At 66.4% G+C, this 114358-nt stretch carries 100 protein-coding genes, 1 tRNA gene, 1 other RNA gene and 2 pseudogenes (2 of these 104 cut by a window edge); 45 read left to right on the forward strand and 59 right to left on the reverse strand.

Annotated elements, in window-relative coordinates; translation table 11 throughout:
• Positions 1–25: the final stretch of a glycerate kinase gene (locus AB4Y35_RS13760; protein ID WP_368704785.1), read on the forward strand. 1133 nt of this gene lie to the left of the window's left edge; the window shows 25 of its 1158 coding nt (coding positions 1134–1158); its start codon lies off the left edge, out of view; the stop codon is at positions 23–25.
• 247 nt (positions 26–272) lie between these two features.
• Entirely contained in the window at positions 273–719 is a 447-nt protein-coding gene (locus tag AB4Y35_RS13765; RefSeq protein ID WP_254314023.1) for a MarR family winged helix-turn-helix transcriptional regulator, read from the forward strand.
• Positions 720–862: 143 nt separating this feature from the next.
• Here AB4Y35_RS13765 and AB4Y35_RS13770 read toward each other — a convergent pair.
• Positions 863–949 (reverse strand) — tRNA-Leu (locus tag AB4Y35_RS13770).
• Between the two features lie 435 nt (positions 950–1384).
• Between AB4Y35_RS13770 and AB4Y35_RS13775 the strand changes: the two genes are divergently transcribed.
• The gene (locus tag AB4Y35_RS13775; RefSeq protein WP_368705401.1) at positions 1385–2227 is read left to right on the forward strand and encodes a squalene/phytoene synthase family protein; all 843 of its coding nucleotides are present in this window, start codon (positions 1385–1387) and stop codon (positions 2225–2227) included.
• A gap of 15 nt (positions 2228–2242) precedes the next feature.
• Here AB4Y35_RS13775 and AB4Y35_RS13780 read toward each other — a convergent pair whose 3' ends face one another.
• From AB4Y35_RS13780 to AB4Y35_RS13790, 3 genes are all read right to left on the reverse strand, one after another.
• Entirely contained in the window at positions 2243–3475 is a 1233-nt protein-coding gene (locus AB4Y35_RS13780; protein WP_368704786.1) for a DUF1501 domain-containing protein, read from the reverse strand.
• 68 nt (positions 3476–3543) lie between these two features.
• Entirely contained in the window at positions 3544–5040 is a 1497-nt protein-coding gene (locus AB4Y35_RS13785; protein ID WP_368705402.1) for a DUF1800 family protein, read from the reverse strand.
• 260 nt (positions 5041–5300) lie between these two features.
• Positions 5301–5615: a hypothetical protein gene (locus AB4Y35_RS13790; protein ID WP_324151198.1), complete on the reverse strand. Its 315-nt coding sequence runs from the start codon at positions 5613–5615 to the stop codon at positions 5301–5303.
• 260 nt (positions 5616–5875) lie between these two features.
• On the opposite strand from AB4Y35_RS13790, the gene ompR reads away from it, so the two are divergent.
• The 3 genes from ompR (at position 5876) to AB4Y35_RS13805 (ending at position 8726) form a co-directional block, all read left to right on the forward strand.
• The gene (gene ompR, locus AB4Y35_RS13795; protein WP_035514479.1) at positions 5876–6601 is read left to right on the forward strand and encodes a two-component system response regulator OmpR; all 726 of its coding nucleotides are present in this window, start codon (positions 5876–5878) and stop codon (positions 6599–6601) included.
• A 53-nt stretch (positions 6602–6654) separates the two neighbouring features.
• The gene (locus tag AB4Y35_RS13800; RefSeq protein ID WP_342923901.1) at positions 6655–8004 is read left to right on the forward strand and encodes an ATP-binding protein; all 1350 of its coding nucleotides are present in this window, start codon (positions 6655–6657) and stop codon (positions 8002–8004) included.
• A gap of 173 nt (positions 8005–8177) precedes the next feature.
• A complete protein-coding gene (locus AB4Y35_RS13805) occupies positions 8178–8726 on the forward strand; it encodes a peroxiredoxin (RefSeq protein WP_069268103.1) in 549 nt (182 codons plus the stop codon).
• Between the two features lie 18 nt (positions 8727–8744).
• On the opposite strand, the gene AB4Y35_RS13810 is transcribed toward AB4Y35_RS13805, so the two are convergent.
• The 3 genes from AB4Y35_RS13810 to ispD form a co-directional block, all read right to left on the reverse strand.
• Positions 8745–9869 (reverse strand): acyltransferase family protein, encoded by a 1125-nt coding sequence (locus AB4Y35_RS13810; protein ID WP_368704787.1) that lies wholly within the window; start codon positions 9867–9869, stop codon positions 8745–8747.
• 193 nt (positions 9870–10062) lie between these two features.
• The gene (ispF, locus tag AB4Y35_RS13815) at positions 10063–10542 is read right to left on the reverse strand and encodes a 2-C-methyl-D-erythritol 2,4-cyclodiphosphate synthase (protein ID WP_028206967.1); all 480 of its coding nucleotides are present in this window, start codon (positions 10540–10542) and stop codon (positions 10063–10065) included.
• Positions 10543–10576: 34 nt separating this feature from the next.
• Positions 10577–11296, reverse strand: coding sequence for a 2-C-methyl-D-erythritol 4-phosphate cytidylyltransferase (gene ispD, locus AB4Y35_RS13820; RefSeq protein ID WP_266233163.1), 720 nt, complete (start codon positions 11294–11296; stop codon positions 10577–10579).
• A gap of 238 nt (positions 11297–11534) precedes the next feature.
• Here ispD and mfd point away from each other — a divergent pair, with 238 nt between their 5' ends.
• From mfd to mscL, 4 genes are all read left to right on the forward strand, one after another.
• Entirely contained in the window at positions 11535–15014 is a 3480-nt protein-coding gene (gene mfd, locus AB4Y35_RS13825; protein WP_368704788.1) for a transcription-repair coupling factor, read from the forward strand.
• 164 nt (positions 15015–15178) lie between these two features.
• Positions 15179–16402, forward strand: coding sequence for an acetylornithine deacetylase (gene argE, locus AB4Y35_RS13830; RefSeq protein WP_324148407.1), 1224 nt, complete (start codon positions 15179–15181; stop codon positions 16400–16402).
• A gap of 21 nt (positions 16403–16423) precedes the next feature.
• Positions 16424–17434, forward strand: coding sequence for a threonine/serine dehydratase (locus AB4Y35_RS13835; protein WP_368704789.1), 1011 nt, complete (start codon positions 16424–16426; stop codon positions 17432–17434).
• A 177-nt stretch (positions 17435–17611) separates the two neighbouring features.
• Positions 17612–18058, forward strand: a complete 447-nt coding sequence (mscL, locus tag AB4Y35_RS13840; RefSeq protein ID WP_069268109.1) for a large conductance mechanosensitive channel protein MscL — start codon at positions 17612–17614, stop codon at positions 18056–18058.
• A gap of 78 nt (positions 18059–18136) precedes the next feature.
• Here mscL and AB4Y35_RS13845 read toward each other — a convergent pair whose 3' ends face one another.
• The 3 genes from AB4Y35_RS13845 to AB4Y35_RS13855 all read right to left on the reverse strand — a co-directional run bounded on the left by AB4Y35_RS13845 (position 18137) and on the right by AB4Y35_RS13855 (position 22473).
• Entirely contained in the window at positions 18137–20134 is a 1998-nt protein-coding gene (locus AB4Y35_RS13845) for a response regulator (RefSeq protein ID WP_368704790.1), read from the reverse strand.
• A 110-nt stretch (positions 20135–20244) separates the two neighbouring features.
• Positions 20245–20745, reverse strand: coding sequence for a response regulator (locus AB4Y35_RS13850; RefSeq protein ID WP_368704791.1), 501 nt, complete (start codon positions 20743–20745; stop codon positions 20245–20247).
• A 75-nt stretch (positions 20746–20820) separates the two neighbouring features.
• The gene (locus AB4Y35_RS13855; RefSeq protein WP_368704792.1) at positions 20821–22473 is read right to left on the reverse strand and encodes an ATP-binding protein; all 1653 of its coding nucleotides are present in this window, start codon (positions 22471–22473) and stop codon (positions 20821–20823) included.
• Between AB4Y35_RS13855 and AB4Y35_RS13860 the strand changes: the two genes are divergently transcribed.
• The gene (locus tag AB4Y35_RS13860) at positions 22472–22894 is read left to right on the forward strand and encodes a hypothetical protein (RefSeq protein WP_368704793.1); all 423 of its coding nucleotides are present in this window, start codon (positions 22472–22474) and stop codon (positions 22892–22894) included. The genes AB4Y35_RS13855 and AB4Y35_RS13860 overlap by 2 nt on opposite strands.
• A gap of 92 nt (positions 22895–22986) precedes the next feature.
• Positions 22987–23487 (forward strand): hypothetical protein, encoded by a 501-nt coding sequence (locus AB4Y35_RS13865; RefSeq protein WP_028206958.1) that lies wholly within the window; start codon positions 22987–22989, stop codon positions 23485–23487.
• A gap of 81 nt (positions 23488–23568) precedes the next feature.
• Here AB4Y35_RS13865 and AB4Y35_RS13870 read toward each other — a convergent pair whose 3' ends face one another.
• Positions 23569–26121 (reverse strand): AsmA family protein, encoded by a 2553-nt coding sequence (locus AB4Y35_RS13870; RefSeq protein ID WP_368704794.1) that lies wholly within the window; start codon positions 26119–26121, stop codon positions 23569–23571.
• A 130-nt stretch (positions 26122–26251) separates the two neighbouring features.
• Between AB4Y35_RS13870 and AB4Y35_RS13875 the strand changes: the two genes are divergently transcribed.
• On the forward strand, positions 26252–26998 hold the full coding sequence (locus tag AB4Y35_RS13875) for an ATP-binding cassette domain-containing protein (RefSeq protein WP_368705403.1): 747 nt from the start codon (positions 26252–26254) through the stop codon (positions 26996–26998).
• On the forward strand, positions 26995–27807 hold the full coding sequence (fetB, locus tag AB4Y35_RS13880) for an iron export ABC transporter permease subunit FetB (RefSeq protein WP_368685968.1): 813 nt from the start codon (positions 26995–26997) through the stop codon (positions 27805–27807). The genes AB4Y35_RS13875 and fetB overlap by 4 nt, the downstream gene beginning before the upstream one ends.
• Positions 27808–27876: 69 nt before the next feature.
• Here the strand turns inward: fetB and AB4Y35_RS13885 are convergent, their stop codons facing one another.
• Complete coding sequence (locus AB4Y35_RS13885; RefSeq protein ID WP_368704795.1) at positions 27877–28446, reverse strand: DUF6013 family protein; 570 nt, start codon at positions 28444–28446, stop codon at positions 27877–27879.
• A 303-nt stretch (positions 28447–28749) separates the two neighbouring features.
• Positions 28750–29655, reverse strand: a pseudogene (ligD, locus tag AB4Y35_RS13890) (non-homologous end-joining DNA ligase); the annotation flags it as partial.
• A gap of 512 nt (positions 29656–30167) precedes the next feature.
• Here ligD and serB point away from each other — a divergent pair.
• The gene (serB, locus tag AB4Y35_RS13895; protein ID WP_368704796.1) at positions 30168–31007 is read left to right on the forward strand and encodes a phosphoserine phosphatase SerB; all 840 of its coding nucleotides are present in this window, start codon (positions 30168–30170) and stop codon (positions 31005–31007) included.
• Between the two features lie 81 nt (positions 31008–31088).
• Here serB and AB4Y35_RS13900 read toward each other — a convergent pair whose 3' ends face one another.
• From AB4Y35_RS13900 to rimO, 5 genes are all read right to left on the reverse strand, one after another.
• A complete protein-coding gene (locus tag AB4Y35_RS13900; protein ID WP_368704797.1) occupies positions 31089–32294 on the reverse strand; it encodes a cystathionine beta-lyase in 1206 nt (401 codons plus the stop codon).
• A 102-nt stretch (positions 32295–32396) separates the two neighbouring features.
• Positions 32397–33002, reverse strand: coding sequence for a hypothetical protein (locus AB4Y35_RS13905; protein WP_368704798.1), 606 nt, complete (start codon positions 33000–33002; stop codon positions 32397–32399).
• A gap of 59 nt (positions 33003–33061) precedes the next feature.
• Positions 33062–34246, reverse strand: a complete 1185-nt coding sequence (gene bktB, locus AB4Y35_RS13910) for a beta-ketothiolase BktB (RefSeq protein WP_368704799.1) — start codon at positions 34244–34246, stop codon at positions 33062–33064.
• 37 nt (positions 34247–34283) lie between these two features.
• Positions 34284–35234: a sugar kinase gene (locus AB4Y35_RS13915; RefSeq protein ID WP_368704800.1), complete on the reverse strand. Its 951-nt coding sequence runs from the start codon at positions 35232–35234 to the stop codon at positions 34284–34286.
• A gap of 5 nt (positions 35235–35239) precedes the next feature.
• Positions 35240–36577, reverse strand: coding sequence for a 30S ribosomal protein S12 methylthiotransferase RimO (gene rimO, locus AB4Y35_RS13920; RefSeq protein ID WP_368685960.1), 1338 nt, complete (start codon positions 36575–36577; stop codon positions 35240–35242).
• Between the two features lie 319 nt (positions 36578–36896).
• On the opposite strand from rimO, the gene AB4Y35_RS13925 reads away from it, so the two are divergent.
• Positions 36897–37196 carry a helix-turn-helix domain-containing protein gene (locus AB4Y35_RS13925; protein WP_342923884.1) on the forward strand — a complete coding sequence of 100 codons (300 nt, stop codon included), beginning with the start codon at positions 36897–36899 and terminating at the stop codon, positions 37194–37196.
• A gap of 143 nt (positions 37197–37339) precedes the next feature.
• On the opposite strand, the gene phaR is transcribed toward AB4Y35_RS13925, so the two are convergent.
• The 6 genes from phaR to AB4Y35_RS13955 all read right to left on the reverse strand — a co-directional run bounded on the left by phaR (position 37340) and on the right by AB4Y35_RS13955 (position 44839).
• Positions 37340–37945, reverse strand: a complete 606-nt coding sequence (gene phaR / locus AB4Y35_RS13930) for a polyhydroxyalkanoate synthesis repressor PhaR (protein WP_342923883.1) — start codon at positions 37943–37945, stop codon at positions 37340–37342.
• A 149-nt stretch (positions 37946–38094) separates the two neighbouring features.
• Entirely contained in the window at positions 38095–38835 is a 741-nt protein-coding gene (locus AB4Y35_RS13935) for a 3-ketoacyl-ACP reductase (protein ID WP_028206947.1), read from the reverse strand.
• 155 nt (positions 38836–38990) lie between these two features.
• Positions 38991–40172: an acetyl-CoA C-acetyltransferase gene (locus AB4Y35_RS13940; RefSeq protein ID WP_342925516.1), complete on the reverse strand. Its 1182-nt coding sequence runs from the start codon at positions 40170–40172 to the stop codon at positions 38991–38993.
• A 90-nt stretch (positions 40173–40262) separates the two neighbouring features.
• Positions 40263–42215 carry a class I poly(R)-hydroxyalkanoic acid synthase gene (gene phaC / locus AB4Y35_RS13945; RefSeq protein WP_368704801.1) on the reverse strand — a complete coding sequence of 651 codons (1953 nt, stop codon included), beginning with the start codon at positions 42213–42215 and terminating at the stop codon, positions 40263–40265.
• A 510-nt stretch (positions 42216–42725) separates the two neighbouring features.
• Complete coding sequence (gene pgeF / locus AB4Y35_RS13950) at positions 42726–43595, reverse strand: peptidoglycan editing factor PgeF (RefSeq protein WP_368704802.1); 870 nt, start codon at positions 43593–43595, stop codon at positions 42726–42728.
• On the reverse strand, positions 43592–44839 hold the full coding sequence (locus AB4Y35_RS13955) for an RluA family pseudouridine synthase (RefSeq protein ID WP_368704803.1): 1248 nt from the start codon (positions 44837–44839) through the stop codon (positions 43592–43594). Before AB4Y35_RS13955 ends, pgeF begins: the two co-directional genes overlap by 4 nt.
• Before the next feature lie 41 nt (positions 44840–44880).
• Between AB4Y35_RS13955 and AB4Y35_RS13960 the strand changes: the two genes are divergently transcribed.
• Positions 44881–45777, forward strand: coding sequence for an outer membrane protein assembly factor BamD (locus AB4Y35_RS13960; RefSeq protein ID WP_368704804.1), 897 nt, complete (start codon positions 44881–44883; stop codon positions 45775–45777).
• 115 nt (positions 45778–45892) lie between these two features.
• On the opposite strand, the gene rlmD is transcribed toward AB4Y35_RS13960, so the two are convergent.
• Positions 45893–47311: a 23S rRNA (uracil(1939)-C(5))-methyltransferase RlmD gene (rlmD, locus tag AB4Y35_RS13965; RefSeq protein WP_368705404.1), complete on the reverse strand. Its 1419-nt coding sequence runs from the start codon at positions 47309–47311 to the stop codon at positions 45893–45895.
• A 278-nt stretch (positions 47312–47589) separates the two neighbouring features.
• On the opposite strand from rlmD, the gene AB4Y35_RS13970 reads away from it, so the two are divergent.
• Positions 47590–48471: an endonuclease/exonuclease/phosphatase family protein gene (locus tag AB4Y35_RS13970; protein WP_368704805.1), complete on the forward strand. Its 882-nt coding sequence runs from the start codon at positions 47590–47592 to the stop codon at positions 48469–48471.
• Between the two features lie 15 nt (positions 48472–48486).
• On the opposite strand, the gene AB4Y35_RS13975 is transcribed toward AB4Y35_RS13970, so the two are convergent.
• The 5 genes from AB4Y35_RS13975 to surE are packed head-to-tail and all read right to left on the reverse strand — an operon-like array spanning position 48487 to position 53166.
• Positions 48487–49266 carry a 3'-5' exonuclease gene (locus tag AB4Y35_RS13975; protein ID WP_368704806.1) on the reverse strand — a complete coding sequence of 260 codons (780 nt, stop codon included), beginning with the start codon at positions 49264–49266 and terminating at the stop codon, positions 48487–48489.
• 19 nt (positions 49267–49285) lie between these two features.
• Positions 49286–50392 carry an RNA polymerase sigma factor RpoS gene (gene rpoS / locus AB4Y35_RS13980; protein WP_368704807.1) on the reverse strand — a complete coding sequence of 369 codons (1107 nt, stop codon included), beginning with the start codon at positions 50390–50392 and terminating at the stop codon, positions 49286–49288.
• 13 nt (positions 50393–50405) lie between these two features.
• Complete coding sequence (locus AB4Y35_RS13985) at positions 50406–51329, reverse strand: peptidoglycan DD-metalloendopeptidase family protein (RefSeq protein ID WP_368705405.1); 924 nt, start codon at positions 51327–51329, stop codon at positions 50406–50408.
• Between the two features lie 5 nt (positions 51330–51334).
• Positions 51335–52408 carry a protein-L-isoaspartate(D-aspartate) O-methyltransferase gene (locus tag AB4Y35_RS13990; RefSeq protein ID WP_368704808.1) on the reverse strand — a complete coding sequence of 358 codons (1074 nt, stop codon included), beginning with the start codon at positions 52406–52408 and terminating at the stop codon, positions 51335–51337.
• Positions 52405–53166: a 5'/3'-nucleotidase SurE gene (gene surE / locus AB4Y35_RS13995; protein WP_028204942.1), complete on the reverse strand. Its 762-nt coding sequence runs from the start codon at positions 53164–53166 to the stop codon at positions 52405–52407. The genes AB4Y35_RS13990 and surE overlap by 4 nt, the downstream gene beginning before the upstream one ends.
• Before the next feature lie 269 nt (positions 53167–53435).
• Here surE and AB4Y35_RS14000 point away from each other — a divergent pair, with 269 nt between their 5' ends.
• A complete protein-coding gene (locus AB4Y35_RS14000) occupies positions 53436–54407 on the forward strand; it encodes an NADPH:quinone oxidoreductase family protein (protein WP_368704809.1) in 972 nt (323 codons plus the stop codon).
• A gap of 84 nt (positions 54408–54491) precedes the next feature.
• On the opposite strand, the gene AB4Y35_RS14005 is transcribed toward AB4Y35_RS14000, so the two are convergent.
• The 5 genes from AB4Y35_RS14005 to ffs form a co-directional block, all read right to left on the reverse strand.
• Entirely contained in the window at positions 54492–55772 is a 1281-nt protein-coding gene (locus AB4Y35_RS14005) for a CaiB/BaiF CoA transferase family protein (RefSeq protein WP_368704810.1), read from the reverse strand.
• Between the two features lie 71 nt (positions 55773–55843).
• Positions 55844–56440, reverse strand: coding sequence for a recombination mediator RecR (gene recR / locus AB4Y35_RS14010; protein WP_133184310.1), 597 nt, complete (start codon positions 56438–56440; stop codon positions 55844–55846).
• Positions 56441–56626: 186 nt separating this feature from the next.
• Positions 56627–56953, reverse strand: coding sequence for a YbaB/EbfC family nucleoid-associated protein (locus tag AB4Y35_RS14015; protein ID WP_028204938.1), 327 nt, complete (start codon positions 56951–56953; stop codon positions 56627–56629).
• Positions 56954–57035: 82 nt separating this feature from the next.
• Positions 57036–59411: a DNA polymerase III subunit gamma/tau gene (gene dnaX / locus AB4Y35_RS14020; RefSeq protein WP_368704811.1), complete on the reverse strand. Its 2376-nt coding sequence runs from the start codon at positions 59409–59411 to the stop codon at positions 57036–57038.
• A gap of 219 nt (positions 59412–59630) precedes the next feature.
• Positions 59631–59729: signal recognition particle sRNA small type (gene ffs / locus AB4Y35_RS14025), an RNA gene on the reverse strand.
• A 456-nt stretch (positions 59730–60185) separates the two neighbouring features.
• Here ffs and trxA point away from each other — a divergent pair.
• The 8 genes from trxA (at position 60186) to AB4Y35_RS14065 (ending at position 69088) form a co-directional block, all read left to right on the forward strand.
• Positions 60186–60512, forward strand: a complete 327-nt coding sequence (trxA, locus tag AB4Y35_RS14030; RefSeq protein WP_027818380.1) for a thioredoxin TrxA — start codon at positions 60186–60188, stop codon at positions 60510–60512.
• Between the two features lie 302 nt (positions 60513–60814).
• Positions 60815–62077, forward strand: a complete 1263-nt coding sequence (gene rho, locus AB4Y35_RS14035; protein WP_027818379.1) for a transcription termination factor Rho — start codon at positions 60815–60817, stop codon at positions 62075–62077.
• A gap of 162 nt (positions 62078–62239) precedes the next feature.
• A complete protein-coding gene (locus tag AB4Y35_RS14040; protein WP_368704812.1) occupies positions 62240–62791 on the forward strand; it encodes a MerR family transcriptional regulator in 552 nt (183 codons plus the stop codon).
• On the forward strand, positions 62788–64344 hold the full coding sequence (locus tag AB4Y35_RS14045) for an MFS transporter (RefSeq protein ID WP_368704813.1): 1557 nt from the start codon (positions 62788–62790) through the stop codon (positions 64342–64344). Before AB4Y35_RS14040 ends, AB4Y35_RS14045 begins: the two co-directional genes overlap by 4 nt.
• 35 nt (positions 64345–64379) lie before the next feature.
• Complete coding sequence (locus AB4Y35_RS14050; RefSeq protein ID WP_368704814.1) at positions 64380–65216, forward strand: M90 family metallopeptidase; 837 nt, start codon at positions 64380–64382, stop codon at positions 65214–65216.
• A 157-nt stretch (positions 65217–65373) separates the two neighbouring features.
• On the forward strand, positions 65374–65637 hold the full coding sequence (locus tag AB4Y35_RS14055; RefSeq protein WP_368686356.1) for a type B 50S ribosomal protein L31: 264 nt from the start codon (positions 65374–65376) through the stop codon (positions 65635–65637).
• A gap of 321 nt (positions 65638–65958) precedes the next feature.
• On the forward strand, positions 65959–67713 hold the full coding sequence (locus AB4Y35_RS14060; protein ID WP_368704815.1) for an ArnT family glycosyltransferase: 1755 nt from the start codon (positions 65959–65961) through the stop codon (positions 67711–67713).
• Positions 67714–67720: 7 nt separating this feature from the next.
• Positions 67721–69088, forward strand: a complete 1368-nt coding sequence (locus AB4Y35_RS14065) for an MATE family efflux transporter (RefSeq protein WP_368704816.1) — start codon at positions 67721–67723, stop codon at positions 69086–69088.
• Positions 69089–69132: 44 nt separating this feature from the next.
• On the opposite strand, the pseudogene AB4Y35_RS14070 reads toward AB4Y35_RS14065, so the two are convergent.
• From AB4Y35_RS14070 to AB4Y35_RS14095, 6 genes and pseudogenes are all read right to left on the reverse strand, one after another.
• Positions 69133–70046 (reverse strand): annotated as a pseudogene (locus AB4Y35_RS14070) (lipoyl synthase).
• 2 nt (positions 70047–70048) lie between these two features.
• Positions 70049–71170 (reverse strand): acetoin dehydrogenase dihydrolipoyllysine-residue acetyltransferase subunit, encoded by a 1122-nt coding sequence (locus tag AB4Y35_RS14075; protein ID WP_368704817.1) that lies wholly within the window; start codon positions 71168–71170, stop codon positions 70049–70051.
• Positions 71171–71174: 4 nt separating this feature from the next.
• Positions 71175–72179, reverse strand: a complete 1005-nt coding sequence (locus AB4Y35_RS14080; RefSeq protein WP_368704818.1) for an alpha-ketoacid dehydrogenase subunit beta — start codon at positions 72177–72179, stop codon at positions 71175–71177.
• Between the two features lie 46 nt (positions 72180–72225).
• Positions 72226–73203: a thiamine pyrophosphate-dependent dehydrogenase E1 component subunit alpha gene (locus AB4Y35_RS14085; protein WP_368704819.1), complete on the reverse strand. Its 978-nt coding sequence runs from the start codon at positions 73201–73203 to the stop codon at positions 72226–72228.
• 69 nt (positions 73204–73272) lie between these two features.
• Positions 73273–74049 carry an SDR family NAD(P)-dependent oxidoreductase gene (locus tag AB4Y35_RS14090; protein ID WP_324161946.1) on the reverse strand — a complete coding sequence of 259 codons (777 nt, stop codon included), beginning with the start codon at positions 74047–74049 and terminating at the stop codon, positions 73273–73275.
• Between the two features lie 47 nt (positions 74050–74096).
• On the reverse strand, positions 74097–75164 hold the full coding sequence (locus AB4Y35_RS14095; RefSeq protein WP_368704820.1) for an ATP-NAD kinase family protein: 1068 nt from the start codon (positions 75162–75164) through the stop codon (positions 74097–74099).
• Positions 75165–75641: 477 nt separating this feature from the next.
• On the opposite strand from AB4Y35_RS14095, the gene AB4Y35_RS14100 reads away from it, so the two are divergent.
• From AB4Y35_RS14100 to AB4Y35_RS14110, 3 genes are all read left to right on the forward strand, one after another.
• Complete coding sequence (locus AB4Y35_RS14100; RefSeq protein WP_368704821.1) at positions 75642–77642, forward strand: sigma-54-dependent Fis family transcriptional regulator; 2001 nt, start codon at positions 75642–75644, stop codon at positions 77640–77642.
• A 219-nt stretch (positions 77643–77861) separates the two neighbouring features.
• The gene (locus tag AB4Y35_RS14105) at positions 77862–78452 is read left to right on the forward strand and encodes a ComEA family DNA-binding protein (protein ID WP_368704822.1); all 591 of its coding nucleotides are present in this window, start codon (positions 77862–77864) and stop codon (positions 78450–78452) included.
• Between the two features lie 120 nt (positions 78453–78572).
• A complete protein-coding gene (locus AB4Y35_RS14110) occupies positions 78573–79013 on the forward strand; it encodes a YidB family protein (RefSeq protein WP_342920471.1) in 441 nt (146 codons plus the stop codon).
• A 121-nt stretch (positions 79014–79134) separates the two neighbouring features.
• Here AB4Y35_RS14110 and clpB read toward each other — a convergent pair whose 3' ends face one another.
• Positions 79135–81732, reverse strand: coding sequence for an ATP-dependent chaperone ClpB (clpB, locus tag AB4Y35_RS14115; protein ID WP_368686366.1), 2598 nt, complete (start codon positions 81730–81732; stop codon positions 79135–79137).
• A gap of 252 nt (positions 81733–81984) precedes the next feature.
• On the reverse strand, positions 81985–82485 hold the full coding sequence (locus AB4Y35_RS14120) for an Rrf2 family transcriptional regulator (protein WP_342920473.1): 501 nt from the start codon (positions 82483–82485) through the stop codon (positions 81985–81987).
• A gap of 219 nt (positions 82486–82704) precedes the next feature.
• On the opposite strand from AB4Y35_RS14120, the gene AB4Y35_RS14125 reads away from it, so the two are divergent.
• A complete protein-coding gene (locus AB4Y35_RS14125) occupies positions 82705–83265 on the forward strand; it encodes a group III truncated hemoglobin (RefSeq protein WP_368704823.1) in 561 nt (186 codons plus the stop codon).
• Positions 83266–83365: 100 nt separating this feature from the next.
• On the opposite strand, the gene AB4Y35_RS14130 is transcribed toward AB4Y35_RS14125, so the two are convergent.
• From AB4Y35_RS14130 to AB4Y35_RS14155, 6 genes are all read right to left on the reverse strand, one after another.
• Positions 83366–83848 (reverse strand): molybdenum cofactor biosynthesis protein MoaE, encoded by a 483-nt coding sequence (locus tag AB4Y35_RS14130; protein ID WP_368704824.1) that lies wholly within the window; start codon positions 83846–83848, stop codon positions 83366–83368.
• Between the two features lie 19 nt (positions 83849–83867).
• On the reverse strand, positions 83868–84125 hold the full coding sequence (gene moaD / locus AB4Y35_RS14135; protein ID WP_254314079.1) for a molybdopterin converting factor subunit 1: 258 nt from the start codon (positions 84123–84125) through the stop codon (positions 83868–83870).
• A gap of 13 nt (positions 84126–84138) precedes the next feature.
• Positions 84139–85422, reverse strand: a complete 1284-nt coding sequence (gene glp / locus AB4Y35_RS14140) for a gephyrin-like molybdotransferase Glp (protein WP_368704825.1) — start codon at positions 85420–85422, stop codon at positions 84139–84141.
• A 240-nt stretch (positions 85423–85662) separates the two neighbouring features.
• Positions 85663–87114: a threonine synthase gene (thrC, locus tag AB4Y35_RS14145; RefSeq protein ID WP_368704826.1), complete on the reverse strand. Its 1452-nt coding sequence runs from the start codon at positions 87112–87114 to the stop codon at positions 85663–85665.
• A gap of 10 nt (positions 87115–87124) precedes the next feature.
• A complete protein-coding gene (locus tag AB4Y35_RS14150; protein ID WP_368704827.1) occupies positions 87125–88456 on the reverse strand; it encodes a homoserine dehydrogenase in 1332 nt (443 codons plus the stop codon).
• Between the two features lie 49 nt (positions 88457–88505).
• Positions 88506–89744 carry a pyridoxal phosphate-dependent aminotransferase gene (locus AB4Y35_RS14155; RefSeq protein ID WP_069267526.1) on the reverse strand — a complete coding sequence of 413 codons (1239 nt, stop codon included), beginning with the start codon at positions 89742–89744 and terminating at the stop codon, positions 88506–88508.
• Between the two features lie 532 nt (positions 89745–90276).
• Here AB4Y35_RS14155 and AB4Y35_RS14160 point away from each other — a divergent pair.
• The 12 genes from AB4Y35_RS14160 to AB4Y35_RS14215 all read left to right on the forward strand — a co-directional run bounded on the left by AB4Y35_RS14160 (position 90277) and on the right by AB4Y35_RS14215 (position 103695).
• Positions 90277–90651, forward strand: coding sequence for an Mth938-like domain-containing protein (locus AB4Y35_RS14160; RefSeq protein WP_342920479.1), 375 nt, complete (start codon positions 90277–90279; stop codon positions 90649–90651).
• 161 nt (positions 90652–90812) lie between these two features.
• Positions 90813–92504, forward strand: a complete 1692-nt coding sequence (locus AB4Y35_RS14165) for a glycosyltransferase family 39 protein (RefSeq protein WP_368704828.1) — start codon at positions 90813–90815, stop codon at positions 92502–92504.
• A gap of 128 nt (positions 92505–92632) precedes the next feature.
• Positions 92633–93004: an SMR family transporter gene (locus AB4Y35_RS14170; protein ID WP_028204911.1), complete on the forward strand. Its 372-nt coding sequence runs from the start codon at positions 92633–92635 to the stop codon at positions 93002–93004.
• Between the two features lie 143 nt (positions 93005–93147).
• Entirely contained in the window at positions 93148–94311 is a 1164-nt protein-coding gene (locus tag AB4Y35_RS14175) for a DegT/DnrJ/EryC1/StrS family aminotransferase (protein ID WP_368704829.1), read from the forward strand.
• Positions 94312–94500: 189 nt separating this feature from the next.
• Complete coding sequence (locus AB4Y35_RS14180; RefSeq protein WP_368704830.1) at positions 94501–95607, forward strand: glycosyltransferase; 1107 nt, start codon at positions 94501–94503, stop codon at positions 95605–95607.
• On the forward strand, positions 95604–96560 hold the full coding sequence (locus tag AB4Y35_RS14185; protein ID WP_368704831.1) for a formyltransferase: 957 nt from the start codon (positions 95604–95606) through the stop codon (positions 96558–96560). Before AB4Y35_RS14180 ends, AB4Y35_RS14185 begins: the two co-directional genes overlap by 4 nt.
• A complete protein-coding gene (locus AB4Y35_RS14190) occupies positions 96557–97606 on the forward strand; it encodes a bifunctional UDP-4-keto-pentose/UDP-xylose synthase (protein WP_368686376.1) in 1050 nt (349 codons plus the stop codon). The genes AB4Y35_RS14185 and AB4Y35_RS14190 overlap by 4 nt, the downstream gene beginning before the upstream one ends.
• Positions 97607–97630: 24 nt before the next feature.
• Positions 97631–98527, forward strand: a complete 897-nt coding sequence (locus AB4Y35_RS14195; RefSeq protein ID WP_028204907.1) for a polysaccharide deacetylase family protein — start codon at positions 97631–97633, stop codon at positions 98525–98527.
• A 145-nt stretch (positions 98528–98672) separates the two neighbouring features.
• Positions 98673–99134: a peroxiredoxin gene (locus AB4Y35_RS14200; RefSeq protein ID WP_368705406.1), complete on the forward strand. Its 462-nt coding sequence runs from the start codon at positions 98673–98675 to the stop codon at positions 99132–99134.
• A 399-nt stretch (positions 99135–99533) separates the two neighbouring features.
• Complete coding sequence (locus AB4Y35_RS14205) at positions 99534–101375, forward strand: PhoH family protein (RefSeq protein ID WP_368700930.1); 1842 nt, start codon at positions 99534–99536, stop codon at positions 101373–101375.
• A gap of 233 nt (positions 101376–101608) precedes the next feature.
• Entirely contained in the window at positions 101609–102748 is a 1140-nt protein-coding gene (locus tag AB4Y35_RS14210; RefSeq protein WP_368704832.1) for a C40 family peptidase, read from the forward strand.
• A 140-nt stretch (positions 102749–102888) separates the two neighbouring features.
• On the forward strand, positions 102889–103695 hold the full coding sequence (locus AB4Y35_RS14215) for an SDR family oxidoreductase (RefSeq protein WP_368704833.1): 807 nt from the start codon (positions 102889–102891) through the stop codon (positions 103693–103695).
• Positions 103696–103764: 69 nt separating this feature from the next.
• Here AB4Y35_RS14215 and AB4Y35_RS14220 read toward each other — a convergent pair whose 3' ends face one another.
• The 10 genes from AB4Y35_RS14220 to AB4Y35_RS14265 all read right to left on the reverse strand — a co-directional run bounded on the left by AB4Y35_RS14220 (position 103765) and on the right by AB4Y35_RS14265 (position 111587).
• Entirely contained in the window at positions 103765–104775 is a 1011-nt protein-coding gene (locus AB4Y35_RS14220; RefSeq protein ID WP_368704834.1) for an anion permease, read from the reverse strand.
• A 10-nt stretch (positions 104776–104785) separates the two neighbouring features.
• Entirely contained in the window at positions 104786–105412 is a 627-nt protein-coding gene (locus tag AB4Y35_RS14225; protein WP_368704835.1) for a DUF47 domain-containing protein, read from the reverse strand.
• Between the two features lie 205 nt (positions 105413–105617).
• Positions 105618–107000, reverse strand: coding sequence for a replicative DNA helicase (locus AB4Y35_RS14230; RefSeq protein ID WP_069267537.1), 1383 nt, complete (start codon positions 106998–107000; stop codon positions 105618–105620).
• A gap of 164 nt (positions 107001–107164) precedes the next feature.
• Positions 107165–107617 carry a 50S ribosomal protein L9 gene (gene rplI / locus AB4Y35_RS14235; RefSeq protein ID WP_254314096.1) on the reverse strand — a complete coding sequence of 151 codons (453 nt, stop codon included), beginning with the start codon at positions 107615–107617 and terminating at the stop codon, positions 107165–107167.
• Between the two features lie 27 nt (positions 107618–107644).
• Positions 107645–107920, reverse strand: a complete 276-nt coding sequence (gene rpsR, locus AB4Y35_RS14240) for a 30S ribosomal protein S18 (RefSeq protein WP_110384466.1) — start codon at positions 107918–107920, stop codon at positions 107645–107647.
• 2 nt (positions 107921–107922) lie between these two features.
• The gene (priB, locus tag AB4Y35_RS14245) at positions 107923–108222 is read right to left on the reverse strand and encodes a primosomal replication protein N (RefSeq protein ID WP_028204898.1); all 300 of its coding nucleotides are present in this window, start codon (positions 108220–108222) and stop codon (positions 107923–107925) included.
• A gap of 45 nt (positions 108223–108267) precedes the next feature.
• On the reverse strand, positions 108268–108639 hold the full coding sequence (gene rpsF / locus AB4Y35_RS14250) for a 30S ribosomal protein S6 (protein WP_028204897.1): 372 nt from the start codon (positions 108637–108639) through the stop codon (positions 108268–108270).
• A gap of 197 nt (positions 108640–108836) precedes the next feature.
• The gene (locus AB4Y35_RS14255; protein ID WP_368704836.1) at positions 108837–109769 is read right to left on the reverse strand and encodes an anti-sigma factor; all 933 of its coding nucleotides are present in this window, start codon (positions 109767–109769) and stop codon (positions 108837–108839) included.
• The gene (locus AB4Y35_RS14260) at positions 109766–110554 is read right to left on the reverse strand and encodes an RNA polymerase sigma factor (protein WP_368704837.1); all 789 of its coding nucleotides are present in this window, start codon (positions 110552–110554) and stop codon (positions 109766–109768) included. The genes AB4Y35_RS14255 and AB4Y35_RS14260 overlap by 4 nt, the downstream gene beginning before the upstream one ends.
• A 124-nt stretch (positions 110555–110678) precedes the next feature.
• Positions 110679–111587: a LysR family transcriptional regulator gene (locus AB4Y35_RS14265; protein WP_368704838.1), complete on the reverse strand. Its 909-nt coding sequence runs from the start codon at positions 111585–111587 to the stop codon at positions 110679–110681.
• A 161-nt stretch (positions 111588–111748) separates the two neighbouring features.
• On the opposite strand from AB4Y35_RS14265, the gene gcl reads away from it, so the two are divergent.
• A complete protein-coding gene (gcl, locus tag AB4Y35_RS14270; RefSeq protein WP_368704839.1) occupies positions 111749–113533 on the forward strand; it encodes a glyoxylate carboligase in 1785 nt (594 codons plus the stop codon).
• Between the two features lie 89 nt (positions 113534–113622).
• Positions 113623–114358, forward strand: the 5' portion of a protein-coding gene (gene hyi / locus AB4Y35_RS14275) for a hydroxypyruvate isomerase (RefSeq protein ID WP_368704840.1). Its footprint extends 62 nt past the window's final position; only the first 736 of its 798 coding nucleotides appear in the window; the start codon lies at positions 113623–113625; its stop codon lies off the right edge, out of view.

A 114358-nucleotide genomic window follows, 5' to 3' on the forward strand; every position in this document is an offset into this window, starting at 1 on the left:
ATACGCTGCGCGTACATCCAACTAAGATCCGGGCAGACGAGGCCAGGGCCCGCCGCCCCGGCCTCGTTGCCGGAATCCGCGCGGCAGGATCGCGGCCAGACGCATGACCTCTGCGCATCACGCATTCCGCAGTAAGCGATTAATAGATTCGTGCACCGCATCGGATGCGCTGGACAAGGGTTAGGATGCGTTGACCCGCGCGCAAGATGGGGCAACAATCATGGAATCGCGACACGATCGCGCCCTTCCCAAGCGACCAGACCAGGACTCCCATGAAGGCAAGCAAAGCCGGACTCGAACAATTCCTCACCTATCGGCTGCATGTCCTGAACAAACTCTCCGAACGTGGCGCGAGCGAACGCTACCAGGCGAAGCTCGGCATCACACTTCCGGAGGCTCGGCTCATTGCAGCTGTGGGGGCGTTCGGCCCGTTTTCCGTGATGGAGCTTGCGCGTCACGCTAATCTCGACAAGAGCCAGGCAAGCCGTGCAGCCGAGGCGCTGATGCGCCGCGGCCTCATGCAGCGCGACACGAGCGAGGAGGACGGACGCCTCGTGCTCGTTTCGCTCACAACCGACGGACGCGCGCTGTATCGCAAGGTCATGCCCATCGCGCGCAAGTGGAATGTCGACCTCTTCGCGAGCCTCGACGACAAGGAACGCGACGCACTCGCACGTGCGCTCGACAAGGTGATCGAAGCCATGCAGAGCGAACTGTAAGGCAGTCCGAACGAGCAGAGGCAATAAGCCAAACAGATGACGGCCAGCGTCAAGCCGCCATCGCGAGTACTTCGCGTAGACCGCGCCCAAGCCGCGCACAAACAAAAAGGCCACGTACCCGAAGGTACATGGCCTTTTTACTTTGGTGCGTGAGGCCGGACTCGAACCGGCACACCCTTGCGGGCGTCAGGACCTAAACCTGGTGCGTCTACCAATTTCGCCACTCACGCGAATTCTTTGCGCTTGTCTTCTTGCGCTCGGCAGGACCGCTGCGAACCACGCGTGCGATACAACCCTGTGCGACATGCCGACTGATCGAGTCCTCGTGAGACGCCGGGCGCGGTGTTGGCCACCTCGCCCGCAATCCAGCCTGCTTTCTGACTGCGCCCGCCGGCAGCGATGCTTCATTATGGGCCGGCTGCGCGCGTCCAGCTAAGCGTCAGAAAGCGCAAGCGCGAGATTCTAACCGATTGACTGGCGCTTGTCTGCATTCCGAAAACAGTGCGCGACGGGGCACGTCAGCGCATCGACGCGTGCATCGATCCATGCACCGGCGCGCCCTGCCGGGCCGGCCGAAAGCCGCGCCGATGCTAGAATCGCGGCTCTACCGTCGCGGTGCGCTCTGGCCGCCGCGCGAGCCGCTTCGCCCCACATCTCCGAACGCCGTGAACTTCGACGACTACTGCCTGCAAAAGGCGGCGCCCCCTGGTTCGAGCACTTACTATGCGCTGCGTCAGGCCCGCGCTGCGCGCCAGCCGCTCCTGACCGCCCTCTTCGCGCTGCGCCGCGAACTCGAGGAAACCGCGAAAGAAACGAGCGATCCCACCGTCGGCCGCACCAAGCTCGCCTGGTGGCAAAAGGAACTGGCCGCGCTCGCCGCGGGCAAACCCGCGCATCCGGTCACCCAGGCGCTCGCCGCGCATCTCGGCGATGCAAGCGCCGTCTATCCCGAACTGCAAGCGCTGCTCGCCGGCTTCGAGATGGACTTCGAGCAGGCGCGCTATCTCGATCTGCCTAACCTGCGCCGCTACATGCAGGGCGTGGGCGGCACGTTCGCCGCGCTCGTCGCGCAACTCAGTGCACGCACCGACGAGGACCGCGAGAACGCCGCACACTGGGCCACGCCGCTCGGCAACGCGCTGATGCTCGCGCAGTTCGTGCCGGAAATCGGCAACGACGCGCGCCATGGCCGCATCTACGTGCCCATCGACGAACTGCAGCGCTACAACGTCACCGCCGCCGATCTCATCAACCGGCGCTACAGCGCGGAGTTTACGGAGCTCATGCAGTTCCAGACCTCGCGCGCACGCGAATCGGTCCAGGCCGCGCTCGACGCGATTCCCGCTTCGGCGCGGCGCGACCAGCGCACCCTGCGTGCGCTCGCGGCGCTCGAACTCGCGCTGCTCGACGAAGTCGAGCGCGAAGGCTACCAGGTGCTGCACCAGCAGATCGTGCTCACGCCGGTGCGCAAGCTGTGGATCGCCTGGCGCGCCGCGCGGCGCGGTTGAGGGCTCGCGGCCGCGCTACGCGCGCAGCAACGGCAGCAGCTCGAAGCGCTGCTGCAGCACGGCCTGCGCGTCGAGGCCCCACCAGGGGCCTAACACGGTCGCATAGATCTGCCTGAAATCGACGCCCGCCGGCAGGTTGCCGTTGCCGTCGAGCCGTGTGAGTTGCGGCGCCTGACCAAAGAGCCCGCCCGCCACGCGCCCGCCCGCGACGAAGTGCGCCGAAGCCGTGCCGTGATCGGTGCCGCGGCTTTGATTCTCGCGCACGCGCCGCCCGAATTCCGCATACGTCACGATGAGCGTGCGGTCCCAACGCCCGAGTTCGACGAGCGCCGAGCGCATCGCCGCCATGCCCGTCGCGAACTGGCGCAGCAGGTCGGTATGACGCTGCGGCTGGTTCTGGTGCGTATCGAAGCCGTTCAGCGTCAGACGAATCACCGCGACGCCGCGCCCCGCCATCGGCGCGCCTTGCGGCGTGTCGCTCGAGGCGAGTGCCTGCATGGCCGTTTTGATCGAGGCGCCGAACGCGCCGGCCGGAAACGCCGTCTTCAGCGCGTAATTGCCCGGACGCGGCCGCAGCGCATCGGCGGCGTGCACGATGTCGTTCTCCACGTCGAGGATATGCGCGAGCGCGGGATTGCGTTCCTTGAGCGAGACCGGCGTGACGAGGCGCGACGCGCGCGCGAACTGCGCCGGATTCACGAGCGCGATGGCACGCGCGCCGTTCGAGAGCGGCCCCATCTCGGCGCTGCCGAGCACGAGCGCATCGGCGGCGAAGCCGGGCGGCACCGGCTCGCGTGCGAACGCGCGCGTGAGCCAGCCCTCGCGCAGATATTCGTTGGAGCGCGAAGCCGTATCCCAGATCTCGATCGATCGAAAGTGCGAAAGATTGGGCTGCGGGTAGCTCACGCCCTGGACGATCGCCAGCTCGTGCGCGCGCCACATCGGCATGAGCGGCGCAAGCGACGGATGCAGCGCCGTGCGCTCGTCCAGCTGGATCGCCTGGGCGCGCGGCACGGCGATCGATTGCCGGTAGCTGTAGTAGAGCGGATCGGCAAACGGCACGACGGTGTTGAGGCCATCGTTGCCGCCCTTCAACTCGACGAGAATCAGCAGGTTCTCGTAGCCGCTCGCCGTGCCCGGATGCATGGCCGCCGTGCCTTGCGCGCGCGCAGCGCGAGGCAGCCATAGCGTCGTACCCGCCACCGCGGCTGCCGTCGCACCGGCTGCAAGAAAGTCGCGTCGCTTCATGGCTTGCCTCGCTCGTCAGTGCGGCGGCGCACATTGCCGCCAGGGATTCGGCTATTCGTATTCATGCTTCACTTCAACTGATACACCGGATCCATCAGCAGTGCCTGGAGATATGAACCCGCACGGCTACCGGCTGCAATCGCATCGACAGGCGCCAGCGGCAGGACTGCATGCTGCATTTGCAGCTGCGCGGACAGGCCGGGCGTGGCATCGGCAGTGAGACCGTAGCGCGAGAGCCAGCCATCCAGATCGAAGCGCATGCCGCCTTGCAACGCGTCACGCCGCATCGCGTTCGGCGCGTTCTGCATGCTTGCCGCGATCTTCGTCGCTGCGGCCGCAGCATGCGGCCGCCCTGCTTCCGTCGCACGAAACAGCTGCTCGACGAACTGCTTGCGCGCGAGCAGCGTCGAGCTGTTGATCCACGACGCTCCGCCGGGCCACCCCTTCACGTTCGGCGGATAGAACAGGTTCTCGCCCAACGCGGCCGCGCGGCGCGCGAACGGCAGCGTATCGCCATAGGCCACATCGAAGCGCCGCATCGTGCCGACGATGAACTCCACCGGCGAACTCACGAGCACGCCCCGATTGCGTTCATCCCAGAACGCGGGAGTGACGAAGAGCGCGCGAAGCGCAGCGCCGATCTCGTATCCATTTGCGTGAAAACGAGCGGCGACGCTTGCGAGCTGCGCATCGTCGGGCGTCGCGGAGATGAACTCGCGCCAAAGCCTCGCCGACACATACCGGGCAGTTTGCGGCTGCGCGAGCAGGATGTCGAGCACCTGGTCACCGTCGAACGGACCGCTGCGACCCAGCACCGTCTTTTCGCCGTCGTCATGCAAGTCGGCGCGCCAGACGAACGCCTGGGTGTCGGGATCGAGACTCCAACCCGTGTAGGCGCGCGCCGCTTCGGCAACGTCGCGCTGCGAGTACTGCCCTTCGCCCAGCGTGAACAGTTCCATCACTTCGCGCGCGAAATTCTCGTTGGGCCGGCCCTTGCGATTACTCGCGCCGTCGAGGTAAAGCAGCATCGCGGGGTCCTTCGCGAGCGCGTGCAGCATGCTCGCGAAACTGCCCAGCGCATCGCGCCGCAACAGCGCGTTTTGCGCGGCCATCAACTGCGGCTCGCCGACTTTGTCCTGCCCCGAAGTGAAGTGGTTGTGCCAGAAGAGCGTCATGCGCTCGGTCAGCGGCGAAGGCGTGACGAGCATCTCGCGCAGCCACCATGCGCGCAATTCGTCATAGCGCGCACCGCGCTGGCGCTGCGCCTGCTGGCGTTCCTCGGGGGTCCATGCGCTGCGCTGTGCCCGGCTCGGCGGCACTTCGGCGCTCCACGCGGGCAGCGGCGTGAGCGCCTCGCTGCGCGTGCCGCCGACGAGCCGCGCGACAGCCTGCTCTCGCGTGAGCCCTACATAAGGCTCGACTTCGCTCTCGCGCGGCGCGAACCCTGTGCGCACGAGGAGATGGCGGGCGTCGTCGGCGTCGAGCAGCGCATCCGCGCCGTCGTCGGGCGCCGCTGCGCCGGCGGCGGACTGCGCGTTTGGCTTCGACCGTCTGGAGTCGCTCATGATGAATGGGCGCACGACGATTCCGCCGGCGCGATCATTAAATGTACCGGCTTAACGGCTGCGACGAAACGGATGTTGACGATGCAATTGCTACGGTATTTTTCAGCGCATTTCAGCGGCGCGAGTGCACGAATGCGCGCTTCGATGCCGATAAAATCATGAAAGGCGCGAGAAAGGCGTGCGCGAGGTGCGCAGAGAAAATCGCGTAAACGTTATCGCGGCACTTTCGCAGCAGAGCCGCATTTACGCGCGCCGCAGTATCAGCGCTTGTACAGTTCGCGTACGGCGTCTTCGATATGCTGGCGCAGGAGGCGCCGCTCATCGGGCGTCATATGGCCGTCGCGGCGACGCTGATCGAGATCGGGGGGAACTGCGGGACGCTGGTTGATGTCCGATGCGGGGCGCGGGATCGTGTCGCTGCGTACGCGCCGCATCGACGGTTTGCCGCCCGGCGAACGAGCGGAGGACTGAGAGTTCTCGTAGCGGTCTGCGGAGGGCTGGGCCCGGGCCGGCACCGACTCCAGTGCAGCCGCCACGCCACCGGCTAGCGCCAGTGCAAGCATGGTGTGGCGCATTGTCGGCCTGACCCCTCCCATCGTTTTGTTCCCTTCTTGACGCGGCAAACGGCTACCTCGAATACATGTGCGAACCCGGCTCGGCGCGGGCATGGATTTTAAAGTCGAATGAAGTATCTACCGAACTGCCGCTTTACGTAAAGAAGTCTATCTGTCGGTGCTTGCGGTCGTGGCACAGCACGGGTAAATTTTGTAACTGACTGTAACCTGATAATTGGTGCAAACTCGCATCAGTATCCAATCGCGCTAAGATGCCAGGCATGGAAACCAAAAACCCGTCCAAAATTCTCGTTGTCGATGACGATCCCCGACTGCGGGACCTGCTGCGCCGCTACCTCGGCGAGCAAGGCTTCAATGTCTATGTGGCCGAAAACGCCCCCGCCATGAACAAGCTGTGGGTGCGCGAGCGTTTCGACCTGCTGGTGCTCGACCTCATGCTGCCAGGCGAAGACGGCCTGTCGATCTGCCGGCGCCTGCGCGGCAGCAACGACCGCACGCCCATCATCATGCTCACCGCCAAGGGCGAGGACGTGGACCGCATCGTCGGCCTCGAAATGGGTGCCGACGACTATCTGCCCAAACCCTTCAACCCGCGCGAACTCGTCGCCCGCATTCACGCGGTGCTGCGCCGCCAGGCGCCGTCCGAACTGCCGGGCGCGCCCTCGGAAACCACCGAAGTGTTCGAGTTCGGTGAATTCGCGTTGAACCTCGCCACGCGCACGCTCACCAAGGCCGGCCAGGAAATTCCGCTCACCACGGGCGAGTTCTCGGTGCTCAAGGTATTCGCGCGTCATCCGCGCCAGCCGCTCTCGCGCGAAAAGCTCATGGAACTGGCGCGCGGCCGTGAATACGAAGTGTTCGACCGCAGCCTCGACGTGCAGATCTCGCGCCTGCGCAAGCTCATCGAACCCGATCCGGGCAGCCCGCGTTTCATTCAAACGGTCTGGGGCCTCGGTTACGTGTTCATTCCCGACGGCGCCGCCTGATCCTGAATGGTGTCTCGTTGTCTGCACTGCCTCTGTTGAAACGGGAAGGGCCCATGCGGATTGACCGGCGTTTGCTCACGCTCGCGTTCGGCGATCTGTTCTGGCGCACCTTCCTGTTGATCGCCCTTCTCATCGCGGTGAGTCTCGCCGCGTGGTTCCAGAGCTTTCGCGTGATCGAGCGGGAGCCGCGCGCGCAGCGCGTGGCGCTCCAGCTCGTCGCGATCGTCAAGCTCACGCGCACAGCGCTCCTCTACTCCGATCCCGATCTGCGCCGCGCGCTGCTGCAGGATCTCGAGAGCAACGAGGGCGTGCGCGTGTACCCGCGCGAAACCACCGACAAATACAAGCTCCAGCCCGACGAGTCGCTCAATCGTCTGATCGAGCACGACATCCGCGGGCGTCTTGGTGACGACACCGTCATCGCGCAGTCCGTGAACGATATTCCGGGCGTGTGGATCAGCTTCAAGATCGACGAAGACGACTACTGGGTCGCGCTCGACCGCGACCAGCTCGACAACGTCACAGGCTTGCAGTGGGTCGGATGGGGTGTCTCTGCGCTTGCGCTATCACTCTTCGGGGCGGCCTTCATCACGAGTCTCGTGAACCGGCCATTCGCGCGCCTCGCCATGTCGGCGCGCATGCTGGGCTCGGGGCAGCCGCCCGCGCCCTTGCCTGAGCGCGGCATGGGCGTCGCGGCCGAAACGAATCGCTCGTTCAACCAGATGGTGCGCGACCTCGAGCAGCTGGAGGCCGACCGCGCGCTGATGCTCGCGGGCATCTCGCACGATTTGCGCACGCCGCTCGCGCGCCTGCGGCTCGAGACGGAGATGAGTCCGTCCGACCAGGCCACCAAGGACGCGATGATCGACGACATCGAGCAGATGGACATGATCATCGGCCGCTTCCTCGATTACGCACGGCCGACCCAGCGCATGCCCGAGCGCGTCGACCTCTCGATCATCGCCGGCGAGATGGCCGCGCGCATGGCGAGCGAAGACGGCGTGCGTCTCATCACGCGGCTCGCGCCTTCGGCCATGATCGAAGCCGACGACACCGACATGCGCCGCGTCGTGGGCAACCTGATCGAAAACGCGCGCAAGTACGGCGCAAGCGAAACCGACGGCATTCCGCACATCATGCTCGAAACACGGGTCTCGCATTCGCGCGTCGAGCTTTCGGTGGTCGACGAAGGCCCGGGCATTCCCGAGGATCAGCTGCCGCTCGTCACGCGGCCGTTTTACCGCGTCGATACGGCCCGCACGCAGGCCAACGGTACGGGCCTCGGCATGGCCATCGTGCAGCGCCTCGTGGGCCGCTATCGCGGCGCGCTGCGCCTGCGCAACCGGCTACCGGGCCCCGGCCTCGAGGTGACGATCGAGTTCCCGCTCGCCAAGGGCGCCTGAGCCTCCTCCCCTACTGATCGAGACCCGGCGGCGGCGCACCGTCGCACCACGCGCCGCCCGCACCTGCGACAATCGTTTTCGTGGGCACGCCGCCGCCTGTGGCCGAGTCTGGCACCGCGCGCGCGGCGGCAAAGCGGGCCGCCCGGCCCGTCTCTCGTCTGAGGACCTCCGCCATGAAAACCGTCGGCGACAAACTCGAAGCCTTTACCGTCACGGCCGCGAAGCCCGGCTTCAACCATCCCGAAGAAAACGGCGAATCGGCGTTCACCGAGATCACCGAGCAGACCTTCGCCAACAAGTGGAAGGTCATCTACTTCTACCCCAAGGATTTCACGCTCGTGTGCCCCACCGAGATCGTCGCGTTCGCACGGCTCATCAAGGAATTCGATGACCGCGAAACGGTCGTGATGGGCGGCAGCTGCGACAACGAATATGTGAAGCTCGCCTGGCGTCGCGAGGACAAGACGCTCGATCGCCTCAATCACTATTCGTTCGGCGACGTGAAAGGCGAACTCATCGATCAGCTCGGCATACGCGACAAGGAAGCGGGCGTGGCGCTGCGCGCGACGTTCATCGTCGATCCCGACAACACGATCCAGCATGTCACGGTGAACAACCTCAACGTCGGGCGCAGCGCCGAAGAAGTGCTGCGCGTGCTCGACGGGTTGCAGACCGGCGAGCTGTGTCCGGACGGCCGCGAAGTCGGCGGCGGGACGCTCTAGGCCTCGCGCCGGCGGGCATCACGTCTGGCTCGCGGCGGCGCGGGTGGGCAGGCGGTTGCGGATCGCCGTTTCGAGCGGCCGCTTCCACTCGAGCACGCGCTTTTCCAGCACCTGCCACGACAGATGCGCGAGCAGCACGGCCAGCGCGAACTGCAGCACGAGCGCGAGGACCGGCTGCGCCAGCCCGGGCACATGGAACCTCGTATAGAGCCCCGGCGCCACGCCGAGGCGCGCCGGCACGAGGTTGTGAAACAGATAGAAGCCGTAGCTGATCGTGCCGAGATACGCCAGCGGCCGCAGTTCCAGCGCCGCGACCAGCACGCTGTCCTGACGGCGCACGAGCCACAGGAACAGCGCGCCGAGCGAGAGCGCGAGCCCGATGTCGAGGCAACCCGGCAGCATCGTCGCATTCGTCACGCCTTCGGCGCAGTCCGCGCAATCGGCGCGCGCCAGCGCGAAGCCGGCGATCGCCGCACACGCGCCGACGAACCACGCCGCGCTCAACGCCCCGGCGCGCAATGGCACGCGCGCGCCGCCAATCGCCAGTGCGCCGCCGAGTGCCAGCATGGCGAAATTCCACGGCGAGAATGCGTAGATGAGCGGCGCGATCGCCCCTTCCTCATAGAGTGCGAGATGCGCGAACGCGGCCGCCGCGATGACCACCGCGCAGAGTGCGAGATGGCGCGACGCTCGCACAAATAGCATGGCAAACGGCGCGAAGAGATAGAACTGCTGCTCGACCGCCAGGCTCCAGAAGTGCGACACGGTGCCGGGCCAGCCGTCGTGCACCACGCCGATCCAGTAATTGGAGAGGAATACGAAATGCCAGGCGAGCCCGAGATCGACATCGCGCTGATAGAAGCTCGCATGCGCGATGGTGAGCGCCACGAGCAGCAGGTAATACACGGGAAAAATGCGCAGCGTGCGCTTCATGAAAAAGACGTACAGCAGCGCGGCCGTGCGCGCGCCGTGCTGCTCGATGCGGACCCGATTGCGATGCAGCTCACCGATGATCAGATAGCCGCTGATCAGAAAGAACAGCCAGACGCCGATCTTGCCCGCGTCGATCGCGTCGACGTGGGCCTTGTGCGAGAGGAACACGAGCGCCACTGCCAGCGCCCGCAGGCCATCGAGGCCTTTCACGCGTCTTTCAACTCCCGCCATCGTCCTCCCCACTTCCGGTTACCCGGTTCAGTATGGGACGAAAAAAACGGAAATTAATCGGCAAGAAAAGCAACGGCGATGATTGCAGCTGCAATCATCGCCGTCAGGTGCGGAGCAGGCACGCGCCCTGCTCGGGCCGTTTAACCCTTCAAAATGAGGGTTGAGTCACCGCTCACGCGCGCAGCAGCAGTACCGCCGCCTGCGCTTCGATCCCTTCGCTGCGGCCGAGATAGCCGAGCTTTTCATTGGTCTTCGCCTTCACGTTGACGCGCTCGACCGGCAGGTTCAGGTCTTCGGCGATCGTCTGGCGCATCGATTCGATGTGCGGCGCGAGCTTGGGCGCCTGCGCGATCACCGTGGTATCGACGTTCATGAGCGTGAAGCCCGCCTCCTGCACGCGGCGCAGACATTCGCGCAGCAGCACGCGGCTGTTCGCGCCGTAGAACTGCTTGTCGGTGTCGGGGAAATGGCGGCCGATGTCGCCGAGCGCGGCGGCGCCGAACAGCGCGTCGGTGATGGCGTGCAGCAGCACGTCGGCGTCCGAGTGGCCGAGCAGGCCGCGATCGTAGGGGATCGTCACGCCGCCGAGCACGAGCGGGCGGCCGGGCACCAGCGCGTGCACGTCGTAGCCTTGTCCGATTCTGATGTCCATGGTTGGGGTTCCGGGTAGAGGGATTGCGGCGCGCTTACTCTGCGGGCCGGCTGAGGATCGCTTCGGCGAGCGCGAAATCTTCGGGGTACGTCACCTTGAAGTTCCGCAGGCTGCCCTGCACGAGCCGCGGCGCGTGACCGAGCCATTCGATCGCGCTCGCTTCGTCGGTGAGATCGTGGCCGTCCTGCTGCGCGCGCTCGATGGCCGTGCGCAGCATGCCGATGCGGAACATCTGCGGGGTCTGGGCCTGCCAGAGGCCGTCGCGCGATTCGGTGCGCGCGATATGCGCGCCGGGCGCCGCGGGGTCCTTCGGCGCGACGCGCTTGAGCGTGTCGGCCACCGGCAGCGCCATGATGCCGCCCACGGGGTCGTCCTTGAGCGACTCGACGAGCGCGCGGATCAGCGCGGGCGTGATGCCCGGGCGCGCGGCGTCGTGCACGAGCACCCAGTCGTCGTCGGTTGCGCCGAATTCGGCGAGCGCGGCGAGGCCGTTGTAGACCGAAGCCTGGCGCGAGGCGCCGCCGCAGCGGCGCACCGCAAAGCGCAAGCCGCCGAAGCGCCGGGCGTCGAAGTGGTTATCGTCGGGAGAAATCACCACGAGCGTCTGCGAGAATTCGTTGCAGGCGTCAAAAGCGGCAAGCGTATAGTGCAGGAGGTCGCGTCCGGCAACGATTCGATATTGTTTCGGCATGGCCGAGCCCGAACGGCTGCCGGTGCCGGCGCACGGAATCAGGGCAAAGAGGCGTGAAGTCACGGTGTCGCGAGCCGCATGAGTCAAAGTGAAGGACGGATTTTATAATAGGTCCCTTACCCGCACGCCGGACGCCCGCAAAACGGCCATGGAATGCCCGCGCAACCTAAGGAAAAACCGCGCCGAATTCGCTTGAAGACCGCAAACCGGCCCCCATATTCCGGCGTTGCACCGTGCCCGAACTGAACCGGCCACCATACCGACACAAGCGCCGACACAATCGTCGGCCACCCTGTTGCCCATGTCCGATATCGCCGCTTCCTCGCAATCTCCGTCCCCCGTTGCCGTCGTCAAGCCGGGGCAGCGCTACGCGTTCGACGGCACGCACGGCTCGTCCGACGCGCTCCTGATCGCCCGCTACCGCGAAGCCGCGCGCGCCAGCGCCGCCCGTGCGCCGCTTCTGGCCGTGATCTGCGCGAGCGCCGTGGACGCGCAGCGCCTCGCCCAGGAGATTCCGTTCTTCGCGCCCGAGGCGCGTGTACGGCTTCTGCCCGACTGGGAAACGCTGCCGTACGACACGTTCTCGCCGCACCAGGACCTCGTTTCCGAGCGCCTCGCGACGCTGCACGATCTCGGCGAAGGCCGCTGCGACATTCTCATCGTGCCGGCCACCACGGCGCTCTATCGCATGCCGCCCGCCTCGTTTCTCGCGGCCTATACGTTCTCGTTCTCGCAGGGCGAGCGCCTCGACGAAGCGAAGCTCAAGTCGCAGCTCACGCTCGCGGGCTACGAGCACGTGAGCCAGGTGGTGCGCCCGGGCGAATACTGCGTGCGCGGCTCGCTCATCGACCTCTTTCCGATGGGCTCGCCGCTGCCCTACCGCATCGACCTGTTCGACGACCAGGTCGACTCGATCCGCGCGTTCGATCCGGACAGCCAGCGCAGCCTCTATCCCGTGAAGGACGTGCGCCTGCTGCCGGGCCGCGAGTTCCCGTTCGACGAAGCCGCGCGCACGGCGTTTCGCAGCCGCTGGCGCGAGGTGTTCGAGGGCGACCCGAGCCGCGCGACGATCTACAAGGACATGGGCAACGGCGTGCCGTCGGCGGGCATCGAATACTACCTGCCGCTCTTCTTCGAAGAGACGGCGACGCTTTTCCACTATCTGCCGGCAAACGCCCAGCTGGTGTTCTCGGGCGACCTCGACACCTCGATCCGCCGCTTCACGAACGACACGAAGCAGCGCCACAACTTCCTCTCGCACGACCGCGAGCGGCCGATCCTGGAACCGCAGCGCCTGTTCCTGACCGACGAGGACTTCTTCACGTTCGCGAAGCCGTTCGCGCGCCTCGTGCTGCCCGCCACGAGCGCGGGCGGCTGGGCCACGGCGCTGCCGAGCCTCGCGATCGACCGCCACGCCGACGACCCGCTCGCATCGCTGCGCGCGTATCTCGAGACGACGAAGAACCGCGTGCTGTTCGCGGTGGAATCGGCGGGCCGGCGCGAAACCATCGCGCAACTGCTCGCCGACAACCATCTGCGCCCTGCGGGCGCGGACAGCTTCGAGGACTGGCTCACCGGCGACGAGCGTTTCGCGATGGGCGTCGCGCCCCTTTCCACGGGCTTCTCGCTGCCGGGCGAGGAGCTCGCGGTCATCACCGAGACCGAGCTTTACGGCCCGCTCGCGCGCCGCGCGGGGCGCCGCCGCCAGGAGCAGGCGAGCAACGTCGATTCGATGGTGCGCGACCTCTCCGAGCTGAAAGTGGGCGATCCGGTGGTCCATGCGCAGCACGGCATCGGCCGCTATCACGGCCTGGTGACGATGGACCTCGGCGAAGGCGATACCGAGTTCCTGCACCTCGAATACGCAAACGGCAGCAAGCTCTACGTGCCGGTGTCGCAGCTGCACGTGATTTCGCGCTACAGCGGCGCCGATCCCGATAGCGCGCCGCTGCACGCGCTCGGCTCGGGCCAGTGGGAAAAGGCGCGCCGCAAGGCCGCGCAGCAGATCCGCGACACGGCCGCCGAACTCCTGAATCTCTACGCGCGCCGCGCCGCACGCGAGGGCCACGCGTTCGCGCTCGAACCGCGCGACTACGTCAAGTTCGCGGAGAGTTTCGGCTTCGAGGAAACGCCCGACCAGGCCGCCGCCATCGCCGCCGTGATCGGCGACATGACGAGCGGCAAGCCGATGGACCGTCTCGTGTGCGGCGACGTCGGCTTCGGCAAGACGGAAGTGGCATTGCGCGCGGCGTTCATCGCCGTGATGGGCGGCAAGCAGGTGGCGATTCTCTCGCCCACCACGCTGCTCGCCGAGCAGCACACGCAGACCTTCACGGACCGCTTTTCCGAGTGGCCCGTGCGCATCGCCGAGCTGTCGCGCTTCAAGTCCGCCAAGGAAGTGAGCGGCGCGATCCAGCAGATCAACGACGGCAGCGTCGATATCGTGATCGGCACGCACAAGCTGCTTTCGTCCGATGTTCAGTTCAAGCGCCTCGGGCTCGTCATCATCGACGAGGAGCACCGCTTCGGCGTGCGCCAGAAAGAGGCGCTCAAGGCATTGCGCGCGGAAGTCGACGTGCTCACGCTCACCGCCACGCCGATTCCGCGTACCCTCGGCATGGCGCTCGAAGGCCTGCGCGACTTCTCCGTGATCGCGACCGCGCCGCAAAAGCGCCTCGCCATCAAGACCTTCGTGCGCCGCGAGGAAGACAGCGTGATTCGCGAGGCCATGCTGCGCGAGCTCAAGCGCGGCGGCCAGGTGTACTTCCTGCACAACGAAGTCGAGACCATCGAGAACCGCCGCGCGATGCTCGAAGCGCTCGTGCCGGAAGCGCGCATCGCCGTGGCGCACGGCCAGATGCACGAGCGCGAACTCGAAGCCGTGATGCGCGATTTCGTGGCGCAACGTGCGAACGTGCTGCTCTGTACGACGATCATCGAGACCGGCATCGACGTGCCGACCGCGAACACGATCCTCATCCACCGTTCCGACAAGTTCGGTCTCGCGCAGCTGCACCAGTTGCGCGGCCGCGTCGGGCGCTCGCACCACCAGGCGTACGCGTATTTGCTCGTGCACGATCCGCAAGGGCTCACGAAGCAGGCGCAACGCCGGCTCGAAGCCATTCAGCAGATGGAGGAACTTGGTTCGGGCTTCTATCTGGCGATGCACGACCTGGAAATTCGCGGCACGGGCGAGGTGCTCGGCGACAAGCAGTCGGGCGAGATCCAGGAGATCGGCTTCCAGTTGTATACGGACATGCTCAACGATGCGGTGAAGGCGCTGAAAGACGGCCGCGAGCCCGATCTGAATGCGCCGCTCGCGGCGACCACCGAGATCAACCTCCACGCGCCCGCCATCCTGCCCGCCGATTATTGCGGCGACGTGCAGGAACGCCTGTCGCTCTACAAGCGGCTCGCGAACTGCGAGCACGACGATTCGATCGACGGCATTCAGGAAGAGCTGATCGACCGCTTCGGCAAGATGCCGGCGCAGGCGCATGCGCTGATCGAAACGCACCGCCTGCGTCTGGCGGCCAAGCCGCTCGGCATCACGAAGATCGATGCGGGCGAAGCGGTCATTGGCCTGCAGTTCGTGCCGAATCCGCCCGTGGACGCCATGCGCATCATCGAGATGGTGCAGAAGCACAAGCACATCAAGCTCGCGGGACAGGACAAGCTGCGCATCGAAACGCGCAGCCCCGATCTCGCGGTGCGCGTGGCGACCGTCAAGGAGACCTTGCGCGCGCTCGGCGCGCCCAATCGCGCTGGCGCATCGCGCTGACCGCTGCCACAGCGGCGTCGCGGCACGGGGCGATGCTGCGGCGCGGCATCGCCGACTAACGACCGGCAAGCGCAATAGAGCGTTGCGCTTGCCGGCTTCAGGCGCTTTGGCTTGGCGCATTCTTTTTGGGTAAGATGAAGAATACAAGCAAGCTGGAGTCCAACATGTCCCTCGCCGCTGAAACAGCGCAGTCGTCCACGCCTTCCGCCGCCCTTCCCGCCTCGCTCCCCTGGGTCACCCGTCTGGTTTCGATGGATACGGTCAGCCGCCATCCGAATCTCGGCCTGATCGAGACGGTGCGCGACGATCTGCGCGCGCGCGGCATCGAGTCGACGCTCACTTACGGCCGCGACGGCAAATGGGCCAACCTGTTCGCCACGATCCCCGCGCACGACGGCGAGACGAACGGCGGCATCGTGCTCTCGGGCCACACCGACGTGGTGCCCGTGGACGGCCAGAAATGGGACAGCGACCCATTCAAGCCCGAGATTCGCGACGGCCTGCTCTATGGCCGCGGCACCTGTGACATGAAGGGTTTCATCGGCGCGGCGCTCACGCTCCTGCCCGAGATCCAGCAGACGAAACTGGCCAAGCCCCTGCATCTCGCGCTCTCGTTCGACGAGGAAGTGGGCTGCGTCGGCGCGCCGCTCATGATCGAAGAACTCGTGAAGCGCGGCGTCAAGCCTGAAGGCTGCATCGTGGGCGAGCCCACCAGCATGCGCCCCATCGTCGCGCACAAGGGCATCAACGCGTACCAGTGCTGCGTGCGCGGCCAGGCCGCCCATTCGTCGCTCACGCCGCGCGGCCTGAACGCGATCGAGTACGCGGCGCGCCTCATCTGCTACATCCGCGACATGGCCGACGAGTTCCGCGCGAACGGTCCGTTCGACGAGCTGTACGACGTGCCGTTCACGACCGCGCAGACGAGCACGATCGAAGGCGGCAACGCCATCAACACAGTGCCGGCCGAATGTCGCTTCGCGTTCGAGTTCCGCAATCTGCCGACGCTCGACCCGGACACGATCTTCGCGCGCATCGAGCAGTACGCGCGCGAAACGCTCGTGCCGAAGATGCAGCGCGAGCACGCGGTGGGCGCCATCGAGTTCACGAAGATCGCCGCCGCACCGGGCCTCGACGCCACCGAGCAGGCCGCGATCACGCAGCTCGTGCGCGCGCTCACCGCCGATCAGGCGCGCCGCAAGGTGGCCTATGGCACCGAGGCGGGCCTGTTCGCCCGCGCGGGCATTCCGAGCGTGGTGTGCGGCCCCGGCGACATCCAGCAGGCGCACAAGCCGAACGAATACGTCTCGCTCGAACAGCTCGCGGCCTGCGAAGGTTTCCTGCGCAAGCTCGTGCACGGCATGTCCGTCGAAGCCCTGGCACGGTAACCACGCCGGACGCGCACCATCATGTCCACCGCCGCACCGCTGCCCACCAGCCACACGATCGACGGTGAGGCGATCCCCACGCTCGACGAGATCGCCTCGCAGCATTTCGCGCTCGCGCCGTGGGTGCTGCGCACGCCGGTGTTCGACCGCCACGATCTGTCCACGCTCGAAGCGACGCTCGTGAACTTCAAGTTCGAGCTGCTGCAGTCGAGCGGCAGCTTCAAGGTGCGCGGCGCGTTCACGCATCTGCTCGCACTCGACGCCGCGCAGCGCAGCGCCGGCGTTACCTGCGTGTCGGGCGGCAATCACGCCATTGCGGTCGCGTATGCGGCGATGCGCCTCGGCATCAGCGCGAAGGTCGTGCTCTTTCGCACCGCGAGCGCGGCACGCGTCGCGCAGTGCAAGCGCTTTGGCGCGGAAATCGTCGTGGCGGGCAACAGCAGCGAGGCGTTCGAGATCGTGCGCCGTATCGAGACCGACGAGGGACGCTATTTCGTGCATCCCTTCAACGGCTATCGCACGGTGCTCGGCACGGCCACGCTCGGCTACGAATGGGCCACCCAGGCGCCCGATCTCGACGCGGTCGTCGTGCCCATCGGCGGCGGCGGGCTCGCAGCGGGCGTCGCCACCGCGCTGCGGCTGGCGAATCCGCGCGTGCGCGTGTATGGCGTCGAGCCCGAGGGCTCGGACGTGATGGCGCGCAGCTTCGCCGCGAACCACACGGTGCGCCTGACCCACATGCACTCGATCGCCGACTCGCTCATGTCGCCGCATGCCGAGCAATACAGCTACACGCTGTGCCGCCGTCATCTCGAGCGCGTCGTCACGGTCTCCGACGACGCCTTGCGCAGCGCGATGCGCGTGCTCTTCGAGCAGCTCAAGCTGGCCGTGGAGCCCGCTTGCGCCACCGCCACAGCGGGCTTGCTCGGGCCGCTGCGCGACACGCTGCAAGGCAAACGCGTCGGCGTGCTGCTGTGTGGCACCAACACCGACCCGGCGACCTTCCACCAGCAGATCTCGCTCGCGCGCTAACGGCACGCACGCGCGGTGGGCACGCCGCATGCGTTCGCCGGGACTTCGTCGCCGGTCCCCGGCAAAAGGTCAGGGAATGTCAAATTGCTACCGCGATACGGAGGCGTTCGCTATGATTGCGCCAATACGCCGTATTGACCCCAGCCCCGTGCTGCGCCATTCAGGGAGAGCCCGCTCATGAGCATCGTCCAGGAGTTCAAGGAATTCGCCGTCAAAGGCAACGTGATGGATCTCGCCGTCGGTGTGATCATCGGCGGCGCGTTTTCGAGCATTGTCAACTCGATCGTGAAAGACCTCATCATGCCGGTCATCGGCGTGATCACGGGCGGCCTCGACTTCTCGAACATGTTCGTGCGGCTCGGCCACATTCCGGCCAGCTACAAAGGCAACCCCGAGTCGTACAAGGATCTGCAGACCGCGGGCGTGGCCGTGTTCGGCTATGGCTCGTTCATCACCGCGGTGATCAACTTCGTCATTCTCGCGTTCATCATCTTTTTGATGGTGAAGTTCATCAACAAGCTGCGCCAGCCGCAAGCGGCCGCGCCCGCCGAGCCGCCGCCCACGCCCGAAGACGTGCTGCTGCTGCGCGAGATCCGCGATTCGCTGCAGAACAATCCGCGCTGAGCCCGCACGAGCGCCCGGACAAAGGCCCGCGCCGCCGCAAGGCCGCGCGGGCTTTTTTGTGCCCGGATCAAGGCAGCGTCAGGAACGAGGCGCGGCGGAATCGGGCTCGGCCGCCGTGCTGCGCGCGGCGGCGGCCTCTTCGATCAGCCGTTCGAGCTGCTCGAAGTTGACGGGCTTCGTGAGATGCGCGGTAAAACCCGCTTCGACGCTGCGGCGCACGTCGTCGTCGGTGCCGAAGCCGGTGAGCGCGATGGCGGGCGCCGTTGATTGCGCACGAAACGCCCGGATGAAGTCGATGCCCGAGCCATCCGGCAGGCCGATGTCGCTCACCACGAGGTCGAAGGCCATGCTGGCCGTGAGCGCGAGCGCGCCGGCCACGCTGCCCGCCACCGCCACCTCGTGGCCGCCCGTGCGCATCAGCTGCGACATGACCTCGGCCGTGTCCTCGTGATCCTCGATCAGCAGGATGTTCAGCGCGCCCACCCGGTGCGGCCCGCGCAGCTCGGCGGTCGCGGCCGCCCCCTCGCCGCGCGCCGCGGTCGGCAGCACGATGGTGAAGGTCGCGCCACAATGCGCGCCGGGGCTCTTCGCGCCCACGTTGCCGCCATGCGCCTCGGTCAGCGCGCGTGTCACGGCGAGGCCTAGACCGAGCCCGCCGAACTGGCGCGTGAGATTGTGGCTGCCCTGCTCGAAGGCATGAAAGAGCTTGCCGATCTGCTCGGGCGCGATGCCGATGCCCGTATCCTCGACCTCGATCTCCACCTGCATGCGCTCGTCGCGCGTGCGCACGTAGATGTGGCCGCCGTCGGGCGTGAACTTCGCGGCGTTGCGCACGAGGTTCCAGAGCATCTGCTGCAGGCGCGCACGGTCGCCGCGCACGTAGTGCTGCTGCGCGCGCAGATCGACGTGGACGTCCTGCTGCTTGATCTGGATTTCGCTGTGGAAGAGCTCGAGCACGGCCTCGATCACCTCGTGCACGTCGACCGTCTCGAGCGCCAGGCTCAGCTTGCCGTTGGCCACGCGCGTGAGATCGAGCAGATCGTCGATCAGACGCGCCTCGAGTTCGATATTGCGGCGGATCATCAGCACGCGCGCGCGTGCCGCCTCGGGCAGGCCCGGGATCTGCTCCAGCAGACGCGTGCCCGCGAGCACCGGCGTGAGCGGCGTGCGCAGCTCGTGCGAAAGCATGGCGAGGAAGCGGTCTTTCGCACGGTTGGCTTCTTCGGCGGTCTGCCGCGCGGCCTGCTCCGAGGCGAGCAGGCGCTCGCGCTCCTGGGTCGCTTCGCGCTGCGCGTCGATGTCGGTGCAACTGCCGAACCATTTGTTCACGCCGCCGCGCGGGTCGCGCATCGGAACGATTCGGACATCGAACCATCGATAAATGCCATCGTGGCGGCGAATCCGCAACTCGTGGCGGTAATCGGCGGCGCCGCTGCTCACGGCCTTCAGCCACGTGTGGCGAATTTCCTCGCGATCGTCGGCATGCACGGCGTCGAGCCACGCGAGACCGTGCGACTGGCCCGCGTCGAGGCCCGTGTAGTCGAGCCACTGCTTCGAGACGAAGTCGCAATTGCCGTCGGCGCCGCAGGTGAGCACGAGGTGCGGCAAGGCTTCGGAGAGCGTGCGGTAGTGCTCTTCGCGGTCGCGCAGGAGCAGCGCTTCGTCGGAGGCGCGCTGCAGCGCGACCTGCGAGAGCACACGCGCGACGGCTTCGGGCAGATAGTCGAGATAGTCGCCCGATTTCGGCACCACGTCCGAGACGCCCGCGCGCAACGCGGCGATCACACGGGATTCATCGGTGAAACCGGTCACGAGAATGGCCGGCACGCGCACGTCGTCGGCACGCAGGCGGCGGAAGAAGTCGAGGCCCGTTTCCGCACCGTCGAGCTGATAGTCGAGCACGAGCACGTCGGGCGTCTGCACGGCGAGCAGCGCGCGCGCCTCCCCGACACCCGTGCAGGTGTCTACGCGCGCCCCGGCGCGCAGCAGCGATTTGCGGGCGAGGCGCAGGATGCCTTCGTCGTCGTCGACGACGAGCACGCGTGCGCCGTCCAGCATCGTGGTTTCCTCAGTCATGCGCGAAGCATCCCTTCGGGCCCAGGTCCGGTTTGCCGCCGTTCTTCCCGCTGTTCTTCCATTCGATTGCCAATGCGTGATGAGTCCATGCGTGATGCATGCATAGTGCGTTACTGGGTGCCGGCCGGCCGCGGCTGGACGAAGCGATGTCCCGGCGGCAGCTTGACGACCTGGAGAAAGAAGCCGAGCCGGCGAACGGCCTCGATGAACGCGTCATATTCGACCGGTTTCGTGATGTACACGTTGCAGCCGAGTTCATAGCAGCGTTCGATCTCGCGCGGGTCGTCGGTGGTCGTGAGCACGATCACCGGCACCGACGCCGTGGCGGGCTCCGCTTTCAGACGCCGCAGCACCTCGAAGCCGTCCACGCGCGGCATGCGCAGGTCGAGCAGCACGACAAAATTGCCGAGCGCGTCGCGTGACGGCCAGTTCGCGTGCGCAGCCGGGTTATCGCCCGGCGTGCCGAAAAAGTAATCGAGCGCCTCCTGGCCGTCGCGAAAGCGCAGAAAGCCGTTCGAGATCCCCGACCGCCGCAGGTTACGCTCGACCAGCGTCGCATGCCCGTCGTCGTCTTCGATCAGCACGATGCTGACCTGTTCCCCGTTCGTCATCTCGACTCTCCTACGTCCTGCATGAACTTTTTAAGGCTTGTTGAAAGCTTGCCGCGCAGCGCGCCAGATTACCCGCTATGTGGTACGCAACGGCTGGTCGGGCAGCGCGACGAAGAACGTCGAACCCGCGCCCTCGGTCGATTCGACCCAGACGCGCCCGCCATGCCGCTCCGCAATGCGCTTGGCGAGCACGAGGCCGGTGCCCTGCCCGGGCGATTCGCCGCCGTGCAGCCGCTGAAACGCGCGGAACAGCTTGGGCAGATACGCCTGCGCGATACCAACGCCATTGTCGCGCACAAAATAAGTCCGCGTACGTTCGCCAGGCTCTCCGGCCGCTGATTTTCCTCGGTCTTTTCCCGCGCCATTACCGGCTTCGCCGGCGGATTCGCCGCCGGCCTCCAGCGCGCCGATCTCGACCCGGCCCGGCCGCGCAGGATCGAGATGGTGCAGCGCGTTCTCGATGAGGTTGCCGAAGATCTGCTCGAGCGCCGCCGGATCGCCCCACGCGGGCGGCAACTCGCCCACTTCGATGCGCGCCGCCTTCGCGCGTTCCTCGGCGAGGCCGCCGAGCACGCGCTCGACGACCCGCGCGACGTTGACGCGCTGCCAGCGGTATTCGAGCCGCCCGGCGCGCGAGATGCGCAGCAGCGCGTCGATGATGGCCGCCGCGCGCGCCACCGCCTGACGCAGGTATTTCAGCGATTCGTCGACATCGCCGTCGAGCACTACGGCCATCGTGCGATATTCGTGTTCGGGCAGCCCCGCCGCGTCGACCTGCGCGCGCAAGTCGTCGCACGATACTTGCAGCTCCTTCGAAAAACCCTGCAGGTTCACGAGCGGCGAGCGCAAATCGTGCGACACGCTGTAGATGAACATCTCGTTGTCCTGACTCTCCTGGCGCAAATGCTCGTTGGCGCTCGCCAGATCCGCGGCGCGCGCCTGCAGCTGTGCCTTCAGTGCGGCCTGCTCGCGATCGGCCACGCGCAGCCGCGCGCTGGTCTGATGGAGCACCGCATCGAGCGCGGCGATTTCATCGTCGCCCGAGAGCGGCGGCGCGAGCGGCGCCCCATCGCCCAGACGCTCGGCGTTCGCGCCGAGCGCGGCGAGGCGCACGCCCACGTTGCGCGCGAACGCCATGGCCGTGAACGCCCAGATCAGCATCGAGCCCACCACGGCGAAAATCAGCGCGTCCTGCTGGCGCTCGCGCGTCTCGCGCAGCATCGCCGCGCGGGCCTCGTCGAGCCGCGTCTCCTCGGCGATGAACTCGCCCAGCACCTCGCGCACCGTTTCGATCTCGGGCGGCATGCCGTTGCCCGCCACGCGCGCGAACGGCGCGCTACGGCCCGTGCGCAACGCATCGGCAATATCACCCGCTTCCTTGCGCCATGCATAGGCAGCGTCGCGCATGCGCTCGACGCGCGCGAGCTGGCGCGGATTGTCGGCGACCATGCGCGCGAGCAGCGTGATGCGGTCGGAGAACTCGGTCCAGACGGCGTGGCGATCGATGAAGGAAGGGTCCTCGAGCACGATGCCGGTGCGCACGCGCGCGGCTTCGCGCAGCAACGGGTCGACGAGACTGTTGGCTTGCCAAAGGATTTGCTGCGTGTTCTCGGCGCGTTTGGCCGCGAGCGCGGCCTTTCCCTGCGTGTCGAACACGACGCCGAGCAGCGCCAGTTCGATGACGCTCGGAATCGCGATCAGCAAGAGCCCCTTGGCGAAGAGTTTCATGTCGGTCTGGTTCGGTGGCGGTCTGGGCGGCGCGCCGTGCTTTTCGCCATGCTTTTTGCAATGCGTTTTGCAAGCTCTCGCGCCGCGTTCGCCCTCGCCATGCCGGTTGGCTGAGGGCGCCGGAGGCAACCGCGGGCACCAGAACCGCAACATTATCTGCGCGATTTTTCAGGATGACAATGTATGTGACACAACACACTTCACGTCGTGGAAAACCCGCTTTTTTGCGGCAATTCGCCACACCGAGCGCACACACAGGTCTATTATTGAGACGGAGACAAGCGAGAGAGCGCCGGGATATCTACATGAGCGCGACGTGCGATCCGGCATGGCGTTTGCGAACGCGATGAGGGTTTTGAAACAGGGGCAGCAAGCCGCGCCGCTCAGGCCGGATCGCTTCAGGCGGTCCGCGCGCCGTTAAAGCGGACCGTCCCCATCTCTATCCTCATGAACACTGCAAATCCGTGTGCTATAAAGGATCGACGTGCGGCGCACCAGTCCGGGAGTGGTCGCATGGGAACGCTGCGTGTACTGCAATCCACCTTTTTCAGGCGAATTTTTATGTCCTTCCCGAAAAAGCGCAAACGCGTCAAGGCAGACGGCGATGAGTCATTTCTCGCCGTGCTGAGCCATTTCAAACCGTTCGGCCAACTGGATACCAAGATCGCGCGTGCGCGCGCGCAGGACGAGCCCGTGCTCTATGCGCATATCCTGCCGGGGCTCGACGTGCTCCTGTGCAGCGTGCGCGGTGCGCAGCCGCCCTATCCGGGCACGAGCGAGTTGCGCAAGCGCTGCATCGAATCGATCGCTCACGCGCTCGAGCAGCCGATCGAAGGCCTCGAGAATGGCGGTTACTGGTACGAGGCGGACGGCTTCGGCTTCCTCGTGTTCGCGAGCCGCGCGCGCGGCCGGGTCCTGCCCGAGTTCGGCGCGGCGCGTCCGACCATGACCACCCGGCGCGTGACGCGCCGCCAGGACGCCGCCGGCGACACGGCGCCGCGTTCGTTGCGCTAGGTCGCGCTTCCAGCCAAGTTCACTGCACACTGCGCCGGGTCGATTGGCCCGGCGCAGTGGTTTTCGCGTCCGCTTCCCGAATCAGCTTCCCTTGTAGAGCGGCTCCTGCCCTTGGGTCGGCTTGCCCGCCGAGGCCGGCGACGGCGCGTTGCGCGTGGCCGGGCCCGCTTTCGCGCCCTTGTCACCTTTATCGCCCTTGCCGGCCTTGTCAGTCGCCGCAGCCGCGCTCGCCCCCGTGCCTGCGCTGCCGAGGTCGGGCTTCGGCAGCGCGTGCATTTTCTGGCCCGGCGGCGGCGCCACGGGATGCTGATGCATCTGCGCGAACAGCGTGTCGCACGGCAGCGGCTTGTTGTTGCTCGGTGCGATGAGCGGAATCAGCGCAGCGAACGGGTTGATCAGCCCGAGCCCGATCATCGCCCCGCCGCGCAGCGCAAGCGCCGTCGCATCCACGCCCACGTGCGGGTTCTTGAAGGTGCCCTTTACGTAGAGCGGCGAGCGCAGCGTGAAAATGCGGAAGCCCTTGGTGTGCGGGTGGACCTTCATGTTCATCGACTCGTCGCGCAGATCGATCGGGCCGTCGATATTGATCACGGCGTCGTCGGTGTCGAGCGCGAACACGCGTGGATCGAGCACGCCGTTGGTCGCGACGAAGTCGGCCGCCGCGCAATTGATATTCACGTCGCGCGAGCCGAACAGCTTTTCGTAGACCACGTTGGCCACGTTCAGGCCCGCCGCCTCCATGAGCAGCATACTGATCGTGCCCTGCGTGACGAGCAGCTTCACCTCGCCGTTCGAGGTCGCCGCGAGCGCCGCCGGCGAGTTCCCGGTTGCAGTGAGCGAAGCGTCGCCGTTGATCTCGCCGAGCGCCGACTGCATCGTCTTGAAGTTCGGGAAGAGTTGCTTGAGCTTCAGGTGGCGCGCCTCCAGCGTGCCGCGCGCCTTGAGCGGCGCGCCGCTGCCGTCCAGGTTCAGCCGCGTGCCGAGCGTGCCGCCCGCCACGCCGAACTGCAGCGGGTCGAGCACGAGCACGCCGTCCGTCATCATGACGTGCGTGTAGAGGTCCTGCACCGGCAGGCTGCCCTGCTTGATGATGCGCCGGCCCGTGAACTTGACGTCGGCGTCGATCGCGTTCCAGCGGTCGGTGCGGAACTGTTCGACCGGGATCACGCGATCTGCCGGTTGGGTCACGGTGTCGCCGCGCTTTTCCTTGCTGGCCCGGCTGTCGGCGCCGATGATCGGCGCGAGGTCCGAGAACTGCAGCAGGTTCGAGACCAGCTCGCCGCTCAGCAGCGGCCGTGGCGTGCGTTGCTGGTAGACCACCGTGCCGTTCAGATCGCTGCCGCCGACGCGACCCGTGAAGTTCTCATAGCGGAACACGCTCGCGCCGCGCCTGAAATTGCCGGAGAAGCGGCCTTCGGTGGCATACGGCGGCGTTTCGGGCAACGTCACGCCGGTGAGGTTGTAAAGGTGCGCCAGGCTTTGCCCCTGCAGCCACAGGCGCAGGTCGACGGCGGCCAGATGCATCGGGTCGGTGACCGTGCCGACCAGCGCGATGTGCATGTCGCCCACGCGCACGTCGGCCTGGATCGGGAACGGACGCTTCGCGTCCTGCAGGGCGAGCACGCCGCCGAGCTTGCCGTCGCCCGAAAGCGCCGTCTTGCCATAGGTGCCCTTGATCGTCCAGCCGATCGCGTAAAACGGCTGTTTCACGGGCGGCTGCACGGGCGCCGCGCCCGAGCCGACGACGGCTCCGCTGGCGCTGCTCGCTGCGCTCGCGGCGAGCGCCTGCGAGCCGGCTGCAGGCGCGCTTGTTGCGCCCGACGTGCCCGTGGTTGCGCCTGCAACACTCGCGGCCGCCGGCACGCCCGAAGCCGCCGCGCCGCTCGCCTCGCTGGCCGCGCTGGCGGCCGCCGCCTCCGAAGCCTGCTCCTTGTTGACCTGCTGCGTCAGCCGGTTCGCCCCCGCGCGCCCGATGACCTGCGCGGAGCCCTGGCGCGACGCCGCTTCCTGCTCCTCCATCACCTTGCCGATCGGGATGCCTTGTCCGAGCAGGCTCACCACGAGCTTCACGTCGGTTTTCGTCTGCTGGTCGCTCACGGCGATATTGCCGCTCGAGAACGTGATGTCGTGCAGATTGAGCCGCCACGTCGACGGTCCGCTCGAGGCGGGCAGCTTGAAGGTCCAGTTGTTGCGCCCGTCGACGAGGCGCTCGACGTCGATCGACGGATTCACGAGATTGATGGCCGGAATCACGATGTCGTGCGCGAGCAGCGGCAGCACGGCCACCTCGAAGTCGATTTCGTCGAGCGTGGCGAAGTGCGGGGATTTCGTCCAGTCGGGATTGGCGATCTGGATCTGCGTGGCGGAAAAACGCGGCCAGGGCACCCACGCGCGCCAGCCCGTTTCGCCGGGCGGCCTTTGCCAGCCCACCTTGAGATCGCCTTCGATCGCGAACGGCCGCCCGATGGCTTCGGTGACCTTCTCGTTCACGTAGGGTTTGGCGTGGTTCCAGTCGAACGTCAGGATGAAGACGACGAGCACGGCAATCAACACGACGACAACCGCGACGAGCCATGCGATGATCCTGGCGAGCGTGCGGCCAAGGCGGAAAGGCTTGGGCTGCGGTGACGTCATGCGTACTCCACGTTATGCGTTGTTGTATGGCCTGCCATGTTGCAATACCGCAAGAGCAGTCAGCGTGCCCGGTTACATCGGCATGACTGCCTCGCACGACCCGTATGCCGGCCCTGTTTGCAATCTTTCGATGCTCGAGCACAACCCAGTTCCCCCACCCCACGCCGATGGCGCTCCGCTCGTCGAGGCGCACCAGATCGCCCGGCGCGACGCGCAACGCGGTCAGTGGCTGCTGCATCCTACCGATTTCGCCCTGCAAGCGGGCGAGCGCGCCGTGCTGACGGGACCGTCCGGCTCCGGCAAGAGTGTGTTCCTGCGTGCGCTCGCGCTGCTCGATCCGCTCGATGGCGACGACGTGCGCTGGCATGGCGAAGCGGTCACGCGCGGGCGCATTGTCCACTATCGGCGGCATATTGCGTACCTGCGGCAGCGGCCCGCGCTGCTGGACGGCAGCGTCGAGGACAATCTGCGCTACCCCTACACGCTAGCGGTCTACCGCGACGTGCGATTCGACCCGGCGCGCGCCGGCGCGCTCTTTGCCGCCACCGGCCGTTCCAGCGACTTCCTCGCGCGCGACACTGCCGAGCTGTCGGGCGGCGAAGCGCAGATCGTGGCGCTCGTGCGCGTGCTCCAGCTCGATCCCGAAGCGCTGCTCCTCGACGAGCCGACCGCGTCTCTCGACCCCGAATCGGCACGCGCCGTCGAAGCGCTCGTAGCGGGCTGGTTCGATGAGGCGCGCACGGCGCGCGCCACGGTCTGGGTCTCGCACGATCCCGCCCAGGCCCAGCGCGTGGGCGCGCGGCAGCTGACGATGCGCGCGGGGGTGCTCGAAGAACCCGCCACGCGCGCGGCATTCGCGCAGGGAGCCGCACAATGAGCCCGGGCGTGCTGCAGAACCTCGGCATCGGCGACGTCGCCATTGCGGCGCTGCTCGTGTTCGTCAACGGCGCGGTCTCCGTGCTGCTCAAGCTCGACCTCGAACGCAAGCTGGCGTGGGCCGCCGTGCGCACCGTCGTGCAGCTGCTCGCGATCGGCTACGTGCTCGGCTGGGTGTTCGCGTTCAACCGCTGGTACGTCGTGCTGCCGCTCATGGGACTCATGACGCTGATCGCGGGCTTTGCGGGGGCGCAGCGCGGCGCACGCACCTATGGCGGGCAGCGCGCGGACAGCATCGTGTCGATCTGGGTGAGCGCGTGGCTCGTCGCGGCAGTCGGGCTCTTCGTGGTGATCCGCATCCGGCCGTGGTACGAACCGCAATATGCGATTCCGATCCTCGGCATGATCCTCGGCAACACGCTGACGGGGGTGTCGCTCGGCGTGGAGCGCATGATGCAGGAGCTGACCGCGCGGCGCGACCGTGTGGAGAGCGCGCTCGCGCTGGGCGCGACGCGCTGGGAAGCCGCGCAGGCGAGCGCCCGCGAGGCCGTGCGCGCCGGCATGATTCCGACGCTCAACCAGATGGCCGTGGTCGGCGTGGTGAGCCTGCCCGGCATGATGACGGGCCAGGTGCTCGCGGGGCAATCGCCGCTACAGGCCGTGCGCTACCAGATCGTGATCATGTTCCTGATCGCGGCTTCGTCGGCGCTCGGCACGGTGGGCGCGGTGCTGCTCGCGTACCGGCGCCTGTTCTCGCCGCAGCATCGCTTTCTGGTTGCGCGGCTCATCGAGCGCAAGGCACGCGCTTAAGACCTGGGCGCCGTACGCGGCCGGCGTGCGCTTTGCGCCTCGCCGGCCCTCCCGCTCTCAAGGCGCGCCCTAGCGCTGCGCCGAGATCGTGATTTGCGTGCCGTCGCTGAGCTTGAGCGTCTTCGCGGTGCCGTTGGTGGGCATCGTGAGGTGCGCGACCTCGCTATGCGCGACCACGGCGGGGCACGTAATCGACGCGCCGTTGCTCGACACCGACTGCGTGCCGTGCGGCGCCTGGGCGCGGAAGCTCACCTGCACGGTGGCCGTGCCGTTGCTCGCGACGATGGGCGCGAGACGCACCTGGGTCTGCCGGACCATCGCGCCGTTCGCGTCGAGCGGCAGCGAGGCGTAGTCCGGGCAGCCTTGCGGCGTCGCGACCGCACCGCCGGGCGGCGTGGTGCGCCAGGTGAAGTCGTCGGTATCGCCCGAGCGCAGTGTGCGGGTCTCCTGGGCGTCGCCGAACGCCTTCGACGCGACCCGCACGGTATAGCGGATCGGCCCGTCGGTTGCGGCCTTCGAGGTGACCGTGATCGGCGTAGCCGCGAATGCCGGCAACGCGAGCGCGCAGGAAGCGGCGAGGACAAACTGGACGAGCGCCGCGGGACGGCGGCGAGTATGGCGGGAGCTGCGGCAAGGCATGCGTCACCTCCTGGCGGGAACGGCCGCGCCCGCAAGCGAAAAGCGGCGTACGCAACGAACGCGGCGAGCCGCGCAACGCCAGGTACGACACTCCGCTCCCGTGCGGCGGATGGTCTGTTAGCAGTCTAGCGCGCTGCGCGCCGCCTTGCGCCGAGCACATGCATCGAACGGACCAGGTTTTATCCTGCTTGTCATCGCCAGCAATTTGCTTGCCGTGCGACAGCGCGCGGTTGGCGCCGGGCGTCGTCTGCATCGCCGACTCGTCGTGCATACACGGCACGCGCAAACCCTCACCTCGCGCCGCTACTTGCCGGCGGTTTCGAGACCCAGCGTCAGCTCCGCCGTCAACGTCTGGCGCACGCGCCCATAGGCCGCCCAGGGATCGGCTTGCTCGATCTGCGCGAGGCGCGCGTCGATCGTCGCGAGCGTCCATTGCGCGCCGCCCGTCGTCGCCTCCAGTTCGTCCCAGCCGATCGGCACGGACACGCCCATGCCCGGCCGCGCCCGCACGCCATACGCGAGCGCCGTGCTCGCGCCGCGCGCATTGCGCAGATAGTCGACGAAGATCTTCTTCTTGCGGTGTTCGGGGCCCATGGTGGCCGTGATCTGCGTGGGCCAGACCGAGGCCAGATGCTGCGCAACCGCTCGGGCGAACGCCTTCGCGTCGTCCCAGCCCGCCTCCGGCGTGAGCGGCACGACGATATGCAGCCCCTTGCCGCCGCTCGTCTTGCAGAACGATTCGAGCCGCAGTTCCGCAAGCAAGGCGCGCGTGGACTGCGCCGCCTCGATCATGCGGTCCCAGCCCAGCGCCGGATCGGGGTCGAGGTCGAACACGACCCGATCGGGCCGCTCGATGTCGTGGACACAAGCGTTCCAGGTGTGCAGTTCGATGACGTCCATCTGCGCGGCGCTCACCAGCGCTCGCGCCGTATCGATCGTCAGCAGTGGCGGATGGCCCGGGTCGAGCCCTTCGTGTTCGGTGAGTTCGGGCAGCGGCGCGCGAGCGCGGTGACGCTGGAAGAACATCTCGCCGCTCAGGCCGCGCGGTGCGCGCACGAGCGACACGGGGCGATCGCGCAGATGCGGCAGGATCCAGCGCGCGGCGCGCTCGTAGTAGCGCACGAGTTCGAGCTTGTGCGTGCCGCTGTCCGCATCGATGACGCGCCTTGCGCTCGTGATGCGTATGCCGTCGATTTCGCTGTCGGTGGAGTCGTCGCGCCGACGCCGGGCGCTACGAGGCAAGCGGTGCACGGACGCGCCAGGCGTGGCCGGTGCGGCGGCGTCCGATGTCGGGGCCCGCTCGCCGCGCGGCGTTCGGGCAGATGTCGTGGTTGGGGCCTTGCGGGCGTCCTGCATACCGGTTCCCCTGGCGCCTTGGCGCACATGACGCGTCGCGCGACGCGAGTCGCGACACGTTCGGTTGACGGCACGCGGCGGCCGCCCCCGTCGGATCGCCGCATGAGCTTTCATTGTGCCTCGAATGGCCGCTTTCGTCGCTGCAAGGTGTTCGCAAACGCCCGCCAGAAACGGGGAAGTATCCGCCAGGCGCGCAAGCGCGCCGGATGGCACAGGCGACCGCAGCGGTCGGCGGGACGTTACAATGACGGGCTTTGCCGCGCACTGCAGGGAGCATTGCGGGGTCTTGCACGCACACGCGCGATTGCGCCCTTTTTCATCCGATCGATCCGACGACGCCGTGCGTCGGCTTTGCCCGTCCTGCCATGAACCTCGTCATCCAGAGTCCCGCCCCGCTCGACACCGTCCATCACAAGCCGCTCCTCGGCCTCGCCCGCGGCAGCCGCCTTGCGCCGATCGACGCCCACGCGCTGCGCATCGAGAACGCCGAGCCGGCCCAGCGCGCCGATCTCGAGGTCTACTGCGGCACGCATCAGCTCGACTATGCATTCGTTGACGCCGGCCGCGCGCTGGCCGATTTCGGCCTGCTGGCGATGGACATGGACTCGACGCTCATCACGATCGAATGCATCGACGAAATCGCCGACTTCTGCGGTCTGAAGGCCGAGGTCGCGGCGATCACCGAAGCCTCGATGCGCGGCGAGATCAAGGACTTCAACGAGAGCCTCACGCGCCGCGTGGCGCTGCTCGAGGGGCTCGACGCGAGCGCCCTGGAGCGTGTCTACGAGGAACGCCTGCAGCTCTCGCCGGGCGCCGAACGCATGCTCTCGGGCGCGAAGGCCGCTGGGCTGAAGACGCTGCTCGTTTCCGGCGGCTTCACGTTCTTCACCGAGCGCCTGAAAGCGCGGCTCGGGCTCGACTACACGCGCGCGAACACGCTCGAAATCGTCGACGGCAAGCTCACGGGCCGCGTGACGGGCGAGATCGTCAACGCCGACGTGAAGGCGCGTACGCTCGCCGAAACCTGCGCCGAAATCGGCATCGACCCGCGCCGCGCAATCGCCATGGGCGACGGCTCGAACGACCTCAAGATGATGGGCGTGGCCGGTTTGTCGGTCGCGTTCCGCGCCAAGCCGGTAGTGCGCGAGGCGGCGAGCGTCGCGTTCAACTTCGTCGGGCTCGACGGCTTGCTGCGTCTGTTCTGATTCGGCTTTCGCGGCGCTCAGATACGCCAACGGCCGCTCGTGTCCTCGTGGACGCGAGCGGCCGTTGTGGCTTTGTGCAGGTTATTCAGGGGTGCTAGTTTTTTCCGCGAGCCTTGCCAGCGAGCGCTCGATATCGGCGCGCAGATCGGCTTCGTCTTCGAGACCGATGTAGAAACGCACCAGCGTGCCGCGATGCGGCCAGCTCGCAGCCGTGCGCATCGAACCGACGTCGTACGGCATTGCCAGGCTGTGCGCCCCGCCCCAGCTCCAGCCCAGCGCGAAGAGTTCGAGCGACTCGCAGAACGTGTCGATCTGCGCTGCGCTATAGCGCTCGTCGAACACCACGGAAAAGAGACCGCCCGCGCCCGTGAAGTCGCGCTTGTAGAACTCGTGGCCGGGGCAGTCTTCGAACGCCGGGTGCAGCATCGTCGCGATTTCGGGGCGCGTCTTGAGCCAGCTCGCGAGTCCGAGCGCGGTGCGATCGTGGGCCTCGAAGCGCGCCTTCATGCTCGGCAGCCCGCGCAGCACGAGCGAGCAGTCGTCGACCGAGACGCCAATGCCAAGCCGCATGCGCGCGGCCTTGAGCTTGAGATAGAGATCGCGGTCGGCCGTGATGGTCGCGCCCATCAGCACGTCGCTGCCGCCCGACTGATACTTGGTGAGCGCCTGCACCGAGATGTCGATGCCGTGCTCGAACGGCTTGAACGCGAGGCCCGCCGACCACGTATTGTCGATCGCCGTCACGACGTTGCGCGCGCGCGCTGCCGTCGTGATCGCGCGCACGTCGGGCACTTCCATCGTCACCGAGCCGGGCGCTTCCAGCCAGATCAGCTTCGTGTTCGGCTGGATCAGCTCGGCGATGCCCGCGCCGATCATCGGATCGTAATAGCGCGCCGTCAGGCCGAAATCCCGCGCGAGCCAGTCGCCATGGTCGCGGTTCGGCGAATAGACGTTATCGGGGATCAGCACGTCGTCGCCCGTCTTCAGCAGACCGAAGTAGACGTTCGAGATGGCCGAGAGACCCGAGGGTTGCAGCAGCGCATGCTCGCCGCCCTCGATCTCGGCGATGCGCTTTTGCAGCATGGCCGAGGTGGGCGTGGCGTGCAGGCCGTAGCGCCATTGCGCGTCGTTGCGCCAGTCGAGCGCGCGCACCGAAGCGAGGTCGGGAAACACCACGGTCGAAGCCCGCGTGACTGGCGCGGCAAACGACTCGAAGCCGGGCGTGAGGTCGTCTTGCGGGTGAACGATGCGCGTCTGCAATGCGCGGCTGGAGTCGGATTTGGTCATGTCGGAACGAATTCGGATAAAGGCGCGGTGGCGTTGCGGCGCGCGGCTCGCGCAGTGGCGCGTGCGACGCCGCATACCGAAGAGTAACACCCGCAGCGGCGCTTATTGCCCGATGACGAGATTGCTCACGCCGTTCACGGCATGCGCGCCGTTCGGGGTCGACGCGCTCGCACTTGCCGCGCCGGTCGTGACGGCCGGCGCCGAGGCCCCCGCCGCGAGAGGCTTCAGATCGAACGGCACGGGGTGGGAATCGTCCGGGTCCATGCGGTCGCCCGAAAGCGAGCCGTCCTCGGCGAACGTGCCCACCCAGTTGCCGGTGATATGCGTGCCGTCGTTCGAGTCTTCGGCTTCGAGCGTGGCGTCCGCGCGGTCGCCGGCGATCAGGATCACCTCGCCGGTGTCCGTGAACTGGTATTCGCCATGCACGCCGGTCGGATCGTCGTCGCCGGCCTTGGCGCCGAGGCGCATGACAATCTGACGCTGGCCGAGCGTGCCGACGTATTGCGGCAGCTTCGCGAACTCGGGGTTCGGCTTGAGCGTGGATTTGACCGGCGGCGCAGCGCCTGCGTCCTGCGCGCTCGCCGCGAGCGGCAGCGCGAGGACCATGGCCGCGGCGGCCACGGCCACGAGCCAGCCGCGCGCCCGAGTGGCGCGGCCCTGTCGGGCGGCCGCGCGCGGCGGCCGCTGTGCTTGCGTCAATACTTCCATCTGCATCCTTCCTTCACTTGCACAGCGGCCTTGCGCGAGCCGCGCGTCACGAGTCGGCGTCAAATCCGTTCGAAGATGGCCGCAATGCCCTGGCCGCCGCCGATGCACATCGTCACGAGCGCGTAGCGCCCGCCGATACGCTGCAGTTCATAAAGCGCCTTCACGGTGATGAGCGCGCCGGTTGCGCCGATCGGGTGGCCGAGCGAGATGCCCGAGCCGTTCGGATTGACCCTGGCCGGGTCGAGCCCGAGCTCCTGCGACACCGCGCAGGCCTGCGCCGCGAAGGCTTCGTTGGCTTCGATCACGTCGAGGTCGCTGACCTTGAGACCCGCGCGCTCGAGCGCCTTCTGCGTGGCCGGCACGGGGCCGATGCCCATGTACGCCGGATCGACGCCCGCATGCGCGTACGAGACGAGGCGCGCGAGCGGCTTCACGCCGCGCGCGCGGGCAGCGTCCGCGCTCATCAGCAGCACCGCGGCGGCGGCGTCGTTGATGCCCGACGCGTTGCCCGCCGTGACCGTGCCGTTCTCCTTCGCGAACACGGGCTTGAGCTTCGAGAAGTCCTCGAGCGTCGCGCCGTGGCGCACGTGCTCGTCGGCGTCGAACAGCACTTCGCCCTTCTTCGACTTGATCGAGATGGGCAGGATCTGATCCTTGAAGCGGCCTTCGGCGATCGCACGCTCGGCGCGGCGATGGGATTCGAGCGCGAGCGCGTCCTGCGCCTCGCGCGTGATGCCGAACTTCTTCGCGACGTTTTCCGCCGTCACGCCCATGTGGATCGTCTGGAACGGGTCGTGCAGCGCGCCGATCATCATGTCGACGAGCTGCGTGTCGCCCATGCGCTGGCCGAAACGCGCGGCCGGCATCGAGTAAGGCGCACGGCTCATGTTTTCCGCGCCGCCGCCGATCGCGATGTCGGCGTCGCCGAGCAGAATGGTTTGCGCGGCCGAAACGATCGCCTGCAGGCCCGAGCCGCACAGGCGGTTCACGGTCAAGGCCGGCGCGTGCTGGGCAACGCCGCCGTTGATGGCGGCCACGCGCGCAAGATACATGTCCTTCGGTTCGGTGTGCACGACGTTGCCGAACACCACGTGGCCCACCGCGTCGCCTTCCACGTTCGCGCGCGCGAGCACTTCGCGCACCACGCGTGCGCCGAGATCCGTCGGCGAGAAGTCCTTCAGGCTGCCGCCGAAGTCGCCGATTGCCGTGCGCACACCGCTTGCCACCACTACTTCGCGTTCCATGGTCTTGCTCCTCGTCTTCCTGAAGGGATGAATCTTGTTATTGGTGCGCATCGCTTGCGGGCTGACCCGCAAGCAAACGCTCGACATCCTCGCGATACGGGATCGGCGCAACCGCGCCAAAACCCAGCGTCGAAAGCGCGGCGGCTGCGTTCGCATAGCGCGCGGCCGCGAACGGATCGTCGCCGGCTGCGAGCCGCGCGACGAACGCGCCGCCGAAGCAGTCGCCCGCGCCCGTGGCGTCCACCGCCGCGACCACATGGCCCGGCACGACGCGCCGCTCGTCGGGCGTCGCCACATAGGCGCCGTCCTTGCCCAGCTTCAACGCGACCACGCGGGCACCGCGCGCAAGCAGGTAGTCGAGGATCGCGTCGCGGTCGTCGAGGCCCGTGAGCACGGCCACGTCGTCCCAGCTGGGCAGGCAGATATCGGTAAGCCGCAGCACCTCGTTCATCACGGCGCGGGCTCGCGCGAGCGGCCACAGCTTCAGGCGCAGGTTGGTGTCGAAGCTCACGCGCACGCCGTTGGCGCGCGCATGCTCGACGGCGGCGAGCGCCGCGTCGCAGGCGCTGTCGCTGATCGCCACGCTGATGCCGGACAGATGCAGCACGCGCGCAGCCGCGATGATGTCGAGCGGCAGATCGCGCGACGTGTAACGGCTCGCGGCCGAGCCCTTGCGCAGATAGTCGAAGGCATGGCCGGCCGGGCCATGCGAGACGAAGTAGACGCCCGTGGGCGCCGTGGCGTCGACTCGCACCGTCGAGGTGTCGACGCCTTCGCGCGTCCACAGGTCGGTCAGGAGGCGTCCGAAATGATCGTCGCCGACGGCCGAGACGAAACCCGTGCGGGTGCCCTGGCGAGCCGCCGCGATGGCGAAGTTCGAGGTGTCGCCGCCAAAGCCCTGCAAATACTCGGGACGGTCTTTCGACGCCTGGTTGAACTCGACCATGGCCTCGCCATACGCGAGGACTTGCGGGGCGACGCTCGTCATGCCGCTCAGACCTCGCCCCAGAGATCGTGGCCATCCGCGCCGGTGATCTTCACCGACACGAAGTCGCCGACCTTGTAGCGCTTCGACGCCTTGGTCGCCGGCGCGACATACACCACACCGTCGATCTCGGGCGCGTCCGCCGCGGTGCGGCCAATACCGCCGTCGACGTTGATCTCGTCGATCAGCACCTTGAGGGTCTTGCCCACCTTGCGCTGGATACGTTTGGCCGAGACCTCCTCCGCCACTTCCATGAAGCGCGCGCGGCGCTCCTCACGCACTTCGTCGGGCAGCGCGCCGTCGAGTTCGTTCGCCGTTGCGCCTTCGACCGGCGAATAGGCGAAGCAGCCCACGCGGTCGAGTTCGGCCTCGCGGATGAAGTCGAGCAGCGTCTCGAACTGCTCTTCGGTCTCGCCGGGGAAGCCGGCGATGAACGTGCTGCGGATCGTGAGATCGGGGCACACTTCGCGCCAGGCCTTCACACGTTCCATGACCTTCTCTGCGTTCGCGGGACGCTTCATGCGCTTGAGCACTTCGGGGTGCGCGTGCTGGAACGGCACATCGAGATACGGCAGCACGTGGCCCTTGAACGGACCTTCGGCCATCATCGGAATGACTTCATCCACGCTCGGATACGGGTAGACGTAGTGCAGGCGCACCCAGGCGCCATATTGCGCGGCCAGCTCGCCCAGCGCGGCGACGAGGTCGGTCATGCGCGTCTTGATCGGCTTGCCGTTCCAGAAGCCGGTGCGGTACTTCACGTCCACGCCGTAAGCGCTCGTGTCCTGCGAAATGACGAGCAGCTCCTTCACGCCAGATTTAAAGAGGTTTTCCGCTTCGAGCATGACCTCGGCGACCGGGCGCGACACGAGGTCGCCGCGCATCGACGGGATGATGCAGAACGTGCAGCGGTGGTTGCAGCCTTCGGAGATCTTCAGGTACGCGTAGTGGCGCGGCGTGAGCTTGATGCCGGCCGCCGGCACGAGGTCGACGAACGGATCGTGCGGCTTGGGCAGGTGGCTGTGCACGGCCTGCATGACTTCACCCACGGCGTGCGGGCCGGTCACGGCGAGCACCTTCGGATGCACTTCCTCGATCAGGTTCGAGCCGCTCGCGCTCGCCTTCTTGCCGAGACAGCCGGTAACGATCACCTTGCCGTTTTCGGAAAGCGCTTCGCCGATGGCGTCGAGACTCTCCTGTACGGCTTCGTCGATGAAGCCGCAGGTGTTGACGACCACGAGATCCGCACCGTCGTAAGACCCCGAGATTTCATAACCCTCGGCGCGCAGCTGGGTAATGATCTGCTCGGAGTCGACTAGCGCCTTCGGGCAGCCGAGGGATACCATCCCGACGCGCGGAGCAGGATTGCGGGAGGTCGTTGATTCAACAGGGTTTTTCACGTGTACGTCCGGATGTGGGGCGCAGGGCGAAAGTAGCGCCGCGCGGGGGTCAAGCCAATCCGCCATTTTACCCGTTTGGCGTATCGTGCGGCGCAGCATGGTGAGTGCGCGCCTCGTGGCGCCGGGGTCGGATGGAATATGGACAGAATCAAACTTTGTTCAGCTATCGCTCGCCTGCGAACGGCGCATCCGGATAATTTTCGCCGCGTGCGCCCGACGCACGGTCAAACGCAGCCTGAACCGGTTGTGCGGAGAGAGCGAAAACATGAACGAGAAAATGGACCCGTTTCAGGCTGAACGGCTGGACTCGGTGCGCGGGTCGAACGCGCGCCGGGGCGCTTCGAGCGGTGCGTTGCGCGTCACCGGCCGCAAGCCCACCGCCGCCGCGCTCGCACGTGCGAGCGCCGGCCTCTCGCAGAGCGCGTTCGCGGCACTGCTTGGCGTTTCCACGCGCACGCTGCAGGACTGGGAGCAAGGCCGGCGCCAGCCGACCGGCGCCGCGCAAGCCCTTTTGCGGGTGGCCGTGGCGCACCCTGAAGCCTTGCGCGATCTGCAAAGCGCCTGAGAACACGTGAGGACGGCGGCATTGCGCCCGCTGCCTCGCGAAGTGTGGCGCTCGCGCGGCAACGCGCCGCCACGGCGCGCCGGATATGCGAGAGCGCGCCGCGACTTGCCGGCGCGCGCCACCCGCCGTGTGCGCCGCGCCGCTTACTTCTTCTCTTCCTCGCCGCCTTCGGGCGCGCCCTGCGCCGGCGCCGCCGCGCCGCCCGGCGTCGCGGGCTTGAACGGGAAGCTGCTGAACATGTTCTTCGCCTGGTTCTGCATCTGCTCCTGCATCTGCACGAACATGTTCTTCGACTGCTCGATGTAGCTCGTCATCATGCCCTGCATCATCGGCGCCTGCATGTTCATGAACTGCGACCAGACCTCGGGGTTCATCGCGTTGCCTTCGTAGAGGCTCTTCGACTGGTCCGCGAGCTTGTTCTGGATGTCGATGAACGCCTGGATGTTCTTTTCCAGGTAGGTGCCCATCATGCCCTGCATCGCATGACCATAGAAACGGATGATCTGCGACAGCATCGATGACGAGAACATCGGCAGACCGCCGCTTTCCTCTTCGAGAATGATCTGCAGCAGGATGCTGCGCGTCAGATCCTCGTTGGTCTTCGCGTCGATGACCTTGAACTCCTCCTGCTCCAGCACGAGTTGCTTCACGTCCGTCAACGTGATGTACGTGCTCGTCTCCGTGTCGTACAGCCGACGATTCGGATATTTCTTGATGAGACGTTCGGCGGTTTTCTTTGTAGTCGTCATGTGTCGCCCTTGTTAGCGCCAACGCGCGGCGGCCATTGCCGTCGCGCGTTGGTCTAGCCCGGAAACGGCCTGCCCCGGTGAGCAAACAGGCCCGCTGCCGTCCTCGATCCCGGCTTCGCGCGTCCCCTGCAGGCGCGCTGCGCTCGGGATCAGCCCATGTGCAACCCGCCATTCAGCGAGAAGTCAGCACCGGTTGCAAAGCCTGACTCGTCGGACGCGAGCCACGCCACGATCGACGCGATTTCCTCGGGCGCGCCGAGACGGCGCACGGGAATCGTCGCGACGATCTTTTCCAGCACGTCGGGACGGATCGACTTCACCATGTCCGTACCGATATAGCCCGGCGAAACGGTGTTGACCGTCACGCCCTTGGTCGCCACTTCCTGGGCCAGCGCCATCGTGAAGCCGTGAATGCCGGCCTTGGCCGTGGAGTAGTTGGTCTGCCCGAACTGGCCCTTCTGGCCGTTCACTGACGAGATATTGATGATGCGGCCCCAGCCGCGCTCGACCATGCCGTCGATCACCTGCTTCGTGACGTTGAAGAGGCTCGTGAGATTGGTGTCGATCACGGCCGTCCAGTCTTCGCGCGTCATCTTGCGGAAGACCACGTCGCGCGTAATGCCGGCGTTGTTCACGAGCACATCGATTTCACCGACCTCGGCCTTGACTTTGTCGAACGCCTGGCGCGTCGAATCCCAGTCGCCCACGTTGCCTTCCGAGGCCACGAAGTCGAAACCGAGCGCCTTCTGATCTTCCAGCCACTTCACGCGGCGCGGCGAATGCGGGCCGCAGCCGGCGACCACCGTGAAACCTTGCTTGGCGAGGCGCTGGCAAATGCCCGTGCCGATGCCGCCCATCCCGCCCGTTACATACGCAATACGCTCTGACATAAACCACACTCCATTATCGTTTTCCGGCTGCGCCGTTCGACGGCACCGGCCTCGCTCCTTCCCCTGCCTTCGCCTGCGCCGCTCGCGGTTTTTGGTCGCCCCGCTGGTCACAAGCGCCGGGACGGACCGCTAGCGGCCCACCCCGGCAGTCAACATCAAGCGCGCTCGAGCGCGAGCGCCACGCCCATGCCGCCGCCGATGCACAGCGAGGCCAGGCCGCGCTTGGCATCGCGGCGCTGCATTTCGTGCAGCAGCGTCACGAGAATCCGGCAGCCCGACGCGCCGATCGGGTGACCGATCGCAATCGCCCCGCCGTTCACGTTGATCTTCGACGTGTCCCAGCCCATCTGCTTGTTCACGGCCAGCGCCTGCGCCGCGAACGCCTCGTTGATCTCCATGAGATCGAGGTCGTTCACCGACCAGCCCGCGCGCTCCAGCGCCCGCTTCGACGCCGGCACCGGGCCCATGCCCATCACCTTCGGATCGACGCCGCCGCTGGCGTACGCCTTGATGCGTGCGAGCGGCGTGAGGCCCAGTGCCTCGGCCTTCTTCGCCGACATCACCACGACCGCCGCTGCGCCGTCGTTGATGCCCGACGCGTTCGCCGCCGTCACCGTGCCTTCCTTGTTGAACGCCGGCTTCAGGCCCGCGAGCGACTCCGCCGTCACGCCGTGGCGCACGAACTCGTCGGTCGCGAACTGCAGCGGCTCGCCCTTGCGCTGGGGAATCGCCACCGGCACGATTTCCGCGTCGAAGCGGCCGGCCTTCTGCGCGGCTTCCGCCTTGTTCTGCGACAGGGCCGCAAACGCGTCCTGCTCCTCGCGCGTGATGCCGTATTCCTTCGCGACGTTTTCCGCCGTCACGCCCATGTGGTACTGGTTGTACACGTCCCACAGGCCGTCGACGATCATGCTGTCGATGAGCTTCGCATCGCCCATGCGGAAGCCGTCACGCGAGCCCGGCAGCACGTGCGGCGCGGCGCTCATGTTCTCCTGGCCGCCGGCCACGACGATGTCCGAATCGCCCGCGATGATCGCGTTCGCGGCCAGCATCACCGCCTTCAGGCCCGAGCCGCACACCTTGTTGATCGTCATGGCGGGAACGGCTGCGGGCAGGCCCGCCTTGATCGACGCCTGGCGCGCCACGTTCTGGCCCGAACCGGCGGTCAGCACCTGACCCATGATCACGTCGCTCACCTGCTCGGGCTTCACACCCGCGCGCTCGAGCGCGGCCTTGATGACGATCGCGCCCAGGTCGGGCGCCGCCACCTTCGCGAGCGAGCCGCCGAATTTGCCTACTGCCGTACGTGCGGCCGAAACGATCACAATGTCAGTCATTTCCAGATCCTCCGGGCAGCTCGATGGCGCGCCATGCGCCCCGCCCGTCAAGTGGTTAATCCGAACTCCGCAGCAAGCGTTTGAATTGCCTCAATCGCGCTGCTGCACATAACGCCCCGGCGCCGGCTCGATCTCGGGGAATTCCGCCGAGCCGGCTTGCGCACGCGGCTTCACCTTCTTGCCGCCGTACTGCTCGAGCCATTCGGCCCAGGTCGGCCACCAGCTGCCGGGTTTTTCCTCGGCAGCAGCGAACCAGTCGTCGGCCGCTTCCGGCAGATGCTTCGCGTCGGCCTCGATGCTCCAGAAGCTGCGCTTGTTCTTCGATGCCGGGTTGATCACGCCGGCGATATGGCCCGACGCGCCGAGCACGAATTTCAACGGCCCGGACAGCAACGGCACCGACGCATACGCAGTGCGCCAGGGCACGATGTGATCCTCGCGCGAGCCGTAGATGAAGGTCGGCACGTCGATGCGCGACAGATCCACTTCCTCGCCGCACACCGTGAGCGCGCCCGGCTCACGCAGCTTGTTTTCGAGGTACGTATTGCGCAGGTACCACGCGTACATCGGCCCCGGCAGGCTCGTCGAGTCGCTGTTCCAGAACAGCAGGTCGAACGGCGCGGGCGTACGGCCCTTCAGATAATTGTCGACGACGTAGTTCCAGACCAGATCGTTGGGCCGCAGGAACGAGAACGTGTTCGCGAACTCGACGCCGCGCATGAGCCCCGGCGTGCCGCCGTTCTTGCCGCCGATGGTCTGCTCGCGCATCTGCACGTGGGCTTCGTCGACGAACACGTCGAGCACGCCCGTGTCGCCGAAGTCGAGCATCGCGGTGAGCAGCGTCATCGATGCGGCGGGATGTTCGCCGCGCGCCGCCGCGACGGACAGCGCCGTGGCGAGCAGCGTGCCGCCCACGCAAAAACCGAGCGTGTTGATCTGCTCGCGCTCGCTGATGCTGCGCGTCGTCTCGATGGCCGTGAGCACGCCCTCTTCGATGTAGTCGTCCCAGGAGCGGTCCGCGATCGACGCGTCGCCGTTGTGCCACGAGACGAGGAACACCTGCTGCCCCTGCTCCAGCGCATAAGCGACGAGCGAGTTCTCGGGCTGCAGGTCGAGGATGTAGTACTTGTTGATGCACGGCGGCACGATCAGAAGCGGCCGCTCGCGCACGGTGGCCGTGCGCGGCTTGTACTGGATCAGCTGGAACAGCGCGTTCTCGAACACGACCGAACCTTCAGTCGTCGCGAGATTGTGACCCACCACGAAGCGCGATTCGTCGGTTTGCGAGATCTTGCCGCGCGACATGTCGCCGAGCATGTTCATCACGCCCTGACGCAGGCTCTCGCCGTGGGTTTCGAGCAAGGCGCTCTGCGCGTCGGGATTGAGCGCAAGGAAGTTGCTGGGCGAAGCCGCCGCGGTCCACTGCTGCACGGCGAAACGAATGCGCTCGCGCGTTTTCGCGTCGGTATCGATCGCGTCGACGAGTTCGTGCAGGTAGCGCGCGTTGAGCAGATACCAGGCCGCCGTGAACGCGTATGCGGGCGTGGCCTTCCAGGCGTCGGAGCTGAAGCGCCGGTCCTTGAGTTCGGGCGCCTTGGGCGTGGTGTCGGTGGCCTGACGCAGCAGGTCGAGCGCGTCGCGCGAGTATTCCGCCTGCAGATGCTGCAGCCGCGTGGGTTCGATCGACGCCGTGGGCAGCTTGAAGCCTTCGAACGGGTTTGCGCCACCGAACGGATTGGCTGCACCGAAAGGACTGCCGGCAGCGAAAGGATTGCCCGCGGCAAAGGGATTACCCGCGGCGAAGGGATTACCCGCGGCGAAGGGATTGCCGGCTGCAAAGGGATTGGACGCAGCGAAAGGATTGCCTGAGGCAAAGGGATTGCCCGCGCCGAAGGGATTACCCGGCGCACCGTTGCCTGCCGACGGCCACCAGTTGGCCGCGAGTCCCGCGAAGGGCGCTTGCTGCGCCGCGCCGCCCGTTTGCTGCGCAGCATTCAGGGCGCTCTGCCAGGCGTTCGTCCACGCGTCGAGATACTGCTGCATGCCGGCTGCGTCGGGAGCAAACGGCGGATTGCCGCGCGTTGCACCATCAGTTGAAGCGCCCGTGCCCGGGGCAGTCTTGGAACGTTGAGATGCCGTCATGCCTGCTTTTGACCGATGTGTCCCGAAGGACTGGTTGAGAGGCAGGTGGTACGCATACGGGCGCCATTGCGGCGCTCGTCACGACCTGTCCCGTGGGTGAAGGACATTCTTGCTCCCCATAGCAAAGCGTGTCAATGCTTGTGCCCGATTTTGCCGCGCTGCGATATTTTTTTAATTATCGTTTTCCCGATGTAATCAATTGTTTAACTGCCGCGACACATTGCTGTGCGGTCTGGCGCACAAAAATCCGCCGTCGCGGCAAGCGCTTGCAGTGCAATGCGGCAATCGGGGAGCCAATGCGCCGTGAGTGGCGCACAGTGCGTTGCGGGAATAGCTGCAGCGCAACATAAAAGCGTCTGGCTCGCCACGCGCCGCCGCGCTGCATCACGGCGGCGGCACGTCGCGGCGACTTCAGGGATTGAGCCAGATCAGCGCGGCCATGCGGCCGGTGACGCGATCGCGCCGGTACGAGTAGAAGCGCTCGCGCAGCGTCACCGTGCACAGGTCGCCGCCGCTCACGTGGCGCACGCCGAGCGTTTCGAGCCGCAGCCGCGCCAGTGCGGGAAGATCGGCGAGGTATTTGCCGCTCGCCTCGGGGCGCGCCACGAAGGCCGCCGCGGTGGCGGCGCGGTGGGCGTCGCGTCGTGCCGCGTCGACCTGCTCCACATGGGTCATGAACGCGTCGCGCACATCGGCGCCGACCTCGAACGCCGTGGGCCCGATCGCGGGGCCGAGGTACGCATGCAGGTCGGCCGTCGCACAGCCCGCGAGCGCAGCGACGCGCTCGGCCGTGCGCTCGATGACGCCCGCGGCCAGTCCGCGCCAGCCCGCATGCGCGGCGCCGACGGCGCGGCCCTCGCCGTCGCACAACAAGACCGGCATGCAGTCGGCCACCATCACCGTGCAGGCGATGCCGGGCTCGGCGGTCACGCTTGCATCGGCTTCGAGCGGGGCGCCCGCGCGCGCAGCGGCAAGCGCCTGCGCGGCGTCGACCACGACCGGACCGTGGATCTGCTTGAGCCACGCGGCCGGCACGCCCGCATGCGCGAAGAGCCGCTCGCGGTTCGCCTCGACGTGTGCGAGATCGTCGCCGGAGCCGCGGCCGAGATTCAGGCCGCCGGGCAGATCCACGCCCTCACCGCCCTGCGCCGCCTGCCAGCGCCCAAATGGCGGGGCGCTCACGCCGCCGTCGCGCGTCGTCACCAGCGCGCGCACGCGCGGCGCAACCTGCCAGTCGGGATGCAGCAAATCGTCGGATGTCAGTTCCGGGCAGGTCGTCATGCGGGCTTGTCCTCGTCTTGCTCGTCGTCTTCGTCGTCTTCGTAATCTTCCTCGTCGCTGCCGATCACGTAGCCTTCGTCGGTGTAGGCACTGTCGAACATGTCTTCATCGAAGCCGGCGTCGTCCTCGCCTTCCTCGCCGCCGAAGCCGAGTGCCTCGATCAGCGCGTCCAGGTCGTCGGGCACGTCGGCGCGCCATTGCATCGTGCGGCCCGTGACCGGATGAACGAGGCCGAGACGCCATGCGTGGAGCGCCTGGCGCGCGAAGCCATCGGGCAGCGCCGCAACCGAGCGCTTGCCGCGCGCGTGGCCGTACACCGGATCGCCGAGCAGCGGATGGCCGATGTGCGCGCAGTGCACACGAATCTGGTGAGTGCGCCCCGTTTCCAGGTCGCAATGAATGGCGCTCACGGGCTGGTTGTGCCAGAGCGTCTTGTCGATGCGCCGGAAGTGCGTGCGCGCGGGCTTGCCCGACGCGCCCTTCACCACCGCCATGCGCGTGCGCTCGCGCGGGTCGCGGCCGATGGGTGCGTCGATGGTGCCTTCGTCGGCCATGTTGCCCCAGACGAGCGCGAGATAGCGGCGCTTGACCGTGCGCGCCTGCAACTGGCGCACGAGGTCGGTCTGCGCCTGGAGCGTGCGCGCGACGACCATCAGTCCGGACGTGTCCTTGTCGAGCCGATGGACGATCCCCGCGCGCGGCAGACCCGCCGCCGCTTCGCCATAGCGATGCAGGAGGCCGTTGAGGAGCGTGCCGCTCCAGTTGCCCGCGGCCGGATGCACGACGAGCCCGGCGGGCTTGTTGATGACGACGATGGCGTCGTCCTCGTAGACGATGTCGAGCGGCACCGGCTCGGGCGTGAAGGCGAGCTGCTCGGGCAGGAGGTCCGGCACGAGCTCGATGGTCGCGCCGAGCGGCACCGGCTGGCGCACCTTGGCCGGCTTGCCGTCCACGCGCACGCGCTGCTCCTCGATCCAGCCCTGCAAACGGCTGCGTGAAAATTCCGGAAATACTTTGGCGAGCACCTTGTCGAGGCGCTCGCCCGCGAGCTCATCTGGCACCTGAACCGAGCGCGGGGCTTCGTCGCCGCGCGCACGCGGGGCGCCGCCGGCGTCCTCGCCTGCGAGTTCGTCGTCGAGCCCCTCACTGGCGGCTGCGTCATCGGGCGCATCGCCCAGGCTATAATCTCTGATGCTGTTTTGGGCGCCGGGAGCGCCGGCCCCCGGAATAACTGTACGGGTCATTGAGTCTGGGTCACCTGTGGACCTGAAGCTGGACTGGATAAATGCGAGCCTTGAACACGATTACGAAACTGGCCCAACACGCGGTGGCCCGAAACGCAATGCGCGCGACGCGAGCCAACACGCTCGGCAAGATTGGCAACATCATTCGACTTGCTGCTTGCGGCGCGGCGCTCGCCGTGGTCGCGGCCTGCCACGGCCTGCCGGAAAAGACCGACGAGACGGCAGCGTGGAACAACAACAAATTATATACGGAGGCCCAGGACGCGCTCTCCGGCGGCGACTGGGGCAAGTGCGCGAAATATTTCGAAGCACTCCAGGGCCGCGACCCGTTCGGCCACTTCGCCCAGCAGGCGCAGATCAACGTGGCCTACTGCAACTGGAAGGACAACGAGAACGACGCCGCCGACCAGGCGATCAACCGCTTCATCCAGCTGCACCCGGATCACCCGGACGTTGCCTACGCGTACTACCTCAAGGGCATGATCCATTTCAACGACGACCTGGGTCTGTTCGGCCGCTTCTCGGGCCAGGACATGAGCGAGCGCGACCCGAAGTCGCTGCGCGAGTCGTATGACGCGTTCAAGGTCGTGGTCGACAAGTATCCGCAGAGCAAGTACGCTCCGGACGCCGCCCAGCGTATGCGCTACATCGTGAACGCGCTCGCTTCGCACGAAGTGCACGCGGCCGACTACTACTATCGCCGCGGCGCCTATGTGGCGGCCATCAACCGCGCGCAGCTCGCGATTCAGGACTACAAGAGCGCGCCGGCAATCGAAGACGCGCTGCATATCATGATCCTGTCGTACCAGAAGCTCGATCAGCCGCAGCTTGCCGAAGACACGCGCCGCGTGCTCGCCGGCACCTTCCCGGACAGCCCGTACATCACCGGTCACGCGCGCCCCGGCAAGGAAAACAAGTCCTGGTGGCAGATCTGGTGATCGCCGCGCCTCTAGCCTGAGGCACGCCGCAAAGCAAAACGCCACGGTTTCCCGTGGCGTTTTTTTTGGCTTCAGCGGTAGCGCAGGCGTGGCGCCCGCGCTGCCGCGGGCTTGCTCAATCGCGCTCGAACAGCGCGATCGATTCCACGTGTGACGTGTGCGGGAACATGTTGACCACGCCCGCGCCCTTGAGCCGGTAGCCGGCCTCGTTGACGAGCACGCCCGCATCGCGCGCCAGCGTCCCGGGACTGCACGACACGTAGACGATGCGTTTGGGCAGCGGCCCATTGCCGCTCTGCGCGATTTCCGCGAGCGCCTGGGAAACGGCGAACGCGCCCTCGCGCGGCGGGTCGACGAGGAATTTGTCGAACTGGCCGAGCGCGCGGATGTCGTCGGCGGTGACTTCGAACAGATTGCGGCACGCGAACGACGTGTGGCCGTCCACGCCATTGGCGCGCGCATTTTCCAGTGCGCGCGCCGTCAGCGTATCGCTGCCCTCGATCCCCACCACTTCGCGCGCGAGACGCGCGAGCGGCAGCGTGAAGTTGCCGATGCCGCAGAACAGATCGAGCACGCGGTCGCCAGCCTCCGGTGCGAGCAGGCGCAGCGCGCGGCCCACCAGCACGCGGTTGATCTGGTGATTGACCTGGGTGAAGTCCGTCGGCTTGAACGGCATGCGAATGCCGTATTCGGGCAGCGTGTAGTCCAGTTCCTTGTCGAGCGGATAGAACGGGAACACCGTATCCGGGCCCTTCGGCTGCAGCCAGAACTGGACGTTGTGCTCGTCCGCGAACGCGCGCAGCAGGTCTTCGTCGGCGGCCGTGAGCGGCTCGAGAATGCGCAGCACGAGCGCCGTCACGCTCGAACCCACGGCGAGCTCGATCTGCGGCATGCGATCGCGAATCGACAGCGCGGCCACCAGATGGCGCAGCGGCACGAGCATCGCCGAGACGTTCGGCGGCAGTACTTCGCAGCTCGTCATGTCGGCCACGTAGCTGCTCTTCTTCTCGTGGAAGCCGACCAGCACGCCGCCCTTCTTCGGCACGTTGCGCACGGTGAGGCGCGCACGATAGCGGTAGCCCCACGACGGCCCGTGAATCGGCCGGAACATCGTCTCCGAGCGCACCTTCGAGAGGTGCATGAGGTTGTCCTCGAGCACACGCTGCTTGACGGCGATCTGCGCGCGCACGTCGAGATGCTGCATCGAGCAGCCACCGCAGGTGCCGAAGAACGCGCATTGCGGCTTCGTGCGGATCGCGCTCTCGCGCAGCACGTCGACCACCTGCGCCTGTTCGAAGGTGGGCTTCTTGCGGTAGCTGAGGTAAGTCACGCGCTCGCCCGGCAACGCGCCCTCGACGAAGATCACCTTGCCGGGCTCGCCCGTCTCGGTCACGGTGCGGCCAACGCCGCGGGCCTCCATGTCGAGCGACTCGATCTCGAGAATGGGGGCATGAGCGACCGAAGCTTCGATGGCGGCGCGCTTTTCGGCGCGGCGCTCGCGCTTGCTGCGCTTTTTCGGGGGCGTGGACGGCATGGGCTCGGCCTGGGCAGGCTCGGCTTGAGGGTCGGGGGCAGCTTGAGACACCAGCGGATTCCTGACTGACGATGAGTGAATTGTGGGCGAAGGCGAGATTGTAGTCGAAGTCGGCGCCCGCGCTCCGTCGCTGCCGTTTTCGAACCGCTGCGATCGTGCGCGCTGCGCCCCGTATGCGCCGCCGCCTGCGCATTCGTCATACAACGCGCCACGAGAAACCAGGCTAGGGTTGAACGTGCGTGCGGGAATCGCCGCCGCGCCATGCGAGGAGCGTGCCGATGAAACTGGTGAGCTGGAATGTGCAGTGGGGCCGCGACGCTTCTGGCGTCGTCGATCTCGCGCGCACGGTGCGCGAGGCCCAGCGCCTCGCCGACTTCGACGTGCTATGCCTGCAGGAGATCACGCGCGGCTTCCGGGCGCTGCCGGGCGGCCCCGGCGACGATCAGTTCGCCGAACTGCGCTCGCTGTTGCCCGGTTATACGGTCATCGAAGCGATCGGCGCCGACTTGCCTGCGCTGCGTGACGCGCAAGCCTCCAATCCAGGCACGACGCAGTGGGCACGCCGCCAGTTCGGCAACGCGATCGTCACGCGCCTGCCCGTCGCGCAGGTTTTTCGCCACGCCCTGCCGTGGCCCGCCGACTCCACCGCACCCTCGATGCAACGCGTGGCGCTCGAAGCCGTGCTCGACGCGCCGGGCGGCGCGCTGCGCGTGCTGGTCACGCATCTGGAGTTCTATTCGCTGCGCCAGCGGCTCGCGCAAGTGGACGAGTTGCGGCGCCTGCAGCAGGAAGCCGCCGATCACGCGGCGCATCCCGCGCCCGCCGAAAACGATGTCGGCCCGTTCGCCCGCACCGCGCGCCCGCTATCCGCGATCGTCTGCGGCGATTTCAACAGCGCGTGGGGCAGCGAGGCGTACACACGCATGCTCGAACCGCTCGCGGGCAGCCCCGCCTTCATCGACGCGTGGACCGCGCTGCATGCGGGCGCGACGCCGCCGCCGACGGCCGGCGTCTACGACACGCAGCAATGGTCGGACGGCCCGCTCGCGTGCGACTTCGTCTTCGTCACGGAGGATTTGCGCCCACGTTTGCGAAGCTGCGAGATAGACGGCGCGACCCAGGCTTCCGATCATCAGCCGATCGTGCTCGAACTCGGCTGAGAGACGGCGCCGTGCCTAGCTCGCGAACGCCTTGAGATACTCGCCCCAATGCGGTGCGGTTTCCGCGGCGAGCGACTGCTTCACGAACTCGATCTCATCCGCATATTCGCGCTCTGTGAAACCGCCGCGCATCATCTGAAACCGGCAATAGAGCAGATACGTGTTGACCACGTCGGTTTCGCAGTAATTGCGGATCTCCTCGATGCGGCCTTCCTGAAACGCGGTCCACACCTGGCCGCCATCCATGCCGAGCTTGCCCGGAAAACCGCAGAGTTTCGCGAGCGCGTCGAGCGGCGCGTTCGCGCGCGGCTGGTACATCGCGAGAACGTCCATCAGGTCGGTGTGACGCGTGTGGTAGCGGCTAAGGTAGTTGTTCCACTTGAACTCGCGGTCCTCTTCACCCGTTTCCCAGTAGCGCACCGCGCGAATGCCGTGCACCAGCGCCCGATAGTGCAGCACCGGCAAGTCGAAGCCGCCGCCGTTCCACGACACGAGCTGCGGCGAGTACTTCTCGATCGTGCGGTAGAACGAATCGATCAGGCGCGCTTCGCCGTCTTCGGGCGTGCCGAGCGAGCGCACGCGAAAGCCCTGGCCATCGCGAAACACGCACGAGATCGCGGCGACGCGCTGCAGGTGATGCGGCAGGAAATCGCTGCCGGTCTTCTCGCGGCGCGCGGCGAAGGCGTGCTCGGCGACTTCGGTGTCGGTGAGCGTGACGGGCAGATCGTCGAGACGGCGAATGCCGTCGACATCGGGAATCGTCTCGATGTCGAATACGAGTACAGGAACTGTCATTCAGATCGACTGCGAGGGTTTAGAGAACGGCGTCCTTGCGCACGCCGTTCGAAGCGAAAAAGCGTTTGAGGCGCACCAGCGCTTCCTGCTGGATCTGCCGCACGCGCTCGCGGGTGAGGCCCATTTCGTCGGCCAGCTCTTCGAGCGTGGCGGGCTCGATATGGTTCAGCCCGAAGCGCCGTTCGATGACGTGGCGATGCTTATCGGATAACCGGCCGAGCCACGCGCGTGTAAGCGTTTCCAGCTCGCGATGCTGCACTTCGGCGTCGGGCGACTGGCTCTGGTCGTCCGAGAGCAGGTCGAGCAGGCTGCTGGCCGGGTCGAGGTCGAGCGGCGCGTCGAGCGAGGCCGTGTGTTCGTTGAGCGCGAGAATGTCGGTGACTTCCTCGGTGGTCTTGCCGGTGAGATACGCGATGTCGTCGATGCTCGCGTCGCGCCGCTCGGAGGCCGAATCGGCGTTGAGCGAGTTCTTCTCCAGATGTCGCTTCGCGCGCAGCACCTGGTTGAGCTCACGGATCACGTGCACCGGCAAACGCACGGTGCGCGCCTGGTTCATGATCGCGCGCTCGATGCTCTGGCGGATCCACCAGGTCGCATACGTCGAGAAGCGGAAACCGCGCGTGGGATCGAACTTCTCGATTGCATGCATGAGGCCGAGGTTGCCCTCCTCGATCAGGTCGAGCAGCGGCACACCGCGATTGAGGTAACCCTTGGCAATGCTGACGACGAGGCGCAGATTGCGCTCGATCATGACCTGACGCGCTTCGAACTCGCCGGCCTTGGCGAGCCGCGAATAGCGCTGCTCCTCCTCGACCGTAAGGAGCGGCTTCACGCTGATCCGGTTCAGATAATGCTGGATGGTGTCGGCCGTGAGTTCGGCCTGCAGCATGGCGCGGAAATCGTCGGCGTCGGGCGCGGCCTCGGCGGTTTCGGCGCCCTCGCCCGAGCCGCCTTCCTCGGACTGCGAATCGCGCTCTTCACGCTCCTCGCGCTCGTCGTAGTCGCGGCCGCCGTCGAGGTCGGGCGACGCATCGTCGTCGCCCGCCTGCGCGCCGTCCTCCACCGAAACCTGGGCGGCTTGGCTGTCAGACTCGGATTGCTGCAGACGGCGCTTCGATTTCGGCATGGTCGGCTCGCTTTTATTGCGGCGGCAAGTACTTCAGTGGGTCGACGGGCTTACCCTGACGGCGTACTTCGAAATGCAGCATCACCCGGTCCGAGTCGGTATTGCCCATTTCGGCGATCTTCTGACCTTTGGTGACCGCATCCCCTTCTTTTACCATCAAAGTCCGGTTGTGTGCATACGCGGTCAAAAACGTCGCGTCATGCTTGATGATAATGAGATTGCCGTAACCGCGCAGCCCATTTCCGGCATAAACCACGCGTCCATCGCCGGCTGCCTTGACAGGATCGCCCGGCGCACCACCAATATTGATGCCCTTGTTCTTCGTGTCGTCGAAGCCGTTGAGCACCGGACCACGCACCGGCCACGCGAGCGCGATGTTGCCGCCCGGCGCCGCGGCCATGTCGCCGCCGCTCGCACCCGGCTGCGGCGGCACGGCGGCAATCGGCGGCGCTGCGTTCGCACCGGAGCCGTAGATCGGCGGCTGCGCCGGCGTCCCCGCTGCCGGAGCGCCCGGCGCAGCACCCACACCCGGCACCGGCGCGGTCACGACGCCCGGCGTGTACGCCGACGGATTCGCACCCGGCGGCACGACGCGCAACAACTGGTCCACCTCAATCTGGTTCGGATTGGTGAGATTGTTCCACGTCGCGATGTCGCGATAATTCTGGCCGTTTTCGAGCGCAATCCTATAGACAGTGTCGCCCGGCTTCACCCGGTAATATCCCGGAGGCGGCGGCCCGAGCGGCACCGGAGGCTGTGCAGCCGCCGTGCCGAGCGGCGCGGTGCGGTCCACCACGGGTGCCTGATCGAGTCGCGTGGCGCAGGCGGCCAGAAGACAGAGCGCGGCGACCGCGGCGCCGCGCTGGGCTGCGATCAGCGTGGCTTCGGGCAGGTCGACATTCAGGCGGTTTCTTTTGATCGCGCGCAACATACTCATCGGATTCAGATCACTCCAGATTTTAAGGGGACAAAGAAAACGCGATCCAGGCGTGACTCCCGCCACTGCGCCGGCCCGGTACGCTCGACGAGCGTGAGGACCTGCGTCGCTTCGCCGGCGGCACTCTGGGTGCCGGACACCGCGACCGGCGCCACGAGCCGCCCGCCGATGGCGAGTTGCTCGAGCAGCGCCTGCGGCACGTCGAAGCCCGCAGCAGCGATCACGATCGCGTCGAACGGCGCCGCCGACGGCAAACCGAGCCGTCCGTCGCCGTAGTGCAAGCGGATATTCGGGATACGCAGCGGGCGAAGATTCGTCTTCGCCCGCTCGTATAACGGCTTGATGCGTTCAATGGAATACACGTCGCGTGCGATCTGGCTCAACACCGCTGCCTGATAGCCGCAGCCGGTGCCGATTTCGAGCACGCGCTCCAGCACACGGCCCGCGCCCGCGAGCTCGAGCATGCGCGCAACCACGGAAGGCTTCGAGATGGTCTGGTGATGACCGATCGGCAACGCCGCATCTTCGTAGGCCTGGGTCGCGAGACCCGGGTCGATGAACATGTGGCGCGGCACGGCCGCGAGCGCCTGGAGCACGCGCGCGTCGGCAATGCCGTTCGCACGCAGGCGTTCGACCATGCGTTCGCGTACGCGTTCCGAAGTCAGCGCATGCGCGCCGTTGAGCGCAACGGCGGGCGCGCCGGTGACCGCCATCGCGGCACGCGGCACACTCGCGCCGCCCGGCATGGCGGCGCGCGGCGCGGCTGCGTTGCCGGCAGGATGCGCAGGCTTGATCGAACTCGCCGGCTTCGCGCTCACCGGCTTCGCATTGACCGGCTTAGCAGGCGGCGCCTTGAACGGCGTGCTCGCGACGGACTTCGCCACGGCTGAAGTGCCCACCTTCGTGGCCGCATTCGCAGCGGGCTTCGCGAGCGTGCCGACGCCCGCTTTAGACGGACTGCTGTTGCCCGCGCCCACGAGCGACGTGCGTGCATCGCCCGGGCGCGCGTCGCGCCGGCGCGGCTCGCGTACGAGATCCGCAAGCCCGAGCGGAAAACGCTTCGTGCGCTCGCCCGTCATGAAGCGCTGCCGCCCTTGCGCGCCCAGTCGTGCGTCGCGGACAGCATCTGCGTATGGGTGAGATCGAGTTGCAGCGGCGTGATCGACACATGGCCGTTCGCTACCGCGTGGAAGTCCGTGCCCTCGCTCGCGTCGCGAGCGCTGCCCGACGGCCCGATCCAGTAGATCGGCTCGCCGCGCGGGTTGGTCTGGCGGATCACAGGCTGCGAAGGATGGCGCTTGCCGAGGCGTGTGACGCGCCAGTCGCCAAGCTCGTCGTACGGCAGGTTCGGAATATTGACGTTCAGCAGCGGATGACCCGGCAGCGGGTTCGCGAGGTAATGCGCAACGATCTCGGCCGCGACGCGCGCGGCGGAATCGAGATGCACCCAGTCCTTGTCGACGAGCGAAAACGCGATGGCCGGCAGGCCGAACATGATGCCTTCGGTCGCCGCGGCAACCGTGCCCGAGTACAGCGTGTCCTCGCCCATGTTCTGGCCGTTGTTGATGCCGGAGACCACGAGGTCGGGCTGCTGGTCGAGCATGCCCGTGAGCGCGATGTGCACCGAGTCGGTGGGCGTGCCGTTCACGTAATAGAAGCCGGTGCTCGCCGATCGCAACACCGACAGCGGGCGCCACAGCGTAAGCGAGTTCGATGCGGCGCTGCAGTTCTGCTCGGGCGCCATGACCGTGACTTCGCCGAGCGGCTTGAGCGCTTCATAAAGCGCCGCAAGGCCGGGGGCGAGATAACCGTCGTCGTTGCTGAGTAGTATTCGCATCGAGCGATTGTAACCGAGGAAAGAAGGCACGCGAACGACAGGCCGGCCCATGCGGCGGCGCGTGTCTGGCACTGGGCTGCACATCGAAATCACGCGCCTGTCCGGAGCGCATTCGCATCCGTGGCACGGCTCGAAAGGCACATGTCATCGACGCGAAATAAATCGCACGATCGTTCGCATTGCGGCGGATTGCCGTACACTGTCCCGCGGTAGCGAATGCATGACCAACGCAACTGCAGGCAATCGAACCGGAAAAGACAGGAGACACGATGCGCGCAATCCGCTGCAACCAGTACGGACCACCCGACTCGCTCACGCTCGAAGACTCGCCCGACCTCGTGCCGGGCCCGGGTCAGGTCGTGATCGACGTGAAGGCCGCGGCCGTCAACTTTCCCGACGTGCTCATCATCGAGAACAAGTATCAGATGAAGCCGCCGCTGCCCTTCACGCCCGGTGCCGAACTCGCGGGCGTCGTGCGCGCGGCGGGCGAAGGCGTGAAGCTTGCGCCGGGCACGAGCGTGGTCGCGTATGTGGGCACGGGCGCGTTCGCCGAGCAAGCGCTTGCGGACGCATCGGCGTGTGTGGCGCTGCCAGAGGGCGCCGATTTCGCGACGGCCGCCGCCTTCACGCTCGCGTATGGCACGTCGCATCACGCCGTGGTCGATCGCGCCGCGCTGCGCGCAGGCGAAACGATGCTCGTGCTCGGCGCGGCGGGCGGCGTGGGTCTCGCGGCGGTCGAAATCGGCAAGGTGCTCGGCGCGCGCGTGATCGCGGCTGCCTCGAGCGAGGAGAAGCTCGAAGTCTGCCGCCGCTTCGGTGCGGACGCCACCATCAACTACAGGACGGAGGACTTGCGCGAGCGCATCAAGGCGCTCACCGACGGCAAAGGCCCGGACGTGATCTACGACCCGGTGGGCGGCGAGTATGCGGAACCGGCGTTCCGCAGCATCGGCTGGCGCGGGCGCTATCTCGTGGTCGGCTTTGCGAATGGCGAGATCCCGAGGCTGCCGCTCAATCTCGCGCTGCTCAAGGGCGCGAGCCTCGTCGGCGTGTTCTGGGGCGATTTCGCGCGTCGCGAGCCGCAGCACAATGCAGCGGCGTTCACGCAGATGATGGGCTGGATCGGCGAAGGCAAGCTCAAGCCGTACGTCTCGAAGCGCTACAAGCTCGCCGACACTGCGCAGGCGCTCAAGGACATGGCTTCGCGCAAGGTGACGGGCAAGATCGTGATCGAGCCCTGAACGTTTCCTGTCACGCAGGACGACGCAAAAAAAAACGGCTCGCCGGATGTTCACCGGCGAGCCGTTTTGCATGAGGCATGCGGCCTAGACGATCTGTTGCTCGCGCAACCGTGCAATGCGGTCCGCGTCATAGCCCAGCGTCTGCAGGACTTCGTCGGTATGTTCGCCCAGTGCGGGACCGAGCCAGCGCGTGTCGCCAGGCGTGACCGAGAGCTTGGGCGTGACCGCGGGCAGCGCGATGTCCACGCCCTCGCCTTCTTTCTCACCCGGCGCTTGCCAGCGGAACTGCTGGATCATCTGGCGCGCCGCGAACTGCGGATCGGCGAACATGTCGGCCACGCTGTAGATGCGGCCCACGGGCACGTCGGCGGCGTTGAGCACGTCGAGCGCTTCGTCGATGGTGCGCGTGGAGAGCCACGCCGCGATGGCGCCGTCGATCTCCGCCGTGCGCGGCACGCGGCCGTCGTTGTGGGCGAGTTGCGGATCGTTTGCGAGATCCGCGCGGTCGATGGCCGTCATCAGGCGCTTGAAGATCGGGTCGCTGTTGCCGCCGATCACGATGCTGCCGTCCCGGCACGGGTACGTGTTCGACGGCACGATGCCCGGCAGCGACGCGCCGGTGCGCTCGCGCACCATGCCGTACACGCCGTACTCGGGCACCACGCTCTCCATCATGTTGAACACGGCTTCATAGAGCGCGACATCGACGATCTGGCCGCTGCCGCCGTTCATGTTGCGGTGATGGAGCGCCATCATCGCGCCGATCACGCCGTGCAGCGCGGCAATCGAGTCGCCGATCGAAATGCCGATGCGCGGCGGCGGCAGATCGGGATAGCCGGTGATGTGGCGCAGGCCGCCCATCGATTCCGCGATCGCGCCGAAGCCCGGACGGTCGCGATACGGGCCGGTCTGGCCGTAGCCCGAGAGCCGCACCATCACGAGGCCGGGATTCTCCTTCGAGAGCACGTCGTAGCCGAGCCCGAGCTTTTCGAGCAGGCCAGGCCGGAAATTCTCGATGACGATATCGGCTTCCTTCGCGAGCCGCCGCACGATCTCCTTGCCCTCTTCGGCTTTGAGGTTCACCGTGACGGACTTCTTGTTGCGCGCCTGCACGGCCCACCAGAGCGAAGTGCCGCCCGCTTCCGGGTAGAGCTTGCGCCATTTGCGCAGCGGATCGCCACCCTTGGGGTCTTCGATCTTGATGACTTCGGCGCCGAACTCGCCGAGGAAGCGAGCCGCGAACGGACCGGCGATCAGCGTGCCGAGTTCGAGCACTTTGACGCCCGCGAGCGGGCCCGGGCCTTTCGCTGCGGATGCGTTCGACTGGGAATCGGGGGAATCGTGTGAAGGGGCGGCTGCGCTCATGGTGTCTCCTTTCGTTCTGTTCGGCGTGCGGCGCCATGATGCGTACGCCGCGATCGAAGCCTGGCGGGACGCTACATCGAGCGCCGGTCGAGCATGGCCCGCGCGATGGTACCCGCGTCGACATATTCGAGTTCGCCGCCCACCGGCACGCCGCGTGCGAGGCGCGTGACGGCGAGTCCGCGCGCCTTGAGTGTCTGGCCGAGATAATGGGCCGTCGCCTCGCCCTCATTCGTGAAATTGGTGGCGAGCACCACTTCCTTGACGACGCCGTCCGACGCACGTTTCACGAGCCGGTCGAAATGGATCTCTTTCGGACCGATGCCGTCGAGCGGACTCAGATGCCCCATCAGCACGAAATACAAACCGCGATACGTCATGGTCTGTTCGAGCATGATCTGGTCGGCCGGCGTTTCGACGACGCACAAGAGCGTAGGGTCACGCTCCTCGTCGAGGCACGTTTCGCACACCTGAGCTTCGGTGAAGGTATTGCACTTCTCGCAGTGTTTCAGGTTCTCGGTCGCGAACAGGAGCGCGTTGCCGAGCTTTTCGGCGCCGTCGCGGTCGTGCTGCATCAGGTGATAGGCCATGCGTTGCGCCGACTTCGGCCCGACGCCGGGCAACACGCGCAGCGCCTCGACGAGAGCGGCGAGAGCGGAAGGTTGTTTCATGCGGATTCAGCGCGAAATGCGCGACGGGGTTTGAAGCGGAACCGGCTTCTGGGTGCTTCCTGCTGCTTGCTGCTGCTTGCTGCTTTCGACGCCATCACGCCCGCGCAGCCGTGCCAGTCGCGGCACGGCACGCGGGACGCGCGGGCGCCCGCCTGCCTCACGCAGACGCGGCGCGCGCCACGTTCCTTAGAACGGCATCTTGAAGCCCGGCGGCAGCGGCAGGCCGGCGGTCATGCCGCCCATCTTTTCCTGCGACGTGGCTTCGGCCTTGCGCACCGCGTCGTTGAACGCCGCGGCCACGAGGTCTTCGAGCATGTCCTTGTCGTCCGCGAGCAGGCTCGGGTCGATCGACACGCGGCGCACGTCGTTGCGGCAGGTCATCGTGACCTTGACCAGACCGGCGCCAGCCTGACCCTCGACTTCGATCTGGGCAAGCTGCTCCTGCATCTTCTTCATGTTTTCCTGCATCTGCTGGGCTTGCTTCATGAGCCCTGCGAGTTGGCCTTTCAACATAGTCACTGCTCCTTCTGGATCGTAGTCGTTCGAATCGATGCGCTCACAAGCGCGCGACGCTTGCCGCGCCGCGCGGCGCAAATCAGTGGGCGGCCTGTGTACCGCCCGATGCGACATCCGGCGCGACCGGCCGGATCGAGCCCGGCACGATGCTCGCGCCGAAGTCGCGAATCAGTTGCTGCACGAAGGGATCGGCGCCGATCTCACGCTCGGCTTCGCGTTGACGCTGGGCGCGCTCGGCGGCGTCGAGCGCGGCCGCCGTGCGGCGCGCGGGGCCGACTTCCACGCTCACTTCAACGGTTTTGCCAAGACGCTCGGCGAGCGCCGTCTTGAGCTTCGCCACCTGCGAGGCTTCGGCGTACTGCGGCACCGGCACGCTCAACTTGAGCAGCGTGCCTTCGAGCGCCGTCAGCTCGCTGTTGAACGCTAGCTGATACGAGATGCCCTTGAGCGAAAGCGTGGCGGCGAGCGCGGGCCAGTCGCCGGCGAAACCGATCGGATCGAGCGGAATGCCCGGCGGCAGCTTGCTCACGTCGACCACGGCCGGCGACGGCGTCGGCACCGCAGCGGCGGCACGCGGCGCGGACGGCTCGCTGTCGTAGGCGGGCACGAAACCGTCGTCGGGCGGCGCAAAGTACGCGTCGTCGGCGCCGAGCGGCACGTAGTCGTCAGGCGGGATATCGTCCCACGGCGGCGCGCCCGAAGCGTCTTGCTGCGCGTTGGCGTTGCGCGCTGGTTGGCGCGCTTGTGCTTCCTGCGCGGCGGCGGCGCGGCGAGCCGGATCGGGCGTCGGCACCTTCACTTCCATGCGCGGTGCGGCCTTCGGCGCGGGCGCCGGGGCAGCCGCGCCGGCAGCGGCAGCGGGACGGCCCGTGGCAACGCGCATGCCCTTGCTGCGCAGCACGTCGAGCGCAGCGCTTGCACCACCCCGCGCGGACGCGGCGGCGGCCGGTTCCTCAGGAGATTCGAGTTGCGGCGCGGGCGCGGCGGCCGCTCTCTCCGCAGGTTGCGTCTCTTCTGGCGCACCGGGAGCGGCTGCAGCCGGTTCGACCGGGGCCACGGGCGCAGCTTGCGGCGCTGCGCCCTCCTTCGTCGCAGGCTCGCCTTCATCTTCCCAGGGCGGCACGACGGGGGCTTCGGCTGCCGGCCTCGCGAGCGACGCGGGCGCGTTCGCTTGCGGCTCGGCAACGGGCGCCTTCGCCGGCGCGGCTTCAATCGACTGCGCCACCGGCGCTGCCGGCTTCGGCACGACCGGCTGCGCAACGACAGGCGCCGCACTGCGCGCCGACGCCGCTACCGGAGCCGCCACGCGCGCGCCCGTGCCCGCCGCAGCGGGCTTCGACGCCGGCGCACTGCCCACGCTGCCCGCGCTCACCGAAGGCTCGAACGCGAGCATGCGCAGCAGCGTCATCGTAAAGCCAGCGTATTCGTCGGGCGCCAGGCCGAGTTCGCTGCGGCCGAGGGTCGCGATCTGATAGAAAAGCTGGACCTGCTCCGGGCTCAACGCTTCCGCGAAACGGCGGATGTCGTCGGCTTCGGGCCACTCGTCGAGCACCGATGAAGGCGCGAACTGCGCCCAGCCAATGCGATGGAACAGACTCGCGAGATCCTGCAGCGCCGTGGAGAACGACAGGCTGCGCAGCGCCATTTCGTCGGCGATGGCGAGCACGTTCGCGCCGTCGCCGGCCACGAGCGCGTCGATCAGGCGGATCAGATAGCTTTGATCGAGCGCGCCGAGCATGCCGCGCACCGCTTCTTCGGTGACCTGGTTGGCCGAATAGGCGATGGCCTGGTCGGTGAGCGAAAGCGCGTCGCGCATCGAGCCGTCGGCGGCGCGCGCGAGCAGGCGCAGCGCCTGCGCCTCGAACTCGACCTTCTCCTCACCGAGAATGTGCGTGAGATGCTCGACGATGTTGCCCGCCGGCATCTGCTTCAAATTGAACTGCAGGCAGCGCGAGAGCACCGTGACCGGAATCTTCTGCGGGTCCGTCGTCGCGAGGATGAACTTCACGTGCGGCGGCGGCTCTTCCAGCGTCTTCAGCATCGCGTTGAAGGCGTGGTTCGTGAGCATGTGCACTTCGTCGATCATGTAGACCTTGAAGCGCGCATCGACCGGCGCGTAGACCGCACGCTCGAGCAGCGCGGCCATTTCGTCCACGCCGCGATTGCTCGCCGCATCCATCTCGACATAATCGACGAAGCGCCCTTCGTCGATTTCCCGGCACGCGCGGCACACGCCGCAGGGCTTCGACGTCACGCCGGTCTCACAGTTGAGCGCCTTGGCGAAGATACGCGACAGCGTCGTCTTGCCCACGCCGCGCGTGCCCGTGAAGAGGTACGCGTGATGCAGGCGGCCGCCGTCGAGTGCATGCGTGAGCGCGCGCACCACGTGCTCCTGTCCGACGAGCGAAGCGAAATCCTTCGGTCGCCACTTGCGTGCGAGAACTTGATAGGTCATCCGGAAATTGTATCAGCAACGCCCGCGCGTCCAGATGAATCGAAAGGCGGCCAATGGCCGGCTCGCGCCCGCCGCGCAATGGCGCGAGCCAGCGATTGCGGACGACGAAAAGAGCGGCGATACAGGCGTGACAAACACGACGAACGAAGCACCGCGGCGCGCAGTCAATTGCGCGGCGTGAATCTCGTGTCTGGGGGAAAGCGGAGAAAAAAAGAGGAAGGTGACGAGCCTGACCCTCGGCACTGGCGGAAAACGGCTGTGGCTGCTTCGTTCCCGACCTGACCAGGTTGACCGCCCCTCCATGCGAGGAGGCCCGTCACGGCGCATTCTAACATCGGTCGCGCGGCAATGCGACTGCTGCGGTGCGAAAAAACGCGCCGGGCCGCTCCAGGCATCGTTGTGCGCCCCGGGAAAGATACCCTCTTGCAACGGCTCGCACCGCCTCCAGATAGCGTGCAGGAACACAAGGAATCGCACGCAAAGGCCCCGCGAAAAGGCTCGCGCCACGCCCCGAATGTCCCGCCAAATGTGGCCTGGAGGACGGAAACCCTGCTTGCGGCATGAGTACTATCACCGTCGGCAACGCATAGGGATTTAGGCTACACTGGCGTCGGCAATCGGCTGGGCCACGCGGTTTGCGTGCGAATGGCGTGTGATTCGGACGTATGACTCGGGTTCGGTCTGGCCGCCCTGGCGGCCCCGGATGAATTTTCAGTTTTGGTGTATCGTGGCGAGCAATTTACTCAGCCTCGAATCGAAAGAGGTATTCATACAATGAGCGAACAAATCAAGCATATCAGCGACGCATCGTTCGAACAGGACGTCGTGAAATCCGACAAGCCCGTGCTGCTGGACTTCTGGGCCGAGTGGTGTGGCCCGTGCAAGATGATCGCGCCGATTCTCGATGAAGTCGCGAAGGATTACGGCGATCGCCTTCAGGTCGCGAAGATCAACGTCGACGAGCACCAGTCGACGCCGGTGAAGTTCGGCGTGCGCGGCATCCCCACGCTGATCCTCTTCAAGAACGGCGCCGTGGCGGCGCAGAAGGTCGGCGCGCTGTCGAAGTCGCAGCTCACCGCGTTCCTGGACAGCCACCTGTAAGTTCCTTGCCGGCCGTCCCTCCCCGCCCGGGCGCATCGCCCGGCCAGCAAGGGATGCGCCATGCAACGGTGCGTGTTGTCACGCGACAACACGCACCCTAAAAACACGCCGAAACTTGCTGTCGGTCTTCACTGACGGTTTCTGGCGTGTGCTATGCTAGAATTCATAAAGCGTCTACCGGCGCCCTTATAAAAGTTTCAAGCAAGCTTGAAGCAAAGTTTCAACCAAAAGTCCTTGAGCGGTTCCGCTCGCTTCTTTTCCCCCATTCTTTTCGTCGCACTCCTCCCCGACGGGTTCTCCGTATGCATCTTTCCGAGCTCAAGTCTCTGCACGTGTCCGAATTGATCGAGATGGCCAATGGCCTCGAGATCGAAAATGCGAACCGCCTGCGCAAGCAGGAACTCATGTTCGCGATTCTCAAAAAGCGCGCCAAGACGGGCGAAACGATCTTCGGTGACGGCACGCTCGAAGTGCTCCCCGACGGCTTCGGCTTCTTGCGCTCGCCGGAAACCTCGTATCTCGCCAGCACGGACGATATCTATATCAGCCCGTCGCAGATCCGCCGCTTCAACCTGCACACCGGCGACACGATCGAAGGCGAAGTGCGCACGCCGAAGGACGGCGAACGCTATTTCGCGCTCGTGAAGGTGGACAAGGTCAACGGCCAGCCGCCGGAGGCCTCGAAGCACAAGATCATGTTCGAGAACCTCACGCCGCTGCACCCGAACAAGGTGCTGCTGCTCGAGCGCGAAATGCGCGGTGAGGAGAACGTGACGGGCCGCATCATCGACATGATCGCGCCCATCGGCAAGGGTCAGCGCGGCCTGCTGGTCGCCTCGCCCAAGTCCGGCAAGACCGTGATGCTCCAGCACATCGCGCACGCCATCAAGCAGAACCACCCCGACGTGGTCCTGTTCGTGCTGCTGATCGACGAGCGCCCGGAAGAAGTGACCGAAATGCAGCGCTCGGTGGCGGGCGAAGTGATCGCTTCGACCTTCGACGAACCGGCGGCGCGTCACGTGCAGGTCGCCGAAATGGTGATCGAGAAGGCCAAGCGCCTCGTCGAAATGAAGCACGACGTCGTGATTCTGCTCGACTCGATCACGCGTCTCGCGCGCGCCTACAACACCGTTGTGCCCGCATCGGGCAAGGTGCTCACGGGCGGTGTGGACGCCAACGCGCTGCAACGTCCGAAGCGCTTCTTCGGCGCGGCACGTAACATCGAAGAAGGCGGCTCGCTCACCATCATCGGCACGGCGCTGATCGAAACCGGCAGCCGCATGGACGACGTGATCTACGAAGAGTTCAAGGGCACCGGCAACATGGAAGTGCACCTCGAGCGCCGTCTCGCGGAAAAGCGCGTCTACCCGTCGATCAACCTGAACAAGTCGGGCACCCGCCGCGAAGAGCTGCTGATCAAGCCGGACATCCTCCAGAAGATCTGGGTACTGCGCAAGTTCATCCACGACATGGACGAAGTCGAGGCCATGGAATTCCTGCTCGACAAGATTCGCCAGACGAAGAACAACTCCGAGTTCTTCGACATGATGCGCCGCGGCGGCTAAGGCCCTCGCCCGCTCGCATCACCGCAAAACGCCCGCGACTTCGCGGGCGTTTTTCTTTTCCGGCATCGGATCGCTGCACGCCACAACCTGTACGTGAACGTTCACGTTGAACTATAATGCGCGGCATATCCTGGTCGCCCCACGGCGAAAAAAGAGTGCCTCATGCCCAAGGATTCCCCCGCGCTGCTCACGGTGCGCGACGCCGCCGAGCGCCTGAACGTCACGCCGCGCACGCTCAAGTATTACGAGGAACGCGGGCTCGTTAGCCCCGCGCGCAGCGAAGGCCGCTACCGGCTCTACGACGAGCACGACCTCGAGCAGTTCTCGCGCATCCTGCGGCTGCGCGCGCTCGGCTTTTCGCTGCACGGCATCACCGAAATGCTCAAGCGGCCGCTCGAACAGGTCGGCGAGGGCCGCCGGCGCTATTCGCAGGAGTCGCTCCAGCAGATTGCCGACGCGCTCGCGCAGCAGATCGAGACGCTGGACACGCGCATCGCGGCCGTGCGCCGCGAGTTGAAGGAAGCGCAGACGGTGCGCGCGGAGCTTGCCGACGACCTCGACTACCTCCAGCGGCGCCTCGCGGGGGAGCCGTCCGATCAGCTGATCGAGCAGCGCCTCGCCGCCACGCGGCGCCGCAAGGCGGCCGCGGGGACTTCGGGCAGCAAGCCGGTGGAGCCCTCGGGCAAGGCACGCGAGGACGACGAACCGGCATGAGCACGGCCCAGCCCCGCGAGCCGCTCTTCAGCGCGGCGCGCCTGCGCGGCGATTTTTTCCCGTGGGTGCTCGCCCTCGCGACCGGTCTCGACTACTACGACAACGCGATCTTCTCGTTCTTCACGAGCCATATCGCGGGCGGCATCAACGCTTCGCCCGACGAGCTCGTCTGGTCGTCGAGCGCCTACGCCGTGTGCGCCGTTCTGGGCATCCTGCAGCAGCAATGGTGGGTGGAGCGCATGGGTTACCGCCGCTACGTGGGCAGCTGCCTGCTGCTCTATGCCGTCGGCGCGATCGCGGCTGCACTGTGCGAATCGTCGATCGAGCTGGCCTTCGCGCGCGGCTTTCAGGGCTACTTCATTGGCCCGATGATGGGCACCTGCCGCATCCTCATCCAGATCAGCTTTACGCCCCAGCAGCGGCCGGTCGCGACACGCGCGTTCCTCATTCTCATCGTGCTCTCCAGTGCGCTCGCACCGCTCGTGGGCGGCCAACTCGTCGCGCATTTCGACTGGCGCGCCCTGTTCGCGTTTTCCGCGCCCGCCGGCGTCCTCTATGCCGTGCTGGCCCTGCTCGCGCTGCCCGATACGGGCCACCTGCTGCCCGAGGAGCGCGGCGAGGCGCATTTCTGGCCGTACCTCATCTTCGCGTTTGCGCAGGGCGCGCTGCAAATCGCCATGCAGCAGGTGCGCTTCGAACTGTTCAGCGCGTCGCCGGAAATCATTCTGCTCACGCTCGTCGGGATCACGGCGCTCGCCTGGTTCGGCTGGCACCAGTGGCATCATCCCAAGCCGCTCATGCGCCTGCACGCGCTGCGCGAGAAGCCGTTTCAGGTGGGCCTGCTGCTCTACATGGTCTACTACTACCTGAGCACGGCGCTCAGCTACCTCGTTTCGCGGCTGCTCGAAGGCGGCTTCAACTACCCCGTCGAAAACGCCGGCCGCCTCACCGGCATCACGTCGCTGATCTCGGCCGGCGCGCTCTTTTTCTATTTCCGCTACGCGAAGCTCATTACGCACAAGAAGTGGATCATCGTGCCCGGCTTCGTGCTGTCGGCGTTCATCTCGTTCTGGATGACGCGGCTCACGCCGCAGGCGAGCGAAGCCTGGCTCATCCCGCCGCTGCTGCTGCGTGGCCTGCTGCTGCTCTTCATCGTGCTGCCCGTCGCCAATCTCACTTTCCGCATCTTCGCGATCGAAGAATTCACGCACGGTTACCGCTTGAAAAACATCGTCCGGCAGTTGACGATATCGTTCGCCACGGCCACGGTTATCATCGTCGAGCAGCACCGGCTCGCGCAGCACCAGACGCGCCTCGCCGAGTTCGTGAATCCGTTCAACCCGGCGTTCCAGAGCACCTACGCGGCGCTCACGCATTCGTTCGAACTGATGGGACGGTCCGCGAGCGAAGCGCACGGACTTGCGCTCGCGGAAGTGAGCCGCATGGTCGCGCAGCAGGCGAGCTTTCTGAGTTCGCTCGACGGGTTTTACTTCCTGATCGGCGTGGCGGTGTGCGGCGGGATCTTCGCCGCGTGGCAAAAACAGATCGACTGAACGACATCCAGACGCACGGGAACCCACACCCAGCGATGCTTTCGAAACTCTCTCACTGGTTCGACGCGCGCCGCCGCGAAAAGGCGCTGCGCGCCTACGCGATCGACGACGCGCTTTGGCAGGCCACGCTCGCGGGCCTGCCTTTTCTCAAGCATCTCGACGCCGCCGACCTCGTGCGCCTGCGCGAGCTGACGAGCCTTTTCATCGCGCAAAAGGAGTTCTCCACGGCGCACGATCTCGAACTGACCGACCCGATGACCGTGGCGATCGCCGCGCAGGCGTCGCTGCCGGTGCTCAATCTTTCACTCGACCTCTACAAGGGCTGGGTGGGCGTGGTCGTGTATCCGGGCGAATTTGTGATCCGCAAGACCGTGGAGGACGAGGACGGCGTGGTCCACGAGGTGGAGCACGACGCGAGCGGCGAGGCGTGGGAAGGCGGCCCCGTGATCCTCTCGTGGGAAGACGCGCAGATGACCGATGGCAGCGACGCGTACAACGTCGTGATTCACGAGTTCGCACACAAGATCGACATGCTGGGCGGCGAGGCCGACGGCCATCCGCCCCTCTTTCGGCGCTGGCATGCCCCGCTCGACGCGCAGGCGTGGGCCGACGTGTTCGACAACGCCTACGACCAGTTCTGCGACAAGGTGGACGCCGTGCCGGAGCGCCGCTGGGCGCGCTTCGAACGCGATTCGCTGATCGATCCCTATGCCGCCGACCACCCCTCGGAGTTCTTCGCGGTGTGCAGCGAAGCCCTGTTCGTCAAGCCGAAGGCGTTCGACGCTGAATATCCCGAGCTTTACCGGCTGCTCGCGCGCTATTACCGCCAGGATCCGGCGCGCGTGGGCGCACTGGCCGGCCCGCCGGGCTAAAACCTGTCGCGCGGGGGCCTCAAAAATTCGCCAACCGGCTGATTATCTGGCATAATCGCCGTTTTTCGACCCTTGGGTAAGTGGCTCGCGCGAGCAAAGTCGGCAACAGGGTGTTGCAGGCACGCGGGTTGGCTACCGCCAGATTTAAGGAATAATCATGAAAGAAGGCATTCACCCGAATTACCGCGAAGTCCTGTTCATCGACGTTTCGAACGACTTCAAGTTCGTGACCCGCTCGACCATCCAGACGCGCGAAACCGCCGAATTCGAGGGCAAGACCTACCCGCTCGCCAAGATCGAAGTGTCGTCGGAATCGCATCCGTTCTACACGGGCACGCAAAAGATCATGGACACGGCAGGCCGTGTCGAGAAGTTCAACAAGAAGTTCGGCGCACGCGCCTCGGGCAAGGCCGGCAAGTAATCGCCGCGCCGCACCGGCTGCTGGCCGGTCCCGCATTGAACGTGCACAAAAAGGGCAGCATACGCTGCCCTTTTTTGTTGCCTGCGCCACCGTTGCGCCGTCCGCGAAGCCAGACAGGTGCGACTTACCGCCCCTTTTCAGATGTTTCCGTGGATTAACCCGCGGCTAACGCCGTGACGCGCGGTCGCCGGCCCGGCTAGAATGCCGGATTGCTCCGCGGCACACGGCCGGGTGTACTGTCTGCCGCGCATGCCCGCTTGACCTCCGCGTGTGAGCCACGCGCTCGAACACGCCCGGTTTATCCGTCTCCCTTCGTACTGCATGAAGCCAGCCATTCGACTGACCGCCTCCGCCACCAGCGCCCTGCCGCGCTGGCTGTTGCTGACCATCTGTATCGTCTTCGCGGCGTTCGGCCTGTTTGGCCGCGACCCGTGGAAGAACGAGGATGCAGCGGGCTTCGGCGTGATGTGGACGATGGCGGGCGGCACCTCGCACGACTGGCTGCTGCCCAATCTTGTCGGCAAATACGTGACCGAGAACGGTCCGCTCGGCTACTGGCTGGGTGCCGCCTGCATCCGTCTGTTCGCGCCGTGGGTGGACGCCAGCAATGCGTCGCGCATCGCCACGGGCGTGCTGTTCTGTCTCGCGTGCGCGTTCGTCTGGTACAGCGCGTATCTGCTGGGCCGCCGCCCCGAAGTGCAGCCGTTCAAGTACGCGTTCGGCGGCGAGCCCGAGCCGCGCGACTACGGCCGCACCCTCGGCGACGGCGCCCTGCTCGTTCTGCTGGCCTGCTTCGGCCTCGCGGAGCGCGGCCACGAAACCACGCCGCAGCTCATGCAGTTCGTAGGCATCGCCATGCTGCTGTACGGTGTCGTGCGCGCCATCGACAAGCCGGTCCAGGGCGCCCTCTGGTGGGGCCTCGCGCTCGGCATCGTGATGCTTTCCAGCGGCCCGGTGCTCGTAGGCGCGCTCCTCATCGGCACGCTCGCCATGCTCGCCATCGCCCCCGAAACGCGCTCGCGCTGGCTGCTCGTGGCGGGCCTGCCCGTGGCGCTCGCGGTCTCGGCCTCATGGCCGCTGCTGGCGCTGCACCTGTATCCCGACGACGCCGTCTGGTTCCTCAACCAGTGGGCGCACACCAACGTCAACGCTTTCGCAGGCCCCCCTGGCTACGTGCTGCGCTACGCCGCCAAGAACCTGCCGCTCTTCACCTGGCCCGCGTGGCCCCTCGCGATCTGGGCCTTCGTGAGCTGGGCCGGACTGCGCCGCAAGCCGCACATCGCGATTCCGCTGTCGGTGATCGTGCCGCTGCTCATCCTCGTGGTCGTGCAGAGCCACGAATCGAACCGGCTCTTCATGCTCGTGCTGCCCGCGCTGGCGGTGCTCGCGACCTTCGCGCTGCCCACGCTCAAGCGCGGCGCGATCAACGCGATCGACTGGTTCGCGGTGCTGAGCTTCACGATTCTCAGCACCTTCGTGTGGCTCGTGTGGCTCGCGGGCATGACCGGTTTCCCGGCGCCGCTCGCGCGCAACCTCGCGCGCCTCGCGCCCGGCTTCGTGCCGCAGTTCAAGATTCTCTCGTTCGTGTGCGCGGTGGCCGTCACCGTGTGCTGGATGGTGCTCGTGCGCTGGCGCGTGGCGCGCCATCCGAAGGTGCTGTGGCGCAGCGTCGTGCTCTCGAGCGGCGGCACCACGCTGATGTGGGTGCTGCTCATGACGCTGTGGCTGCCGGTCGTCAACTACAGCCGGACCTACAAGGACGTGGCCGAGCAGATCGCCGCGCACCTGCCCGCCGACTATCAGTGCATCTCGCCCGTGCGCCTCGGCGACGCGCAGATCGCCACCTTCGCGTACTTCGGCGGGATGCACTTCGCGTTCAACGAGGACTGCGACGTGATCCTGCGCCAGGACACGCAGGATTACGGCGAGCCGAGCTCGATGCCGGACTACGTGTGGAAGCTCGTCTGGGAAGGCCGCCGCGCCGCCGACCGCGACGAACGCTTCCGCCTGTACGTGCGCATCGACCGTCCGACGCCGCCGCTCAAGAAACATGTCTGGCGCAAGCGTCCGGACTGAGGCCGCGGTGACCACGACGTTCGCGGGCGACATCCGGCGCATCGCCGCGCTCGCGTGGCCGGTTCTGATCGGCCAGCTCGCGATCATCGCGTTCGGCGTAATCGACACCGCGATGGTCGGCCGCTACTCGGCGCTCGATCTCGCCGCGCTCGGCCTGGGTTCGTCGATCTACATCTCGGTCTATATCGCCCTCACGGGCATTCTCAGCGCGCTGCAGCCCGTTGCGGCGCAGCTCTATGGCGCGCGCAAGGACACGGAAATCGGCCTCGAGGTGCGCCAGGCGTTCTGGCTCGCGCTCGTACTGATGGTGATCGGCTTTACGATCCTCTACTTTCCCGGCCCGCTGCTCGACCTCGCGCACGCGCCCGAGGCGCTGCGCGAGCGCACCATCGGCTATCTGCGGCTGCTCTCGTTCGGGCTGCCCGCGGCGCTGGCCTTTCGCATCTACAGCTCGCTCGCCAATGCCGTGGGGCGGCCGCGCCTCGTGATGTTTCTGCAGGTCGGCGCGCTCATGCTCAAGGTGCCGCTCAACACGTGGTTCATCTTCGGCGGCCTCGGCGTGCCCGCGCTCGGCGGCCCGGGCTGCGCGCTCGCGAGCACTTCGATCAACTGGGCGCTCGCCTTGTGCGCGGCCGTCGCCTTCACGCGTGTGGACGTGTTCGCGCCGTTCGAAATCTTCAGGCACTTCTGCTGGCCCGAATGGAAACGCCAGGCCGAACTGCTCAAGCTCGGCATTCCGATGGGGCTTTCGTACCTCATCGAAGTGACGTCGTACACGTTCATGGCGATCTTCATCGCGCGCATGGGCACGACCACGCTCGCCGGCCATCAGATCGCCGGCAACATCGGCGCCGTGCTCTACATGACGCCGCTTTCGATCGGCGTGGCGACCTCGACGCTCGTCGCCCAGGCGCTGGGCGGCAATCGCCCCGCCGAAGCGCGCACGCTCGCGCGGCACGGCGTAGCGACGGCCGTGGCGATTGCCTGCTGCTACGGCGCGATCGTGTTCGTGCTGCGGCCGCTCATCATCGGCGGCTATACGCCGGACCCCGCCGTGGCGATCGCGGCCATGCCGCTCGTCGCCATCGTCACCTGCTATCACGTGTTCGACGCCCTGCAGATCACCACGGCCTTCGCGTTGCGCGCCTACAAGGTCGCGGTCGTGCCGACCATCATCTATGCGCTCGCGCTCTGGGGCGTAGGCCTCGGCGGCGGCTACGCCCTGGGCTTCGACGTGACCGGCACGATGCCCGCCTGGGCGACGGGCGCGCGCGGGTTCTGGCTCGCCAACATGGCGAGCCTCCTGATCGCCGGTGCTGGACTCCTGTTTTATCTCTCGCGGGTGAGTACGCGCTTTGTGCGGGAACGCGCCTAGCCCGTTGGCATCGGAGACGCAAGGCGGTTAGTTGCAAACGCAGATCACCCCGCCTCGGCCTGCCGCGCCGCCTCCACGGTCTGGGCTGCGTGATACGACGAGCGGACCAGCGGCCCGGCCACCACCTCGCTGAATCCCATTGCCAGCCCCGCCGTGCGCAACGCGGCGAATGCGTCGGGATGGACGTAGCGCTTGACCGGCAGATGAAACCGCGACGGCGCGAGATATTGCCCGATCGTCAGCACTTCTACGCGATGCGCGCGCAAGTCGCGCATCGTCGCGAGCAACTCCTCATCGGTTTCGCCCAGACCCACCATCAGCCCCGACTTCGTGACGAGCGCGCCGTTGGCCGCTTTCGCGCGCGCAAGCAGGTCGAGCGAGCCGTAATAGTCCGCGCCTGGCCGCGCCGCGCGATACAGCGCGGGCACGGTCTCGATGTTGTGATTGAACACGTCGGGCCATGCGTACGAAAGCGCCTCGAGCGCACGCCCGATACGGCCGCGGAAATCGGGCGTCAGCACCTCGACGCCGATCCCCGGCACGCGCTCGCGCACCTGCGCAATGCAACGCGCGAAGTGCGTCGCGCCGCCGTCGCGCAAGTCGTCGCGATCGACCGAGGTGATGACGACGTGACGCAAGCCCAGCGCCGCGTGCACAGCCCGCCCATGATCATGAAGGTCGCGGTGCGCTGCGCGAAGCATTCGCCGATGTTCGGGCACATCGCTTCTTCGCACACCGAATGAAGCCGATGCTCGCGCAGTACGGCCGCCACGCCCGCTACGGTCTCGCTCATGAGCGGACGGGCGCGCAGCCAGGGCGGCTTCGGCAAGACCGCGTCGGCGCCGGCAGGCGGCACGATCTTCACCGGAATCCGCGCGAGCTTCTCGCGGCTGCGCAGGCCCTCCTGACCCAGCGCCGTACTCGACGAACGGGGCGTTCCAGACGTGGCGGCCTCCATGCTCAGGCTCCTTCGTCGAAGAAGGCCTTGAGCAGGCGATTGACCTCCTGCGCCGCCTCCATCTGCACCATATGCCCCTTGCCCGCGATCACCGCCACGCGCACCGGCGACGGCAACCCTTGCGCATGGCGCGCCGGTATGATCTGGTCGGCCTCGCCCCAGATCACGAGCGCGCGCGGCGCAAGCGTCGCCACACGCTCGCGGAACACACGCCGCTGCGCGCCGGCTTCGAACGCCTGCCCGGCAATCTTGCCGAGTGCGGCCTGCACGCCTTCGAGCCGCTTGTACTTCACGAGATCCTCGACGAGCTGGCGCGTGACCAGCGCGGGATCGGCGAACAGCTTCGTCACGTGCGGCTTGAGCGCGTTGCGATTGCCCGCCGCGACGAAGCCCTCGATATACGCCCCATCGATCTCGCTGCCGAGGCCCGCACTCGAAATCAGCGCGAGGGACGCCACGCGCCCGGGCGCCTGCTCGGCCACCGCCATGGCCACCGCACCGCCCAGCGAGTGCCCAACGAGATGCGCGCGTTCGATCTTCTGTGCGTCGAGGAAAGCGATCACGCTTTGCGCAAGCTCGTCGAGGCTCCCGCTCTCGAGCGCCTTGCCCGATTCGCCATGACCCGGCAGATCGAGCGCCCAGACGGTGCGCTCCGCCGCGAGATCGGTGTGGTTGAAGAGCCAGTTGTTGAGATCGCCGCCGAAGCCGTGGATCAGCACGACAGGCACGCCCGCGCCTTCGCCCTGCTTCAGGTAGCGCACGGTCCGGCCGCCGATTTGCGACTTCTCCGGCTGCGGTCCCGCGTCGGCGTCGCCGGCCTGCGCAGGCACGAAATCGCGCTGGAACTCGGCCACCGCGGCATCGACATCCGCGTCGGCCGCTTCGGCATCGGCGACGACACCGAGCAGCGCGCCCACGGGCAACGTGTCGCCCTCCTGCGCGATCTGCCGCCGCAACACGCCCTCGAACGCGCACTCGACGCCCGACGCGATCTTGTCGGACTCCACGTCGAGCAATTCATCGCCCTTGGTGACCTTGTCGCCGGGCGACTTGAGCCAGCCGTTCACCTGGCCCTGCTCCATCGACAGGCCCCATTTGGGCATCGTGATCATGTGAATCGGCATGACTTCAGCTCCTTGCTGCGCGCGCGGCTTCGGCGATCTTCTCCGCCGAGGGGATATAGAGGTCTTCGAGCGATGCCGCGAACGGCACCGGCGTATGCGGCGCGGTGACCATGCCGACCGGGGCCTTCAGCTCCTTGAACGCCTTCTGGCCAACGAGTGCGGCAATGTCGGTCGCGATCGAGCAGCGCGGATTGGCTTCGTCCACGACCACGACCCGGCCCGTGCGGCGCGCGCTTTCGAGGATCGTTTCCTCGTCGAGCGGCGAAGTCGTGCGCAAGTCGATTACATCCGCCTCGATGCCGTCTTTCGCGAGCTTTTGCGCCGCGTCGAGCGCGTAGTGCACCATCCGTCCATACGTGACGATCGTGACGTCGTCGCCATCGCGCACGATGTTGGCCTCGCCGAACGGAATCGTATAGGATTCCTCCGGAACGTCGCCTTCCATCGTGTAGAGCAGCTTGTGCTCGCAGAAGATCACGGGGTCGTTGTCGCGAATCGCCTCGATCATGAGGCCCTTGGCGTCATAGGGCGTGGCCGGGCACACGACCTTCAGCCCCGGAATATGCGTGAAGAGCGAGGTAAGCATCTGCGAGTGCTGCGCCGCCGCGCGCAAGCCCGCGCCATACATGGTGCGAATCACGACCGGCGTGACCGCCTTGCCGCCGAACATGTAGCGGAACTTCGCCGCCTGGTTGAAGATCTGGTCGAAGCACACGCCCATGAAATCGATGAACATCAACTCCGCGACCGGCCGCATGCCGCACGCCGCCGCGCCCACTGCGGTGCCGATAAAGCCGCCTTCCGAGAGCGGCGTATCGAGCACGCGCCCGGGGAACTTGCCGTAAAGGCCCTTCGTCACGCCGAGCACGCCGCCCCACGCGTCCTGCTCGCCTGGCGCGCCCGCGCCGCCCGCGTTGTCCTCGCCCATCACGATCACGCTCTCGTCGCGGCCCATCTCCTGGGCAAGCGCTTCGTTGATGGCCTGCGAATAGGTGATTTTCCGTGCCATTTCCGTCTCCTTGATCTGGAATCCTGATGACCTGAGCGCGCAGCGCTTAAGGGTACGACACGTACACGTCCGTGAGCAGCGCCTCGGCCGGCGGCAGCGGCGCGGCCTTGGCCTGCGACACGGCATCGTCGATCAGCTGCTTCACTTCGGCGTCCACCTTGCGCAGATCGTCGCTGCTCGCGAGCTCGGCGCGCACCACGCGCTCCTCGAAGCGCGTGAGACAGTCCTTCTCTTCGCGCAGCTTCTGCACTTCGCCAGGGGCGCGGTAGGTTTGCGCGTCGCCTTCGAAGTGGCCGAAATAGCGCGAGAGCTTCATCTCCACGAGCGTCGGGCCGCCGCCGCTGCGTGCGCGGGCAATGGCTTCGCCCAGCGCCTCGTGCACGGCGAAAAAGTCGAAGCCGTCGACGATCACGCCCGGCATGCCGAAGCCGTTCGCGCGGTCGGCAATGTTGTCGGCCGCGACCGACCATGTGGACGAGGTCGCCTCGGCGTAGCCGTTGTTTTCCGCGACGAAGATCACCGGCAAGCGCCACACGGAGGCGAGATTCATCGACTCGAAGATCACCCCCTGGTTCGACGCGCCGTCACCGAAGAAGCACACGCCCACGCCACCGGTCTTCTTCTGCTTGGCGGCGAGCGCGGCCCCGCACGTGAGCGGACCGCCGGCGCCGACAATGCCGTTGGCGCCCAGCATGCCCTTCGACAGATCGGCGATATGCATCGAGCCGCCTTTGCCCCGGCACGACCCCGTGGCCCGGCCATAGATCTCGGCCATCATCTCGCGCACGTCCACGCCCTTGGCGATGCAGTGGCCGTGGCCGCGGTGCGTGGTGGCGACGTAGTCGCTATCGTTCAGATGGCTCATCGTGCCGACTGCGGAGGCCTCCTCGCCCGCGTACAGGTGCACGAAGCCTGGAATTTCGCCGGTCGCGAACTCGACGTGCAAGCGTTCCTCGAACTCGCGAATCGTGCGCATCGAGCGATACGCGGTGAGCAACTGCTCCTTGTTCAACTGAACTGACATGGTTGTCTCCTGGGTGTACGACGCTTGTACCGCTCTGGATTAGCTTGCTGCGGGGAAATGCCACTGCTCCTAGTGAAAGGTGAAACCGCCGTCGACGTTCACCGACTGGCCCGTGACGTTGTCCATCGTCGCGAAGAACAGGGCGAGCCGCCCCATGTCCTCCGGCGTTTGCGCGCGGCCCTGCGGGATCAGCGTGAGCTGATGGCGCTGCCAGGACTCTTCGACGCTTTCGCCTTCGGTCTTCCATTCGTCGGAGAGCCGGTCCCACATATACGTGCGCACGATCCCGGGACAAATTGCATTCACCGTGATGCCCTCGCGCGCAACCTCCTTGGCGAGCGCATTGGTGAAGCCGACCACGGCGAATTTCGAGGCGCTGTAGTGCGCGAGATTGGGGAACCCTTCCTTGCCCGCAATCGAAGCGACGTTGATGATCCGTCCGCGTTTTTGCGTGCGGAAATGCGGCAATGCAGCCTTGCAGCCGAGGAACACGCCTTTCGCATTGACGCCCATGACGAAGTCCCAGTCCCGCTCCGTCAATTCGGATACCGGACTAATGGAAATCACGCCGGCGCAGTTCACGAGAATATCGAAGCCGCCGAATTCCGAGAGCGCCTGCGAGACCATGCCTTCGAGCTGAACGGCCTGGGTGACGTCGACTTTGGCAAACGCGGCGCGTCTGCCCAGCGCCCGTATTTCATCCGCAGTCGCGGCAAGCGGTTCTTCCAGCAGATCCGCGAGCAGCACGTCCGCGCCGGCCTGCGCGAGCGTGAGCGCTATGCCGCGGCCGATGCCGCGCGCGCCGCCGGTCACGATCGCGACCTGGCCTTTCAACGGTGTGTCCATGCCAATGTCTCCTTGTTTCGGTTATGCGTGGAGGAAGCAAGCCAGATCTATGCGCGCGCGGCGGCCTCGCGCAGCAACTGATGCGACGCCGCGTAGCGCAGCGTGCGCGCAACATCGACGGTCAGCGGGCCGTGCCAGTCGAGCGTCACTTCGTAGCGGTCGCCGCGCGCCGGTTCGATCTCGCGCTCGCCGTCGAACGCGAGCGTGCCGTGGTCGGCTTCGAGCGGCAGCGCCACGCCGACTTCGAGACGCTGGCAGGTGCGCATCGTCAGGCGCTCGACGCGGCCCGGCGCAATCGGCGCGAGCAACGGCACGCCCGCGCCGCTGCCCTCGGGCGCGCCCGCCTGGGCGAACGTCATATGCAGGCCGTGCGCCGCATCGCGCCCGACCGGCGCCCACGCCCCGCCGATCGACGAGAGACCGATGCCGTCGGGCGGCGCAAAGGTCAGAAAAAGTGATTCGATATCCGAACTTTCTGAAATCGCACGCGCACCGATGAACGGCTGACGCGCCACGCAAATGTCGACGAGCGCAACTTCTTCGCGCCCGCGCGACGGCCCTTCCACGCAGCGCGCGACGAGCCGCTTGTTGCGCGAGAGCGCCGACCCGGCCGGCACCGCGCCGGTCGCGACGAGCGCGCCCGCGAGGCCCGCCACGGTAGCCTCGCGCAGTTCGGGAAAGGCGTTGTTGGTGCCGGTGGAGAGCGCGAGCAGCGGCGTCGCGCCGCAATGCGCCGCGACGGCGCGATGGGTGCCGTCGCCGCCCAGCACGGCGATCAACGCGACCTCCTCACGCACCATGTGATCGACGCCGGCGTGCGTATCGGCAACGCTTTCGCTCACCGGCAGGTCGACGAACACGACCTCGGGCCAGGGCTCATGCGCGGCAATGGCCGCGTGCGTCTCGATCGCGCGCAGGAGCAGCGCGGCCACGCCGGTGTTGTCGCGCAACGTGAGCACGCGCGCCACGCCGAGCGCACCCAGGCCCGCGAGCAGGCGCACGACCATGTTCGCCTTCTCGGCCGTGGGAAAGACAGATGCATGCGAAGTGAGACGGCGGATGTCGCGGCCCGATGCGGGGTTCGCGATCACGCCTACGGTCACGGGCGTCGTCACGGGTCTTGTCTCCTGATGGCGTCGCACCGTGCATGGCCGTGCGCCGCTTTTGCCAGCCAACTCTGCAAGCGTCATGCCAATGACGTCGAGGAGGCGAGGTGATAGCGCAGAAGGCCGCGTGACGGGGGTCTGCGGCAAATGCACGGCGTGGCGCCGGCACGATCAGCGTCGCGCGCGGCGTCTCAGCCACCGTCTCGCGCGAGAGACGTGCCGCTCGCACGACCAACCGCCCGTGCGCAGGGAAACGCGCACAGCCCCGCATGGCCTGCCTGAGCGGCGACTGAACGCCCCTCTCCCCCGCATTGAAAAGCGCGACACGAGACGCTGAGACGTTCGTCTCAGCCGTCTCGCATGCTGCGCTGCGGTGTGATCGCGCGCAAAGGATGTGCTACAAAAGACTCCCGCCGAACGCTTTCCGGTCCGACGTAACCCGACGTTACTCCGACGCTCACCGCGAGCCGTCGCCTGGAACCGCACATGCCCTACGCCCTTGCGTCTACCCGGCACGCCGAGCGCGTGCGTGGCGCCGTAGAAGGCCGGCTGCCCGCGCCGTCCGATTCGCCGCGCCTCGTCTCGTCGTGGCAGCGCTCGTTCGAGCGCTATCAGCTGGACCCCGGCTCCGTGATCGGCCCGCGCGTGCTGAGCGCCGCCGAGCTGCGCGAGATCCGCGATCGCGAGGAGTCCTTTCTGCGCGCCTCCGGTCAATGCCTCACGCGATTGCACGACATGGTGCGCGAGGCCGATTACTGCGTGATGCTGACCGACGCGCACGGCGTGACGATCGACTATCGCCTGGACCGCGAGCGCCGCAACGACTTCAAGCACGCGGGTCTCCATATCGGCTCGTGCTGGTCCGAGAGCGAGGAAGGCACCTGCGGCATCGCGAACGTGCTCACCGATCTCGCGCCCATCACGGTGCACAAGACCGACCATTTCCGCGCCGCGTTCACCACGCTCACGTGCAGCGCCGCGCCGATCTTCGCGCCGGGCGGCGAGCTGATCGGCGTACTCGATGCGTCGGCCGTGCAGTCGCCCGACAATCGCGAGAGCCAGCGCATCGTCAACCAGCTCGTGCGCCAGAGCGCCACGCTGATCGAAGACGGCTATTTCCTGCATCGCCTCGCGTCGTGCTGGATCCTCTTCGGTCACCAGAATCGCAACTACGTGGAAGCGCAGCCCGAGCTGCTGATTGCTTTCGACGAGAACGGCAACGTGGTCGCCGCGAACCGGCGCGCGCGCGAATGCATGCCCTGTCTCGACGGCCCGCGTCATATCGACGAGATCTTCGATTCGTCGCACGTGCAGTTGCGCGACATCGGGCGCATCGAAACCATCGCGGCGCTGCGCCTGCGCGCGAACGGCTCGATGCTGTATGCGCGCATTCGCGCGCCGCTCGGGGCGAGCGGTTACGGCGGACACAGTGCCCGCAGCGGCACCGGCGCGGCGCATGGCGCCATGCCGCTGCGGCGCGACGCCGCCGAGACGCACGAATACGATCGCAGCGCGCTCGGCCCCTTCCTGCGCAGCGCCGACGCGCGCGTAGCCGAGAACGCGCGCATCGCGCAGCGCGTGGCAGGCAAGCGCCTGCCGATCCTGCTGCTCGGCGAAACCGGCGCCGGCAAGGAAGTGTTCGCACGCGCCATTCACGACGCCGGCGCGCGACGCAATCGTCCGTTCATCGCGGTGAATTGCGGGGCGCTGCCCGAGTCGCTGATCGAGAGCGAGCTGTTCGGCTATGCACCGGGCGCGTTCACCGGTGCGCGGCGCCACGGCGCGCGCGGCAAGATCGCGCTGGCCGACGGCGGCACGCTCTTTCTCGACGAGATCGGCGACATGCCGCTCGCGCTGCAGACGCGCCTGTTGCGCGTGCTGGCCGAGGGCGAAGTCCTGCCGCTCGGGAGCGAAACGCCGGTGCGCGTCGACATCGACGTGGTCTGCGCAACGCACCGGGACCTCGCGCAGATGGCCAGCGCCGGCGCATTCCGCGACGATCTCTACTATCGCCTGAGCGGCGCGGTGCTCACGCTGCCGCCGCTGCGCGAGCGGCGCGACATCGCGATGCTCATCGACACGGTCTTCGCGGAAGAAGCACAGGCCGCCGGCCGGCCGCTCGCGCTCGACGCCTCGCTCGCGACGCGGCTCGCGAAGTTCGCGTGGCCCGGCAACCTGCGGCAGCTGCGCAATGCGATGCGCTACGCATGCGCCGTCTGCGACACCGTGCTGGTCGAAGCGCGGCACCTGAGCGCCGACCTCGCGGCGAGCCTGCCGCCACTCGCAGCGGCGGCCGCGTCCGGCTGCCCAGCCGGCATTCCGCCAGCGTCGCCGCTCTCCGACGAAGACGAGCGCGCACGCATCGTCGCGGCGCTCACGGCGCACCGCTGGCGTCCGAACGCCGCCGCGCAGGCGCTGGGCATCTCGCGCGCGACGCTCTACCGGCGCATGGCGAAGCTCGCCATCGTCGGGCCCCATCGCGTTTGAGCCGGTTTGCGCTGACCGCTGTGCGTTTCGCGTCGCCAGATTGCACAGAAGTATTAAATATTGTGCGGCGCGATTTACTTGCCACACTCAGGCCGGTATAAATCGAGCGCTCGCGATCCACAGATACGCCATCTGGCCTATTCTTGTACCGCAGCCCCCTCCGCTGGATGCGTCGTCCGTTCCCGGCTCACCGAAAATGCCCTCAATGGAGTGATTGCCATGCTCAAGAAGCTGCTGATGCTGTTCCTCGCAATCGGCCTGTCGCTGTCCACCGTGCTCGCCGCAGCCGTGGAAGTGAACACCGCCGACGAGACCGCGCTCGAATCGGTCAAGGGCATCGGCCCCGTCCATGCCAAGGCAATCATCGACGAACGCACGAAGAACGGCCCGTTCAAGGACGCCGACGACCTCGTGAACCGCGTCAAGGGCATCGGCCCGAAGTCGGTGCAGAACCTCGAGGCGGCAGGGCTCACGATCAACGGCTCCTCCGCGCCGCCGGCGGGCAAGACGGCTAGCGCGAAGAGCGGCAAGAGCGCCGCTGCCACGAGCGCCGCGCCCGCTGCGACCACGGCCAATCCGATGACGGCGCAGACGCCGGCGGCCGCGACCACGGCGCAAGCCGCCTCGGACACGGCCGCGGGCAAGTCGAAGCACAAGAGCAAGAAGGACAAGGCAGCCGCCGCTGCCAGCGCGCCCGAAGCGGGCTCCGCTGCGGCTGCGCCGGCCACCGCATCCGATACGAAGGCGAAAAAGCCCAAAAAGTCGAAGAAGGACAAGGCCGCATCGGCGGCGGCCGCTTCCGGCGCCTGATTGCCGCCATCGTCCGGCGCGCGCAAGGCGTACACCGGACCTCGAAAACGCGGCGCCGCGTGCGCCGTCCGATTTACCGGCCGCGTCCCCCCGTCGCGGCCATCACCCAGAGAGATCGTCATGAGTCTGCTAGATACCCTCGGTTCCCTGCTCGGTTCGCAGTCGCAACAGCAAGGCGGCGGCCAGGCCCAACTCCTCGCCGCGGCGATGGAGTTCGTCAACAACCAGCCCGGCGGGCTGAACGGCCTCATCGAGAAGTTCCAGCAAGGCGGCCTCGGCGACATCGTGCAGTCGTGGGTCGGCAACGGCGAGAACCAGCCTGTTTCGGCGGATCAACTGCACAACGTGCTCGGCTCGGACGTCGTCTCGGGTCTCGCCCAGAAGGTCGGCATGCAGCCCGACCAGGTGAGCGGCCTGCTCGCTCAGGTGCTGCCGCACGTGGTCAACGCGGGCACGCCGAACGGCGAAGTGCCGCAAGGCGGCCAGATCAACGCCGAGAGCGTGCTCGGCACGCTTGGCGGGCTGGCGTCGCTGTTCGGCGGCGGCAACAAGCAGGCGTAAGCGCCCGTTAGCGCTTCTTTGCAGGCATGAAAAAAGGGCAGCGGATCACTCCGCTGCCCTTTTCGTTTCGGCTCGGCGCGCGCCTGCCGGCACGCGTCTCACCCGAGTCCGGAGACTCGCCTTAGTGCACCACGCGCTCGAACACGAACTTGCCGTCGTGCACGCCGACCGGAATCACGTCCTTCGGGCCGAACTTGCCCGCGAGGATCAGCTTGGCGACCGGGTTCTCGATCTCCTGCTGGATCGCGCGCTTGAGCGGCCGTGCGCCGAACAGCGGGTCGTAACCGACCTTGGCGATCTGGCCCAGCGCCTCGTCCGACACCATGAGTTCCATGTCGAGCTTCTCCAGACGCTCGCGCAGACGCTGCAACTGGATCTTCGCAATCGACTCGATATTCGAGCGATCGAGCGCATGGAACACCACGACCTCGTCGATCCGGTTCAGGAACTCGGGGCGGAACTGCTGCTTCACTTCGTTCCACACGGCGTCCTTCACGGCTTCCTGCGGCTCGCCCGCCATCGCCTGAATGAGGTGCGAACCGAGGTTCGACGTCATCACGATCACGGTGTTCTTGAAGTCGACGGTGCGGCCCTGGCCATCGGTCATGCGGCCGTCGTCGAGCACCTGCAGCAGCACGTTGAACACGTCCGGGTGCGCCTTTTCGACTTCGTCGAGCAGGATCACGCTATACGGCTTGCGACGCACGGCCTCGGTCAGATAGCCGCCCTCTTCGTAGCCCACGTATCCCGGCGGCGCGCCGATCAAACGCGCCACGCTGTGCTTCTCCATGAACTCGCTCATGTCGATGCGGATGAGGTGATCTTCCGAATCGAACAGGAAGCCCGCCAGCGCCTTGCACAGCTCGGTCTTGCCCACCCCCGTCGGCCCGAGGAACAGGAACGAGCCGTACGGCCGGTTCGGGTCCGAGAGACCGGCGCGCGAGCGGCGAATCGCGTCGGCCACGGCGGTAATGGCCTCGTCCTGACCGATCACGCGCTCGTGCAGCTTCTCTTCGATCTGCAGCAGCTTTTCGCGCTCGCCCTGCATCATGCGCGAAACAGGAATGCCGGTCGAACGCGACACGACTTCCGCAATTTCCTCGGCGCCCACGAGCGTGCGCAGCAGGCGCAAACGCGTGGGGTTGTTCTGCTCGTTCGCCTCGGCGAGCGTCACCTGCTTGAGCTGCGCTTCGAGTTCCGGCAACTTGCCGTACTGCAGTTCCGCGACCTTTTCGAGCTTGCCTTCGCGCTGGAAGCGATTGATCTCCGCGCGCACGCGGTCGATCTCTTCCTTGATCTGCGCGCCGCCCTGCACCGCGGCCTTCTCGGTGGTCCAGATCTCTTCGAGGTCCTTATATTCGAGGCTCAGCCGGTCGATCTCTTCCTCGATCAGCTGGAGACGCTTTTGCGACGCCTCGTCCTTCTCCTTCTTGACGGCCTCGCGCTCGATCTTCAGCTGGATCAGGCGGCGATCGAGCTTGTCCATGGCTTCGGGCTTCGAATCGATTTCCATCTTGATCTTCGAAGCCGCTTCGTCGATCAGGTCGATGGCCTTGTCCGGCAGGAAACGGTCGGTGATGTAGCGATGCGAGAGCTCCGCCGCCGCGACGATCGCGGGATCGGTGATTTCCACGCCGTGGTGCAGCTCGTACTTCTCCTTCAGGCCGCGCAGGATCGCAATGGTCGCCTCGACCGACGGTTCATCGACGAGCACTTTCTGGAAGCGGCGTTCGAGCGCGGCGTCCTTTTCGATGTACTTGCGATATTCGTCGAGCGTCGTCGCGCCGATGCAGTGCAGCTCGCCGCGCGAGAGCGCCGGCTTGAGCATGTTGCCCGCGTCCAGCGCGCCTTCGGCCTTGCCCGCGCCGACCATCGTGTGAATTTCGTCGATGAAGACAATGGTCTGGCCTTCGTCCTTGGCGATGTCGTTGAGCACGGCCTTCAGGCGTTCCTCGAACTCGCCGCGATATTTCGCGCCCGCGAGCAGCGCGGCCATGTCGAGCGAGAGCACGCGCTTGCCCTTGAGCGTCTCGGGCACTTCGCCGTTGACGATGCGCTGCGCGAGGCCTTCGACGATGGCCGTCTTGCCCACGCCCGGTTCGCCGATCAGCACCGGATTGTTCTTGGTGCGGCGTTGCAGGATCTGGATCGAGCGGCGGATTTCGTCGTCACGGCCGATCACGGGGTCGAGCTTGCCCGAACGCGCGCGCTCGGTCAGATCGACGGTGTACTTCTTGAGCGCTTCGCGCTGGCTCTCGGCGTCCTGGCTGTGCACCTGCGCGCCGCCGCGCACCGCGACGATCGCGGCTTCGAGCGACTTGCGCGTCAGGCCGTGCTGGCGCGCGAGACGACCCGCTTCGCCCCTGTCTTCGGAAACGGCGAGCAGGAACATCTCGCTCGCGATATAGGTGTCGTTGAGCTTCTGCGCTTCCTTGTCGGCCTGATTGAGCAGACCCGTGAGCTCGCGGCCGATCTGCACGTTGCCGTCGGTGCCCTGCACCTGCGGCAAGCGGTTGATGGCGTCGTTCAGTGCGTTCTGCAGCGCCTGGACCTGCACGCCCGCACGCGACATGAGCGAGCGCGCGGAGCCGTCCTGCTGCGCGACGAGCGCAGCCAGCAGGTGAACGGGTTCGATGTACTGGTTATCGTGGCCCACCGCGAGGCTTTGCGCGTCGGCGATGGCTTCCTGGAACTTGGTGGTGAGTTTGTCGATTCTCATTTGATGCGAGACCTCCGGATTTCTAGACTGTCACCAAATTTGAGGGGGGACGCGCCGGTTTCAAGCGCTCTGGCGTCATTTTTTCCGATTTCTGCGATTCAGGCGCGGGCAGCGTCCGTCGCCAGGTGCTGCCGAGGCGTGAGAAAACGGGGAAAGAATGCGAGGCGGCCGCAGCCGCATGAGGCAGCGCGCCACGGCTGAGCGCCGCGGCTCGGGGAGATGAAAAACGAAGAGGTGACGCTGACGCGTCCTTCAATGCTCGCGTGAAGACGCGGAGCGCGCTGCCTGCGCGCGCGGCATGAACTGGATTGGCGCGAGGCCGAGCAGCCCGGTCAGTTCGCCTGCCGGCTGCGCCAGTTCGCCGATGGTATGGCGGTCGAGTTCCGCGAGAAACGCGTCGCGCGCCGCCGCCAGTGCGTGCTTGAGCCGGCACTGCGGCTCGATGACGCAGCTGCGCCGGTCGCCATGCTCGTCCGGAAAGCAGCCGACCAGCGAGAAGTCGCTTTCCGTCTCACGGACGACCGCGCCAACGCTCAACTCGAGCGATGCAGGCGCGAGCCGCAAGCCGCCATTGCGCCCGCGGACGGTGTCGACCCAGCCAAGCTCGCCAAGGCGCTGCACGACTTTCATCAGATGATTCTTCGATACGCCGTAGGCGTCCGAGATCTCCTGGATCGTGGCCAGGCTGTCGCGACGCAGCGCGAGATACAGCATCACGCGCAACGAATAGTCGGTGTAGTCGGTCAGTCTCATGGCGGTCGCAATGACAGAGGTGGTGCGGGTGACAGAAACCCATACAATAACATGCAGGTAGCATGCAGGTTTTGCCTGGACTGGGTATGATTGTCACTTCGATGGACGCTTCGCAGTGCCTGGCAGCTTGCATGCGGCTCACTGTCGCACCGTGCCGGCGCCCCGCCGCCGACTACACTCCAGGCACTCCAGGCACCCCAGGTATCACCCAGGCCCCAAATGACTCGCCCCGACACCCGCCCCGCTGCCACACTGCACGCCCAGCCAACTGAAGAGAACATCCGCGAACTCGTCTACGCGTTCTACGACCGCGTGCGCGACGACGCCATGCTCGGCCCGGTGTTCGACGGCGTGCTCGCCGGGCGCTGGGACGAACATCTGCCGAAAATGTGCCGCTTCTGGTCGAGTCTCGTGCTCGGCACCAAAAGCTACCGCGGCAACGTGCAGCAGGCGCACGATCCGGTGCCCGGCGTCGAACCGCAGCATTTCAGCCGCTGGCTCTATCTTTTCCTCGATACGGTTCAGGCTCGCTACGAGCCCGCGGCGGCGGTGCAGTTCATGGAACCCGCGTTGCGGATTGCGCAAAGCCTGCAACTGAGCCGCTTTGGCTGGGACTACACGATTCCGCCCGAGCAACAGGCCCTTCTCGATCGCGTAGCGCCACGCAGGCGCCCCGCCGGGCACGGCCACGACTTGCCTACGCGCCCGACCGGCGAGCCGTTTCCGGCCCGTTTCGTTGGCCGCCAGATGGATGTCGACGAGAGCACGCCGGCAGAGTGAGCGCATCTGCTTTCAGGGCGGTGCGGAAATAGGCGGTTAGTTGCGTTACACAGGGGCGGCGGTGAACTACATCTGTCCCTTCAACCCGGCGGACGAGCGCCTAGCGGGATTCCCGCGAAGCGTTCCCCGACGCCACTCCCCAGCGCGCCAGCGCCGTGTCGTCGCTCTCGCGGGCATCGACCCAGCGCGCGCCCTGCTCCGTCTCTTCCTTCTTCCAGAACGGCGCCTCGGTCTTGAGGTAGTCCATGACGAACTCGCAGGACGCGAACGCGTCGCCGCGATGCTTCGAGGTGGTCGCGACCAGCACGATCTGGTCGAGCGGCTCGAGCTTGCCCACCCTGTGTACGATCAGCACCTCGATGCCCGCCCAGCGACGCTGCGCTTCGGCGACGATCGCCTCCAGCGCCTTCTCGGTCATGCCCGGATAGTGCTCGAGTTCGAGCGAGGCGATCGTGCTGCCATCGTTCAGATCGCGCACCGTGCCGACGAAGCACGCCACCGCGCCGATCGCCGGATTGCGCGCCCGCAGCTGCGCCACCTCGGCGGTGAGGTCGAAATCTTCCGTTTGTACGCGCACGGGCATCGTGAGTCTCCTGTGACGCTCAGCCGCCCGTCACCGGCGGGAAAAACGCCACTTCGCAGCCCTCGGTGATGCGCGTGCGCGGATCCGTCATCACGTGATTGCAGGCCATGCGCAGCGCGCGGCCTTCCGCCAGCGTCTCGGCCCAGACACCGCCACGCGCACGCAGCCAGCCGCGCACGTCGCCGACCGTCGCGATGCCGTCCGGCAGCGTGACCGTTTCGTCCGCGACGCCAAGCGCCTCGCGCACACTCGCAAAAAATTTCAACTGGATCTTCATCGCTCGAGGCTTTTCAGTACAGCAATTCGGTGAACGGAATAAAGCGCACGGTCTCGCCGGCGCTGATCACATGATTGGGCGGATTGTCGATGAGACCGTCGCCCCAGACCGTGGAGGTGAGAACCGCTGAACTCTGGTTCGGGAACAGGTCGAGACCGCCAGCCGGGTTCACGCGCGCGCGCAGGAATTCGTTGCGGCGGTCGCTCTTCGCCTGGGTGAAATCGGCACGCAGCGAGAGCGCGCGCGGGCTCACCTGGGTCGCGCCCGCAAGCCGCAGCAGGAACGGACGCACGAACAGCAAAAAGGTGACGAAACTCGACACCGGGTTGCCCGGCAGCCCGATGAAAAACGCCTCACCGGTTTCCGCTTCCGCTGCCGCCTGCGCCCGACGCACCGCGCCGAACGCGAGCGGCTTGCCCGGCTTCATGGCGATCTGCCACAGGTTGATGCGGCCTTCGGCCTCGACGGCGGGCCGCACGTGATCCTCCTCGCCGACCGAGACACCGCCCGAGGTGAGGATGAGGTCGTGAGCGGCGGCCGCTTCGCGCAGCGTCGCGCGCGTGACGTCGAGCTGGTCCCGCACGATGCCGTAGTCGGTGACTTCGCAGCCGAGGTTGCGCAAGAGGCCCGTGAGCGTGAAGCGGTTCGAGTTGTAGATCGCGCCGGGCTTGAGCGGCTCGCCAGGCATCGTCAGTTCGTCGCCCGTGAAGAACACCGCGACCTTCACGCGACGCACGACGGTGAGCGTGGCGCACCCGACCGACGCCGCGAGCCCGAGCGCCGCCGGCGTAAGGCGCGTGCCCGCCGGCAGGATCACCGTGTTCTTGCGGATATCGGCGCCCTGCGCCGTGATCCATTCGCCCGCCTTGGGCGTGTGCAGAAAAGTAACGGCGCCTTCCGCGGCCTCGGTCTGCTCCTGCATCACCACGGCGTCCGCGCCCGGCGGCACCGTCGCGCCCGTGAAGATGCGCGCCGCCGTGCCCGCCGCGAGCGGCTGTGGCGCGTGACCCGCGGGAATGCGCTGCGAAACCGGCAGATGGCGGCTGCCTTGCGCGAGATCGGCCACGCGCACCGCGTAGCCGTCCATTGCGCTCGTATGCATCGGCGGCACGTCGAGCGGCGAAACGACGTCTGTGGCGAGCACGCGGTTCAGCGCGTCGAACGTCGAAATCGTTTCGGCGCCGGCGAGCGGCTGCGCCGCGGCAAGCAGCGCGGCGAGGGCGTCGGCGGTGGAGAGCATCGGCGCGCGCGGCGCGGGTGCCGGCGCAGCGGAAGACGGGGACGTAGGCGTGGACATCGAGGTCGTCTCGGACTTGGCGGCGGGGCCGCCAGCAGCGGTTGGTCTGCCGTTATTGTAGCGGCGCGACCGGCACGCTGTGCCTTATGCCGTGGATATCCCTGGCGCGCGATGCCTGCGAGTGCGCACGATCGGCTGAAGTGATGCAAGCGGGCGGGTGCGATCGACCCGCCGACGCGTAAAGCTGATGCGATGTCGACGCGCCGGGACCGCGAACCGATCCGGCCCCGGCTGCGTCGATCAGTCCGCCGTGTGAGCGGCGATATAGTCCTTCACGCGCTGGGCGTCGGCCGGCACGACTTCGAAGCGCTGCGGCAGCGCCTCGAGGCCGTCGAACGCCGCCGGACGCTCCGGCTCGCGGTCCAGCGCTTCGCGGATCGTCTCGCCGAACTTCACCGGCTGCGCGGTTTCGAGCACGATCATCGGCACACCGGGCTGCAGGTGTTCGCGGGCGACCTTCACGCCGTCGGCCGTATGGGTGTCTATCATCGTCCTGTAGCGCGAGTAGATGTCGCGAATCGTGGCGATGCGGTCGTCGTGGCTGCTGCGGCCCGAAACGAAGCCGAACTGCTGCACGCGCACGAAGTCGCCGCTCGCCACGAGATCGAAGCCGCCCCTCTCCTCGACGTCACGGAACAGCTGCGTCACGCGCGCCGGATCGCGGCCCAGCAAGTCGTACACGAAGCGCTCGAAATTCGACGCCTTTGAGATGTCCATGCTCGGGCTCGTCGTGTGATACGTCTCGGCCGAGCCGCGCACGCGATAAATGCCGGTGCGGAAGAACTCGTCGAGCACGTCGTTCTCGTTGGTCGCGACCACGAGCTTTTCGATCGGCAGGCCCATCATGCGCGCGATATGGCCGGCGCACACGTTGCCGAAGTTGCCCGAGGGCACCGTGAACGAGACGCGCTCGTCGTTGGACTTCGTCGCCGCGAAGTAGCCGGCGAAGTAGTACACGACCTGCGCCACGACGCGCGCCCAGTTGATCGAGTTGACCGTGCCGATCTTCTGCTGCGCCTTGAACGCGTGGTCGTTCGAAACCGCCTTGACGATGTCCTGGCAGTCGTCGAACACGCCTTCCACGGCCAGATTGAAGATGTTCGGGTCCTGCAGGCTGAACATCTGCGCCGTCTGGAATGCGCTCATCTTCTTGTGCGGCGAAAGCATGAACACGCGCACGCCCTTCTTGCCGCGCATGGCGTATTCCGCCGCGCTGCCGGTGTCGCCCGAGGTCGCGCCGAGAATGTTCAGCTCCTGGCCGGCCTTCGCGAGCGCGTACTCGAACAGGTTGCCGAGCAGCTGCATCGCCATGTCCTTGAACGCGAGCGTCGGACCGTTCGAGAGTTCGAGCAGCGAGAGCTGCGCGCCGTTTTCCTCGCCGAGCGTGGTGAGCGGCGTGATCTTGCTCGCGTCTTCGCCATGGCGCACGTTGCGGTAGGTCTCGCCCGTGTAGGTGCGGCGCGTGATGTCGCGCAGGTCGTCGGCGGGAATGTCGCCGGCGAACTTCGAGAGGATCTCGAACGCGAGATCCGCGTACGAAAGGCCGCGCCAGCGCGCCAGTTCTTCCTTGCTGATCTGCGGATACTCGGCCGGCAGATACAGGCCGCCGTCGCGCGCGAGGCCGCCCAGCAGGATATCGGAAAACAAATGATGCTCGCCGGCGCCCGCGCCGCGCGTAGATACGTAATTCATAGCCCTTGCCTTAGTTCAGTCCTTCCATGCGCAGCTTCGTGACCTGCGACTTCACCGTCGCGAGCTTCTCGATCTGCGCGATCGCCGCGTTGACGTTCTTCTCGATCGTCTCGTGGGTGATCAGGATGATGTCGGTTTCCGCCTTGCCTTGCGCGTCGACCTGCTCCGCTTCCTTTTGCAGCAGCGCGTCGATCGAGATGCCGCTGTCCGCCAGGATGCGCGTGATGGCCGCCATCACGCCGGTCTGGTCCGCCACGCGCAGGCGCAGGTAGTAGCCGCTCGTGACTTCGTCGATCGGCAGGATCGGCGTGTTCGAGAGGCTGTCCGGCTGGAATGCCAGATGCGGCACGCGGTGCTCGGGGTCGGCCGTGTGCAGACGCGTCACGTCCACGAGATCGGCCACCACGGCGGAGGCCGTCGGCTCCGCGCCCGCGCCCTTGCCGTAGTACAGCGTCGTGCCCACCGCGTCGCCATGCACGACCACGGCGTTCATCGCCCCTTCCACGTTGGCGAGCAGGCGCTTGGCCGGAATCAGCGTGGGATGCGTGCGCAGTTCGATGCCGCGCTCGGTGCGGCGCGCGATGCCGAGCAGCTTGATGCGATAGCCCAGCTCTTCCGCGTACTTGATGTCGATGGCGTCGAGCTTGCTGATGCCTTCCACGTAGGCCTTGTCGAACTGCACGGGCACGCCGAACGCGATCGCGCTCATGATCGTGGCCTTGTGCGCGGCGTCCACGCCTTCGATGTCGAAGGTCGGATCGGCTTCGGCGTAGCCCAGTTCCTGCGCGGCTTTCAATGCGGTCGCGAAGTCGAGCCCGCGCTCGCGCATTTCCGAGAGGATGTAGTTGGTCGTGCCGTTGATGATGCCGGCGATGTACTGGATGCGGTTGGCCGTGAGACCTTCGCGCAGCGCCTTGATGATGGGGATGCCGCCCGCCACCGCCGCCTCGAACGCGACCATCACGCCCTTGGCGCGCGCCGCTTCGAAGATCTCGGTGCCGTGCACCGCCAGCAGCGCCTTGTTCGCCGTGACGACATGCTTGCCGTTGGCAATCGCGCGCAGCACGAGATCCCTGGCGAGCGTCGTGCCGCCGATCATTTCGGCGACGATCGAAATCGAGGGATCGTCGACCACGGCGTTGAAGTCGGTCGTCAGCTCGACGCTGCCCGCTTCGCTGCCGAGGGCCGTTGTGGCCTTGGCCGGGTTGCGCACGGCGATGCGCGCCACCTCGATGCCGCGCCCTGCGCGGCGTTTGATTTCTTCCTGGTTGCGGCGCAGTACCGTGAAGGTGCCGCTGCCCACCGTGCCGAAGCCCAAGAGACCTACTTTGATCGGATCCATGCAGCGTGTGTTCGTCCAAGTGTTTGAAAAGGGGATGCGTGTGACTGGCTCAGGTGCCGTGCCGCTGACGATAACCGTCGAGGAAGCGCGCGATGCGGTTGATCGAATCGGTCAGGTCGTCGACGTTCGGCAGGAACACCACGCGGAAGTGGTCCGGCTGCTTCCAGTTGAAGCCCGTGCCCTGCACGAGCAGCACGCGCTCCTGGAGGAGCAGATCGAGGATGAACTGCTGGTCGTTCTCGATCGGATAGAGCTTCGGGTCGAGGCGCGGGAACATGTAGAGCGCCGCCTCGGGCTTCACGCAGGTCACGCCGGGAATGGCCGTGAGCATGTTGTACGCCAGTTCGCGCTGGCGATACAGGCGCCCACCCGGCTGGATCAGCTCGTTGATGCTCTGATAGCCGCCCAGCGCCGTCTGGATCGCGTACTGGCCCGGCACGTTCGCGCACAGGCGCATCGAGGCGAGAATGCCGAGACCTTCCGTGTAGTCCTTCGAGCGGCGGCGGTTTTCCCCCGTCATGCCCGAGAGGAACATCCAGCCCGCGCGGTAGCCGCACGCGCGATAGCTCTTCGACAGGCTGTTGAGCGTGACGGTGATCACGTCTTCCGAGAGCGAGCCGAGTGCCGTGTGCGTCTTGCCGTCGTAGATGATCTTGTCGTAGACCTCGTCGGCGAACAGGATCAGGCCGTGCTCGCGCGCGATCGCCACGAGCCCGCGCAGCAGGTCGTCAGAATAAAGCGCGCCGGTCGGGTTGTTCGGGTTGATGACGACGATCGCGCGCGTGTTCGGCGTGATCTTCGAGCGGATGTCGTCGAGGTCGGGCATCCACGCGTTCGACTCGTCGCAGATGTAGTGCACGGGCGTGCCGCCCGAGAGGCTCACCGCCGCCGTCCACAGCGGATAGTCGGGCGCGGGCAGCAGCACTTCGTCGCCGTCGTTCAGGAGCGCCTGCATGGCCATGACGATCAGTTCGGACGCGCCGTTGCCGATGTAGATGTCGTCGAGCTCGACGCCCTTGATGCCCTTTTGCTGCGCGTAATGCATGATCGCCTTGCGCGCGGCGAACACACCCTTCGAATCCGAATACCCCGAGGAGCCCGGCAGGTTCAGGATCATGTCCTGAATGACCTCGTCGGGTGCGTCGAAACCGAACGGCGCAAGATTGCCGATGTTCAGCTTGATGATGCGATGGCCTTCTTCTTCGAGGCGCTTCGCGTGCTCGAGCACCGGCCCGCGGATGTCGTAGCAAACGTTCTGCAGCTTGTTGGATTTGAGAATCGGTTTCACGGCGGGCTATCGGTCAGAGAAGCGGTCAGAGAATCAGTCAGGGCGTCAGCGGCGAGTAAGACGCGGTAAAAGGGCTGGAACAGGCTGAAATGCCGTTGACCGGCCGGCGGATGGCGCCTTGGCGGACAGGACAGGCAAGGGAGCCGGAGGGCGCCCCCGGCGGGACAAAAGCCGTGCACGATTGCGAAGGGAGCGCCGGGCGCACGCGCGACGCTTCGCAAAGCGTACGCTGGCCAACCCGACCACCCCAAAGCCGCCCCAGCAGCTTGTGGCTGCCCTCGCCCGATGCGCGGATGGCGCGCGTAGCGGCCTGCCGGCGCGGTCTACCCGGGGGCGCCGCCGCAGCGGCGGCTAAAAAGCTATAATTTAGCGGATTTTGACCAACTTCCGCAATGCGCAATCGGCCAGGAGGCGGGTCGCGAAGCGGGTGACACGGCGGGCTGCAAGGCGGTTCGCGCCGAGGCCGGCGTCGGCACAGGATATGCGCCCTCTCGCTTGCGCACCCGACCTGCCCTTACCCCGGAACCCCGTTTTGAAACTACACCAGGACTCCAGCGCCGCGCTGAACACCGTGACCGGTTACGGCGCCGACTACGTCGAAGTGAACCTCGAACGCCATACGGGCAGCATCATCGTGATGCCCGAAGCGCCGGTCACCCCCTGGCCGGTGCAGTCGTTCGACGCCCTCACGCCCGAACTCTTCGAGCTGCTGCTCCCGCTGAACCCCGAAGTGGTCGTGTTCGGCAGCGGAGAGCGGCTGCGCTTTCCGCATCCGCGCCTGACCGCCGCGCTGGCCGCGAAGCGCATCGGCGTGGAGGCAATGGACTTCAAGGCCGCCTGCCGCACCTACAACATCCTCATGGCCGAAGGCCGCCGCGTGGCGGCCGCGCTTCTGATCGAAAGCTGACGCGCCTTAAGCTTGCCATCAGGTCGCCGCGCGGCGGCGTAGTACACTTGCGCGCCGCGTGCGAAGCGCGCGCTCCGGACCTGGCCCGCACACCGCGCGCGGCCAGCGCGCACGCTTCGCACCCCGACCGCAACGACTGCAACAAGAACAGGCTGAAACCCATGAACGATACGCCATCGAGGCTACCGCTCAAGCGCAGCGCGATCCTGCTCCTGATCCTCGCCCTCGCCGTGATCTGGTTCCTGCCGCTCGGCTGGCGCCACCTGCTGCCGAGCGACGAAGGCCGCTACGCCGAAATGGCGCGCGAAATGCTCGCGAGCGGCGACTGGATCACGCCGCGCTACAACGACTATAAGTACTTCGAAAAGCCGCCGCTGCAAACCTGGATGAACGCGCTCACGTTCGCGTGGTTCGGCATCGGCGAGTGGCAGGCGCGCCTGTACACGGCGCTCACCGGCTTCGCGGGCGTGCTGCTGATCGGCTTCACCGGCGCGCGCGTGTTCAACGCCGCCACGGGCTTCTTCGCCGCGGTCGTGCTCGCCTGCGCGCCGTACTGGAACCTGATGGGCCACTTCAACACGCTCGACATGGGCCTGTCGTTCTGGATGCAGCTCTCGCTGTGCGCGCTGCTGCTCGCGCAGCGTCCGAGCCTGCCCAAAGCGAACGCGCGCCTGTGGATGTGGCTGTGCTGGGCGGCCATGGCGATGGCGGTGCTGTCCAAGGGCCTCGTCGGCCTGATCCTGCCGGGCGCCGTGCTCGTGCTCTATACGGCAATTTCGCGCGACTGGGCGCTCTGGAAGCGCCTCTATCTCGTGAGCGGCCTGATCGTGTTCTTCGCGATCGTGTCGCCGTGGTTCATCCTCGTGCAGCAGCGCAATCCCGAGTTCTTCAACTTCTTCTTCATCGTCCAGCAGTTCCAGCGCTACCTCACGCCCGCGCAGAACCGCCCCGGCCCGTTCTACTACTTCGTGCCGGTCATGCTGGTGGGCTTCCTGCCGTGGCTTTCGGTCAGCGTGCAGAGCGTGCGCCATGCGCTGCGCACGCCGCGTCAGCCCAACGGTTTCTCGCCCGTCACGCTGATGATCGTGTGGACGGTGTTCATTTTCCTGTTCTTCAGCGCCTCACACTCCAAGCTCGTCTCCTACGTCCTGCCGATCGCGCCGCCCGTGGCGCTCATCATCGGCATGTATCTGCCGGTCATGACGCGGGCCCAGTGGAACAAGCACCTCGTGGGCTACGCGCTGTTCGCCGTCGTGCTGATGGCGGGCTCGTTCGTGCTCACGCGGCTCGGCGACGCGCGCAATCCGAACGCGCTCTACCGGGAGTTCCAGGTCTGGGTGTTCGCCGCGGCCGCGGTGGCCTTCGTCGTCACGATGGTCGGCCTGCGCCTGAACCGCGCGAAGCGCACGCCCGAAACCGGCGCGCGCGCACCGGTGCTCGCGCTCGGCACGGCGTGGCTGCTGCTCGCGACCATTGCGGGCACGGGCCACGACGTGTTCGGCACCCTGAGTTCCGGCGCGCCGCTCGCGCCCGCGGTGCGCGCCGCCATCGCGAAGCTGCCGCCCGACACGCCGTTCTACTCGGTGGGCGTACTCGACCACACCCTGCCCTTCTACGTGCGCCATACGATGACGATGGTCGAAGTCACCGACGAGCTGGCCTTCGGCATCTCCGAGGAGCCGCAAAAATGGGTGCCGACCATTGCCGACTGGGAGACGCGCTGGAAGTCCGACCGTTATGCGCTCGCGCTGATTCCGGTGAAACGCTACGAAGAACTGGCTGCGCAAGGCCTGCCGATGCAGGTGATCGCCCGCGACGCGCGCCGCGTGATCGTTGAAAAGCCGCAATCCTGAGCGCTTCCTGGCCCCGATTGACGCATGGGCGATAATTGGGCGGGCCACGCAGGCACGGGCCGGCGCGGCCTGCGCGACCCGGCCAGGCTCCCGCCCCAACCCGACAACCCGTTAGATCACCCTTTCCGATGAATCCGATTTCCCTCATCTGCATCCTCGCCGGCGTCGGCCTCAACGCATGCGCGCAACTGTTGCTGAAAGCGGGTGTCAATGCCGTTGGACACTTCGAATTCAGCCGTGCGAACATCTTGCCCATTGGCCTGAAGCTCGCGACGCAAGTGCCGATTCTCGGCGGCCTCACCTGCTACGTGTTCAGCGTGGTCGTGTGGATCGTCGGGCTCTCGCGCGTGGACGTCTCGATCGCCTACCCGATGCTCTCGCTCGGCTACGTGGTCAACGCGTTCGCGGCGTGGTATCTGTTCGGCGAGGTGCTGAGCGTGCAGCGGCTCGTGGGTATCGGCATCATCCTGATCGGCGTGTTCGTGCTGGCGCGCAGCTAACGCGCCGCGGCGCGCGCTTCTGGCGCGCGTGGCGAGGCCGCTTGCAGCGCAGCATATTGCGCCCATATAAGCATTTCGTAAGATGCGCCGCGGCGGCCGTGCTGCCCGGCCCCACTTTCTGACGAGCAAAGAGCAAAGCACTCATGACCCAGTCATCTCCGCAGTCGCCCCTTCCGTTCCTGCCGTTCGTGCGTCCCGAAATCGACGAGGAAACCATCCAGGGCGTCGTCGACGTGCTGCGCTCGGGCTGGATCACGACCGGCCCGCAGAACCAGGCGTTCGAGGCGGCGCTCTCCGAATACTGCGGCGGCCGTCCCGTGCGCACCTTCAACTCGGGCACGGCGACGCTCGAAATCGGTTTGCGCCTTGCCGGCGTGGGTCCCGGCGACGAAGTCATCACCACGCCCGCCTCGTGGGTCGCGACCAGCAATGTGGTCTATGAAGTCGGCGCGACGCCCGTGTTCGCCGACATCGATCCCGTCACGCGCAACATCGACCTCGACAAGCTCGAAGCCGCCATCACGCCGAAGACCAAAGCCATCATCCCGGTCTTCCTCTCGGGCCTGCCCGTCGACATGGACCGGCTCTACGCGATCGCCCGCCAGCACAAGCTGCGCGTGATCGAGGACGCCGCGCAGGCGTTCGGCTCGAGCTGGAACGGCAAGCGCATCGGTGCGATCGGCGACATCGTCTCGTTCAGTTTCCACGCCAACAAGAACCTCACGTCGATCGAAGGCGGCGCGCTCGTCCTCAACGACGAAGCCGAAGCCGTGCTCGCGCAGAAGTACCGCCTCCAGGGCATTACGCGCACGGGCTTCGACGGCATGGACTGCGACGTGCTCGGCGGCAAGTACAATCTCACGGATGTAGCGGCGCGCGTCGGCCTTGGCCAGCTCAAGCACATCGAGCGCTTCATCCGGCAGCGCCGCGAGCTTGCGCGGGCTTACTTCGCGGGCTTCGAAGGCGGCGCGGCGGTTAAGCTCGGCGTCGGCCTGCCGCTCGCCGATTTCGCCAACAGCAACTGGCACATGTTCCAGATCACGCTGCCGCTCGACCAGCTCGCGATCGACCGCGCCGGTTTCATGGGCGAACTCAAGGAGCGCGGCATCGGCTCGGGCGTGCATTACCCGGCCATCCACCTCTTCACGCTCTACCGCGAGCGTGGTTTCAAGGCGGGCATGTTCCCGCACGCGGAGCGCTTCGGCGCGAGCACGGTCACGCTGCCGCTCTTCACGCTGATGACCGAAGCCGACGTGGCGCGCGTGTGCAGCGCGGTGAACGAGATTTGCGCGAAATTTGCGAAGTAGTTGGCAAGACAGGCAGTAACGGAAGTCGGGGACGGGATAAAGCCGCCCCGACGGGCATGGGACCCGGGCCAGCGCCAAAGCGCCAATTCGGGTCGACACAGGGGAAACGCAGGCGGACGGCGCAGCGCACGCGCCGCCGTTTTGCGCATGCAGCAAACCGAAGCATCCAATAACGGAATCGACGCACACATGAGTCAAACGGAACAAGGCACCTTGACCCCGGACACGCCGGAAGTCTCGGTCATCATTCCGGTCTACAACGAGGAAGCTGGCCTTCCCGCGCTGTTCGCGCGCCTGTATCCGGCGCTCGACAAGCTCGGCACCTCGTACGAAGTGATCTTCATCAACGACGGCAGCCGCGACCGCTCGGCCGCGATGCTCGCGGAGCAGTTCCGCGCGCGGCCCGATACCACGCGCGCGATCCTGCTCAACGGCAACTACGGCCAGCACATGGCGATTCTCGCGGGCTTCGAGCAGGCCCGCGGCGAGATCGTCATCACGCTCGACGCCGACCTGCAGAATCCGCCCGAGGAAATCGCCAAGCTCGTCGAGAAGATGCGCGAGGGCTACGACTACGTCGGCACCATCCGCAAGCAGCGCCAGGACAGCCTCTGGCGGCGCAAGGCCTCGCAGGCGATGAACCGTCTGCGCGAGCGCATCACGCGCATCAAGATGACCGACCAGGGCTGCATGCTGCGCGCGTACAACCGCCGCATCATCGACACGATCAACCGCTGCGGCGAAATCAACACCTTCATTCCGGCGCTCGCCTACACGTTCTCGCAGAACCCGGTCGAGGTCGAGGTGGCGCACGAAGAGCGCTTCGCGGGCGAATCGAAGTACTCGCTCTACAGCCTGATTCGCCTGAATTTCGACCTCGTGACGGGCTTCTCCGTCGTGCCGCTGCAGTGGCTCTCGTTCATCGGCGTGATCCTCTCGCTCGGCTCGGCAGGCCTCTTCCTGCTGCTGCTGATCCGCCGCTTCATCCTCGGCGCGGAAGTGCAAGGCGTGTTCACGCTCTTCGCCATCACGTTCTTCCTGCTCGGCGTGATCATCTTCGCGCTCGGTCTGCTCGGCGAGTACATCGGCCGCATCTACCAGCAGGTGCGCGCGCGTCCGCGTTACCTGATCCAGACGATCCTCGAGGAGCGCAATGGCCGCGCCGTCGTCGATACGCCGCGCCAGGATTTCATGCAGGCCGCCGCCTTTGCGCAGCCGGCTGAACCCACGCGAGCGGCCGGTACGGCTGCACGGCCGGCCACCACGAACCCGGCCAACGAAGGAGCCGGCCAATGAAACCGCGCGCCGTTGTCTTCGCGTATCACAACGTGGGCGTGCGCTGTCTGCAGGTGTTGCTCGCGGGCGGCGTCGACGTGGCGCTCGTCGTCACGCATGAAGACAGCCCGACCGAAAACATCTGGTTCGGCAGCGTGAAGTCGGTGGCCGAGGAGCATGGCATCGAGGTCGTCACGCCCGCCGACCCGAAGAGCGCCGAGCTGCGCGCGGCCGTTTCCGCGGCGCGCCCGGACTTCATCTTCTCGTTCTACTACCGGCACATGCTGCCCGTGGACCTGCTCGCGCTCGCCGGGCGCGGCGCGTACAACGTGCACGGCTCGCTGCTGCCGAAATACCGCGGCCGCGTGCCCACGAACTGGGCCGTGCTCAACGGCGAAACCGAAACGGGCGCCACGCTGCACGAAATGGGCGCGAAGCCCGACGCGGGCGCGATCGTCGCGCAGACCCCGGTGCCGATCCTGCCCGACGACACCGCCGCGCAGGTCTTCGACAAGGTGACGGTCGCCGCCGAGCAGACGCTCTGGCGCGTGCTGCCCGCGCTGATCGCGGGCGAGGCGCCGCATCTGCCGAACGATCTCACGAAGGGCAGCTACTACGGCGGGCGCAAGCCGGAGGACGGCCGCATCGATTTCGGCGAGAGCGCGCAGCACGTGTACAACCTGATCCGCGCCGTCGCGCCGCCCTATCCGGGCGCGTTCACCGAGATCGGCAACGAGCGTTTCGTGATTGCCCGCGCGCGTCTCGTGCGCCCCGGCTCGCAAGACGCCGAAAGGGTCCGCCCCCTCGCCGGATTGCCCGCCGGCATCCACGTAAGCGATAATGCGCTTTTCGCCGTCTGCGGCGACGCACGCGCCATCGCGATCCACGAACTGCGGCACCAGCACGATGGTCAAGAAACCGTCGTCAGCCCTGCCGCGTTCTCCGAACTCATTTCATCTGTCCCCCGTCCATGACCAAAAAAGTTCTGATCCTGGGTGTGAACGGCTTTATCGGCCACCACCTCTCCAAGCGCATCCTCGAAAACACGAACTGGGAAGTGTTCGGCATGGACATGCAGACGGATCGCCTCGGCGACCTCGTCAAGCATGAGCGGATGCACTTCTTCGAAGGCGACATCACGATCAACAAGGAGTGGGTCGAGTACCACGTCAAGAAGTGCGACGTGATCCTGCCGCTGGTCGCCATCGCGACGCCCGCCACCTACGTGCAGCAGCCGCTGCGCGTGTTCGAGCTCGACTTCGAAGCGAACCTGCCGATCGTGCGTTCGGCTGTGAAGTACCGCAAGCACCTCGTCTTCCCGTCGACCTCGGAAGTCTATGGCATGTGCTCGGACGAGCAGTTCGACCCGGACGCGTCGGCGCTGACCTACGGCCCGATCAACAAGCCGCGCTGGATCTACGCGTGCTCGAAGCAGCTGATGGACCGCGTGATCTGGGGCTACGGCATGGAAGGCCTGAACTTCACGCTGTTCCGTCCGTTCAACTGGATCGGCCCGGGCCTCGACTCGATCTACACGCCGAAGGAAGGTTCGTCGCGCGTCGTGACGCAGTTCCTCGGCCACATCGTGCGCGGCGAGAACATCAGCCTCGTGGATGGCGGCGCGCAAAAGCGCGCGTTCACCGACATCGACGACGGCATCGAAGCGCTCATGAAGATCATCGAGAACAAGGACGGCGTCGCCACGGGCAAGATCTACAACATCGGCAACCCGACCAACAACTTCTCGGTGCGCGAGCTCGCGCACAAGATGCTCGCGCTCGCCGCCGAATTCCCGGAATACGCGGAAACGGCGAAGAAGGTGCAGCTCGTCGAAACGTCGTCGGGCGCGTACTACGGCGCGGGCTATCAGGACGTGCAGAATCGCGTGCCGAAGATCGACAACACGAAGCAGGAACTCGGCTGGGCGCCGAAGTCGACCTTCGACGAAGCGCTGCGCAAGATCTTCGAAGCGTACCGCGGCCACGTCGCCGAAGCCCGTGCGCTCGTCGAGCAACACTAAGCGTTAGAGAAAGGTCCTCGCCTCTTGGCTCGCATCGTCCTGAAAATCGACGTCGACACGCTGCGCGGCACGCGCGAAGGCGTGCCGAATCTCGCGCGCATCTTCGACCGCTACAAGGCACGCGCCACGTTCCTGTTCAGCCTCGGCCCCGATCACACGGGCTGGGCGCTGCGCCGCGTATTGCGGCCGGGCTTTCTCAAGAAGGTCTCGCGCACCTCGGTGGTCGAGCACTACGGCGTCAAGCAGCTGATGTACGGCGTGCTGCTGCCGGGCCCCGACATCGGCGTGGAAGCCGCGGCGGAAATGCGCGCGATTCACGAAGCCGGCTTCGAGTGCGGCATCCATACGTGGGATCACGTGTACTGGCAGGACAACGTGCGCAAGCGCGACGCGCAGTGGACTGCGCGCCAGATGCAGAAGAGCCACGACCGCTTCACGCGCATCTTCGGCACGCCGCCCGTCACGCACGGCGCGGCGGGCTGGCAGATGAACGAGGCCGCCTTCGAGCAGATCGACACGTGGGGCATGCGCTACGCCTCCGACGGGCGCGGTCATTCGCCCTACCGTCCGGTGGTGGCGGGCCGCACGCTGAACCACGTGCAGATGCCCACCACGCTGCCCACGCTCGACGAGGTGCTCGGCGTGGATGGCGTTGATACCGATACGGTCGCCGCCTGGATGCTCAAGCGCACCGAAAACAATCCGCACGACCAGGTCTTCACGCTGCACGCCGAACTCGAAGGCCAGAAGCTCGCCCCGGTGTTCGAGCAGCTGCTCGCCGGCTGGCGCGCGCAAGGCCACACGTTTGCCACGATGGGCGACTACCATGCGACGCTGGACCCGGATTCGCTGCCATCGTACCCTGTCACCTGGGGCGAGATCGCCGGCCGCTCCGGCCAGCTGATCGTTCAGCCCGACTGAATCCGCCGCCCGCGCGCCGCTCAGTGCCTGCCAGGACCCACGCCCGCGCAACACCCCCGCCGCGGGCGGCACGCCGTCCCGGCGAACCGGCGCCGCGCGCTGCGGCAACGCCAGCCAATAACAAAGGGAGAGCCACGTGCCTGACGTGACCATCGCAGTCGACCACCCCGTTCCCGACTTCACCGCCCCCGCTACCGGCGGCGACTTCACGCTGTCGAACCTGAAGGGCAGCAAGGTGGTGCTGTACTTCTATCCGAAAGACAACACGCCGGGCTGCACGACCGAAGGCCTGCAGTTCCGCGACCTCTCTCCGAAGTTCAAGAAGGCCGGCGCGCAGATCGTGGGCGTGTCGCGCGACAGCGTGCGCTCGCACGATAACTTCAAGGCCAAGCTCGAACTGCCGTTTACCTTGGTATCGGATGCCGACGAAGCGCTGTGCACGCTCTTCGACGTCATCAAATTGAAGAAAATGTATGGCAAAGAGGTACGAGGGATCGAACGCTCGACCTTCCTGATCGACGCAACCGGCGTGCTGCGCCAGGAGTGGCGCGGCATCAAGGTCCCGGGCCATGTCGAGGAAGTTCTGGAGGCTGTACAAGCGCTTTGAGGAGCGTTATATTGGGCTGCAATGAGTGCCTGTCCAACCCTTTTTACGTCGCGTTGCGGCGGTTTCGCAGCCGGTCATGGAATGACCGGAAGTGCGTATCCGAGGCAACGGGACAACACCGAAGTGAAGCCGCTTGCCTCGTCATCCGGGGCGGCGGCTTTTTTGTTTGTTCGATGCTGTTCTCTCCCGCTTTTCTCCCCGTTCGTGCCGGCTTTGCGACCCGGCGCGCGCAAACGTCAAGGAGCTGATCGAAAACCAGGCGAACCGGCATTTTCTGACCTGAGCGCGCACCTTGCGCAGTAACGGCGGAGGCCTACCCGGCACCCGCACGCACCGCCCGAAAGCGCGCCTTACTGGGTAACCCCGCGACCACTCGACCCGATTTTTTCGAGGGACACCATGCCTTTGCCTACTCCCCCCAGCAAGCTCGGCAACCTGCTGCCGCCCGAAGAATACAAGGCGCGTGCCCGCACGACGCGCAGCACACGCAAGGCCGCGAGCGAGAACGACGCGGCCGACGTTGCAGAATACGGCCCCGGCAGTGTCGCCGAGCCGATGACGCAGGCCGCCAACGCCGCGACCACCTTGCGCACGGTGCCGCTTTCGAGCGCCAGCGCCGAACTGGCCGCGCTCGAACCGGTCGCACCGGCGCCCGCGCGCAGCAAGCGCAACAACAGCAAGCAAGTCGCGGCCGCGCTGCTGCAGCCTCTCGAGGCACGCATCGAAGCTGACGACACGCCCGTGGCGCGCGGCGGCAAACCCGCCTCGGCCAAAGCCTCCGGCGGCGCTGCTGCGCCCGCCGCGCGCGCCGGCGCGAAAAAACGCGTGCATCCCGAAGAGAGCACCGAAGTCCAGAAGCTCTTCGTGCTCGACACGAACGTGCTGATGCACGACCCGACCTGCCTGTTCCGTTTCGAGGAACACGACGTCTATCTGCCGATGATGACGTTGGAAGAACTCGACAACCACAAGAAGGGCATGTCGGAAGTGGCGCGCAACGCGCGCCAGGTGAGCCGCACGCTCGACCAGCTGGTCGCCAATGCGGGCCCGATCTCGGAAGGCATTTCGCTCGGCCGCCTCGGCAGCCGCGAGGCGCTTGGACGCCTGTACTTCCAGACCACGCTCACGCATATCGATCCGGTCGACGGCCTGCCCCAGGGCAAGGCCGATAACCAGATCCTCGGCGTGGTGCGCGCGCTGCAGCGCGACCGGCCGGACCGCCTCGTCGTGCTGGTGTCGAAAGACATCAACATGCGCATCAAGGCCCATGCGCTCGGCCTGCCCGCGGAAGACTACTTCAACGACCAGGTTCTCGAAGACAAGGACCTGCTCTACTCGGGCGTGCGCGCGCTCCAGCAGGACTTCTGGTCGAAGCACGCCAAGGGCATGGAGTCCTGGCAGGACACCAAGACCGGCACGACGTATTACCGCGTGACGGGTCCCGAGTGCCTGTCGATGCTCGTGAACGAGTTCGTCTATCTCGAGCCGCAGAACGGCGAACCGGCGTTCCATGCGATCGTGCGCGAACTCAACGGCAAGACGGCGCTCCTGCAGACGCTGCGCGACTATGGCCACCACAAGAACAACGTGTGGGGCATCACGGCGCGCAACCGCGAGCAGAACTTCGCGCTGAACCTGCTGATGAACCCGGAGATCGACTTCGTCACGCTGCTCGGCCAGGCCGGCACGGGCAAGACGCTCGTCGCACTCGCGGCGGGCCTCGCGCAGGTGCTCGACGAGAAGCGCTACAACGAGATCATCGTCACGCGCGCGACCGTGCCGGTCGGCGAGGACATCGGCTTCCTGCCGGGCACCGAAGAGGAAAAGATGCAGCCGTGGATGGGCGCCTTCGACGACAACCTCGAAGTGCTCCAGAAGACCGATGACGCCGCCGGCGAATGGGGCCGCGCCGCGACCCAGGAACTGATTCGCTCGCGCCTGAAGGTCAAGAGCATGAACTTCATGCGCGGCCGTACGTTCGTGGACAAGTATCTGATCATCGACGAGGCGCAGAACTTGACGCCGAAGCAGATGAAGACGCTCGTCACGCGCGCGGGTCCGGGCACGAAGATCGTGTGTCTCGGCAACATCGCGCAGATCGACACGCCGTATCTGACCGAAGGCAGCTCCGGCCTCACCTACGTGGTGGACCGCTTCAAGGGCTGGGCGCACAGCGGCCACGTGACGCTCGCACGCGGCGAACGCTCGCGGCTTGCCGACTACGCGTCCGATATCCTGTAATCCATTCGCCGGGCGCCGCCTTTCGCGGGCGCCGTGCAGATGGCGAGGACCGTATCCGGGGCACCGGATACGGTCCTTTTTTATTGCCCGGGCGTCCCCCAGGCACAACAGTTGGCGCACGAACTTCAAGTAAGTTGTGAAGAATTGTTGCGGAAGCCGTGACGGGCGGGCTACCATCCGCCCATGACCCGTTTTCCCGATGGCGCACGCGTTGCGTGCGCCACCTCCGTTTCATGCGTCGACTCTGGCTTCCGCTTCTGATCGCAGTCCTGCTTGCCGCGTGCTCCAGCGCGCCGCAAAAGGTATCGCGCAGCGGCTCCTCTTCCAGCGAAAACGCGTGGCGCACCAAGCCGCCGGGCTTTCCCAATTTCGTCGATCACAGCGTGGGCCGCGAGGAAATCTCGATCCAGGCGATGGGCCTCGTCGGCATTCCGTATCGCTGGGGCGGCAATACGCCCGATAGCGGCTTCGATTGCAGCGGTCTCGTCAAATACGTGCTTGCACGCTCGGCCTCGGTGGACTTGCCCCGCACCACGGCCGACATGAGTATGCGCGGCGAAACGATCGAGCCTGACGAGATTGCCGCCGGCGACCTCGTGTTCTTCAATACGACGGGGCGGCCGCATTCGCACGTCGGGATCTACGTCGGCAACCTGCGCTTCGTCAACGCGCCTTCGACGGGCGGCACGGTGCGTCTCGACTACCTGACCAACCCCTACTGGGCCAGGCGCTTCGACGGCATCCGCCGCATGGCGCCGCCCAAACGCACGCCGTTCGAGACGCCGACCTGGGAAGCGTCTGCGCCGCCTGAACGCGTGCCTGGTGCGAACGCCGCGCCACCGGCTGCCGCAATGGCCAGCGTCGCGCCGGCTGCGGCGGCGCAACCCGCGCCGCGAGCCGTGGCCGCAAGCCAGAACCGCATCGTCGCGGCACCGCAGCCGGTCTATGCGGCAACGCCGGCCACCACGCCGACGGCATCCCCGGCCGCCCCCGCCCCGGCTGACGCGTTCGAACCGCCGCCTGCCTCGCTCGGCGCGGCGCAAACGCAGGCACGCGACGCGGGCGCGCTCGCACCCGCGGTTGCGCCCGGCAACAACACGCCTGCGTTCGCTGCTACCCCCGCTGCCAGCCCCGCCGCCAGCGCCCCGCGCGACGCCATCGACGCCGCCGCCGACGCCTTCGAGCCCCCGCCGCCCACGGCAAGCGCAGCGGCGCGCCAGGCCGGCCAGGTGGGCTCGGCACCGATCCAGGCGGCGTCGCCGGCCGCGGGTGGCGCGCAGATCATGCGCGCCTCGACAGCCGGCTCAACCGCGCCCGCCCCGACCCAGTCCAGCGACGACCCCATCGCGCGCTTTGCCAACGGCGGCGACTGAAGCAAGCGGCGCCGCCGCGTCGCCGAGCAGCACGTGGCTCCTGGCCGGACGGCTAAGCATGCTTCCAGCGGTTTGCGGCGCCCCGCGCCTCTGCTATCGTTTTGGGACCGTTTTTCATACTTTCGCGCAGCGAGGCGACGATGGATCTTGGACTCAGCAAGAAGGTGGTACTCGTGACGGGCGGCAGCAAGGGCATTGGCCTTGCCTGCGCGCGCGCCTTTGCGCAGGAAGGCGCCCGCGTGGCGATCGTCTCGCGCGACCCCGCCAATCTCGCGCGCGCCCGCGAGCAGTTGGCGAGCGAAGGCCTGCACGTGCACCTCACGCGCGCGGACCTGCACGAAGCGCATAGCGCCGCCGACGTGGTCGAGGAAGTCTCCACCGCGGTCGGCCCCATCGATATCCTCGTCAACAGCGCGGGCGCGGCACGCCGCTACGACCCGGAAACGCTCGATGCAGACGCGTTCAGGGCCACGATGGAGGCGAAATATTTCCCCTACATCTACCCGCAGCAGGAAGTGCTGCGCCGCATGGTGCAGCGGATCAAGTCGGGCGAGAGCATGGAGCCCGGGGCGATCGTCAATATCATCGGCATGGGCGGCAAGTTCGCGAGCGACATCCATATCGCGGGCGGCGCGGCCAACGCGGCGCTGATGCTCGCGACCGTGGGCCTCGCGCACTATCACGCGCGCTACGGCATCCGCATCAACGCGATCAATCCCGGCGCCACGCTCACGGAGCGGCTGCAGGAGGCCGTTCAGCTGGAGGCGCAACGCGCGGGCGTCGGCGCGCAAGAGGCCTTGGCGAGCGGCGAATCGAAGGTGCCGCTCGGGCGCTATGCAAAGCCGGAGGAAATTGCCGATGTCGCGCTCTTCCTCGCGAGCCGCCGCGCGAGCTACGTCACCGGCGCGCTCATTCCAATGGATGGGGCGAGCACGCCGCTGATCTAAATCTGAAGCGCCCGCCAGCGTGCGGGCGAGGCCTTAAAAGCACTGCGGCGCCCGAAGGCGCCGCAGGTTTTACATGAAGCGGTGACCGAGCCACCACGCGGCCGCGGCCAGCGTGGCCGAGGCCGGTATGGTCAGCACCCAGGCCCAGACGATGTTGCCCGCCACGCCCCAGCGGACCGCGCTGAGCTTTTGCGTCGCGCCAACGCCGACAATTGCGCCGGTGATCGTGTGCGTGGTCGAAACGGGAATGCCCAGCGACGAAGCCGTGAAGAGCGTGAGCGCCCCGCCCGCCTCTGCGCAGAAACCGCCCACCGGTTTGAGCCTGGTGATCTTCTGCCCCATCGTGCGCACGATGCGCCAGCCGCCGAACAACGTGCCGAGCCCCATCGACAGATAGCAGCCGCCGATCACCCAGATGGGCGGCGCGTCCGAGCCGATCGCCGAGTAGCCCGTTGCGATCAGCAGCATCCAGATGATGCCGATGGTCTTCTGCGCGTCGTTGCCGCCGTGGCCGAGGCTATAGAGGCTCGCGGAAAGCAGCTGCAGGCGCCGGAAGCGCCGGTCGACCTTGCTGGGCGGCGTGCGGAAGTACAGCCACGACACCGTGAGCATGAAGAACGAACCCAGCACGAAACCGAGCAGCGGCGAGATGAAGATGAACGCCACGGTCTTCATCAGGCCGTCGAAGTTGAGCGAGGCCCAGCCCGACTTCGCGAGCGCCGCACCCACGAGACCGCCGATCAGCGCGTGCGACGAACTCGACGGAATGCCGTAGTACCAGGTGAGCACGTTCCAGCCGATCGCGCCCATCAGCGCCCCGAACACCACGTAGTGGTCGACGATATCGGGGTCGATGGTGCCCTTGCCTACCGTCTGCGCCACCTTCAGGTGGAACACGAAATAGGCGATCACGTTGAACATGGCGGCGAAGGCCACCGCCTGCTGCGGCTTCAGAACACCCGTGGACACGACCGTGGCGATGGAATTCGCCGCGTCGTGAAAACCGTTCATGAAGTCGAAGACGAGAGCGATGGCGACCAGCGTCGCGACCGCCCAGAGAGCGAGTTGTATCGATTGCATCGCAGGGCGCTCAGGCGTTCTCTAGCACGATGCCTTCGATGATGTTCGCGACATCCTCGCACTTGTCCGTGATCGCTTCGAGCAGTTCGTAGATGGCCTTCAGCTTGATCAGGTTCTTGACGTCGTCTTCCTCGCGGAAGAGCTTCGAAATGGCCGCGCGCAGCAAGCGGTCGGCGTCGGATTCGAGGCGGTCGATGTCTTCGCAGGCCTGCAGGATCTCGCGCGCCTGCTTCATGTCGGCGAGCAGGCCCACCGCCAGCTGCATGCGCTCGGCCGTGGCCGTCACCACGTGCGCGAGCTGGCTCGCCTCGGCGGTCACGGCTTGCACGTCGTAGAGCGAAATGGCGGTGGCGACGTCCTCCATGAGGTCGAGGCAGTCGTCCATCGTCGTGATCAGCTTGTGGATCTCGTCGCGGTCGAGCGGCGTGATGAAGGTCTTGTGCAGCAGGTCGATCGCCTCGTGCGTGAGCTTGTCGGCGGCCTTTTCGGAGGCCTGCACATTCTGCTTGTGGACCTCGGCGTCGGCGAGGTTATCGATCAGGAGTTCGAGTTCGCGGCTCGCGGAAACGATGCATTTCGCATGCGCATTGAAAATCTCGAAGAACTTGCCCTCGGTGGGCATGAATCGACCGAACATTGGTATCCCGGAAATTGGTCTCGGATTGCCGTCACGAAGCGGTGACTTCGCGGTCACTTCGCGGCAATCAGGCGGCAAAATAAGCGACAGAGATGGCTGTCATAAAACGGCAATATTGTATCGTCAGGCGAGAGCTGCCGCATGGATCGGCAGCCGCCAACGCGGCATTTGCGCCACTATGGCGCAAGCCGCGCAACGCTTTGCGTTATTCGCCGTAGAAGGTCTGTGCCCCGGCAAAATTATCGAACTTTGTGTATTGGCCGTGGAACGTGAGGCGAACGGGTCCGATCGGACCGTTACGCTGCTTGCCGATGATGATTTCGGCCGTGCCCTTGTCGGGACTGTCGGGGTTGTAGACTTCGTCGCGATAGATGAACAGGATGACGTCCGCGTCCTGCTCGATTGCGCCCGATTCGCGCAGGTCCGACATCACCGGCCGCTTGTTCGGGCGCTGCTCCAGACCGCGGTTCAGCTGCGAGAGCGCGATCACCGGCACGTCGAGTTCCTTCGCCAGGCTCTTGAGCGAGCGCGAAATTTCCGAGATTTCGGTCGCGCGGTTCTCGCCCGTGCCCGAGCCGCTCATCAGCTGCAGGTAGTCGATGATGATGAGCCCGAGCTTGCCGCACTGGCGCGACAGGCGCCGCGCGCGCGAGCGCAATTCCATCGGGTTCAGGCCGCCCGTTTCGTCGATGAAGATCTGCGCCTCGCTCATTTTCTGCACGGCGTGCGTGAGCTTCGGCCAATCTTCGTCGGTGAGGCGGCCCGTACGCATGCGATGCTGATCCAGACGGCCCACCGACCCGAGCATACGCATGATGAGCTGCGTGCCCGGCATTTCCATCGAGAACACCGCCACCGGCAGACCGTACTCCACGGCCACGTACTCGCCGATGTTCATCGAGAACGCGGTCTTACCCATCGAGGGGCGCCCGGCCACGATGATCAGCTCGCCGCCGTGCATGCCCGACGTCATGCGGTCGAGGTCCATGAAGCCCGTAGGCGTGCCCGTCACGTCGCTCGGGTTGGCCGTGTGATAGAGCGTGTCGATGCGCTCCACGACCTGCGTGAGTAGCGGCCCGATCTCGAGAAAGCCCTGGGTGCCGCGCGCGCCGTCTTCGGCGATCGAGAACACCTTCGACTCCGCCTCGTCGAGCAGCTGGCGCACTTCCTTGCCCTGCGGGTTGAAGGCGTCGGCAGAAATTTCGTCGGCGACGGAAACGAGGCGGCGCAGCACCGCGCGGTCACGCACGATTTCCGCGTAGCGGCGAATGTTCGCGGCGCTCGGCGTGTTCTGCGCGAGCGCGTTCAGGTACGCGAGGCCGCCCACGTCATCCGCTTTGCCCGAGGTGCCGAGCGCCTCGTACACCGTCACCACGTCGGCCGGGCGCGTGGCGGCGATCAGCCGGCCAATGTGCTCGAAGATGATGCGGTGGTCGTAGCGATAGAAGTCGCTTTGCGAGAGGAAGTCGGCAATCCGGTCCCATGCGCCGTTATCCAGCAGCAGGCCGCCGAGCACCGATTGCTCGGCTTCGATCGAATGCGGCGGGACTTTCAGCGAGTCGAGTTGGGGATCTTTCGGAGCGTTCATGGAGGGCAATTATCGGACAAGGGGGTGCCTCGAACAAGCTTGAAAACTTGCAACGAGCGTAGCGTCCAGACAGCGCACAACAAAAAAGGCAGAAGCCCTGCGGCTCCTGCCCTTCCTGAGTCTTGCGTCAAACCGCGCGGCCCGCGAGGGCCGCACGTGGGTACTTAGGCGTGCTCGCCCAGCACCGACACCGTGACGTCGACGACGACGTCGGTGTGCAGCGCAACCTGCACCGGGTGGTCGCCCACCATCTTCAGCGGGCCTTCCGGCAGACGCACTTGCGCCTTTTCCACTGCGAAGCCTTGCTTCGTGAGCGCAACGGCGATGTCCGCGTTCGTGACCGAACCGAACAGGCGGCCGTCCACGCCGGCCTTCTGGCCGATCTGCACGGTCAGGCCGTTCAGCTTTTCGCCTTCGGCTTGAGCTGCTGCCAGCTTTTCAGCGGCGACCTTTTCGAGTTCTGCGCGGCGGACTTCGAATTCAGCGATTGCGTCCTTCGTAGCACGGCGTGCCTTCTTGTTCGGGATCAGGAAGTTACGTGCGTAACCGTCCTTCACCTTGACGATGTCGCCGAGGTTACCCAGGTTGACGACTTTTTCCAGAAGAATGATCTGCATTCTATTGCTCCTTATCGCGTCGTCTTATTAGGCCTTGTGCTGGTCGGTGTACGGCATCAGCGCGAGGAAACGCGCGCGCTTGATAGCCGTGTCCAGCTGACGCTGATAGTGGGCCTTCGTACCCGTCAGACGAGCCGGCGTGATCTTGCCGTTTTCGCCGATGAAGTCCTTCAGCGTATCGAGGTCCTTGTAGTCGATCTGCTCGACGCCTGCAGCCGTGAAGCGGCAGAACTTCTTGCGCTTGAAGAGCGGGTTTTGTTGCTGACGACGCTTGTCGAATTTCTTACCAGTCGGGCGGGGCATGATTAGTCCTTTCCTGTGCCTTGCATTTCGGTGATGTGAAACACCAGGGTTCGCGCATTGCGGTGCTTTTTCGCCAGAAAACCGGTGAAGAGCGCTTCCACGCCCATCTCACAGCTTTCTACGAGACCGCAGGCTTTGCCGGCCGCCACCGCGGGCATCGTGAGTTCGACGAAGCGGGGAATGCCGGCTTCGACGACCTCCGTGCGGTGCTGCAACGTGACGCTTGCGATCGGAACGCCGGCGGGGGTATACCGCACCGGTTCGCGTTCGACGACGCTAGCGGTAAGTTGAAGCCTGTTCACGCGGGGTTGGCTATGACTTTGCTCGAATCCTGATGGCTTACGTACTTAAGCCTGCGCTTCGGTCGGCTGGGCAGCCGCCTTCTTGGCTTCTTCGCGCTGCACTTCCTTCATCATCGGCGACGGGCCGGTTTCGGCCTTCTTCATCTTGACGATGAGGTGACGCAGAACAGCGTCGTTGAACTTGAACGCGTGTTCCAGTTCGTCGAGCGTGGTCTGGTCGCATTCGATGTTCATGCAGACGTAGTGAGCCTTCGCGAGTTTCTCGATCATGTAGGCCAGTTGACGACGGCCCCAGTCTTCGATGCGGTGGATCTGGCCACCGTGCGAGGTGATCGTGCCCTTGTAGCGCTCGATCATGGCGGGCACTTGCTCGCTCTGATCCGGGTGCACGATAAAGACGATTTCGTAATGACGCATGTATCACTCCTTGTGGATTAAAGCCACCCGGGCGTCGGAACCGGTGCGGCAAGTGAGAAGCCGAAGATTCTAGCGCGGATGGGCTACGCACGCAAGACAGATCGTGCGTTCGGGCGATGAATCGGGCGTGTTTTCAATGACTTGCGCGGCGGGACGCGTACTGAAAGCGTCCCACCGCGCCCGTGTGGCGCGCAGGCCTAGCTGCCGGCCGCCTCGCTCGCGCCGCCCGCGAGACGGGCGTCGAGCGCCGCGCGCAGGCCGTCGAGCGCGTCCGCCCCGGCGTCCGACACGGCCCACCAGGTCATGCCCGCCGCCTGCCAGCGCAGGAGTGCGTAGCCTTCGCTCGAACTCTGCGGCGGGGCGCCCGAGACGGCCGGTCCGCTCGCGCCCGGCGGGAACACATAGACATCGATCACGTGCTTGCCATGGTGATAGACGAGCACGGCGACGCGTTCGCGCCCCACATAATCGAGACGTCCGCCCGCGAGCGCAAAGCCCTGTTGCGCGAGATCGAAGACCGGCGGCGCGTAGTCGATGCGGCCGTTGAACCATGGCTTCACGGTATGGCGGTCCGTCGAGATCACGTCGATATCGCGGCCCGAAATCTGGGCCCGCACGTGGCTCGACACGAGATCGTCGACGAAGGCCGTCTCAGCGGCCGGGCGGCGCAGATGCAGCGTGGCGATCACCGCCAGCGCACAAAGGATCAACACCGCGCAGCCGAACCACGCGAGCGTGGCCGCGTGCGGCCCCGCGTTGGCGGACGCAGCGCCCCAGCCACGACCGCCCGCGATGCCACGCGCCCCGCCGCCGCTTCCCGGCCACCAGTTGCGCAGCCAGGCGCGCCAGCCGCCCGAGTCGCGCGCGGGGGTTGGCGAAGGTGTTGCCCTTTCAGGCGCCGCAACCGTTTCGGTCGCCGGCAATGCCGCGACGATGCGCGCAGCCAGCCCAGCCGGTGCGCGATGGTATGGCGCGGAGCGGATCATTCGAGAGATGGCCTGCGCATCGTCGGCGACACGGCGGCACTGCTCGCAGCCCGCGAGGTGCTCGCGTACTCGCCATTCGTCGGCGGCGGAGAGTTCGCGGTCGACGCTCGCGTCGACCAGCGGGCGCGCTTCGTTACAGTTCATCGGGCGCCTCCGTCGTTCGGGCCTTCGGTTTGAGAGCGAGAGCGCAACGGCGCTCCGCCGTCGGCGGCCGGCTCCTCGCGGAACCGACCGCCGCTCCCCCGGCCGGATGGTCTCCTGGCTTGACTGCTTCCCCCGACTCCTGCCCTGTCGTCCGCGCAGCCATGGGCGCGGACAACTGAATCGTCGGCAGTCTCATCGACTGCACTACCCGCCACTGCCCTGTTGCGCTCGCCGCCGTGGTACGCCGCCAGTAGCGTCGCCAACCGTCTGCGGCCACGCGCGAGCCGCGACATCACGGTGCCGAGCGGCAGATCGGCGATCGCCGCGATCTCGCGATAACCCAGCTCCTCCAGCTCGCGCAGCACCAGTACTTCCCGATACTCCACCGGCAGGCGCCTGAGCGCATCCTGCACATAACGGGTGTCTTCGGCGCGGATCGCGAGCGTCTCGGGATCGACGCCGCCCGTTTCCCAGCCTTCGAGCGGCGCGTCGTCGCGCAACTCGTCGAACGGCGCCACTTCTTCCGCGCCCGCGCGCCGCCGCCATTCGTCGTACCAGACGCGCCGTACGATCGCGAGGAGCCAGGGGCGGGCTTCATCGCCGCGAAACGCGTCAAAGAAGCGGAACGCCCGCAGAAACGCCTCCTGAACGATGTCTTCCGCGTCGCCCGGGTTACGCGAGAGCCAGCGCGCGAGGTTGTAGGCCGCATCGAGATGCGGCAGCGCCAGCGCCTGAAAGCGGCGGCTGCGTGCGGCCTCATCCTGCTCGTACGCGGTTTCTCCCACGTCGTCCCCTCGCGTCTTCGTTTGGCTTGCGCGACCGTGGCCGCATAAAGGCACTACCGAAGCTCGGGCCAGTTTATTCCCGCTCCGTGCGCACGAAAACGAAAAATAAATGCGAAGCGCGCGATTACGCGCCGGCCCAATACCCCGGCCGCGCGTAGACCTCCTTGAGGTAGTCGATGAAGTAGCGCACGCGCGCCGGCACGTAGCGCTGCTGCGGATACACCGCGAGGATGTCGTAATCGGGCAGCGCGTATTCGTCGAGCACCGTTTCGAGTTCGCCGCGCGCGAGCTGGGCGTCGATCTCCCAGGTCGAACGCCAGCCGAGGCCGAGGCTCTCGGTCACCCAGCGGTGCAGCAGCTCGCCGTCGTTACAGTCGAGCGTGCCGCCCACGCGCACGGTGACGAGCTTGCCGCCGCGGCTGAAGTACCAGCCGCGGTTCTGGCCGCCCTGCAGGTTGAACGCCAGGCAATTGTGGTTCGGCAGGTCTTCGAGCGCTTTCGGCCGCCCGTGCTTGCGGAAATATTCGGGCGTGCCGCACACGACGCGCCGGTTGGTGGCGAGCTTCACAGCAACGAAGTTCGGGTCCACCGCGCCGCCGATGCGAATCGACAGGTCGTAGCCCTCGCGCACCAGATCGACCACACGGTCGGTGAGATTGAACGACACCTGCAGTTCGGGCTTGTCGGCGAGAAACTCGGGGGCGAGCGGCGCCACGTGCTTGCGCCCGAACGCCGCCGGCGCCGAGACGATCAGATGGCCGCTCACCACCTGGCGCCCGGCGGACAGCTCGTTTTCGGCCTGGTCCCAGTCGGCGAGCAGCCCGCGGCAGCGTTCGAGAAAGGCCGCGCCCTCCTCGCTCACCACGAGCCGCCGCGTGGAACGGTAGATGAGCTTCACGCCGAGGCGCTTTTCCAGCGCGTCGATACGACGCCCGAGGATCACCGGCGAGACGCCTTCCTCGAGCGCCGCCGCCGCGAGGCTGCCCGCGTCCGCGACGCGCACGAAGGTTTCGATCTGCTTGAAGCGGTCCATTGCTTGTCTCCATCCAGCCGGAAGCCGCATCCCGCCGGAATTCCATACTTTTTGTTTCGGAATAAACGACCTGGACTGATCTTATCAAACCTTTCCTGCGCCCCTAAAGTGGGCCTCAACGCATCGCCATTCCTCGCATACGAGACATTCAGGAGACAATCATGGCCAAAATGAGAGCCGTCGACGCCGCTGTTCTGGTGCTCGAAAAAGAAGGCATCGACACCGCTTTCGGCGTGCCGGGCGCAGCCATCAATCCGTTCTATTCGGCGATGAAAAAGGCCGGCGGCATCACGCACGTGCTGGCCCGCCACGTCGAAGGCGCCTCGCACATGGCCGAAGGCTATACGCGCGCCACGCCGGGCAACATCGGCGTGTGTATCGGCACCTCGGGCCCCGCGGGCACCGACATGATCACGGGCCTCTACTCGGCCCAGGCCGATTCGATCCCGATCCTCGCGATCACGGGCCAGGCGCCGCGCGCCCGCCTCTACAAGGAAGACTTCCAGGCCGTCGACATCGAGTCGATCGCCAAGCCCGTCACCAAGTGGGCCGTGACCGTGCGCGAGCCGGCGCTCGTGCCGCGCGTGTTCCAGCAGGCGTTCCATCTGATGCGCTCGGGCCGTCCGGGTCCGGTGCTGGTCGATCTGCCGATCGACGTGCAGCTCGCCGAAATCGAATTCGACATCGACACGTACGAGCCGCTGCCGGTCTACAAGCCGAAAGCGACGCGCAAGCAGATCGAAGCCGCGCTCGAGATGCTCAACGCCAGCGACAAGCCGCTGATCGTCTCGGGCGGCGGCGTGCTCAACGCAGCCGCCGAAGACCTGCTCGTGCAGTTCGCCGAAACCGTGGGCGTGCCCGTGATCCCGACGCTCATGTCGTGGGGCGCGATTGCCGACGACCATCCGCTCATGGCCGGCATGGTCGGCCTGCAGACCTCGCACCGCTACGGCAACGCCACGATGCTCGCCTCCGACTTCGTGCTCGGCATCGGCAACCGCTGGGCGAACCGCCACACGGGCAGCGTCGAGGTGTACACGAAGGGCCGCAAGTTCGTGCACGTCGATATCGAACCCACGCAGATCGGCCGCGTGTTCGGCCCCGATCTCGGCATCGTCTCGGACGCGAAGGCCGCGCTCGAACTGTTCGTCGAAATCGCCAGGGAATGGAAGGCCGCGGGCAAGCTGAAGGACCGCAGCGCGTGGGTGGCCGACTGCCAGCAACGCAAGCGCACGATGCTTCGCAAGACGCACTTCGAGAACACGCCGATCAAGCCGCAACGCGTGTACGAAGAGATGAACAAGGCGTTCGGCCGCGACACCTGCTACGTGAGCACCATCGGCCTGTCGCAGATCGCCGGCGCACAGTTCCTGCACGTGTACAAGGCGCGCAACTGGATCAACTGCGGCCAGGCGGGCCCGCTCGGCTGGACGATTCCCGCGGCACTCGGCGTGCGCGCAGCCGATCCGACGCGTCCCATCGTGGCGCTCTCGGGCGACTACGACTTCCAGTTCATGGTCGAAGAGCTGGCCGTGGGCGCGCAGTTCAAGCTGCCGTACGTGCACGTGGTCGTGAACAACTCGTATCTCGGCCTGATCCGCCAGGCGCAGCGCGCGTTCGACATGGACTTCTGCGTGCAGCTCGCGTTCGAGAATATCAACGCGCCTGAAGTGAACGGCTATGGCGTCGATCACGTGACGGTCGCCGAAGGCCTCGGCTGCAAGGCCCTGCGCGTGTTCAAGCCCGAAGAGATCGCCCCGGCGCTCAAGCAGGCCCAGGCGCTCGCCGCCGAGCACAGCGTGCCGGTCGTCGTCGAAGTGATTCTCGAGCGTGTGACCAACATCTCGATGGGCACCGAGATCGACGCGATCAATGAGTTCGAGGAACTGGCCGAAAAGCCCGAGCACGCGCCGACTGCCATCAGCGCGATGAATGCCCTCGACTGAGCGCTTTCGAGCCCGCATCACGGGCAGCGCGCAAGGCATCGGCGCGCTGCCTGACTTCCTTTACTGACCGACCAGCGAGACCCAGCACCATGCCAAAATTCGCCGCGAACCTCACCATGCTGTTCAACGAAGTGCCCTTCCTCGACCGCTTCGCAGCGGCCGCACAAGCGGGCTTCGACGCCGTGGAGTTCCTGTTCCCGTATCCGTACAAGGCCGCCGAGCTGGCCGAGCGCCTCGAGGTCAACGGGCTCAAGCTCGTCCTCCACAACCTGCCCGCCGGCAACTGGGAAGCGGGCGAGCGCGGCATTGCCTGCCTGCCCGAGCGCCGCGGCGAGTTCCAGGAAGGCGTGGGCCGCGCGATCGACTATGCGAAGGCGCTGAAGGTGCCGCAACTGAACTGCCTCGTCGGCATTCCGACGGCCGGCGTCGATCGCGACACGGCGCTCGCCACCATCGTCGAGAACCTGCGCTACGCCGCGGGTGAGCTCAAACGCGAAGGCATCCGCCTGCTGGTCGAGCCGTGCAACTCATACGACATTCCCGGCTTCGCGCTGAACCGCTCGGCCGAAGCGCTCGACGTGATCGAAAAGACCGGCTCGGACAACCTGTTCCTGCAGTACGACATCTATCACATGCAGCGCATGGAAGGCGAACTCGCCGCGACGATCAAGAAGCACTTCGCGAAGATCGCCCACGTCCAGCTCGCCGACAATCCTGGCCGCAACGAACCCGGCACGGGCGAAATCAACTACCCGTTCCTGTTCGATCTGCTCGACTCGCTCGGCTACGAAGGCCACATCGGCTGCGAGTACAAGCCGCGCACGA

Source organism: Paraburkholderia sp. EG286A, from assembly GCF_040965375.1.
Classification (GTDB): domain Bacteria; phylum Pseudomonadota; class Gammaproteobacteria; order Burkholderiales; family Burkholderiaceae; genus Paraburkholderia.

What these genes read in the sequence shown, in the direction of transcription:
- AB4Y35_RS13765 (WP_254314023.1), top strand. Translation starts at nt 273, where the DNA reads ATGAAGGCAAGCAAAGCCGGACTCGAACAATTCCTCACCTATCGGCTG.
- AB4Y35_RS13780 (WP_368704786.1), bottom strand. Translation starts at nt 3,475, where the DNA reads ATGAAGCGACGCGACTTTCTTGCAGCCGGTGCGACGGCAGCCGCGGTG.
- AB4Y35_RS13785 (WP_368705402.1), bottom strand. Translation starts at nt 5,040, where the DNA reads ATGAGCGACTCCAGACGGTCGAAGCCAAACGCGCAGTCCGCCGCCGGC.
- AB4Y35_RS13790 (WP_324151198.1), bottom strand. Translation starts at nt 5,615, where the DNA reads ATGCGCCACACCATGCTTGCACTGGCGCTAGCCGGTGGCGTGGCGGCT.
- ompR (WP_035514479.1), top strand. Translation starts at nt 5,876, where the DNA reads ATGGAAACCAAAAACCCGTCCAAAATTCTCGTTGTCGATGACGATCCC.
- AB4Y35_RS13800 (WP_342923901.1), top strand. Translation starts at nt 6,655, where the DNA reads ATGCGGATTGACCGGCGTTTGCTCACGCTCGCGTTCGGCGATCTGTTC.
- AB4Y35_RS13805 (WP_069268103.1), top strand. Translation starts at nt 8,178, where the DNA reads ATGAAAACCGTCGGCGACAAACTCGAAGCCTTTACCGTCACGGCCGCG.
- ispF (WP_028206967.1), bottom strand. Translation starts at nt 10,542, where the DNA reads ATGGACATCAGAATCGGACAAGGCTACGACGTGCACGCGCTGGTGCCC.
- mfd (WP_368704788.1), top strand. Translation starts at nt 11,535, where the DNA reads ATGTCCGATATCGCCGCTTCCTCGCAATCTCCGTCCCCCGTTGCCGTC.
- argE (WP_324148407.1), top strand. Translation starts at nt 15,179, where the DNA reads ATGTCCCTCGCCGCTGAAACAGCGCAGTCGTCCACGCCTTCCGCCGCC.
- AB4Y35_RS13835 (WP_368704789.1), top strand. Translation starts at nt 16,424, where the DNA reads ATGTCCACCGCCGCACCGCTGCCCACCAGCCACACGATCGACGGTGAG.
- mscL (WP_069268109.1), top strand. Translation starts at nt 17,612, where the DNA reads ATGAGCATCGTCCAGGAGTTCAAGGAATTCGCCGTCAAAGGCAACGTG.
- AB4Y35_RS13845 (WP_368704790.1), bottom strand. Translation starts at nt 20,134, where the DNA reads ATGACTGAGGAAACCACGATGCTGGACGGCGCACGCGTGCTCGTCGTC.
- AB4Y35_RS13850 (WP_368704791.1), bottom strand. Translation starts at nt 20,745, where the DNA reads ATGACGAACGGGGAACAGGTCAGCATCGTGCTGATCGAAGACGACGAC.
- AB4Y35_RS13860 (WP_368704793.1), top strand. Translation starts at nt 22,472, where the DNA reads ATGTCGGTCTGGTTCGGTGGCGGTCTGGGCGGCGCGCCGTGCTTTTCG.
- AB4Y35_RS13855 (WP_368704792.1), bottom strand. Translation starts at nt 22,473, where the DNA reads ATGAAACTCTTCGCCAAGGGGCTCTTGCTGATCGCGATTCCGAGCGTC.
- AB4Y35_RS13865 (WP_028206958.1), top strand. Translation starts at nt 22,987, where the DNA reads ATGGGAACGCTGCGTGTACTGCAATCCACCTTTTTCAGGCGAATTTTT.
- AB4Y35_RS13870 (WP_368704794.1), bottom strand. Translation starts at nt 26,121, where the DNA reads ATGACGTCACCGCAGCCCAAGCCTTTCCGCCTTGGCCGCACGCTCGCC.
- AB4Y35_RS13875 (WP_368705403.1), top strand. Translation starts at nt 26,252, where the DNA reads ATGCTCGAGCACAACCCAGTTCCCCCACCCCACGCCGATGGCGCTCCG.
- fetB (WP_368685968.1), top strand. Translation starts at nt 26,995, where the DNA reads ATGAGCCCGGGCGTGCTGCAGAACCTCGGCATCGGCGACGTCGCCATT.
- AB4Y35_RS13885 (WP_368704795.1), bottom strand. Translation starts at nt 28,446, where the DNA reads ATGCCTTGCCGCAGCTCCCGCCATACTCGCCGCCGTCCCGCGGCGCTC.
- serB (WP_368704796.1), top strand. Translation starts at nt 30,168, where the DNA reads ATGAACCTCGTCATCCAGAGTCCCGCCCCGCTCGACACCGTCCATCAC.
- AB4Y35_RS13900 (WP_368704797.1), bottom strand. Translation starts at nt 32,294, where the DNA reads ATGACCAAATCCGACTCCAGCCGCGCATTGCAGACGCGCATCGTTCAC.
- AB4Y35_RS13905 (WP_368704798.1), bottom strand. Translation starts at nt 33,002, where the DNA reads ATGGAAGTATTGACGCAAGCACAGCGGCCGCCGCGCGCGGCCGCCCGA.
- bktB (WP_368704799.1), bottom strand. Translation starts at nt 34,246, where the DNA reads ATGGAACGCGAAGTAGTGGTGGCAAGCGGTGTGCGCACGGCAATCGGC.
- AB4Y35_RS13915 (WP_368704800.1), bottom strand. Translation starts at nt 35,234, where the DNA reads ATGACGAGCGTCGCCCCGCAAGTCCTCGCGTATGGCGAGGCCATGGTC.
- rimO (WP_368685960.1), bottom strand. Translation starts at nt 36,577, where the DNA reads ATGGTATCCCTCGGCTGCCCGAAGGCGCTAGTCGACTCCGAGCAGATC.
- AB4Y35_RS13925 (WP_342923884.1), top strand. Translation starts at nt 36,897, where the DNA reads ATGAACGAGAAAATGGACCCGTTTCAGGCTGAACGGCTGGACTCGGTG.
- phaR (WP_342923883.1), bottom strand. Translation starts at nt 37,945, where the DNA reads ATGACGACTACAAAGAAAACCGCCGAACGTCTCATCAAGAAATATCCG.
- AB4Y35_RS13935 (WP_028206947.1), bottom strand. Translation starts at nt 38,835, where the DNA reads ATGTCAGAGCGTATTGCGTATGTAACGGGCGGGATGGGCGGCATCGGC.
- AB4Y35_RS13940 (WP_342925516.1), bottom strand. Translation starts at nt 40,172, where the DNA reads ATGACTGACATTGTGATCGTTTCGGCCGCACGTACGGCAGTAGGCAAA.
- phaC (WP_368704801.1), bottom strand. Translation starts at nt 42,215, where the DNA reads ATGCAGCAGTATCTCGACGCGTGGACGAACGCCTGGCAGAGCGCCCTG.
- pgeF (WP_368704802.1), bottom strand. Translation starts at nt 43,595, where the DNA reads ATGACGACCTGCCCGGAACTGACATCCGACGATTTGCTGCATCCCGAC.
- AB4Y35_RS13955 (WP_368704803.1), bottom strand. Translation starts at nt 44,839, where the DNA reads ATGACCCGTACAGTTATTCCGGGGGCCGGCGCTCCCGGCGCCCAAAAC.
- AB4Y35_RS13960 (WP_368704804.1), top strand. Translation starts at nt 44,881, where the DNA reads ATGCGAGCCTTGAACACGATTACGAAACTGGCCCAACACGCGGTGGCC.
- rlmD (WP_368705404.1), bottom strand. Translation starts at nt 47,311, where the DNA reads ATGCCGTCCACGCCCCCGAAAAAGCGCAGCAAGCGCGAGCGCCGCGCC.
- AB4Y35_RS13970 (WP_368704805.1), top strand. Translation starts at nt 47,590, where the DNA reads ATGAAACTGGTGAGCTGGAATGTGCAGTGGGGCCGCGACGCTTCTGGC.
- AB4Y35_RS13975 (WP_368704806.1), bottom strand. Translation starts at nt 49,266, where the DNA reads ATGACAGTTCCTGTACTCGTATTCGACATCGAGACGATTCCCGATGTC.
- rpoS (WP_368704807.1), bottom strand. Translation starts at nt 50,392, where the DNA reads ATGCCGAAATCGAAGCGCCGTCTGCAGCAATCCGAGTCTGACAGCCAA.
- AB4Y35_RS13985 (WP_368705405.1), bottom strand. Translation starts at nt 51,329, where the DNA reads ATGAGTATGTTGCGCGCGATCAAAAGAAACCGCCTGAATGTCGACCTG.
- AB4Y35_RS13990 (WP_368704808.1), bottom strand. Translation starts at nt 52,408, where the DNA reads ATGACGGGCGAGCGCACGAAGCGTTTTCCGCTCGGGCTTGCGGATCTC.
- surE (WP_028204942.1), bottom strand. Translation starts at nt 53,166, where the DNA reads ATGCGAATACTACTCAGCAACGACGACGGTTATCTCGCCCCCGGCCTT.
- AB4Y35_RS14000 (WP_368704809.1), top strand. Translation starts at nt 53,436, where the DNA reads ATGCGCGCAATCCGCTGCAACCAGTACGGACCACCCGACTCGCTCACG.
- AB4Y35_RS14005 (WP_368704810.1), bottom strand. Translation starts at nt 55,772, where the DNA reads ATGAGCGCAGCCGCCCCTTCACACGATTCCCCCGATTCCCAGTCGAAC.
- recR (WP_133184310.1), bottom strand. Translation starts at nt 56,440, where the DNA reads ATGAAACAACCTTCCGCTCTCGCCGCTCTCGTCGAGGCGCTGCGCGTG.
- AB4Y35_RS14015 (WP_028204938.1), bottom strand. Translation starts at nt 56,953, where the DNA reads ATGTTGAAAGGCCAACTCGCAGGGCTCATGAAGCAAGCCCAGCAGATG.
- dnaX (WP_368704811.1), bottom strand. Translation starts at nt 59,411, where the DNA reads ATGACCTATCAAGTTCTCGCACGCAAGTGGCGACCGAAGGATTTCGCT.
- trxA (WP_027818380.1), top strand. Translation starts at nt 60,186, where the DNA reads ATGAGCGAACAAATCAAGCATATCAGCGACGCATCGTTCGAACAGGAC.
- rho (WP_027818379.1), top strand. Translation starts at nt 60,815, where the DNA reads ATGCATCTTTCCGAGCTCAAGTCTCTGCACGTGTCCGAATTGATCGAG.
- AB4Y35_RS14040 (WP_368704812.1), top strand. Translation starts at nt 62,240, where the DNA reads ATGCCCAAGGATTCCCCCGCGCTGCTCACGGTGCGCGACGCCGCCGAG.
- AB4Y35_RS14045 (WP_368704813.1), top strand. Translation starts at nt 62,788, where the DNA reads ATGAGCACGGCCCAGCCCCGCGAGCCGCTCTTCAGCGCGGCGCGCCTG.
- AB4Y35_RS14050 (WP_368704814.1), top strand. Translation starts at nt 64,380, where the DNA reads ATGCTTTCGAAACTCTCTCACTGGTTCGACGCGCGCCGCCGCGAAAAG.
- AB4Y35_RS14055 (WP_368686356.1), top strand. Translation starts at nt 65,374, where the DNA reads ATGAAAGAAGGCATTCACCCGAATTACCGCGAAGTCCTGTTCATCGAC.
- AB4Y35_RS14060 (WP_368704815.1), top strand. Translation starts at nt 65,959, where the DNA reads ATGAAGCCAGCCATTCGACTGACCGCCTCCGCCACCAGCGCCCTGCCG.
- AB4Y35_RS14075 (WP_368704817.1), bottom strand. Translation starts at nt 71,170, where the DNA reads ATGCCGATTCACATGATCACGATGCCCAAATGGGGCCTGTCGATGGAG.
- AB4Y35_RS14080 (WP_368704818.1), bottom strand. Translation starts at nt 72,179, where the DNA reads ATGGCACGGAAAATCACCTATTCGCAGGCCATCAACGAAGCGCTTGCC.
- AB4Y35_RS14085 (WP_368704819.1), bottom strand. Translation starts at nt 73,203, where the DNA reads ATGTCAGTTCAGTTGAACAAGGAGCAGTTGCTCACCGCGTATCGCTCG.
- AB4Y35_RS14090 (WP_324161946.1), bottom strand. Translation starts at nt 74,049, where the DNA reads ATGGACACACCGTTGAAAGGCCAGGTCGCGATCGTGACCGGCGGCGCG.
- AB4Y35_RS14100 (WP_368704821.1), top strand. Translation starts at nt 75,642, where the DNA reads ATGCCCTACGCCCTTGCGTCTACCCGGCACGCCGAGCGCGTGCGTGGC.
- AB4Y35_RS14105 (WP_368704822.1), top strand. Translation starts at nt 77,862, where the DNA reads ATGCTCAAGAAGCTGCTGATGCTGTTCCTCGCAATCGGCCTGTCGCTG.
- AB4Y35_RS14110 (WP_342920471.1), top strand. Translation starts at nt 78,573, where the DNA reads ATGAGTCTGCTAGATACCCTCGGTTCCCTGCTCGGTTCGCAGTCGCAA.
- clpB (WP_368686366.1), bottom strand. Translation starts at nt 81,732, where the DNA reads ATGAGAATCGACAAACTCACCACCAAGTTCCAGGAAGCCATCGCCGAC.
- AB4Y35_RS14120 (WP_342920473.1), bottom strand. Translation starts at nt 82,485, where the DNA reads ATGAGACTGACCGACTACACCGACTATTCGTTGCGCGTGATGCTGTAT.
- AB4Y35_RS14125 (WP_368704823.1), top strand. Translation starts at nt 82,705, where the DNA reads ATGACTCGCCCCGACACCCGCCCCGCTGCCACACTGCACGCCCAGCCA.
- AB4Y35_RS14130 (WP_368704824.1), bottom strand. Translation starts at nt 83,848, where the DNA reads ATGCCCGTGCGCGTACAAACGGAAGATTTCGACCTCACCGCCGAGGTG.
- moaD (WP_254314079.1), bottom strand. Translation starts at nt 84,125, where the DNA reads ATGAAGATCCAGTTGAAATTTTTTGCGAGTGTGCGCGAGGCGCTTGGC.
- glp (WP_368704825.1), bottom strand. Translation starts at nt 85,422, where the DNA reads ATGTCCACGCCTACGTCCCCGTCTTCCGCTGCGCCGGCACCCGCGCCG.
- thrC (WP_368704826.1), bottom strand. Translation starts at nt 87,114, where the DNA reads ATGAATTACGTATCTACGCGCGGCGCGGGCGCCGGCGAGCATCATTTG.
- AB4Y35_RS14150 (WP_368704827.1), bottom strand. Translation starts at nt 88,456, where the DNA reads ATGGATCCGATCAAAGTAGGTCTCTTGGGCTTCGGCACGGTGGGCAGC.
- AB4Y35_RS14165 (WP_368704828.1), top strand. Translation starts at nt 90,813, where the DNA reads ATGAACGATACGCCATCGAGGCTACCGCTCAAGCGCAGCGCGATCCTG.
- AB4Y35_RS14170 (WP_028204911.1), top strand. Translation starts at nt 92,633, where the DNA reads ATGAATCCGATTTCCCTCATCTGCATCCTCGCCGGCGTCGGCCTCAAC.
- AB4Y35_RS14175 (WP_368704829.1), top strand. Translation starts at nt 93,148, where the DNA reads ATGACCCAGTCATCTCCGCAGTCGCCCCTTCCGTTCCTGCCGTTCGTG.
- AB4Y35_RS14180 (WP_368704830.1), top strand. Translation starts at nt 94,501, where the DNA reads ATGAGTCAAACGGAACAAGGCACCTTGACCCCGGACACGCCGGAAGTC.
- AB4Y35_RS14185 (WP_368704831.1), top strand. Translation starts at nt 95,604, where the DNA reads ATGAAACCGCGCGCCGTTGTCTTCGCGTATCACAACGTGGGCGTGCGC.
- AB4Y35_RS14190 (WP_368686376.1), top strand. Translation starts at nt 96,557, where the DNA reads ATGACCAAAAAAGTTCTGATCCTGGGTGTGAACGGCTTTATCGGCCAC.
- AB4Y35_RS14205 (WP_368700930.1), top strand. Translation starts at nt 99,534, where the DNA reads ATGCCTTTGCCTACTCCCCCCAGCAAGCTCGGCAACCTGCTGCCGCCC.
- AB4Y35_RS14210 (WP_368704832.1), top strand. Translation starts at nt 101,609, where the DNA reads ATGCGTCGACTCTGGCTTCCGCTTCTGATCGCAGTCCTGCTTGCCGCG.
- AB4Y35_RS14215 (WP_368704833.1), top strand. Translation starts at nt 102,889, where the DNA reads ATGGATCTTGGACTCAGCAAGAAGGTGGTACTCGTGACGGGCGGCAGC.
- AB4Y35_RS14220 (WP_368704834.1), bottom strand. Translation starts at nt 104,775, where the DNA reads ATGCAATCGATACAACTCGCTCTCTGGGCGGTCGCGACGCTGGTCGCC.
- AB4Y35_RS14225 (WP_368704835.1), bottom strand. Translation starts at nt 105,412, where the DNA reads ATGTTCGGTCGATTCATGCCCACCGAGGGCAAGTTCTTCGAGATTTTC.
- AB4Y35_RS14230 (WP_069267537.1), bottom strand. Translation starts at nt 107,000, where the DNA reads ATGAACGCTCCGAAAGATCCCCAACTCGACTCGCTGAAAGTCCCGCCG.
- rplI (WP_254314096.1), bottom strand. Translation starts at nt 107,617, where the DNA reads ATGCAGATCATTCTTCTGGAAAAAGTCGTCAACCTGGGTAACCTCGGC.
- rpsR (WP_110384466.1), bottom strand. Translation starts at nt 107,920, where the DNA reads ATGCCCCGCCCGACTGGTAAGAAATTCGACAAGCGTCGTCAGCAACAA.
- rpsF (WP_028204897.1), bottom strand. Translation starts at nt 108,639, where the DNA reads ATGCGTCATTACGAAATCGTCTTTATCGTGCACCCGGATCAGAGCGAG.
- AB4Y35_RS14255 (WP_368704836.1), bottom strand. Translation starts at nt 109,769, where the DNA reads ATGAACTGTAACGAAGCGCGCCCGCTGGTCGACGCGAGCGTCGACCGC.
- AB4Y35_RS14265 (WP_368704838.1), bottom strand. Translation starts at nt 111,587, where the DNA reads ATGGACCGCTTCAAGCAGATCGAAACCTTCGTGCGCGTCGCGGACGCG.
- gcl (WP_368704839.1), top strand. Translation starts at nt 111,749, where the DNA reads ATGGCCAAAATGAGAGCCGTCGACGCCGCTGTTCTGGTGCTCGAAAAA.